Origin of the sequence: Brevundimonas sp. BR2-1 (assembly GCF_037626195.1) — a bacterium.
Taxonomy (GTDB): Bacteria; Pseudomonadota; Alphaproteobacteria; order Caulobacterales; family Caulobacteraceae; genus Brevundimonas.
Map to the genome: position 1 here is coordinate 325,009 of NZ_JARKMV010000003.1, position 83,700 is coordinate 408,708.

At 68.3% G+C, this 83,700-nt stretch carries 92 protein-coding genes, 4 tRNA genes and 1 pseudogene (1 of these 97 only partly in view); 36 read left to right on the top strand and 61 right to left on the bottom strand.

What is annotated here, in order from left to right; genetic code table 11:
• Together rfaE2 and kdsA are read right to left on the bottom strand one after the other, a co-directional pair.
• Positions 1 to 81 carry the 5' end (the start) of a D-glycero-beta-D-manno-heptose 1-phosphate adenylyltransferase gene (gene rfaE2 / locus BrevBR_RS14570; RefSeq protein WP_332639196.1) on the bottom strand. 1,374 nt of this gene lie to the left of the window's left edge, so only the first 81 of its 1,455 coding nucleotides appear in the window; the start codon lies at positions 79 to 81; its stop codon lies beyond the left edge, outside the window.
• A gap of 18 nt (positions 82 to 99) precedes the next feature.
• Complete coding sequence (kdsA, locus tag BrevBR_RS14575; protein ID WP_340001422.1) at positions 100 to 963, bottom strand: 3-deoxy-8-phosphooctulonate synthase; 864 nt, start codon at positions 961 to 963, stop codon at positions 100 to 102.
• 340 nt (positions 964 to 1,303) lie between these two features.
• Between kdsA and BrevBR_RS14580 the strand changes: the two genes are divergently transcribed.
• Both BrevBR_RS14580 and BrevBR_RS14585 read left to right on the top strand, forming a co-directional pair.
• Complete coding sequence (locus tag BrevBR_RS14580) at positions 1,304 to 2,524, top strand: cyclopropane-fatty-acyl-phospholipid synthase family protein (protein ID WP_340001423.1); 1,221 nt, start codon at positions 1,304 to 1,306, stop codon at positions 2,522 to 2,524.
• Positions 2,525 to 2,544: 20 nt separating this feature from the next.
• A complete protein-coding gene (locus BrevBR_RS14585; RefSeq protein ID WP_340001424.1) occupies positions 2,545 to 3,378 on the top strand; it encodes a sulfurtransferase in 834 nt (277 codons plus the stop codon).
• A gap of 10 nt (positions 3,379 to 3,388) precedes the next feature.
• On the opposite strand, the gene BrevBR_RS14590 is transcribed toward BrevBR_RS14585, so the two are convergent.
• Together BrevBR_RS14590 and BrevBR_RS14595 are read right to left on the bottom strand one after the other, a co-directional pair.
• Positions 3,389 to 4,699 (bottom strand): dicarboxylate/amino acid:cation symporter, encoded by a 1,311-nt coding sequence (locus tag BrevBR_RS14590; RefSeq protein WP_340001425.1) that lies wholly within the window; start codon positions 4,697 to 4,699, stop codon positions 3,389 to 3,391.
• Positions 4,700 to 4,727: 28 nt separating this feature from the next.
• Positions 4,728 to 5,810 carry an amino acid ABC transporter substrate-binding protein gene (locus tag BrevBR_RS14595; RefSeq protein ID WP_332639186.1) on the bottom strand — a complete coding sequence of 361 codons (1,083 nt, stop codon included), beginning with the start codon at positions 5,808 to 5,810 and terminating at the stop codon, positions 4,728 to 4,730.
• 116 nt (positions 5,811 to 5,926) lie between these two features.
• Between BrevBR_RS14595 and metC the strand changes: the two genes are divergently transcribed.
• On the top strand, positions 5,927 to 7,099 hold the full coding sequence (metC, locus tag BrevBR_RS14600) for a cystathionine beta-lyase (RefSeq protein WP_332639184.1): 1,173 nt from the start codon (positions 5,927 to 5,929) through the stop codon (positions 7,097 to 7,099).
• On the opposite strand, the gene BrevBR_RS14605 is transcribed toward metC, so the two are convergent.
• The 12 genes from BrevBR_RS14605 to BrevBR_RS14660 form a co-directional block, all read right to left on the bottom strand.
• The gene (locus tag BrevBR_RS14605; RefSeq protein WP_340001426.1) at positions 7,089 to 7,556 is read right to left on the bottom strand and encodes a hypothetical protein; all 468 of its coding nucleotides are present in this window, start codon (positions 7,554 to 7,556) and stop codon (positions 7,089 to 7,091) included. The genes metC and BrevBR_RS14605 overlap by 11 nt on opposite strands.
• Before the next feature lie 30 nt (positions 7,557 to 7,586).
• Complete coding sequence (locus BrevBR_RS14610; protein ID WP_340001427.1) at positions 7,587 to 8,357, bottom strand: exodeoxyribonuclease III; 771 nt, start codon at positions 8,355 to 8,357, stop codon at positions 7,587 to 7,589.
• Positions 8,358 to 8,394: 37 nt separating this feature from the next.
• Positions 8,395 to 8,471, bottom strand: a tRNA-Arg gene (locus BrevBR_RS14615).
• Positions 8,472 to 8,549: 78 nt separating this feature from the next.
• Entirely contained in the window at positions 8,550 to 8,855 is a 306-nt protein-coding gene (locus BrevBR_RS14620; protein WP_340001428.1) for an ETC complex I subunit, read from the bottom strand.
• A gap of 149 nt (positions 8,856 to 9,004) precedes the next feature.
• Positions 9,005 to 9,081, bottom strand: a tRNA-Pro gene (locus BrevBR_RS14625).
• 77 nt (positions 9,082 to 9,158) lie between these two features.
• Positions 9,159 to 9,629 carry a DUF192 domain-containing protein gene (locus BrevBR_RS14630; protein ID WP_332639174.1) on the bottom strand — a complete coding sequence of 157 codons (471 nt, stop codon included), beginning with the start codon at positions 9,627 to 9,629 and terminating at the stop codon, positions 9,159 to 9,161.
• Positions 9,630 to 9,659: 30 nt separating this feature from the next.
• Positions 9,660 to 10,229 (bottom strand): cold-shock protein, encoded by a 570-nt coding sequence (locus BrevBR_RS14635; RefSeq protein ID WP_340001429.1) that lies wholly within the window; start codon positions 10,227 to 10,229, stop codon positions 9,660 to 9,662.
• Positions 10,230 to 10,338: 109 nt separating this feature from the next.
• Positions 10,339 to 10,755, bottom strand: coding sequence for a response regulator (locus BrevBR_RS14640; RefSeq protein WP_340001466.1), 417 nt, complete (start codon positions 10,753 to 10,755; stop codon positions 10,339 to 10,341).
• A gap of 111 nt (positions 10,756 to 10,866) precedes the next feature.
• Positions 10,867 to 10,941: transfer RNA gene (locus BrevBR_RS14645), tRNA-Glu, on the bottom strand.
• A gap of 85 nt (positions 10,942 to 11,026) precedes the next feature.
• Positions 11,027 to 12,829: a single-stranded-DNA-specific exonuclease RecJ gene (gene recJ, locus BrevBR_RS14650; RefSeq protein WP_340001430.1), complete on the bottom strand. Its 1,803-nt coding sequence runs from the start codon at positions 12,827 to 12,829 to the stop codon at positions 11,027 to 11,029.
• Positions 12,829 to 13,785: a class II fructose-bisphosphatase gene (gene glpX, locus BrevBR_RS14655; protein ID WP_332639169.1), complete on the bottom strand. Its 957-nt coding sequence runs from the start codon at positions 13,783 to 13,785 to the stop codon at positions 12,829 to 12,831. Before glpX ends, recJ begins: the two co-directional genes overlap by 1 nt.
• Before the next feature lie 64 nt (positions 13,786 to 13,849).
• Complete coding sequence (locus tag BrevBR_RS14660; RefSeq protein ID WP_332639167.1) at positions 13,850 to 14,320, bottom strand: hypothetical protein; 471 nt, start codon at positions 14,318 to 14,320, stop codon at positions 13,850 to 13,852.
• Positions 14,321 to 14,395: 75 nt separating this feature from the next.
• Here BrevBR_RS14660 and phaC point away from each other — a divergent pair, with 75 nt between their 5' ends.
• Positions 14,396 to 16,354, top strand: coding sequence for a class I poly(R)-hydroxyalkanoic acid synthase (gene phaC / locus BrevBR_RS14665; RefSeq protein WP_340001431.1), 1,959 nt, complete (start codon positions 14,396 to 14,398; stop codon positions 16,352 to 16,354).
• Positions 16,351 to 16,734 carry a hypothetical protein gene (locus BrevBR_RS14670; RefSeq protein ID WP_340001432.1) on the top strand — a complete coding sequence of 128 codons (384 nt, stop codon included), beginning with the start codon at positions 16,351 to 16,353 and terminating at the stop codon, positions 16,732 to 16,734. Before phaC ends, BrevBR_RS14670 begins: the two co-directional genes overlap by 4 nt.
• Here BrevBR_RS14670 and msrB read toward each other — a convergent pair.
• The 4 genes from msrB to rplM form a co-directional block, all read right to left on the bottom strand.
• Positions 16,722 to 17,219 carry a peptide-methionine (R)-S-oxide reductase MsrB gene (gene msrB / locus BrevBR_RS14675; protein ID WP_340001433.1) on the bottom strand — a complete coding sequence of 166 codons (498 nt, stop codon included), beginning with the start codon at positions 17,217 to 17,219 and terminating at the stop codon, positions 16,722 to 16,724. The two genes, BrevBR_RS14670 and msrB, sit on opposite strands and share 13 nt — an antisense overlap.
• Before the next feature lie 195 nt (positions 17,220 to 17,414).
• Positions 17,415 to 18,362: an N-acetyl-gamma-glutamyl-phosphate reductase gene (gene argC / locus BrevBR_RS14680; protein WP_340001434.1), complete on the bottom strand. Its 948-nt coding sequence runs from the start codon at positions 18,360 to 18,362 to the stop codon at positions 17,415 to 17,417.
• 68 nt (positions 18,363 to 18,430) lie between these two features.
• Positions 18,431 to 18,955, bottom strand: coding sequence for a 30S ribosomal protein S9 (gene rpsI / locus BrevBR_RS14685; RefSeq protein ID WP_442881304.1), 525 nt, complete (start codon positions 18,953 to 18,955; stop codon positions 18,431 to 18,433).
• A gap of 2 nt (positions 18,956 to 18,957) precedes the next feature.
• On the bottom strand, positions 18,958 to 19,434 hold the full coding sequence (rplM, locus tag BrevBR_RS14690) for a 50S ribosomal protein L13 (protein ID WP_055830078.1): 477 nt from the start codon (positions 19,432 to 19,434) through the stop codon (positions 18,958 to 18,960).
• Positions 19,435 to 19,701: 267 nt separating this feature from the next.
• Here rplM and BrevBR_RS14695 point away from each other — a divergent pair, with 267 nt between their 5' ends.
• Both BrevBR_RS14695 and BrevBR_RS14700 read left to right on the top strand, forming a co-directional pair.
• Positions 19,702 to 20,160 carry a RidA family protein gene (locus BrevBR_RS14695; RefSeq protein ID WP_332639160.1) on the top strand — a complete coding sequence of 153 codons (459 nt, stop codon included), beginning with the start codon at positions 19,702 to 19,704 and terminating at the stop codon, positions 20,158 to 20,160.
• Positions 20,157 to 21,305, top strand: coding sequence for a GNAT family N-acetyltransferase (locus tag BrevBR_RS14700; RefSeq protein ID WP_340001435.1), 1,149 nt, complete (start codon positions 20,157 to 20,159; stop codon positions 21,303 to 21,305). Before BrevBR_RS14695 ends, BrevBR_RS14700 begins: the two co-directional genes overlap by 4 nt.
• Before the next feature lie 4 nt (positions 21,306 to 21,309).
• Here the strand turns inward: BrevBR_RS14700 and BrevBR_RS14705 are convergent, their stop codons facing one another.
• A complete protein-coding gene (locus BrevBR_RS14705) occupies positions 21,310 to 21,669 on the bottom strand; it encodes a phage holin family protein (RefSeq protein WP_332639157.1) in 360 nt (119 codons plus the stop codon).
• 103 nt (positions 21,670 to 21,772) lie between these two features.
• Here BrevBR_RS14705 and BrevBR_RS14710 point away from each other — a divergent pair, with 103 nt between their 5' ends.
• Entirely contained in the window at positions 21,773 to 22,210 is a 438-nt protein-coding gene (locus tag BrevBR_RS14710; RefSeq protein ID WP_332639155.1) for an HIT family protein, read from the top strand.
• Between the two features lie 80 nt (positions 22,211 to 22,290).
• Positions 22,291 to 22,701 carry a DUF1761 domain-containing protein gene (locus BrevBR_RS14715; protein WP_332639153.1) on the top strand — a complete coding sequence of 137 codons (411 nt, stop codon included), beginning with the start codon at positions 22,291 to 22,293 and terminating at the stop codon, positions 22,699 to 22,701.
• Here the strand turns inward: BrevBR_RS14715 and BrevBR_RS14720 are convergent.
• On the bottom strand, positions 22,698 to 24,545 hold the full coding sequence (locus BrevBR_RS14720) for an ABC transporter transmembrane domain-containing protein (protein WP_332639152.1): 1,848 nt from the start codon (positions 24,543 to 24,545) through the stop codon (positions 22,698 to 22,700). The genes BrevBR_RS14715 and BrevBR_RS14720 overlap by 4 nt on opposite strands.
• A 133-nt stretch (positions 24,546 to 24,678) precedes the next feature.
• On the opposite strand from BrevBR_RS14720, the gene rpmE reads away from it, so the two are divergent.
• Entirely contained in the window at positions 24,679 to 24,903 is a 225-nt protein-coding gene (rpmE, locus tag BrevBR_RS14725; RefSeq protein ID WP_055830066.1) for a 50S ribosomal protein L31, read from the top strand.
• A gap of 175 nt (positions 24,904 to 25,078) precedes the next feature.
• A complete protein-coding gene (locus BrevBR_RS14730; protein WP_340001436.1) occupies positions 25,079 to 26,635 on the top strand; it encodes a L,D-transpeptidase family protein in 1,557 nt (518 codons plus the stop codon).
• Between the two features lie 3 nt (positions 26,636 to 26,638).
• On the opposite strand, the gene rcdA is transcribed toward BrevBR_RS14730, so the two are convergent.
• Together rcdA and BrevBR_RS14740 are read right to left on the bottom strand one after the other, a co-directional pair.
• Positions 26,639 to 27,154: a protease adaptor protein RcdA gene (gene rcdA, locus BrevBR_RS14735; protein ID WP_340001437.1), complete on the bottom strand. Its 516-nt coding sequence runs from the start codon at positions 27,152 to 27,154 to the stop codon at positions 26,639 to 26,641.
• A gap of 101 nt (positions 27,155 to 27,255) precedes the next feature.
• Positions 27,256 to 27,459, bottom strand: coding sequence for a DUF1192 domain-containing protein (locus tag BrevBR_RS14740; protein ID WP_300291115.1), 204 nt, complete (start codon positions 27,457 to 27,459; stop codon positions 27,256 to 27,258).
• 83 nt (positions 27,460 to 27,542) lie between these two features.
• Between BrevBR_RS14740 and BrevBR_RS14745 the strand changes: the two genes are divergently transcribed.
• Positions 27,543 to 28,514, top strand: coding sequence for an NAD(P)H-quinone oxidoreductase (locus tag BrevBR_RS14745; protein ID WP_332639243.1), 972 nt, complete (start codon positions 27,543 to 27,545; stop codon positions 28,512 to 28,514).
• Here the strand turns inward: BrevBR_RS14745 and BrevBR_RS14750 are convergent.
• Positions 28,511 to 29,089 carry a beta/gamma crystallin-related protein gene (locus tag BrevBR_RS14750; protein WP_332639146.1) on the bottom strand — a complete coding sequence of 193 codons (579 nt, stop codon included), beginning with the start codon at positions 29,087 to 29,089 and terminating at the stop codon, positions 28,511 to 28,513. The genes BrevBR_RS14745 and BrevBR_RS14750 overlap by 4 nt on opposite strands.
• A gap of 217 nt (positions 29,090 to 29,306) precedes the next feature.
• On the opposite strand from BrevBR_RS14750, the gene BrevBR_RS14755 reads away from it, so the two are divergent.
• Complete coding sequence (locus BrevBR_RS14755) at positions 29,307 to 29,978, top strand: DUF1013 domain-containing protein (RefSeq protein WP_332639145.1); 672 nt, start codon at positions 29,307 to 29,309, stop codon at positions 29,976 to 29,978.
• A 62-nt stretch (positions 29,979 to 30,040) separates the two neighbouring features.
• Here the strand turns inward: BrevBR_RS14755 and BrevBR_RS14760 are convergent, their stop codons facing one another.
• Positions 30,041 to 30,214, bottom strand: coding sequence for a YdcH family protein (locus tag BrevBR_RS14760; protein ID WP_332639143.1), 174 nt, complete (start codon positions 30,212 to 30,214; stop codon positions 30,041 to 30,043).
• Positions 30,215 to 30,435: 221 nt separating this feature from the next.
• On the opposite strand from BrevBR_RS14760, the gene BrevBR_RS14765 reads away from it, so the two are divergent.
• The 3 genes from BrevBR_RS14765 to BrevBR_RS14775 are packed head-to-tail and all read left to right on the top strand — an operon-like array spanning position 30,436 to position 31,680.
• A complete protein-coding gene (locus BrevBR_RS14765) occupies positions 30,436 to 30,957 on the top strand; it encodes a UbiX family flavin prenyltransferase (protein ID WP_445214768.1) in 522 nt (173 codons plus the stop codon).
• A complete protein-coding gene (locus BrevBR_RS14770; RefSeq protein ID WP_332639142.1) occupies positions 30,954 to 31,418 on the top strand; it encodes a TIGR02444 family protein in 465 nt (154 codons plus the stop codon). The genes BrevBR_RS14765 and BrevBR_RS14770 overlap by 4 nt, the downstream gene beginning before the upstream one ends.
• 37 nt (positions 31,419 to 31,455) lie before the next feature.
• Complete coding sequence (locus BrevBR_RS14775) at positions 31,456 to 31,680, top strand: YdcH family protein (protein ID WP_332639141.1); 225 nt, start codon at positions 31,456 to 31,458, stop codon at positions 31,678 to 31,680.
• A 6-nt stretch (positions 31,681 to 31,686) separates the two neighbouring features.
• Here BrevBR_RS14775 and BrevBR_RS14780 read toward each other — a convergent pair whose 3' ends face one another.
• A complete protein-coding gene (locus BrevBR_RS14780; protein WP_332639140.1) occupies positions 31,687 to 32,250 on the bottom strand; it encodes a GGDEF domain-containing protein in 564 nt (187 codons plus the stop codon).
• A gap of 124 nt (positions 32,251 to 32,374) precedes the next feature.
• Between BrevBR_RS14780 and purE the strand changes: the two genes are divergently transcribed.
• Together purE and BrevBR_RS14790 are read left to right on the top strand one after the other, a co-directional pair.
• On the top strand, positions 32,375 to 32,863 hold the full coding sequence (gene purE / locus BrevBR_RS14785; protein ID WP_340001438.1) for a 5-(carboxyamino)imidazole ribonucleotide mutase: 489 nt from the start codon (positions 32,375 to 32,377) through the stop codon (positions 32,861 to 32,863).
• The gene (locus tag BrevBR_RS14790; RefSeq protein WP_340001439.1) at positions 32,864 to 33,937 is read left to right on the top strand and encodes a 5-(carboxyamino)imidazole ribonucleotide synthase; all 1,074 of its coding nucleotides are present in this window, start codon (positions 32,864 to 32,866) and stop codon (positions 33,935 to 33,937) included.
• Here BrevBR_RS14790 and BrevBR_RS14795 read toward each other — a convergent pair whose 3' ends face one another.
• Both BrevBR_RS14795 and BrevBR_RS14800 read right to left on the bottom strand, forming a co-directional pair.
• Entirely contained in the window at positions 33,938 to 34,087 is a 150-nt protein-coding gene (locus tag BrevBR_RS14795; protein ID WP_332639137.1) for a hypothetical protein, read from the bottom strand.
• 22 nt (positions 34,088 to 34,109) lie between these two features.
• Positions 34,110 to 34,808 carry a COQ9 family protein gene (locus BrevBR_RS14800; protein ID WP_340001440.1) on the bottom strand — a complete coding sequence of 233 codons (699 nt, stop codon included), beginning with the start codon at positions 34,806 to 34,808 and terminating at the stop codon, positions 34,110 to 34,112.
• Between the two features lie 188 nt (positions 34,809 to 34,996).
• Here BrevBR_RS14800 and rpsU point away from each other — a divergent pair, with 188 nt between their 5' ends.
• Positions 34,997 to 35,254 (top strand): 30S ribosomal protein S21, encoded by a 258-nt coding sequence (gene rpsU, locus BrevBR_RS14805; protein WP_056621430.1) that lies wholly within the window; start codon positions 34,997 to 34,999, stop codon positions 35,252 to 35,254.
• Positions 35,255 to 35,328: 74 nt separating this feature from the next.
• Here the strand turns inward: rpsU and BrevBR_RS14810 are convergent, their stop codons facing one another.
• Together BrevBR_RS14810 and BrevBR_RS14815 are read right to left on the bottom strand one after the other, a co-directional pair.
• Positions 35,329 to 36,723, bottom strand: coding sequence for an ABC transporter permease (locus BrevBR_RS14810; RefSeq protein WP_332639134.1), 1,395 nt, complete (start codon positions 36,721 to 36,723; stop codon positions 35,329 to 35,331).
• The gene (locus BrevBR_RS14815) at positions 36,720 to 37,673 is read right to left on the bottom strand and encodes an ABC transporter ATP-binding protein (protein ID WP_340001441.1); all 954 of its coding nucleotides are present in this window, start codon (positions 37,671 to 37,673) and stop codon (positions 36,720 to 36,722) included. Before BrevBR_RS14815 ends, BrevBR_RS14810 begins: the two co-directional genes overlap by 4 nt.
• 151 nt (positions 37,674 to 37,824) lie before the next feature.
• On the opposite strand from BrevBR_RS14815, the gene BrevBR_RS14820 reads away from it, so the two are divergent.
• The 6 genes from BrevBR_RS14820 to phoB all read left to right on the top strand — a co-directional run bounded on the left by BrevBR_RS14820 (position 37,825) and on the right by phoB (position 44,368).
• Complete coding sequence (locus BrevBR_RS14820; RefSeq protein ID WP_340001442.1) at positions 37,825 to 39,225, top strand: sensor histidine kinase; 1,401 nt, start codon at positions 37,825 to 37,827, stop codon at positions 39,223 to 39,225.
• A 136-nt stretch (positions 39,226 to 39,361) separates the two neighbouring features.
• On the top strand, positions 39,362 to 40,792 hold the full coding sequence (gene pstC, locus BrevBR_RS14825) for a phosphate ABC transporter permease subunit PstC (RefSeq protein ID WP_340001443.1): 1,431 nt from the start codon (positions 39,362 to 39,364) through the stop codon (positions 40,790 to 40,792).
• Positions 40,785 to 42,071, top strand: a complete 1,287-nt coding sequence (pstA, locus tag BrevBR_RS14830; protein WP_340001444.1) for a phosphate ABC transporter permease PstA — start codon at positions 40,785 to 40,787, stop codon at positions 42,069 to 42,071. Before pstC ends, pstA begins: the two co-directional genes overlap by 8 nt.
• A gap of 70 nt (positions 42,072 to 42,141) precedes the next feature.
• Positions 42,142 to 42,939: a phosphate ABC transporter ATP-binding protein PstB gene (gene pstB / locus BrevBR_RS14835; RefSeq protein WP_340001468.1), complete on the top strand. Its 798-nt coding sequence runs from the start codon at positions 42,142 to 42,144 to the stop codon at positions 42,937 to 42,939.
• Complete coding sequence (phoU, locus tag BrevBR_RS14840; RefSeq protein WP_332639126.1) at positions 42,939 to 43,664, top strand: phosphate signaling complex protein PhoU; 726 nt, start codon at positions 42,939 to 42,941, stop codon at positions 43,662 to 43,664. Before pstB ends, phoU begins: the two co-directional genes overlap by 1 nt.
• A gap of 14 nt (positions 43,665 to 43,678) precedes the next feature.
• Positions 43,679 to 44,368, top strand: a complete 690-nt coding sequence (phoB, locus tag BrevBR_RS14845) for a phosphate regulon transcriptional regulator PhoB (protein ID WP_331037162.1) — start codon at positions 43,679 to 43,681, stop codon at positions 44,366 to 44,368.
• Here phoB and BrevBR_RS14850 read toward each other — a convergent pair.
• Positions 44,344 to 44,694: a hypothetical protein gene (locus BrevBR_RS14850; RefSeq protein WP_332639124.1), complete on the bottom strand. Its 351-nt coding sequence runs from the start codon at positions 44,692 to 44,694 to the stop codon at positions 44,344 to 44,346. The genes phoB and BrevBR_RS14850 overlap by 25 nt on opposite strands.
• A gap of 131 nt (positions 44,695 to 44,825) precedes the next feature.
• On the opposite strand from BrevBR_RS14850, the gene BrevBR_RS14855 reads away from it, so the two are divergent.
• Positions 44,826 to 46,658 (top strand): gamma-glutamyltransferase family protein, encoded by a 1,833-nt coding sequence (locus BrevBR_RS14855; protein WP_340001445.1) that lies wholly within the window; start codon positions 44,826 to 44,828, stop codon positions 46,656 to 46,658.
• Positions 46,658 to 47,077 carry a hypothetical protein gene (locus BrevBR_RS14860; RefSeq protein ID WP_332639121.1) on the top strand — a complete coding sequence of 140 codons (420 nt, stop codon included), beginning with the start codon at positions 46,658 to 46,660 and terminating at the stop codon, positions 47,075 to 47,077. The genes BrevBR_RS14855 and BrevBR_RS14860 overlap by 1 nt, the downstream gene beginning before the upstream one ends.
• 3 nt (positions 47,078 to 47,080) lie before the next feature.
• On the opposite strand, the gene BrevBR_RS14865 is transcribed toward BrevBR_RS14860, so the two are convergent.
• Complete coding sequence (locus BrevBR_RS14865; protein ID WP_340001469.1) at positions 47,081 to 47,992, bottom strand: Hsp33 family molecular chaperone; 912 nt, start codon at positions 47,990 to 47,992, stop codon at positions 47,081 to 47,083.
• 216 nt (positions 47,993 to 48,208) lie between these two features.
• Here BrevBR_RS14865 and BrevBR_RS14870 point away from each other — a divergent pair, with 216 nt between their 5' ends.
• The 5 genes from BrevBR_RS14870 (at position 48,209) to BrevBR_RS14895 (ending at position 56,801) form a co-directional block, all read left to right on the top strand.
• Positions 48,209 to 49,615, top strand: a complete 1,407-nt coding sequence (locus BrevBR_RS14870) for an SDR family oxidoreductase (protein WP_340001446.1) — start codon at positions 48,209 to 48,211, stop codon at positions 49,613 to 49,615.
• 193 nt (positions 49,616 to 49,808) lie between these two features.
• A complete protein-coding gene (serA, locus tag BrevBR_RS14880) occupies positions 49,809 to 51,701 on the top strand; it encodes a phosphoglycerate dehydrogenase (RefSeq protein WP_445214766.1) in 1,893 nt (630 codons plus the stop codon).
• 89 nt (positions 51,702 to 51,790) lie between these two features.
• Complete coding sequence (locus BrevBR_RS14885) at positions 51,791 to 53,605, top strand: autotransporter domain-containing protein (protein ID WP_340001447.1); 1,815 nt, start codon at positions 51,791 to 51,793, stop codon at positions 53,603 to 53,605.
• 217 nt (positions 53,606 to 53,822) lie between these two features.
• The gene (locus BrevBR_RS14890) at positions 53,823 to 54,446 is read left to right on the top strand and encodes a M23 family metallopeptidase (protein WP_332639117.1); all 624 of its coding nucleotides are present in this window, start codon (positions 53,823 to 53,825) and stop codon (positions 54,444 to 54,446) included.
• Between the two features lie 66 nt (positions 54,447 to 54,512).
• Positions 54,513 to 56,801, top strand: a complete 2,289-nt coding sequence (locus BrevBR_RS14895) for an ATP-binding protein (protein WP_332639116.1) — start codon at positions 54,513 to 54,515, stop codon at positions 56,799 to 56,801.
• A 7-nt stretch (positions 56,802 to 56,808) separates the two neighbouring features.
• On the opposite strand, the gene BrevBR_RS14900 is transcribed toward BrevBR_RS14895, so the two are convergent.
• Positions 56,809 to 57,018, bottom strand: a complete 210-nt coding sequence (locus tag BrevBR_RS14900; protein WP_332639115.1) for a hypothetical protein — start codon at positions 57,016 to 57,018, stop codon at positions 56,809 to 56,811.
• A 14-nt stretch (positions 57,019 to 57,032) separates the two neighbouring features.
• Positions 57,033 to 58,313 (bottom strand): isocitrate lyase, encoded by a 1,281-nt coding sequence (gene aceA, locus BrevBR_RS14905; RefSeq protein ID WP_332639114.1) that lies wholly within the window; start codon positions 58,311 to 58,313, stop codon positions 57,033 to 57,035.
• Between the two features lie 145 nt (positions 58,314 to 58,458).
• Here aceA and BrevBR_RS14910 point away from each other — a divergent pair, with 145 nt between their 5' ends.
• Positions 58,459 to 59,892 (top strand): helix-turn-helix domain-containing protein, encoded by a 1,434-nt coding sequence (locus BrevBR_RS14910; RefSeq protein ID WP_340001448.1) that lies wholly within the window; start codon positions 58,459 to 58,461, stop codon positions 59,890 to 59,892.
• 183 nt (positions 59,893 to 60,075) lie between these two features.
• Here the strand turns inward: BrevBR_RS14910 and BrevBR_RS14915 are convergent, their stop codons facing one another.
• Both BrevBR_RS14915 and BrevBR_RS14920 read right to left on the bottom strand, forming a co-directional pair.
• Positions 60,076 to 61,527: a hypothetical protein gene (locus tag BrevBR_RS14915; RefSeq protein WP_340001449.1), complete on the bottom strand. Its 1,452-nt coding sequence runs from the start codon at positions 61,525 to 61,527 to the stop codon at positions 60,076 to 60,078.
• 65 nt (positions 61,528 to 61,592) lie between these two features.
• The gene (locus BrevBR_RS14920) at positions 61,593 to 62,582 is read right to left on the bottom strand and encodes a helix-turn-helix transcriptional regulator (protein ID WP_332639111.1); all 990 of its coding nucleotides are present in this window, start codon (positions 62,580 to 62,582) and stop codon (positions 61,593 to 61,595) included.
• Positions 62,583 to 62,667: 85 nt separating this feature from the next.
• Between BrevBR_RS14920 and BrevBR_RS14925 the strand changes: the two genes are divergently transcribed.
• Complete coding sequence (locus BrevBR_RS14925) at positions 62,668 to 62,898, top strand: hypothetical protein (protein WP_332639110.1); 231 nt, start codon at positions 62,668 to 62,670, stop codon at positions 62,896 to 62,898.
• On the opposite strand, the gene BrevBR_RS14930 is transcribed toward BrevBR_RS14925, so the two are convergent.
• The 12 genes from BrevBR_RS14930 to BrevBR_RS14985 all read right to left on the bottom strand — a co-directional run bounded on the left by BrevBR_RS14930 (position 62,899) and on the right by BrevBR_RS14985 (position 72,470).
• Entirely contained in the window at positions 62,899 to 63,321 is a 423-nt protein-coding gene (locus tag BrevBR_RS14930) for a DUF1801 domain-containing protein (protein ID WP_332639109.1), read from the bottom strand.
• A complete protein-coding gene (locus BrevBR_RS14935) occupies positions 63,311 to 64,150 on the bottom strand; it encodes a hypothetical protein (protein ID WP_340001450.1) in 840 nt (279 codons plus the stop codon). The genes BrevBR_RS14930 and BrevBR_RS14935 overlap by 11 nt, the downstream gene beginning before the upstream one ends.
• 17 nt (positions 64,151 to 64,167) lie before the next feature.
• A complete protein-coding gene (locus BrevBR_RS14940; RefSeq protein WP_340001451.1) occupies positions 64,168 to 65,583 on the bottom strand; it encodes an NAD(P)(+) transhydrogenase (Re/Si-specific) subunit beta in 1,416 nt (471 codons plus the stop codon).
• Positions 65,584 to 65,605: 22 nt separating this feature from the next.
• The gene (locus BrevBR_RS14945; protein WP_340001452.1) at positions 65,606 to 65,965 is read right to left on the bottom strand and encodes a hypothetical protein; all 360 of its coding nucleotides are present in this window, start codon (positions 65,963 to 65,965) and stop codon (positions 65,606 to 65,608) included.
• A gap of 28 nt (positions 65,966 to 65,993) precedes the next feature.
• Entirely contained in the window at positions 65,994 to 66,281 is a 288-nt protein-coding gene (locus BrevBR_RS14950; protein ID WP_332639105.1) for a hypothetical protein, read from the bottom strand.
• Complete coding sequence (locus BrevBR_RS14955) at positions 66,278 to 66,580, bottom strand: hypothetical protein (protein WP_340001453.1); 303 nt, start codon at positions 66,578 to 66,580, stop codon at positions 66,278 to 66,280. Before BrevBR_RS14955 ends, BrevBR_RS14950 begins: the two co-directional genes overlap by 4 nt.
• Positions 66,577 to 66,909, bottom strand: coding sequence for an NAD(P) transhydrogenase subunit alpha (locus tag BrevBR_RS14960; RefSeq protein WP_332639103.1), 333 nt, complete (start codon positions 66,907 to 66,909; stop codon positions 66,577 to 66,579). Before BrevBR_RS14960 ends, BrevBR_RS14955 begins: the two co-directional genes overlap by 4 nt.
• Entirely contained in the window at positions 66,909 to 67,670 is a 762-nt protein-coding gene (locus tag BrevBR_RS14965; RefSeq protein WP_332639102.1) for a hypothetical protein, read from the bottom strand. The genes BrevBR_RS14960 and BrevBR_RS14965 overlap by 1 nt, the downstream gene beginning before the upstream one ends.
• 5 nt (positions 67,671 to 67,675) lie before the next feature.
• Complete coding sequence (locus BrevBR_RS14970; protein WP_340001454.1) at positions 67,676 to 68,809, bottom strand: Re/Si-specific NAD(P)(+) transhydrogenase subunit alpha; 1,134 nt, start codon at positions 68,807 to 68,809, stop codon at positions 67,676 to 67,678.
• Between the two features lie 140 nt (positions 68,810 to 68,949).
• On the bottom strand, positions 68,950 to 69,201 hold the full coding sequence (locus BrevBR_RS14975; protein ID WP_332639100.1) for an aa3-type cytochrome c oxidase subunit IV: 252 nt from the start codon (positions 69,199 to 69,201) through the stop codon (positions 68,950 to 68,952).
• Positions 69,202 to 69,284: 83 nt separating this feature from the next.
• On the bottom strand, positions 69,285 to 70,631 hold the full coding sequence (locus BrevBR_RS14980; protein WP_340001455.1) for a serine hydrolase domain-containing protein: 1,347 nt from the start codon (positions 70,629 to 70,631) through the stop codon (positions 69,285 to 69,287).
• Between the two features lie 36 nt (positions 70,632 to 70,667).
• Complete coding sequence (locus BrevBR_RS14985; protein WP_340001456.1) at positions 70,668 to 72,470, bottom strand: M3 family oligoendopeptidase; 1,803 nt, start codon at positions 72,468 to 72,470, stop codon at positions 70,668 to 70,670.
• A 100-nt stretch (positions 72,471 to 72,570) separates the two neighbouring features.
• On the opposite strand from BrevBR_RS14985, the gene BrevBR_RS14990 reads away from it, so the two are divergent.
• A complete protein-coding gene (locus BrevBR_RS14990) occupies positions 72,571 to 73,041 on the top strand; it encodes a DUF1203 domain-containing protein (RefSeq protein ID WP_332639095.1) in 471 nt (156 codons plus the stop codon).
• Here BrevBR_RS14990 and BrevBR_RS14995 read toward each other — a convergent pair.
• From BrevBR_RS14995 to rplK, 4 genes are all read right to left on the bottom strand, one after another.
• The gene (locus BrevBR_RS14995) at positions 73,038 to 73,472 is read right to left on the bottom strand and encodes an NUDIX hydrolase (RefSeq protein WP_332639094.1); all 435 of its coding nucleotides are present in this window, start codon (positions 73,470 to 73,472) and stop codon (positions 73,038 to 73,040) included. The genes BrevBR_RS14990 and BrevBR_RS14995 overlap by 4 nt on opposite strands.
• Before the next feature lie 289 nt (positions 73,473 to 73,761).
• Entirely contained in the window at positions 73,762 to 74,274 is a 513-nt protein-coding gene (locus BrevBR_RS15000; RefSeq protein WP_332639093.1) for a DUF2059 domain-containing protein, read from the bottom strand.
• 132 nt (positions 74,275 to 74,406) lie between these two features.
• Positions 74,407 to 75,096 (bottom strand): 50S ribosomal protein L1, encoded by a 690-nt coding sequence (rplA, locus tag BrevBR_RS15005; protein WP_332639091.1) that lies wholly within the window; start codon positions 75,094 to 75,096, stop codon positions 74,407 to 74,409.
• Positions 75,097 to 75,100: 4 nt separating this feature from the next.
• Positions 75,101 to 75,532: a 50S ribosomal protein L11 gene (gene rplK / locus BrevBR_RS15010; RefSeq protein ID WP_055829960.1), complete on the bottom strand. Its 432-nt coding sequence runs from the start codon at positions 75,530 to 75,532 to the stop codon at positions 75,101 to 75,103.
• 515 nt (positions 75,533 to 76,047) lie between these two features.
• On the opposite strand from rplK, the gene BrevBR_RS15015 reads away from it, so the two are divergent.
• Positions 76,048 to 79,026 (top strand): TonB-dependent receptor plug domain-containing protein, encoded by a 2,979-nt coding sequence (locus BrevBR_RS15015; protein ID WP_340001457.1) that lies wholly within the window; start codon positions 76,048 to 76,050, stop codon positions 79,024 to 79,026.
• A 160-nt stretch (positions 79,027 to 79,186) separates the two neighbouring features.
• Here BrevBR_RS15015 and nusG read toward each other — a convergent pair whose 3' ends face one another.
• From nusG to tuf, 8 genes and pseudogenes are all read right to left on the bottom strand, one after another.
• A complete protein-coding gene (gene nusG / locus BrevBR_RS15020; RefSeq protein ID WP_332639933.1) occupies positions 79,187 to 79,762 on the bottom strand; it encodes a transcription termination/antitermination protein NusG in 576 nt (191 codons plus the stop codon).
• Positions 79,763 to 79,774: 12 nt separating this feature from the next.
• A complete protein-coding gene (gene secE / locus BrevBR_RS15025) occupies positions 79,775 to 80,065 on the bottom strand; it encodes a preprotein translocase subunit SecE (RefSeq protein WP_332639932.1) in 291 nt (96 codons plus the stop codon).
• A gap of 142 nt (positions 80,066 to 80,207) precedes the next feature.
• Positions 80,208 to 80,771 carry a hypothetical protein gene (locus BrevBR_RS15030; protein WP_332639931.1) on the bottom strand — a complete coding sequence of 188 codons (564 nt, stop codon included), beginning with the start codon at positions 80,769 to 80,771 and terminating at the stop codon, positions 80,208 to 80,210.
• Positions 80,772 to 80,850: 79 nt separating this feature from the next.
• Positions 80,851 to 80,926, bottom strand: a tRNA-Trp gene (locus BrevBR_RS15035).
• A 113-nt stretch (positions 80,927 to 81,039) separates the two neighbouring features.
• On the bottom strand, positions 81,040 to 82,374 hold the full coding sequence (locus BrevBR_RS15040) for a hemolysin family protein (protein ID WP_332639930.1): 1,335 nt from the start codon (positions 82,372 to 82,374) through the stop codon (positions 81,040 to 81,042).
• Positions 82,375 to 82,469: 95 nt separating this feature from the next.
• On the bottom strand, positions 82,470 to 82,595 hold the full coding sequence (locus tag BrevBR_RS15045; protein ID WP_332639929.1) for a hypothetical protein: 126 nt from the start codon (positions 82,593 to 82,595) through the stop codon (positions 82,470 to 82,472).
• Positions 82,596 to 82,735: 140 nt separating this feature from the next.
• On the bottom strand, positions 82,736 to 83,272 hold the full coding sequence (locus tag BrevBR_RS15050) for a hypothetical protein (protein ID WP_332639928.1): 537 nt from the start codon (positions 83,270 to 83,272) through the stop codon (positions 82,736 to 82,738).
• 301 nt (positions 83,273 to 83,573) lie between these two features.
• Positions 83,574 to 83,700: pseudogene (gene tuf / locus BrevBR_RS15055) on the bottom strand (elongation factor Tu); the annotation flags it as partial.

An 83,700-nucleotide genomic window follows, 5' to 3' on the forward strand; every position in this document is an offset into this window, starting at 1 on the left:
GCCGACGCAGGCGACCTTCAGCCCGCGCACCCGCTCCAGCAGCGCCTGCAGTTGTCCGAGATCGAGGGTGCGTTCAGCCATCCCCTTGGCCTATCGGATTCAGGCGGCCTTCGCCATCCGCGCCTTCGTCAGATCGTCGTAGGCGATCAGGTCGGCGGCCAGCGCCTCGAACTGGTCCAGCGGCACCATATTGGGTCCGTCCGACGGGGCGTTGTCGGGATCCTGATGCGTCTCCATGAAGACGGCGTCCACCCCCACGGCCACGGCGGCGCGGGCCAGCACCGGCACGAACTCCCGCTGGCCGCCCGAGGACGTCCCCTGCCCGCCCGGCTGCTGCACGGAATGGGTAGCGTCGAACACCACCGGACAGCCGATCTCGTGCAGGATCGGCAGCGACCGCATGTCCGAGACCAGGGTGTTGTAACCGAAACTGGCCCCGCGCTCGCAGGCCATGACGTTGGGATTTCCGGCGCCGACGACCTTGGCGATGACGTTCTTCATGTCCCACGGGGCCAGGAATTGGCCCTTCTTGATGTTGATGACCTTGCCGGTCGCCGCCGCGGCCAGCAGCAGGTCGGTCTGACGGCTCAGGAATGCCGGGATCTGCAGCACGTCCACGGCCTGGGCCGCAATCCGGCAATGCTCCTCGGTGTGCACGTCGGTCAGCACCGGCAGGCCCGTGACCTCGCGGATCTCCGCGAAGATCGGCAGCGAACCCTCGAGGCCGAAGCCGCGTGCGGCGGTGGCCGAGGTCCGGTTCGCCTTGTCGAAACTGGTCTTGTAGATGACGCCGACGTTCAGCCGCTCGCCGATTTCCTTCAGCGCATGGGCCATCTCCAGCGCGTGCTGGCGGCTTTCCAGCTGGCACGGACCGGCGATGAAGACGATTCGCTGGCCGCCGCCGATGCTGACGGGGCGCTTCAGGCCGTCCTTGATGTCGATGACGGCGTTGGGTCTGGACAAGGCGGACTTCCCGGATTTGCTGCTGGCGACGCGCGGTTGATGCCGCACTCGTGCGGCGATCAGATGGCGTCTGACGGCGAGGTTGGCAAGTTATCAGGCGCCCGACCCGATGGCCACCGAGGGCCGCCCCGCGCCCTTGCCGACGGCGGGCTCGCCGCCAATGTTCTGAATCGCGGCGGGCTGATGGATCCGCCGTCCATGCTTCACCGTATTTCCGGATCCATCCGGTCATTCAGGGGCAGATTTCGATGCAGACGGCCATTCCGTTCCACGCTGGACTTCCGGTCTCCGTCGGCGGGGGGATTGACGCCCGTCCGTCGTCCGTCGGAGACTTCCGCCCATGACGTCGGTCACCGCCGAGCGGCATGAGGCAGGCGCCCGCGCCCCCCGCGGGTTTTCACTGCTGCTGCGCCTGCTGGCCGCCAACTGGACCTTCGGCCGTCTGACGGTCCTGCTGCCCAACGGCGAGGTGCATCAGCTCGAAGGCTCACAGCCGGGCGTCTCCGCGATTTTCGACATCAAGGACTACCGCTTCGCCCGTCGTGTTCTGGCCTCGGGCGATATCGGCTTCGCCGAGGCCTATATGGCCGGCGAGTGGGAAAGCCCGCATCTCGCCGCCTTGCTGGAGGCCTTCGCCCACAATCACGACCACATCCGCCGGCTGGTTGACGGTCATCCGGCCATGAAGGCGGTCCACTGGCTCACCCACCGGATGAACCGCAACAGCCGCAAGGGCTCGCGCAAGAACATCCACGCCCACTACGACCTCGGCAACGCCTTCTATGCGTCGTGGCTGGATTCCTCGATGACCTATTCCTCGGCCCGATTTGCGCAGGCCGGCGTGGCGCTGGACGCGGCCCAGCGCGAGAAATACGCTTCTCTGGCCCGGTTGATGGACCTTCGATCCGGCCAGTCGGTGCTGGAGATCGGCTGCGGCTGGGGCGGCTTCGCCGAATTCGCGGCGAAGGAAATCGGCGCCCGCGTCACCGGCATCACCATCTCGCAGGAACAGTACGACTTTGCCCGCCAGCGCATGTTCAACGCGGGCCTGTCCGACAGGGCCGACATCCAGCTGATCGACTATCGCGACGTGCACGGGTGCTTCGACCGCGTCGCCTCGATCGAAATGTTCGAGGCCGTGGGCATGGAATACTGGCCCGCCTATTTCGGCAAGATCCATGAGGTGCTGAACCCCGGGGGCAAGGCCGGCCTGCAGATCATCACCATCGACAACGCCCTGTTCAGCGGCCTCAGAAAGCGCACCGACTTCATCCAGAAATACATCTTCCCCGGCGGCATGCTCCCGTCGGAGAACGCGTTGAAGCCCGTCGTCGACCGCGCCGGGCTGGAATGGGGCGCCATTGAGCGGTTCGGTCAGGATTACGCCGAGACCCTGAAGCTCTGGGACGAGCGCTTCCAGGCGGCCTGGGGCGACATCCGCCGCATGGGCGGGTTCGACGAGCGGTTCCGGCGGTTGTGGCGCTTCTACCTGGCCTATTGCGAGGCCGGCTTCCGCTCGGCCCGGACTGACGTGATACAATTGGTTCTCGCACGCGGCTGACGCGTGCGCCGGACCTCGCCATGACCTCTCCCTCACCCCTGATTTCGACCGGGGAGCTTGCCGCGCGCCTCGGCGATCCCGGCCTGCGCCTCGTCGACGCCAGCTGGCATCTGGACGGCCGTGATGGATCGCCGGATTTCGAGGCGGCGCGCCTGCCCGGCGCGGTCTTCTTCGATCTGGACGCCAGTTCGGATCCGGACAGCCCCCTGCCCCACATGCTGCCGACGCCCGCCGCCTTCGCCGCGCGCATGGGCGGTCTGGGGATATCGGAGCGCGACGCGATCATCGTCTATGACACGGTCGGCATCCGCTCGTCCGCCCGGGCCTGGTGGATGTTCCGCGTCATGGGCGCCGCCAACGTCCGCGTGCTGGATGGCGGCCTGCCGAAATGGCTGGCGGAAGGCCGTCCGGTGGAGAGCGGGCCGTCTGCCGCCCCGGTCGCCGCCGTCTTCCTGGCGCGCCTCGACGCCCACGCCGTCGCCGGCCTCGCGGAGGTTCGTTCCGCTCTGGACGCAGGAGAGCAGGTGCTGGACGCCCGCTCCGCCGGCCGCTTCCACGGCCGCGAACCGGAACCGCGCGCCGGCCTGCGTTCCGGTCATATGCCCGGCGCGCTGAATCTACCGTTCCCGGGCGTGCTGAAAGCCGACGGAACGATGAAACCGGGTCCGGCGCTGGAACAGGCCTTCCGGGCAGCCGGCGTCGATCCGGACCGGCCGGTCATCACCACCTGCGGCTCGGGCGTCACCGCCGCCATCCTCAGCCTGGGGCTGGCCGTGCTCGGCAAGCCGTCCCGGCTCTATGACGGCAGCTGGGCCGAATGGGGCGGCCGGCCGGCTGCCGACATCGCCCCGTAGTCGCCGCGTTCTAGGCCGGCGGCGCGACCGGCTCCGGTCCCGCGATCTCGGCCGGCACGTCGACCTCGCCGCGCGACACCACCGTGGCCGCCACCAGATCTCCGGTGACGTTCAGCGTGGTCCGGCACATGTCCAGGAAACGGTCGACGCCGAGGATCAGGCCGATGCCCTCGGCGGGCACCCCGACCATGGTCAGGATCAGGGCGATGACCGGCAGGGAGCCGGCCGGCACGCCCGCCGTGCCGATGCCGCCCAGGATGCAGACCAGCATCACCACCAGCTGCTGCTGCAGGTTCAGGTCGACGTTGAAGAACTGGGCCAGGAACAGGACCGTCACGCCCTCGAACAGGGCGGTGCCGTTCTGGTTGGCCGTGGCGCCGACCGTCAGCACGAAGCGCGAGATGCGCCGCGGCAGTTTCAGCTTCTCTTCCGCGGCCTTGATGGCGATCGGCAAGGTGGCGTTGGACGAGGCGGTCGAGAAGGCCACCACGAAGGGCTCGCGCACGCCGTTGGCGAACCTCAGCGGGTTCATGCCGCCGAAGATCCAGACCAGCAGCGGATAGACGACGAACATGTGGATCGCCATCGCGCCGATGGCGACGCCGGCATAGGCGCCCAGCCGCACCAGCAGATCCCATCCGAACACCGCCGACAGGTTGAACATCAGGGCCGCGATCGCGAACGGGGCCAGTTTGATGACCAGGTTGATCAGCTTCATCATCACTTCCAGCAGGCCCTGCAGGGCGTTCTGGAGCGCATCCGTGGCCGGGCTCTTGGCCATGACCATGCCGATGCCGAAGATCAGGGCGAAGATCATCACCGGCAGAATCTGGTTCTCGGCCGCCGCGGTGACGACGTTGGACGGGATCATGTCGAGGAAGAACTGGCCCGCCTCGATGCTCTTGGGCGCATTGCCGACAATGGCTGAGGCCCCCTCGGCGCCCTGCGCCAGCAGTTGCTGGGCCAGAACCGGATCGACGCCGTCGCCGGGGCGGAACCAGTTGACCATGCCCAGGCCGATACCCACGGCGATGGCGGAAACGACGACGGTGAACACCAGGGTCTTGAAGCCCACGCGACCCAGCGACTTCAGATCTCCCATCTCGGCCACGCCGACCGCCAGCGCCGCGAACAGCAGCGGCAGAACCAGCATGAACAGCAGGCGAAGGAAGATCTGGCCCACGGCCTGGATGAGCGACATCACCTCGGGGATGACGGTCTGACCGGTCAGGTTGACGTAAAGCCCGCCCCCCAGTCCGACCACGAAGCCCAGCAGCATCCACAGATAGAGCGGCACGCCGCCCTTTTTCGTCGTTTCCATTCGTCCCCCCGGCTCCCGGCCGATGTCGTTATCTGAAAGGCAGGGCGTAGATCAGTCCGCCCTGCGTTGCGTTCCATTGTGCGTTAAGCCCGCGCGTCAGGTCGAGCGATGAATCCGTCCCGACATTGCGCGTGAAGATTTCCCCGTAATTTCCCTCGGCTTCGATCGCCGACTTCGCCCAATCCCGGCTCAATCCCATCATGGCCCCGAAGTCGCCTTCGGTCCCCAGCAGGCGGCGGACACGGGGATCACGCGAATCCTCCGCCATGTCGCTGGCGTTGTCCTGCGTCACGCCCAGCTCTTCGGCGAGGATCAGCGCGTTCAGGGTCCAGCGCACGATCGACGTCCAGGCCTCGTCCCCGCGTTTGACCGCCGGCCCCAGCGGCTCCTTGGAAATGACGTCGGGCAGGATCGCGTGCTGCTCGGGATTCGACATGGTGGTGCGGGCCGCCGCCAGCGCTGAAATGTCCGCGCTGAAGGCGTCGCAGTCCTCACGCCCGTAGGCGGCGCGCGCCGCCTCCTCGTTTGCAGTGACCACGGGCGTGTATTCCAGTCCCCGCGACCGGAACCAGTCGGCGACGTTCAGCTCCGAGGTCGAGGCCCGCTGCACGCAGATTCGCGCACCGTTCAGCTCGGCCGCGCTGGCCAGGTCAAGCGACCGCCGCACCAGGAAGCCCTGACCGTCGTAATAGTTGATGCCGGCGAACCGCACACCCTCGCGGGCTTCGCGGGCCAGCGTCCAGGAGGTGGAACGCCACAACACGTCGATCCGCCCGCTGCGCAGCGCCTCGAAGCGCTGGCTGCTGGTCAGGGGGACAAACCGCACCGCATTGGCGTCGCCCAGCACGGCCGCGGCAAGGGCATGGCAGAAGTCGGCGTCGAAGCCGCGCCACTGGCCCCGGTTATCGGTATAGGCGAAGCCGACCAGCCCCTCGTGCACGCCGCAGTTCAGCCGGCCGCGGCGTTTGATCGCCGCCAGCGTCGGACTGGCGAATTCGGGGGCGGCGGTGTTCGTCGAGGCGCCGGCGTCCGCGGTGTCGTCGGCCTGCCTGTCGCCCCGGCCGCAGGCGGCAAGCGTCAGCACTGCGACTGCGATCGCTGCCGTCGCCATTCGGCGGGCCGTCAAACCTGCACTCATACCGCCTCGCCGAAGTCTCTCAGACCTTGCGCCCCGCCCCGCTTTAGAGGCCTTTGGAGGCCGATCTGCAACCCTTCCCCCGGCCCCGAATGTCCGACCGCAGCGACCGCACCCGACTGATCGCCTCCGCCACCCGGCGCGGCCGTGGCCGCCGCGCGGTCGCCCCGCCGGTCGATCGGGCCTCGACCCTGCTGAATGACGCGCCCGCGGAAATGCGCGACGCAAGCCTCGGCCCCGTCTACGGCATCGAGGACCTCAGCGCGGCCCGGGAGCTTCGCGCGGCCCTGGCCGACCTCGAAGGCGGGACCGACGCCTTCCTCGTCCCCTCGGGCCTGGCCGCCGCCACCGTGCCCCTGACCGCTCTCCTTCGTCCCGGCGACGAGGTGGTGACCACCGACGCCCTCTACGGGCCCACCCGCCGCTTCCTGATGCGTCACATGAAGGCGCGCGACGTCACGACAGTCTTCCACGCGCCGGGTGCCTCCACCGACGACATCCTCGCCTGCCTGACCGACCGGACCCGCGTCCTGCTGATCGAATCGCCCGGATCGCTGACCTTCGAGATGCTGGACGTTCCCGCTCTCGCCGCCGCCTGCCGCGCCCGGGGCGTGCGCACCGTCATGGACAACACCTGGGCGGCCGGCCTGGCCTTCCGGCCCCTCGCCCATGGCGTCGACGTCAGCGTTCAGGCGGTGACCAAATATGTCGGCGGCCATTCCGATCTGCTCATGGGTTCCATAGCCGTCGCGGAGGCCGCCGTGGGCCGCGCCATCCATGAAACCATCGAGGATCTCGGCTGGCGCGTCTCCGCCGACGACGCCTGGCTGGCCCTGCGCGGCGCCCGCACCCTGCCTCTGCGCTACGAGGAGCAGGCCCGCTCGGCGATGACCGTCGCGACCTGGCTCCAGTCCCGGCCCGAGGTCGCCCGCATCCTCTATCCCGCCCTGCCCGGTTCGGTCGGTCACGACCTCTGGCGCCGCGACTACGCCGGCGCCGCCTCCCTGTTCGGCGTCGTCATGCAGGGCGGCGACGAGGCTTCGGCCCACGCGCTGATGTCGGCGCTGGAGCTGTTCGGACTTGGCTATTCCTGGGGCGGGTTCGAAAGCCTGATCACCCATGAGACCGGCCAGCTGTCCGGCCGCCGCGATCCCCCCACGCTGCCCGGCCAGTTGCTGCGTCTCCACGTAGGCTTGGAAGCGCCCGCCGACCTGATCGCAGACCTCGAAGCCGGTCTCGCCGCCTGGCGGGCCGCTACCCGCTGACCCTGGTCCGCGCAGCCTTCAGCTTCGCTTTCAGCGCGTCCCGCGCTTTCGACTGACGTTTCTCCAGCGCCTTCGCCTCCTGCTCCAGCCCGGCCCGCCGCGCCTCCAGCGCCGCGATCTCCCCCGCCTGCGCCGCGTCCAGTTCCGCCAGCTCCTCCTCCAGCAACTCCACCCGGGCCACATCCTTCGCGCTCGGCCCGCGCTTCTTCTCCGCCTTCGGCGCCCTGGTCTTCTCCACCTTGCCGATATCGACCGACAGCCCGCGTTCGATCAGTTCGCCGGGCGCCTTGAGTGCGGCCTCGCGGTCCGGACCGTCGGGGGCCTCGACAGCCGCGCCGTCCTCGAACAGGTCCCGCTTCACGCCCCAGGCTTCCAGCGCCCTGGCGCGCGAGGTCGTCGCCACGGTCCAGGAGTGGAAGCCGTCGGAATAGCAGAAGACCTTCAGAGCACGCGCCATACATCCTCAACGGCCAAGCTCGACCCCGGTTCAGTCCAGTACGATCCACGTCGGCGCATGATCGCTGGCCCGTGCGCGCCCGCGCACCTCGCGATCCACCCCCGCGTCGCTGAGCCGGGCCGCCACGCCCGGGCTCAGCAGCAGGTGGTCGATCCGCAGTCCCGCATCCCGCTCCCACGCCTGCCGGAAATACTGCCAGAAGGTCCAGGGTGGAGGATCATGAGGAAACCGTTCGCGGATCGCGTCGGTCCAGCCCTGCTCCAGCAGCCTCGCAAACGCCGCCCGGCTCTCGGGCTGCAGCAGGGCGTCCTTCTTCCACGAGCGGCTGTTGTAGATGTCCGCCTCGGTCGGCACGACATTGTAGTCGCCCGCCAGCACCACCGGGGCTCCGCTGGCCAGCAGCTCCCCGGCATGGGCGATCAGCCGCTCGAACCAGGCCAGCTTGTAGTCGAACTTCGGCCCCGGTTGCGGATTGCCGTTGGGCAGATATAGGGACGCGATCAGCACCCCGTCCACCGCCGCCTCGATATAGCGGCTCTGGACGTCCTTCTCGTCGCCCGGCAGGCCGCGCCGCGTCACCACCGGCTCTTCCCGTGACAGGATGGCCACGCCGTTCCAGCGATGCTCGCCCTTCCACACGGCGTGATAGCCCGCGTCCCGGATCGCCTTCGCCGGAAATTGAGCGTCCGTCGCCTTCAGCTCCTGCAGGCAGGCCACGTCCGGCCGCGCCTCCTCCAGCCATTCCAGCAGGTTCGGCAGCCGGGTGTTGACGCCGTTGATGTTGAAGGTCGCGATCCGCATCGCCCCTCAATGCGCGGGTGACCCTGCGGTTCAGGGATGGCGCGCCCAGCAGGACTCGAACCTGCAACCGTCCGCTTAGAAGGCGGGTGCTCTATCCGGTTGAGCTATGGGCGCCCGGTCGGGTCCGGCTCAAGTAGCGCGAAGCGCGATAGCCGAACAGGGATGCGCGAAGCGCGATAGCCGCAACAAGAATCAATGCGTCCAGGGCTGCTTGCGGAAGGTGGCGAAATTGTCGGCGTAGGCTTTCAGGATCACCGGCGGATCCTGCGGCTCGTGCAGACGGAACGGAATGCCGTGCCGCTCGGCGTAGGCCACCGCTTCCTCGGCCGAATCGAAGGTCAGACGAACCTGGCCGTTCATGTCGGAGGAACTGGTCCAGCCCATCAGGGGATCGATGGTCCGCGCCGAGGCCGGCTCGAACTCCAGACGCCACTCTTTCGCCGAAGCCTTGCCGGACTGCATCGCGGTCTTGGCGGGGCGGTAGATGCGGGCGAGCATGGAATGACTCTCATCTGGCGAGGCGACAACGCCTCATACACTGCCTGCCGGCGCGCTCAAGCAGCGAGCCGCCGCGCGGCGATCGATAGCGCGCAAAAATGCTGCTCAAGGACCGAGCGACCGCGTCGCAAGCGATAGCGCCCTCAAAATGGTCGGAGTGAGAGGATTCGAACCTCCGACCCTCTGGTCCCAAACCAGATGCGCTACCAGGCTGCGCTACACTCCGGCGGCGGGATTTGACACACTCGGCCCCGCGCCGCAACGCGCCCGGCGGACTTATTCCGCGAAGAAGGCCCCGCGGACTTATTCCGCGAAGAAGGGATGGCGCACCTTGTCGCCCGGCTTCGCCCCGATCTCGTCGGCGCGGCCGGCGCGCAGTTCCAGAACGCCGCTGGCCGGACCGTTCGAAGGAATGATCGCCTCTGACTGGGGCGTGGCGTTCCTGGCAATCGAGACGATCCGTCCGCGCGGGTCGATATAGATAATGTCCAGCGGGCTGGGCGTGTTGCGCATCCAGAAGCCCCGCTCGGCCACGTCCGGGAACTGGAACAGCATGCCGCGGTCGTCGGCCAGAGGATCGCGGAACATCAGGCCGCGCTGGCGCTCGGCCTCGTCATCGGCGATCTCGACCATGAATTTGTGCTCGCCCGTCGAGGTCGTGATGGTCAGGGCTTCAAGCGGATTGCCGTTGGCGTCTTTCGGCGTGCCGGCTCCCGCGCAGGCGGCCAGCAGCAGGGCGGCGGACAGGACGGCCAGAATTCCACGACGTAGCATCACGCATCCACCCTTATCGGGGCGGATCGATCATCCGCCCGGTCTGATTTCCGCGACCACCAGACCCTTGGGGCCCTCGGCGAACCGCACCGCGACCGTTTCGCCCGGGAGGAGATCATCCAGCCCACAGCGCCGCAAGGTCTCGACATGGACGAAGATATCGCCCGGCGCGCCGTCGCGCACCACGAATCCGTATCCCTTGGTGCGATTGAACCATTTGACGACCGCCATCTCCATCGGGCCGGCTGATCCGGTCTCGCCGTCGGCGATCCTCGCCGCCTCATGCTGCCGCAGCCCGTCATAGCCTGTGCGTTTCGGCGCGGGGGCCAGGTCCGGGTCTCCCTCGCCCAGTTCATGGACTTCCGTGACCTGCCAGCCCTTGGGCCGACGCGCGCAATCGCAGGTGATGGGAGCCCCTTCAGGCGCCGTGTCCCGCCCGCTGTCGCGCAGGCTGGAGACGTGCAGAAGGACGTCCTTCATGTCGGTCAGGCTGGGATCGTCAGGCACAATGAAGCCGTATCCCTTGCCGGGATCGAACCACTTCACCCGGCCAGCGATGCGCACCGCCTCGACCGTCCCAACGCCCTCGTAGTCAGACACAGCCTTCCCCCTGCCCGCGACCCTTGCGGACGGCGCTTATTTAACACGGTTCTGTGAAGCTCGGAAAAGCAAAAAACGTCGGTTTTCGCCATATTGGCGAAGAGTCCTGTCAGGGCGGGCTTTCGGCCGCCTCCAGAAGGGCGTGAATCTTCTGCGTCAACTCCGGTGCGCGGTAGGGCTTTCCGATCAGGTCCAGCCCGTGACCGTTGGCGCGATCGCCCCATCCCGTCGTCAGAAGCACCGGGACTCCCGGTTGCAGCCGGCGCACCTCGGCCGCAAGGGCCACCCCGTCCATGACGCCCGGCATGACGATGTCGGTGAACAGCAGGTCGAATCCAAGCCCTTCCCTGATCATCGCCAGGGCCTCGCCTGCGTCGGCGGCCCGATGGACCTCGAACCCGGCTTCCTCCAGCAGGGTCGCCCCCATCAGCCGGACGTCGGCATTGTCCTCGACCATCAGGATGGACGCGCGGGCGCTGTCGGCGGGCAGGCTAAGCGAGGGGGCGGGGGCGATATCTTCGCACATTTCGATCAACCGGGCTTCCCCATCGCCCGCACGCCGGACACGGGTTCAACGCGCCAGAGCATGAAAGGCTCGGCGTCGCGGCGCGGATGGCGAAAAAGGGGAAGCTCCGCGTGGCAGTCCCTAGGGGAGTCGAACCCCTCTTTTCAGGTTGAAAACCTGACGTCCTAACCGATAGACGAAGGGACCGCTGCGCGGAGAGCGGGCGATATAGCCGCCGATTCCGGACGGTGCAACCCTGTCCGCCCCCTTTTTCCGTCGCGGCGCAAAGGGCTTACGCCATCCGCGGATCGGCCACGTCCTCGATCTCGAATTGGACGCCCTTGCGGCCGTTCCAGTCGTCGGCCTTCAGCCGCCCGACCACGCTCAGCCCGCCCTGCCCCGACAGCAGCGACTGGCCGCCCGGCAGGTCGGCGCAGCGCCAGGCGATGGCCTTGACCGAGGCTCCGTCCGCCCCGACCAGCCGGCAGCGTACATGACCCCCGTTCATGGCCACGGCGTCGCGCACCGCCACATGCTCAAGCGCGAACAGCGGCTCGGGATTGGCGGGGCCGAACGGCGCCAACTGCTCGAACTGTTCGAACAGCCCCCGCGTCGCCGCGCCCGGATCGATCAGGGCGTCGATCTCGACCACGTCCAGCGCGTCCGCCGCCGCCTGCTCGCCCGCCATCCGCTCGTTCAGAAAATCCTTCAACCGTCCGATATCGTCAGCGCGCACGGTCAACCCGGCCGCCATGGCGTGCCCGCCTCCGGCCATCAGCACGCCGCTCTCCCAGGCGGCCTGCACCGCCCTGCCCAGGTTCATGCCGGGCTGCGAGCGGCCCGAGCCCTTGCCGACGCCGTTCACCGCGTCGACGCCGATCACCACCACCGGCTTCCGCCAGCGCTCGCGCAGACGCCCGGCCACGATGCCGACCACCCCCGGATGCCAGTCGTCACCCTCGATCACCACCACGGCCGAACCGTCGGCGTGAGCGCCGGTGGCCTCGACTATGCGCGTCGCCTGATCGGTCACCTGTTTCTCGACCTCGCGCCGGGCGATGTTCAGCGCGTCCAGCTCCTGCGCCAGCGCGGCCGCCTCAGCGGGATCATCGGTCGACAGCAGGCGCGCGCCCAGGTCCGACCTGCCGATCCGCCCGCCCGCATTGATGCGCGGCCCCAGAATAAAGCCCGCATGGTTCGACTTGGCCGGCCCCGGCTCGGCCCCGGCCGCGGCCAGCAGCGCCCGCAGGCCGGGGTTGCCCCATTCCGACATCCTCCGCAGCCCCAGGCTGGTCAGGGCCCGGTTGAACCCCGTCAGGCCGGTGACGTCGCAGATCGCCCCCATGGCCGCCAGATCCAGCCACTGGCGGATGTCCGGCTCCCTGATGTCGGCGAACATCCCGCGCCGTCGCGCCTCGCGGTTCAGCGCCGCCAGCAGCACGAACACCACCCCCGCCGCCGCCAGATTGCCCTGCCCCGAATTGCAGCCCGGCCGGTTCGGATTGACCACGGCGGCGCAGACCGGCGGATGCTCGCGCATCATGTGGTGGTCGATGACCACCACCTTCAGCCCGATCCCGGCCGCATGGGCGACCGCCTCATTGGCCGCCGCGCCGCAGTCGACGGTGATGACCAGGTCGGCGCCCGAGGCCTTCAGCGTGTCGAAGGCGCGGGCGCTGGGGCCGTACCCCTCGGTCATCCGGTCCGGCACATAGATCGGCAGGTCCGCGCCCATGGCCCGGAACCAGCGCACCAGCAGGGCCGCGCTCGAGGCGCCGTCGACATCATAGTCGGCGAAGACATGGATCGAGGCCCGCGCCTGCAGCGCGTCCAGGATCGCCTCGGCCGCCGCATCCATGTCCATAAAGCTGGAGGGGTCTGGGAACAGCGCCTTCAGCGTCGGCTGAAGGAAGTCCGCGCCCTGATCGGCGCGCACGCCCCGCGCCGCCAGCGCCCGAGCCAGCGGCTCTTCCAGACCAAGCGCCTGCATATGCGACCGGATCAGCCCCGCCTCGGCGGGCCTCTGCCGCCAGGCGCGGCCGGACAGGGAGCGGGACACGCCCAGAAACGCAGGCGCGCCGGTCCCGTCGGCCATCAGAGGGGCCGGATCGTGCGGATGCGCTGGACCGTGCGGGTCGAGGAATCCATCACCAGCGTATGGGTCGAGACGAAGCCGTCGGCGACCTTGACCCCGTCCAGCATCGCCCCCTTGGTCACCCCCGTGGCGGCGAAGATGGCGTCCTTCGACACCAGTTCATGCAGATCGTATTTGCGGTCGAAATCGGTCACGCCGGTCTTTTCGGCGCGGCCTCGCTCAACATCGTTGCGGAAGATCAGCCGGCCCTGAAAGTGGCCGCCGACGCATTTCAGCGCCGACGCCGCCAGCACCCCTTCCGGCGCTCCGCCCGAGCCCAGATACAGGTCGATGCCCGTCTCGGGCTCGGCCGTGTGGATCACGCCCGCCACGTCGCCGTCGGTGATCAGCAGCACCCGCGCCCCGACCTCGCGCAGGGCGGCGATCAGTTCGGCGTGGCGTGGCCGGTCCATGACGCAGACGGTGATGTCTTCCGGCTTCACCCCCTTGGCCGAGGCCAGGGAGCGGACATTGTCCTGGGGCTTCATGTCCAGATCGACCGTGCCCGGCGCGAAGCCGGGGCCGATGGCGATCTTGTCCATATAGGTGTCGGGCGCGTGCAGCATGCCGCCGCCCGGAGACATCGACAGCACGCACAGGGCATTGGCCATGGCCTTGGCCGTCAGGGTCGTGCCTTCCAGCGGATCGAGCGCGATATCGATGGCCGGGCCTTTGCCGGTGCCGACCTTTTCGCCAATGTACAGCATCGGGGCCTCGTCGCGCTCGCCCTCGCCGATCACGATCTTGCCGTCGATATCGAGGCTGTTCAGCGCCGTGCGCATGGCGTCCACGGCCAGCTGGTCAGCCTGTTTCTCGTCGCCGCGGCCGATCTGGGCGTAGCTGGCGATGGCGGCCAGTTCGGTCACCCGGGCGGCGTCGGCGGCGAGCGTGGATGCATAGGGAGCCGAAGCGGCCATGAGCGTTCTCCTGAGACGATGATTCCCGGATTCTGCCGTCCGGGCGACTGTTCTGTTGGGCAGACTACTGGACCGGGCGGCGATCGACCGGCGGGGGCGCGCGGCCGCGTTCGCGGGTGCGGGCGACGAAGGCGTCCAGTTCGGCCTGGGTCTCGGCCGTCACCGGGGCTACGGGAACCGCGTTGACGCGCGCCTGCACCTCGGCGGCGAAGGCGGCGGGGTCGCCCGTCTCCTGCCAGTCGATGCGCGAGACCTCGCCGGCCAGCCCGCCGGCGGTCACGTGCAGCGTATTGACCTGGGCCGCGATCGCGACCGGGGCCGGCAGCGGCTCGGTCACCTTGGGGAAATCCTCCCAGCGCGGATATTCGCGATTCGCATCGACCAGGGCCTGCACGCGCGGCGCGACGGGCGAACTGGCGTCCGTGACGGGGTCGAAGGCGCTGGTCACGCAGGCCGTCAGCCCGCCCGTCAGCAGGACCGCCGCCGTCAACGCTGCGATTTTCCGGATTGGCGCGTTCATATCAGGGGCGGTCATATGCCATGATCGTGACAGGCGGAAGGGCGCGCGGCCCTTGCGACCCATCCAGACGACATCCGGAGCCTCTACCGCATGGCCAAGCGTCCGACCCCTCCGCCCGCCGACGCCGCTCCGCGTGCGCCGCGCAAGTCCGGCCGGCCGACCTCGGCCAAGCCGCCTCGCCCCCGCGCCGCCAAGGCTGTTCCGCCGCCTGAACCGAAGCCGGAACCCGCGTCCCGGCCTGAAACTGCGGCCCAGACCGGCGCCGCCTTCGCCTTCCCCGGCGAGGACCAGCGCCAGATGCTCGAAACCCTGTCCATGAACCTGGCCAGGGCGGCCATGACGGCCCAGTCCGCCATCGCCGAAGCCGCCCTGTCGCAGGCCGACCGCCCCGCCGCCCTGTCGCCTGATCCGTTCAACGTCGGCCCGGCCATGAACTCGGTCATGACCAGCCTGATCTCGCGCCCCGACAAGCTGTTCGCCGCCCAGGCCGATCTGTTCAACCGCTACATGGACCTGTGGGCCTCCACGACCCGCCGCGCCGCGGGCGAGGAGACCCCGGCGGCCCCCTCGAAGGACAAGCGGTTCAAGGACCCGGCCTGGTCCGAAAATCCCGCCTTCGACGCCATGCGCCAGTCCTATCTGATCACCTCCGACTGGATGAACGGCCTGGTCTCCAGCGTCGAGGACGTCGACCCGCTGACCCGGCGCCGGGCCGAATTCTTCACCAAACTCCTGACCGACGCCTTCTCCCCCTCCAACTTCCTCGCCTCCAATCCCGCCGCCCTGAAGGCCCTGGCCGAGACCAACGGCGAATCGCTCGTGAAGGGGATGCAGAATTTCGCCGCCGACATGGAGCGCGGCGCCGGCAAGCTGAAGATCAGCCAGGCCGACTACGGCAAGTTCGAGGTGGGCGTGAACGTCGCCACCGCCCCCGGCCAGGTGGTCTGGCGCGACGAGCTGTTCGAACTGATCCAGTTCGACTCCGCCACGGAGAAGCAGCGCGAGATTCCCCTGCTGATCTTCCCGCCCTGGATCAACAAATACTACATCCTCGACCTCCAGCCGGAGAACTCGATGATCCGCTGGCTGTCCGGCCAGGGCTTCACCGTCTTCGTCTGCTCCTGGGTCAATCCGGACGTCGACAAGGCCGGATTCGGCTTCGACGACTATCTGCAAAAGGGCGTCTACCGCTGCATCGAAAAGGCGCTGGAGCAGTCGCAGGCCGGGCACATCAACACCGTCGGCTACTGCATCGGCGGCACATTGATGGGCGCCGCCCTGGCTCATATGGCGGCCAACAACGACACCCGCGTCACGGCCAACACCTTCTTCGCCGCCCAGCACGACTTCGCCGAGGCCGGCGACCTGCTGCTGTTCACCGACGAGCACTGGCTGAACGAGATCGAGCAGCAGATGGACGCGGCCGGCGGCGTCCTGCCCGGCGCGGCCATGGCCGAGACGTTCAACGCCCTGCGCGCCAACGACCTGATCTGGTCGTTCTTCGTGTCCAACTATCTGATGGGCAAGTCGCCGCCGGCCTTCGACCTGCTGTTCTGGAACGCCGACCAGACCCGCATGCCGAAGAAGCTGCACATGGACTATCTGCGCTCCATGTACGGCCAGAACCGGCTGGCGCGGGGCGAGTTCACCATCGGCGGCGTCAAGGTCGACCTGTCGAAGGTGACCATCCCGCTGTATTTCCAGGCCAGCCGCGAGGACCATATCGCGCCGATGAACTCGGTCTACCGCTCCGCCCGCGCCTTCTCGGGCGCCGACGTGACCCTGACCCTGGCCGGCTCGGGTCATATCGCCGGCGTGGTCAATCCGCCCTCGGCCCACAAATACCAGCACTGGACCAACCCCGACCTGCCCGCCACGCTCGGCGAATGGCAGGCGAAGGCGCAGGAGCATCCGGGCAGCTGGTGGAACCACTGGGCGGAATGGCTGCATGAGAAATCGGGCGGCTGGGTTCCCGCCCGCGATCCCAAAAAAGGCCCGCTTCCGCCCATAGAACCGGCGCCGGGGTCGTATGTGAAAGTGAAGTCTTGAAGCGTTTTGAGCCCAACCTGCTGCTGGCCATCACCACCGGCTGCGCCCTGCTGCTGGTCGTCATAACCACCATCCTCTACGGCCCGCCCGCCGCCCTGCTGCGCAATCCGCTGCTGGCCGTCATCTGCGCCGGCGGCTTCGTGCTGCTCAACCCGATGATGCTGCGGATGATGAAGATCGCGCCCCGCCCGCCGCTGATCCATCCCGACAGCCGGGGCGCGGCCGCCTGGGCCACGGTCTTCCCCATGCTGGTCATCGCCGCCGCCGCCGTGCCGGTCTTCCGGCCCGGACCCGACTACGGCCTGCTGGTCATCGTCGCCTCGGTCTGGTTCGGGGCCACGGTGGAGTCGGCGCTCAAGGCCCGCTCTCAGGCCGGCTGAAATTTCAGCGCCACGCCGTTGTTGCAATAGCGTTTTCCGGTCGGCCGCGGCCCGTCGTCGAAGATATGCCCCTGATGCCCCAGACAGCGGGCGCAGTGATACTCCGTACGCGGAAAGCCGATCTCGTAATCGGTCTTCGTGCCGATACTGGCGGCGATGACGTCATAGAAGCTGGGCCAGCCGGTGCCGCTGTCGTACTTCCACTGCGACCGGAACAGCGGCAGGTCGCAGCCGCGGCAGACGAAGGTCCCGCGCCGATGCTCGTCGTTCAGCGGACTGGTCCCCGGCCGCTCCGTCGCCGCATGGCGCAGGGTCTGATAGCTGGCCGCCGGCAGCCGCGCCCGCCACTGGGCGTCGGTCAGCCGCCGGAACGGCGAGTTCGCATACTGGCGCTCGGACGCATCGGCCGTCCCCGGCGAACAGGCTGACAGGGCGACCGCGCCGACGGTCAGGAGCAGATGGCGGCGGTTCAGGACTTGGGTCATGCGGGAGATACGTCAGGATGCGCGACGGAGTTTCAAGCACCCGCTCCCTTCTTGTCGTCATCCCGGCGAAGGCCGGGACCCAGCGGCGCCGAAGGCGACCTGTTCAGGCAGGGTGTCCGCGACAGTTTCGCGCTCTCGCGCGCCGCTGGGTTCCGGGTCTCCGCTGCGCTCCGCCCGGAATGACGAAAGGGAAAATCAGCTCAGCCCCATCCCCTCGTCCAGCCCCAGCATCAGGTTGAGGTTCTGCACCGCCGCCCCCGACGCCCCCTTGCCGAGGTTGTCCAGCAGCGCGATCAGCCGGACCTGTTCCCCGCCCCGGTCTCCGAACACATGCAGCCGCATCCGGTTGGTGCCGTTCAGCCCCTCCGGATCGATCCCCGTCATCGCCTCGGTCGTCTCCAGGTCGGCCACCTCGACGAAGCGGCAGCCCGCATAGGCCTCGGCCAGCGCGCCATGCACCACCTCGACCGACGGCGACGATGGCAGGGCCGACAGATGCAGCGGGACCTCGACCAGCATGCCCTGGAAATATCGCCCCACCGCGGGCGCGAACAGCACTCGCCGCTCCAGCCCGGTGTGCAGCGTCATCTCCGGCACGTGCTTGTGCTGCAGCGACAGGCCATAGGCGTGGAACGGCTCGGTCGTATGGGCCGAGCAGGTCTCGTCCTGATAGCGGATGATCATGTTCTTGCCGCCGCCGGAATAGCCCGAGACCGCATTGACCGTCACGGGCCAGCCAGCCGGCACGATCCCCGCCGACACCAGCGGCCGCACCAGCCCGATGAACCCCGTCGGATAACAGCCCGGGTTCGACACCCGCGTCGAACCCGCGATCTTCTCCCGCTGCCCCGGCGCCATCTCGGCGAAGCCGTAGGTCCAGGCCGGATCGACCCGATAGGCGGTCGAGGCGTCAATCACCCGCACCTTCGGATTGTCGATCATCGCCACCGCTTCCTTCGCGGCGTCATCGGGCAGGCACAGGATCACGGCGTCGGCGGCGTTCAGCGCCTCGCGCCGCGCCTCGACGTCGCGCCGCCGGTCGCCCAGCAGGATCAGTTCCAGATCGCCGCGCGCCTCCAGCCGCTCGCGGATCTCCAGCCCCGTGGTCCCGGCCTCGCCGTCGATGAAGATGGTGTGGGTCACATGACCTCCAAAAGAAAAGGGCGCTCCGGTTTCCCGAAGCGCCCCCATCCATACCGTAATGAAACGGCCTAGCGCTTCGAGAACTGGAAGGACTTGCGGGCCTTGGCGCGGCCGTACTTCTTGCGCTCGACGACGCGGCTGTCGCGGGTCAGGAAGCCGTGCGGCTTCAGGACCGGGCGCAGCGCCGGCTCATAGTGGGTCAGGGCGTGCGACAGGCCGTGGCGGATCGCGCCGGCCTGGCCCGACAGGCCCGAGCCCTGCACGGTGCAGTCGACGTCGAACTGGGTCAGACGGTCGGTCACTTCCAGCGGCTGGGCGATCATCATGCGCAGGATTTCGCGGGCGAAATACTGCATCTGATCCTTGCCGTTGATGGTGATCTTGCCCGAGCCGGGCTTGATCCACACGCGGGCGATCGCGTTCTTGCGCTTGCCGGTCGAATAGGCGCGGCCCTGGGCGTCCAGCTTCTGGACATAGACCGGGTGCTCTTCGCCGGCGCCGGGGGTCTGCATGCCCTTCAGGGCGTCGAAGCCGGTCAGGGTTTCGGTCGGGGCGGTTTCCACGGCGGGCGTGTCAGCAGTCACGTCGGTCATGCTCAGACGCTCCGGGTGTTCTTGGCGGACGCCGACTTGAAGTCGATCGTTTCCGGCTGTTGGGCTTCATGGGTGTGCGCGGCGCCGGCGAACAGGCGCAGGTGCGTCATCTGCAGGCGGGCCAGCGGGCTCTCCTTGGGCAGCATGCGCTCGACGGCCTTCTCCAGCACGCGCTCGGGGAAGCGGCCGTTCAGGACCTTCTCCGGGGTCGTCTGCTTGACGCCGCCCGGGTGACCGGTGTGGCGGTAGTAGATCTTGTCGGTGTTCTTCTTGCCGGTGAACACCACCTTGTCGACGTTGGTGACGACGACATAGTCGCCGCAATCGACGTGCGGGGTGTAGTCGCCGCGGTGCTTGCCGCGCAGACGGTTGGCGATGAAGGTCGCGAGACGGCCCACCACGACGCCTTCAGCGTCGATGTGAATCCACTTCTTCGTGACCTCGGCCGGCTTCAGCGCGACCGTGGTGCTCTTCAGCATGTTCGGGGTTCCTGGACAGACGAACTTGTGGCCCCTCCCGATGACCGGGACGAGCGGAAGGCGCGCTGATAGAGGAAGGGGGGCGGGGGGTCAATAGTATCTGATTGACCACATCGCGCTTATCTAGCTGATATTTATGAACTAAACTATTACGGTACTAAAATACCGTATCTTATGGAGCCTTAAAACCCTGCCGACGGCCCCCGCGGCGGGTGACGGAGGCCCGCCCCCGCGCTAAACCGCCGCAAAACCCCCAGGAGCCTTCCCATGACCGTCGCCGCCCGCCTCGCCGAACTCGGCATCTCCCTGCCGGAACCCGCCAGGGCGGTCGCCAACTATGTGCCGTTCGTCCAGACCGGCAATCTGCTCCACATCTCGGGCCAGCTGTCGAACGACGCCTCGGGCGGCCTCAAGGGCACGGTCGGCGCAGACGTCTCGCAAGAGGACGCGGTCAAGGGCGCCCGCATGTGCGGCGTCAACCTGCTGGCCCAGATCTCGGCCGCCCTGGACGGCGATCTCGAGCGCGTCGTGCGCGTCGTCAAACTGGGCGGCTTCGTCCAGGCGGCCGGCGATTTCGAGGCCATCCCCGCCGTCATCAACGGCTGCTCCGACCTGATGGTCGAGGTCTTCGGCGACAAGGGCCGCCACGCCCGCTCGGCCGTCGGCGTCTACAAACTGCCCCTCGGCTTCGCCGTCGAGGTGGACGCCATCGTCGAGGTGCGGTGAGCTTCACCCTCCACGTCCACGACCGGGTCGCCGACATAGGCCGTCAGGCCTGGGACGCCTGCGCCTCCCCGTCCGGCGACCCGTTCGTCTCCTTCGACTTCTTGGACGCCTGCGAGGCGTCCGGCAGCGCCGTTCCGCGTCAGGGCTGGGCCGGCCGCCACCTGTCCCTGCGCGACGACACGGACCGGGTCATCGGCGTCATGCCCCTCTGGCTGAAGGGCAACAGCCAGGGCGAATACGTCTTCGATCATAGCTGGGCCGACGCCTATGAGCGCGCCGGGGGCCGCTACTATCCCAAGCTGCTGGCCGCCGTGCCCTTCACCCCGGTCACCGGCCCCCGCTTCCTCGCCCATCCCGACGCCGACGCGGCCACGGCGCGTCAGGCCCTGCTGCAGGGCGCCCTGGCCCTGACCGAACGGCTCGGCGTCTCGTCCCTGCACGTCAACTTTCCCACCCGGCCCGAATGGGAGGCCATGGGCGAGGCCGGCCTGCTGCAGCGGCAGGACATGCAGTACGTGTGGCGCAACGGCGGCTACGAAACCTTCGACGACTTCCTGTCCGCCCTGTCCTCGAATCGTCGCAAGACCATCCGCCGTGAACGCCGCGAGGCGCAGGCCGGGCTCGACATCCGCATCCTCACCGGGAGCGATGTCACAGAGGCCCACTGGGACGCCTTCTTCGCCTTCTACATGGACACCGGCGCGCGGAAGTGGGGCCGGCCCTATCTGGCGCGCGACTTCTTCACCCGCCTCGGGGCGACCATGGCCGACCGCATCGCCCTGGTGATGGCCTTCCGCGACGGGCAGGCCGTCGCCGGCGCCCTGAACCTGATCGGCCGCGACGCCCTCTACGGCCGCCAGTGGGGCGCGCTCCAGGAGGTCCCCTTCCTCCATTTCGAGCTCTGCTACTATCAGGCCATCGAATTCGCGATCTCGCGCGGCCTGTCCCGCGTCGAGGCCGGAGCCCAGGGCGAGCACAAGATCGCCCGCGGCTACCTGCCCTCCCCCGTCTACTCGGCCCATTTCATCGCCGACCCGGCCCTGCGCGAACCCGTCGCCCGCTACCTCGAGGGCGAGCGCCCGGCCGTCGAGGCCGAGATCGCCGTCATGACCGACGAGCTGTCGCCGTTCCGCAAGGACGTCTGATGGCTCAGTCGGCGCGCTTCGGATCCTCGCCGATGAACCAGCCGGCGATCCAGCTGACGATGCCGGTGACGATGGCCGCGCCGATCCCGGCCCACAGTCCGTCGACCACGAAGCCGCTGAGCAGCATCGCCACCAGACCGATGGTCGCCGCGTTCACCACCAGCAGGAACAGGCCGAAGGTGATGATCGTCAGCGGGAAGGTCAGAATCGTCAGGATCGGCCGCACGATGGCGTTGGCCACGCCCAGCAGGATGGCCGCCAGCCATAATGACGGATTATCGCTGAACCCGACGCCCGGCACGACCTGCGCCGCCAGCCAAAGGGCCAGGCAGGTGACGAGAAACTGGACGATGAAACGCAGCATGGACGACTCCCTTTCGACCTTGACCATAACACCCGAAGACCGCCGGGGCTCCCTTCTTCCGGCTGTCCTCGCTAACCTTGCCTGAGAGCCGCCGGAGCCCGCCATGACCCTCAAAGCCCCGTACGATCCCGACAACATCTTCGCCAGAATCCTGCGCGGCGATATCCCCTCGGTGAAGGTGTGGGAGGACGACGACGTCCTGGCCTTCATGGACGTCTTCCCCCAGTCGGAAGGCCATGTCCTGCTGATCTCGAAATCGTCCACCGCCCGCACCCTGCTGGAGATCGAGCCCGACGTCCTCGCCCGCCTGACCGAGGCGACCCGGCGCACGGCCCGCGCTGTCGAAAAGGCGCTCCGGCCCGACGGCCTCCAGATCATGCAGCTGAACGGCGACGCGGCAGGCCAGACCGTCTTCCACCTGCATTTCCACATCATCCCGCGCTGGGCCGACCGTGCGATGAAGGGTCACGGCCACGCCCCCATGGCCGACACGGAGACCCTGCGCGCCCTCGCCGGCCGGATCGCCGCGGCGCTTGAGTGAACACCGTTCCTTGATCGTCCGTGGAACCGGCGTAACCTCGTCCGTCAGCGGATGATCCGCAGGCCTTCGGGAGGGGCTTCATGACTGCGAAACTGAACTGGCTGGGCATCGTCGTGGCGACCGTCGTCGCCTTCTTCACCGGCTTCCTCTGGTACGGCCTGATCTTCGCCGAGAAATGGATGGCCCTCACGGGGGTCACCGACGAAGGCAGCGGCAATTCCATGTGGATGCTGGCGGGCGTCGTCCAGACTTTCATCACCATGACCGGCCTGGGCTGGTTCATCGCCCGCGACGGCGCGCCCGGCTGGATGAACGGCCTGAAGATCGGCCTGGTCGCCGGCGTCTGCTTCGCACTGATGACCTCGGCCTACGGCTTCATCTACCAGACCTCGCCCATGGGCCTTCTGCCCATCGACTGGAGCCACCTGCTGGTCGTCTACGCCCTCGGCGGCGCGATCATCGGCGGCCTGCGATTGAAGCCGAAAACCTAGTCGGTCCGGAACTGGAGGGCGGCCAGCCGGGCGTACAGCCCGCCCTGCGCGATCAGCGCCGAGTGGGTCCCCTCCTGCACCACCTTGCCGTCCTCCATCACCACGATGCGATCGGCGCGCAGGACGGTGGCCAGACGGTGGGCGATGACGATGGTGGTGCGGTCTTCCATCGCCTGATCCAGCGCGGCCTGCACCAGCCGCTCGTTCTCGGCGTCCAGCGCCGAGGTCGCCTCGTCCAGCAGCAGGATCGGCGCGTCCCGCACCAGGGCCCGGGCGATGGCCATCCGCTGGCGCTGCCCGCCCGACAGGCTCTTGCCGCGCTCGCCCAGCGGCGTGTCGAACCCTTGCGGCAGGGCCTCCACGAACGGCAGCGCCTGCGCCTCCGCCGCGGCGGCGCGGATGGCGTCGTCATCGGCGTCCTCGCGCCCGAAGCGGATATTCTCGCTGGCCGAGCCCGAGAACAGCGGCGCTTCCTGCGACACCCAGGCGAATCGGCCACGCACCGCGACCGGATCGGCCTCCCGCACATCGATCCCGTCCACCGACACCACGCCGGACTGCGGATCGTAGAACCGCAGCAGCAGCCGGAAGACCGTGCTCTTGCCCGCGCCCGAAGGACCAACCAGCGCCACCGTTTCCCCCGGCCGCACGGTCAGCGAAAACCCCTTCAGCGCCGGCAGATCGGGCCGGCCCGGATAGGCGAACTGCACCGCCGACATCGACACCTCGCCGGTCGGCGGCTCGGGCAGAACCCGCGGCGTCTCCGGCGCACGGATGGCCGCCTGACTGCGCATCAGTTCGTCGATCCGCTCCATGGCCCCGGCGGCCTTCTGCACGTCGCCCCAGCTCTCGCCCAGCGCGCCCACGGCCCCGGCCGCGAACACCGACAGCAGCACGAATTGCAGCAGGGCGCCCGGCGTCATCCGCCCGGCGATCACGTCCTGGGCGCCCAGCCACAGCACCAGGGTGACGCCGCCGAACATCACCACGATGATCAGGGCGGTCATCAGGGCCCGCGCCTTCATCCGCACCAGCGACACGCCGAACGCGTCCTCGACGGCCTTGCCGAACCGGTCGATCGCGCTGGCCTCGCGGCCGAAGGCCTGGACCGTCTCGATCGCATCCACGCTCTCTCCGGCGAAGCCGACCGCATTGGCGAACCGATCCTGCGAGGCGACGGTCAGTTTCCGCACCCGCCGTCCGAACAGGAAGATCGGCCCCAGCAGCAGCGGCACGATCAGCAGCACCATCCCCGTCAGCTTGGGACTGACGACGAACAGCAGCACCGTCCCCCCGATCAGCGTCAGGAAATTGCGCAGCGCATAGGACACCGAGGTTGTCAGCAACGTCTCGACCAGGGCGATGTCCGTCGTCAGGCGCGACAACACCTCCCCGGTGCGCATCGATGCGTAGAAGGCGGGGTCCAGCGTCAGAATGCGTTCGAACAGCCCCTTGCGCAGGTCGGCGATGACCCGCTCCCCGGTCTTGGTCACGAAATAATAGCGGACGGCCGTCGCCAGCCCGAGGAACAGGGCGTTCGCTCCCAGCAGCAGGAACCACAGATTCAGCTGCGACCCGCCGTTGTCGAATCCGTTGTCGATGGCGCCCCGCGCCGAGGCCGTCAGAGCCAGAGAGGCCGTGGTCGACAGGATCAACCAGACCCCGGCCATCGCCATATGGCCCTTGTGCCGCATCGCATACGGCAGCAAACGGCCCAGCGGACGGATGTCCCGGCGCTTCTCGCGCCGCTTGCCCGCCTCGCCCAGCTGCTCGATCAGGACGGCCCCCGCGCCGGGGCGTCCCCGGATGTCAGCGGCGTCTGCGGTGGCGGTTGCATCTGTCATGGCGCGCGCCTCTTGCCCCGGAACGGCCCCCGGTGTAAACGCCGCCGCTCATTCCCGCCCTTCGCTGGCGGGTTTTCTCATTTTCGCGCTCCGACGGTCGGCATCGTCATCGCGCAGAGACCGGACCAGGACCATGAAGGCGGATACGCACCCCGACTACCATTTCATCACCGTGACGATGACCGATGGTACGACCTACCAGACGCGCTCGACCTACCAGAAGGAAGGCGCCGTCCTGAACCTGGACATCGATCCGCTGACCCACCCGGCCTGGACGGGCGGAAACCAGCACATGCTGGACCGCGGCGGCCGCGTTTCGCGCTTCAACAACAAGTTCGCCGGCTTCATCAAGAAGTAGGCTGGGCTGTCAGGGCGGGCTTTCCGGCCACACCCTGCGGCAAGTCGACCACAAAGGCGTCGGTCCCCGGACCGGCGCCTTTCTGTTTGGCCGGAACGCCGATAACATGGCGGCGTTGGCCTTTCGGGGGGCGGAACACGGTGTTCCGCATCGAACCGGCGTAGAGATTTTGGCGATGAATCGACGGCAACTCGGATTGGGCGCGGCCGTGACGGCGTTTGCGTCGGCTGTGGGTCAGGCCGCCCTGGCCCAGACGCGCGATCCCGCGGCCGTGGCCTTCTACGACCGGTTCAACGACCAGTTGGCCCTCCTTCCCGCCGAGATCCAGCCCGACATCCGCGCCTTCTACGAATTGAACGGCTGGCGTCCGGTCTGGACACCCGAACGCGTACGCGCGCTGCAGGCCGCCGCCGGCCGCGCCGAGCGCCACGGCCTGGCCCAGGCCGACTATTTCAACTTCGAGACCCTGGCCGCCGATCGCGACTCCGCAGAGATGCGCACCACCGCCGCCGCCATGGGGTACGCCCGCGTGTTGGCCGAGGGCCGCGTCCGTCCCGAAACGGTCGAGGACCTGTGGGAGATGCAGAAGAACCGCGTCGACCTGCCACTCGGCCTCAATGACGCTCTGGCGCAGAACCGTCTGGTCGACTGGTTCGAGGGTCTGGCCCCCACCGATATCGGCTATTCGAACCTGTCGGCCGGCTACGTCCGCTATCGCCGGCTGATCCGCGAGGGCGGCTGGCCGGCCTTCCGCCAGGGCCCGACCATCGAGCCGGGCATGAGCGATGCGCGAATTCCTGTTCTGATCCAGCGCCTCGTGGCCGAAGGCGACCTGCCTGCCGCCGACGGCGCGCGCCTGACCCAGCAGGGCGTTGTCTACGGCCCCGAACTTCAGGCCGCCGTGCGCGGCTTCCAGGCCCGCCATGGCCTCGTCGCCGACGGCCGTATCGGCACGGGCAGCCAGCGCTCGCTGTCCGCCTCGGCCGAGGACCGCGCCCGCCAGATCGCCCTGAACCTGGAACGCCGCCGCTGGCTGAAGCGAGAGGTCTCGCCCGAGCGGATCGAGGTCAACACCGCCGCCGCCATCATGGTCTACTGGAAGGACGGCCGGCCGGTGCACTCGAACCGTGTCGTGGTCGGCGCCCCGGCGACTCAGACTCCCAGCCTCGAAAAGCCGTTCGCCTCGGTGGTCGCCAACCCGCCCTGGTACGTCCCGGCCTCGATCGCCCGCAACGAAATCCTGCCGCGCGGCCCCGGCTATCTGGCCAGCCAGAACATGTACGTCCAGAACGGCCAGGTCATCCAGCGCGCCGGTCCGACAGCCGCGCTCGGTTATGTGAAGTTCGAACTGCGCGACAGCTACGCCATCTTCCTGCACGACACTCCGTCCAAGTCGGCCTTCAACCTGGCCACCCGCCAGCGCTCGCACGGCTGCGTCCGGGTTCAGGGGGCGGTCGAGTTCGCCCGCCTGCTGCTGTCGCCCGATCCGGTCCTGCTGGCCGAGTTCGACAACGCCCAGGACACGCGCGAGACCAAGCGCATCCAGACCGGCCGCGAGATCAGCGTGCGCCTGCTCTACTGGACCGCCTTCGTCGACGGTCAGGGCCGCGTCGCCTTCCGCGAGGACGTCTACAGCCGCGACGCCAAGCTGGCCGAAGCCCTCGGCATCGCCCTCAGCCTGCCCAAGCCGGTCGATGACGGCGCGCGGGTCGCCAACGATGTCGGACCGTAAGGCCTAGTTTCCGAACGCCGCCGTCAGCCGGTCCAGCTGGCTCTGCACCGGATTGACCGCGTCCTCTTCGGGCGCGTCCAGATACATGCGGTGGTCCAGGTGCAGGACCCGGTCGTACAGCTTCTCGGCCCGGATCAGATATTCGACCAGGGCGATCGGCAGTTCGCTGTTCGTGGGTTCGGCCTCAGGCTTTCGGTCGGCCAGCCGGTACCGCGCGTCGCAGGCCGCCAGCGCCGTCATGTCCCCCTCGCGCACCGCCCGCTGCACCAGCAGCCAGGAGGCGATCTGCATCAGCCGGGTGGTCAGCTTCATGCTCTCCCCGGCATAGGCCAGGGCCGTGGCCCGCGACAGCAGCTTGGATTCGCGGCGGCCGTCCCCGTCCAGATAGGCCGCGGTGTCCTCGACCAGCTCCATGCCCTCGCGGAAGGTGCGGTCGAACAGCTCCGAGCGCGCGAAATCGTCGACGACGGCGGCGCGGCTGCGGCCGGCGGACGGAGGAATGTCGGCGTCGGTGGGCATGAGGTCGGTCAAACTCATAAGGGAAGGCGAATCCGTATCACGACCGGCACGGTTTCGCGCGGCGCATCAACGGACTGCAACGGTTGTGCCAACAGGTTGATTCAGGGCCGGAAGTTGAACATGGCGTCGGCGGCGTTGCGTTGCGACGACTTGCCCTCGATGGCGGCGTTGGACCGGGCGATCTCGGCCTCCAGCCCTGCGATACGCTGCTTCAGATCCTCGACCGAATAGCCGTCCAGATCCTCCCGCGTCAGCGCGATCAAGGGCGCGCCGCGCGCCGGACGGGGCTCCAGATCCTCGAACATCGCCGCCTCCTTCGTGGCCAAGGGATACGCAACCCCGTATCAAAACGCCCGGAGACGGACGATTGCAAGAACGGGATGAGCGGATGCGGGTCATCGAGATTGCGGGCGGCGCGGGCCCGGCCCAGGCCCTGATCCCGGCGGAACGGCCCGATCCGGTGGCGGGACCGGGTCAGATTCGCATTCGCGTGCGGGCGGCCGGCGTAAACCGTCCCGACATCTTCCAGCGCCTCGGCCGGTACCCGGCCCCGCCCGGCGCCTCGGATATTCTCGGTCTCGAAGTCGCCGGCGAAGTCGATCAGATCGGCGAAGGCGCCGTCCGCTGGAAGCCGGGCGACGCCGTCTGCGCCCTTCTGGGCGGTGGCGGCTACGCCGAATACGCGGTCGTCGACGCCCGCCACGCCCTGCCTGTCCCGGCCGGCGTCGATCTGATCCATGCCGCCGCCCTGCCGGAGACGGTATGCACCGTCTTCGCCAATGTCTTCGAGGCCGGGGCCCTCAAGACCGGCGAAACCCTGCTGATCCACGGCGCGACCAGCGGCATCGGCGTCACGGCCATCCAGATGGCGAAGGCGGCCGGCGCGCGGGTCGTCGCCACCTCCCGCGGCCCCGACAAGGCCGCCGCCGCGCTGAGGCTGGGTGCGGACCTCAGTCTGGACGCCCTGGCCGACGACATGGAGACGGCCATCGCGGCCTTCGGCGGCGCCGATGTGGTGCTGGACATGGTGGGCGCTGACTACGCCGCCCTCAACCAGGCGGCGTTGAAGCCGTTCGGCCGCTGGGTCGTGATCGCCACCCTGTCGGGCTCCGCTGCTCAGATCGATCTGGCGCGGCTGATGATGAAACGGATCGTGCTCACCGGTTCGACGCTGCGGGCGCGGCCAGCGGGCGAGAAGGCCCGGCTCATCGCCGCCGTGGAAGCCGCGGTTTGGCCCTGGGTCGCCTCCGGCGCGGTCCGCCCCCCCGTCGAGGCGACCTTCCCGTTGGAACAGGCGGCAGCCGCCCACCTCGCGCTTGAGGCGGGCGGCCATGTCGGCAAGATCGTTCTGACGGCCTAGCGGCGGCCCCGGCGGATCGGGCGCATCGACGAAATCCGGTCGTTCAGACCCGAGTTGCGCAGGTTCCGGACATCGCCGTCCAGGGTGACGCACTGACCTCGGAAATAGGCGTCGGTGCAGACTTCCCACGCGCCGCGAAGGGCCATCGAACTGATGGCGTCGTTGAAGCCGGTGTTGGCCAGGTTCACGACCTCATCATCGAACCGGAAGCTGGCGCCGCGGAAATCGGCGTCGCGATAGACCATCGCCGAGCCGCGTCCGCCGCCGCCCGGCCAGCCGGGACCGTTGCCGCCGCCGGGCCGGTCCTCGTATTGCCCCCGGTACGGACCGCAGACCAGCAGGCCGTTATCGTTGCGGATTTCATAGTCCGAACAGCGATTCAGTTCGATGGACGTCCCGCGGATCCGGCCGCGATTTGTGCGGCAGTCGGCGTACAGCCGCCCACGGTTGGTGTATTCGCCGCTGCAGCTCTCGCGATAGTCGCCGCGCGGCGCGACCCGCGTCCCGAGGTCCTGCCCGGCCGAACCGGCTCCGCCCGAAACGACCGCCATCGCGGCCAGCATCTCGATCAACATGGTCGTCCCTCCTCAAGGTTTGCATGACGCACAACGCGTCCGTAGTCCCACTGTTCTGCTTGCTGGATGAACCTTGGCTGTACGGCGTTGTCGGCAAACCGTTTTCTTTTCAGCCGAACAGGCCTATATCGCCATCATCAACGCCCGGTCGAAAGGCCGGGCGCCGTCGTATCCAGAGCCCGGTTTCCGGGCCTGAAAACCAAACCGGAATGCGTTCATGACCGACATCCTCATGCCCAAGGCCACCGCGGTCTGGCTGGTCGACAACACCTCCCTGACGTTCGAACAGATCGCCGACTTCTGCGGCCTGCATCCGCTGGAAGTGCGCGGCATCGCCGACGGCGACGTGGCCCGCGACATCCGCGGCGCCGATCCGCTGGTCAACGGCCAGCTGACGCGTGAGGAACTGGACAAGGCCCAGAACGACGAAAACTACCGCATGCAGGCCGTGGTCAGCCGCCACGCCGAACTGATGAAGGGCGGCAAGCCGGCCCCGAAATACACGCCCGTCTCGCGCCGTCAGGACCGCCCGGACGCCATCGCCTGGTTCGTGCGCAACCACCCCGAGGTAACCGACGCCCAGATCGCCAAGATGCTCGGCACCACCAAGTCGACGATCGAGAGCGTGCGCAACCGCACCCACTGGAACAGCGCCAACATCAAGCCGGTCGACCCGGTGACCCTGGGCCTGGTCGGCCAGCTGGCCCTGGACGAGCTGGTCCGCAAGGCCGCCGACAAGAAGGCGAAGGACGACGCCCGGAAGGGCGGCGCCACGCTGCAGCCCGTCGACGCCCCCGCCGAGCCGGCCGAGGAGGAGTTCGTCCCCGAGGCCCGCGAGCGCCGCGGCGCCGAGCCCACGGCGGCCTCGGTGTTCGGCACCAAGGACTAGACAGAAAAACGGCCCCGGAGATCGCTCTCCGGGGCCGATGTCTTTGTCGGGAGGCCGCCTCGCTATCCTGCGCGGGCCTCCAGGCTGGTGATCTGTTCCTTAAGCCGAAGCTTCTGTTGCTTGAGCTCCCTGACGTGAAGCGAGTCCGTGGCCGGGTGAATCATCTCGCGCCGGATGATCTCATCCAGATTGCGGTGACGGTTTCCCAGTTCGCGGATACGAGCTTCGATGGTCATGGCTTGCGCCTCCATGTCTAAGGGACCAGTACAGTCAGCGCCGGGTCTGACCCGCTGTAGAATCACATTCCGGTGAAACGCCGACCGTCCTGATACGGACCACCCTGGAGCCCGAATTGGCCGAAGATGTGAACGGAGCCGTACGGAACCCTTCCGGCTCGACGTCCCGAAGACTGATCGTCGGAATTTCCGGAGCGTCCGGCGTCACTTACGGCGTGCGGATGCTGGACGCACTGCGCGAACTGGGGGTCGAAAGCCATCTGGTCGTGACCCGCGCCGCCCTGCTGACCCTGTCGCAGGAGACCGATGTTTCCGCCGATGATCTGATGGGCCGCGCCGACGTGACGCACCGCCTCAACGATGTCGGCGCATCGATCGCCTCGGGCTCGTTCCGGACCATGGGGATGATCATCGCTCCCTGCTCGGTCCGCACCATGAGCGAGATCGCCACCGGCGTGACCTCCACCCTGCTGACCCGCGCCGCCGACGTGGTGCTGAAGGAGCGCCGCCCGCTGGTGCTGATGGTGCGTGAGACGCCGCTGCACCTGGGCCATCTGCGCACAATGACCGCCCTGGCCGAGATGGGCGCCGTCATCGCCCCGCCCCTGCCCGCCTTCTATGCGAAGCCGTCCAGCATCGCCGACATCGTCGATCAGTCGGTCGGGAGGGCCCTGGACGTCTTCGGCCTCGACTGGTCGGCGGTCCGTCGCTGGGACGGCCTGAAGGGCGCGACCGCCGAATGACCCTCTGGGACTGGGCGGTCGCGGCATACTCGGCCGACGGCGTGGCCGAGGCGTGTCTGGAGCTTCAGGACTCCGCCGGTCAGAACGTCCCCCTGCTGCTCTGGGCCGCATGGTGCGCCGCCGAGGGGCGCATGCCCGACGAGGACGCGCTCGAAGCCGCCGGCGACACCGCCCGCGCCTGGCAGGAGACCGCCATCGCCCCCCTGCGCGCCGTGCGCAGGGCCCTGAAACCCCGCGCGCCTGATCTGGACGACGCCGACCGGGAAGCCGTCCGGGACATGGTCAAGGCGGTGGAGCTGGAGGCGGAACGCCGCCTTCTACAGGCGCTGGAGGCTGTGGCGCCGCCCTCGGCCGGCCCGGCCCGGCCTGCGCTCGCCGCCATGGTCGCCGCCGCCCGGATGTGGTCTCCGATGACGCCGCGCGCCGGGCTGGTTCGCCTCGCCGAGCGCCTTCCGGCCTGATGCGGCGCGCTGTATAGAAACGTCCAAGGGCGCCAGTATGAATGACGACGAACCGTTTCTGACCGAGGAAGAGCAGGCGCTCCACGCCCGGCTGAAGCTGCTTCAACTCGAGCACGCCGATCTCGACGCCTCGATCGACGCCCTCGGACGCATGCCCGTGCCTGATCAGCTGATGATCGCCCGCCTGAAACGGAAGAAGCTGGTCCTGCGCGACGAAATCACCAAGATCGAAGATCGGATCCTGCCCGACATCATCGCCTGAAGCGGATCACCGGCCCTTCTTGCGCACCCACATGGCGGCGTCGGCCTCGGCCAGCCAGACCTCGGGATCGGTATGGCCGTTGAAGGCGCGCACCCCGAAGGATCCGCCCAGACGCGCCGACTGGCCGTTCCAGGTGAATTCCTCGGCCGCGAGAGCGTCGGCCAGCCGCTGGGCCTTCTCACGGCCGCCGTTCAGGCCCGCGTTCAGCATCAGCAGGCCGAACTCGTCGCCTCCCAGACGGCCCACGGCGTCCGATTCGCGCAGATTGGCCGTCAGCAGATTGGCGATGTGAACCAGGGCCGCGTCGCCCGCCGCGTGGCCCAGACTGTCGTTGACGCCCTTGAAACCGTCCAGATCCAGATACAGCAGCACTGCCGGCGTGCCGTGACGCTGGCAGAAGGCCATGGCGCTCTTCATCGCGGCGATGAAGCCGCGCCGGTTCAGCACCGGCGTCAGCACGTCGTGATCCGCCGCCGCCTCGGCCGCTTCGGCGCGACGGCGCAGGGCGTCGACCTCGGCGCGCAGGCGCTCGATCTCGTCGTAAGGGTCGATGACGGCCGCGTCGGTCACGAGCGAAGAGGGCTCCCCGGCCGGCGACTCACTACGCCCGGCCAAGGGTAAGCCTAACGCGGTCGGTTGCGGGCGCAACGCGAGTCCTGTATCGCGCCGCTTTCCCGCGAAAGAGCATGCACCCATGCCGACCCAGACACCCGTGGCGATCATCATGGGCAGCCGCTCGGACTGGCCGACCATGAAACACGCCGCCGACGCGCTGGACCGCCTCGGCGTCGCCTGGGAGGCGAAGGTCGTCAGCGCCCATCGCACGCCGCAGCGTCTGTTCGACTTCGCCACCGGGGCAAAGGCTGCGGGCTTCAAGGTCATTATCGCCGGCGCCGGCGGCGCGGCCCACCTTCCCGGCATGGCGGCCTCGATGACCGAACTGCCCGTGCTGGGCGTGCCGGTCGAGTCCAGGGTGCTCAAGGGGCTGGATAGCCTGCTGTCCATCGTCCAGATGCCCGGCGGCATACCCGTCGCCACCCTCGCCGTCGGCGAGCCCGGCGCGAAGAACGCCGGCATCCTGGCCGCCCAGATCCTCGCCCTGGCCGACCCGGTGCTGGCCGGCCGCCTCACCGCCTTCCGCGAAGCCCAGACCGAGGCGGTCCACGAGACGGTCGAGGACTGAGTGGCTCCTCTGGCTCCCGGCTCGACCCTCGGCATTCTGGGCGGCGGCCAACTGGGCCGCATGCTCAGCCAGGCCGCGTCCCGGCTCGGCTTCAATGTCGTCATCCTCGACCCTGAGGAAAACAGCCCCGCCGGCCGCGTGTCGCAGGGCCAGATCGTCGCCGCCTATGACGATCCCACCGCCCTGAGGGTGCTGGGCCAGACCTGCCAGGCCGTGACCTTCGAGTTCGAGAACGTCCCCGCGACCTCGGTCGCACAACTGGCCCAGGGCGGCGCCGTTGTCGCCCCCGGCCCAAAGGCCCTCGCCGTCGCCCAGGACCGGGTCGAGGAGAAGACCTTCCTCAACGGCGTCGGCGCCGCCACCGTCGACTTCGCCGCCGTCGACAGCCTCGACGACCTGCTGGTCGGTCTCGAACGCCTCGGCGCTCCCGCCCTGCTGAAAACCCGCCGCGACGGCTATGACGGCAAGGGTCAGGTCTGGGTCCGCTCGGCCGCCATGGCCGCCGACGCCTGGAACGCCGTGGGCCAACGCCCCGCCATTCTGGAAGCGAAGGCGCCGTTCCTGCGCGAACTGTCGATCATCGCCGCCCGCGGCCGCGACGGCGCGATCGCCGTCTATCCGTTGGGCGAGAACATCCACAAGGGCGGGGTGCTCAAGACCACCCTCGCCCCCGCCGCCGTCGACGCGAAGACGGAAAAGCGCGCCCGCGCCATCGCGAAGGCGGTGCTGGAAGGCCTCGGCTATGTCGGAGTCCTCGGCGTCGAGCTGTTCGACCTCGGCGACGGCAGGCTTCTGGTCAACGAGATCGCGCCCCGCGTCCACAACACCGGCCACTGGACCCAGGACGGCTGCGTCTGCGACCAGTTCGAACAGCATATCCGCGCCATCGCCGGCTGGCCGCTGGGCCCGACGACGGCCCATGCCCGCGTCGAGATGACCAATCTGCTGGGCGACGAGATCGATCAGTGGGCGAAACTGTCCGGCAAGGCCGACGCCCGCCTCCACCTCTACGGCAAGGCCGAGGCCCGCCCCGGGCGCAAGATGGGCCATGTGAACCGGGTGAAGCCGCTCTGATCAGGAGCAGGTCTCTATCGTGATCTCGGAACCGTCCGGCATGGGGCTGGTGGTCGTCGTGCAATCATCGCGGCTGAGCGTCCGCACGGCGTAGAGGGTCGCCGCGCCCAGCGTCAGCGCGGCGACAGCGGATACAGCGATCAACACCATGTACGGCCGCCTGGGGCCTGGCTTATCGGCCGGCGTCATCGGCCTGATCCTCACGCGGGCCGTACCGCATCCGGCTCAGCGCCTCGCCGAGCTTCCTCAGCGGCGCGTCGAAATCCTTGCCGGCCTTCCACTTCTCGAAGGCCATGACGTTCTCGATGCGGGCCGCCACGAAGGCCTCGGCGGCGTCCCTGCCGTCGAACCAGCGCATCGTCAGGGCCGGCATGAGAATCCCCGACAGGATCGCCCGCTTGGAATAGTGATTCCAGTCCGTCGCGGTGTCGCCGGCCCAATGCCACAGGTGGTCGGCGGTCTCCCAGGCCAGCTTCAGCCCCAGATCGGCGTTGGTCGGCAGGGCCAGGAAGGCGGCGCACCGGCGCGTCGCCTCCAGATCGGCCGCCCCCGCCTCCATCCGGGCCGAGACGGCGCGGGCGATTCGCTCGCGCATCTTCAGCGACTTGGCATCCACCTGACCCAGCACCGCCAGCGCCCGGTCGTCGTGCCGCCGCGACAGCAGCGCCGCCAGATCCCGCGCGCCATTGGGCAGCAGCAGTTCCTCGTCCCCGAGCGACAGGCCGTTCTCCGCGCAGGCCCGCCTCAGCATCCGGCTGTTCCAGCCCAGCGCGGGCGACAGGCGGACGGCGGCGCCCAGCACCGCCTGCTCCATCCGGTCGCCCCAGTCTCCCTCGGGCGTCGCGTTCGACAGGTGTGGCGCATCGGTCATGGCGGCAGCATATCCCCGTCGCGCGGGCGTTTCGACCCTCCAGATTGAAGCGCGACGATCTGGACAGCGGGGGGGCAAACGTGTATCAGCCCGCCTTCATCCGCGGACCCTGTCCCCGGAAGACGATTTTATTTGTCTGCCCGTCTCCCTTTCGAGGTGCGCGGCGGGCGGCCAAAGGAGAGTTCAACCTGGTACAGATTTTCGTTCGCGATAATAACGTCGATCAAGCGCTGAAGGCCCTCAAGAAGAAGATGCAGCGCGAAGGCAGCTTCCGCGAGATGAAGCGCCACGTGCACTACGAGAAGCCCTCGGAGAAGCGCGCCCGCCAGAAGGCCGAGGCCGTGCGCCGCGCCCGCAAGCTGGCCCGCAAGCGCATGCAGCGCGAAGGCCTGCTGCCGCCGCCGAAGCCCCGCGTGCCGGGCGTGGGCGGTCCGAGCCGCGGTTAAACCCCGCTCGACAGCCGAACGAAACGATCAAGGGCCGCCCCGGGGAAACCGGAGCGGCCCTTTTCCTATGTCGCCTAGCTTCCCCCGCCCCTGATCGCCCCGGCGAAACTCTTCCAGCTCAGCTTCACATCGGACAGGGCGCCCGCCCGGAACGCACGCCCGGCGATCCACACCATGAACAGGGCGAAGGCGAACATGCCGGCGATGGAGCCGATCAGCTCGACCATCGGCGGCTCCGACGGCAGGCGCGCCATCATGACGAAGGGGGTGAAGAAGGGGATCATCGACATGATCTGGATGGCCGGCGCATCCGGGGTCCTGAGCGCCATCTGCATGGTGATCAGGGGGATGACCAGCACCATCATGATCGGCCCCATCAGGGTCTGGGCGTCGCGCGGCGTCTCGCAGAAGGCGCCGATGGCCGCGAACAGGACCGCATACATCATATAGCCGCCGACCATGAAGGCCGCGAACCAGGCCAGCATGCCGCCATTCAGCAGCACATCGCCGACATCGCCCGCATATTGCGGCAGGAAGCCGATCATGCCCGCCGCGCCGATCGAGCCCCAGGCGGCCAGCACGGTCAGCGTCAACAGGGCCACCCCCAGAACCTTGCCCGCGAGGATCTCGGTCGCCGAGGCGGACGAGAGCAGCACCTCGAGAATCTTGTTCGACTTCTCCTCCATCACGCTGTTCAGCAGGATCGAGGCGCCGGTGATGATCAAGGACCACAGCAGGAACCCGGCCGCCAGGCCGATAACCTGAGGCAGGCGGTCGCGGAACGACACCTCGCCGCCGCTGGCCGATTTGGGCGAGAAGGCCGTCACCTTTGGCCGGAAGGACTCGGTCGCCTCGACCACCGCGCCATCGATGCCCGCGGCCTCGAAAACGGAGCGGCGATTGGCGGCGCGCAGCGCGTCGCGCACGAAATCCTCGACCGTGTCGTCGGTGGCGCGGGCGGTCCAGACGCGGGCGCCGGGTTTGCCCTCGGCGTCGCGGGTCAGGAAGACCACGGCGTCGAGCCGGCTGTCCTTGGGCGTCTCTTCACCGAGAAGACGGCGGACGACCGCGGTCTGGGCCTCTCCCGGCGCGGCGGCCGTGATCTCGGCCGGAGTCGGCACGATGCGCATCCGCGTCCCGCCCAGTGAGGCCAGCGCTCCTTGCGCCGCGTTGGGCGCCGGAGCCACGCCGGTCGCGGCCTGGGCCTTTACCGCCGCCTCTCGTGCGCGTTCGGCGCGCCGGTCGGCTTCCCGCCGCAGGGCCTCGCTGACGGCGCCCGCCAGACCGACAGCCGCCGGCCCTTCCTCGATCACCGCCACGGCGCGGATCGGCTCGGAGGTGCGGATCAGGATCGGCACGGCGCCGCCCAGGACCGCGAACAGCGGGAAGGCCAGCAGCGACAGCCAGAAGCCGACCGTCTTGGCGTAGGCGGCGTATTCGCGCCGCGCGATCAGGAGGGTGCGGTTCATCGGGCGGCCTCCGCCTTCACGGATTGATCGACGTCGGGATTGTCCCCGGTCAGGCTAATGAAGGCGTCATGCAAGCTGGGCTCGCGCAGTTCGAACCGCCGCACGTCCAGTCCGCCGAGGAAGGCCGCCTTCAGCGCCTCCTGCCCCTTGCCGCCCTGGCCCAGTGCAGCCTTCAGCACGCGCACTCCGTCGATGTCGGACATGATCTCCACGCCGCTGACGCCCGGCAGGGCCGCCGCCTGGGCCGCATCGATGGCGCCTTCCAGCTCGAGGAACCGCCGCGAGGTCGCGCGCGCCTCGGTCACCGTGCCCTCGAACGCCTTCTGGCCGCGGGCCAGCAGCACGACCTTGTCGCACAGCCGCTCGGCATGCTGCATCACATGAGTCGAGAACAGCACGGTCGCGCCGTCGGCGGCCAGACTGCGGATGACGGCTTCCAGCCCCTGCTGATTGACCGGGTCCAGCCCCGAGAACGGCTCGTCCAGAATGACGAACTCGGGCCGATGCACGACCGAGGCGATCAGCTGAACCTTCTGGGCCATCCCCTTGGACAGCTCCTTCATCTTCTTCTTCTTCGAGGCGCCCAGACCCTGGGCGTCCAGCATCTCCCGCGCGCGCCGGCGGCCCTCGCCGATTGGCAGCCCCTTCAGCGAACCGAAGAAGGCGATGGCGTCCACCGGCGTCATCTTCTTGTAGAGGCCGCGCTCCTCCGGCAGGAAGCCGATCCGGTCGCGCACCTTGCGCCCGTCGTCGGCGCCGAGGATGCCGATCTGGCCCGAAGTCACGCCCTGCAGGCCCAGGATCATGCGGATGGTCGAGGTCTTGCCGGCTCCGTTCGGACCCAGAAAGCCGCAGATCGTACCCTTCTCGACCTGAAAGCTCAGGTCCTTCACGGCCTGGAACTCCCCGTACCGTTTGCTTACGCCTTCCAGCGTCAACGCCGCCGCCATGGTCCCCTCCGGCCGAACTCGATATCTTCCCATAGGGATAGGAGTGTAAAGGACGTTTGACAACCCGTTCCGGTCGCCGTCGACGCCCCGTTGTCATGAATTCCGTGTCATGTTCGCCGGATACGAGTCGCCCGCGCCAGCGAAAGCGTGAATGCCCTACGAAGTCTCCTCATCCCCCGTCGCGCCCCGGTCCGGATCCCGGCTGTGGACCGTCGGCGCCAGCGCCGGCATCGCTATCGCCGCCCTGGTCCTGGCGGCCATTTTCCAGCCGGCGGCGGCCGGCTGGCTGTTCGGGGTCGCCATTCTGGTCGGCCTGTCGACCTGGATGATCCACCGCCGGCCGCCGGTCGAGGCCGGCGCGACCGACGCGGCGCAGGTCGCGGAGCCGCCGTCGGACCGGCTGCTGCTGGACAGCGTCTTCGAGGCCCTGGCCGACCCCGTGCTGGTCGTGTCGGGCGGCGAGGCCGACGACATCGCCGGGCGCCGTATCGTCCTGGCCAACACCGCGGCGCGCGATCTGCTTCGCATCCAGGCCGAGGGGGCCCTGCTGGTGCCGGTGCTGCGCGACCCGGCGGTGCTGGAGGCGGTGGACGAGGCCCTGTTCGGCGGTCTGACGCGCACCACGGACTACGCCGGCGTCGGCGCCCAGACGCGGCACTGGCGCGCCCTGACCCGCCCCCTGCCCTCGCCCGACCGGCGGACCCTGGCGCTGCTGGTTCTGCGCGACGAGACCGAGGTGCGGCGCATGGAGTTGATGCGGGTCGACTTCCTCGCCAACGCCAGCCACGAGCTGAAGACTCCGCTGGCGTCGCTGTCGGGCTTCATCGAGACGCTGAAGGGTCACGCCAGGGACGACCCGAAGGCGCGCGACAAATTCCTCGACATCATGGCTGCGCAGGCGGACCGCATGAGCCGTCTGGTCGCCGACCTGCTGTCGCTCAGCCGGATCGAGCTGAACGAACACATCCCCCCGTCCGGACGGGTCGATCTGGCCCGCGCCGCCGCCGACGTGGTCGATGCGGTCAGCGTCCTGTCGGCGGACCGCGAAGTCGTTCTGAACCTGCCGGACCGCGGCCTGAGCGCGCCGGTCCACGGGGACCGCGACGAAATTCTGCAGGTGGTCCAGAATCTGGTCGACAACGCGATCAAATATTCCCCCACCGGCGGCGCGGTGGAGATCGACATCCAGCCCGACATCGCCCTGGACGCGGCGTCCGCCCCCTGGTCCGGCGGCAATCGCGGCGACGGCGCGACCCGGCTGCCGCTGGTCACGCCCGACCGCGAAACCGGCCAGCGCTACGCCGCTATCACCGTGCGCGACCACGGCCCCGGCCTCGCGCGCGAACACCTGCCCCGCCTGACCGAGCGGTTCTATCGAGTCGAGGGGCAGAAGAGCGGCGAACGCCAGGGAACGGGCCTGGGTCTGGCCATCGTCAAACATATCGTCAACCGCCATCGCGGCGGGCTGACGGTGGAGAGCGCGCCGGGCCATGGCGCGGTATTCACGGCCTATTTTCCCGTCGCCGCCCCGCGCGCCACGACGGACATATGACAACACAGCGTCGCGAGGCCCTGCAGCGTAACAGAACTGTCATTCACTCGTCGTAATCCGCTGACCATTCCCGGGCAGTTATCGCGACGGGGCGTACGGGGAACCGACGTCCCGATTCCTGTTGTTCCGGACCTCCATGACCTGGCTTTTCCTGCCGATCCTGATCGCCGCAGCCGTCGCCGCCTATCTGGGGGGACGGAGGCTGGCCCGTCGGCGCGGCGAAGGCCAGCGCCCCCATTCCCGCCCGGGCCAGCACGGCGCCTACGCCCTGATCTGGACTGCGGTTCCGGCCTTGGCCATCCTGATCGCGGCCAGCGTCTTCTCCGGTCCGGTCCAGCAGCAGCTCACCGCTTCGGGCGCCCCCGAAGCCGTGCAACAGCTCGAACCCTTCCGCCGCGAGGCCTTCTTCGCCGACGCTCGCGCGGTCGGCGCCGGCCGTCCCGCGGCGCAGATCTGGCCGGCCCCCTACGCCGAACTCCTGCCGGCGGAGGGCCGACGCGCCGCCCGGATCGACCTGATGCTGCAGGTCGGCGCCGGCGTGGCCGCCCTGCTCGTCGGCCTTCTCGGCGCCCTGTTCGTCTTCGGTCAGATCCGCCCCGGCATGCGCGCCCGCAACCGTGTCGAGGGCTGGGTCGTCGGCGTGCTGTTCGTCTGTTCGGCCGTCGCCATCCTGACCACCGTCGGCATCATCGCCTCGCTGGTCTACGACTCGATGCGGTTCTTCTCCTCGGTGCCGATCACGGAGTTCCTGTTCGGAACCCAGTGGAGTCCCCAGACCGCCATCCGCGCCGATCAGGTCGGCTCGACCGGCGCCTTCGGGGCCCTGCCGCTGTTCGCCGGCACCTTCCTGATCATGCTGATCGCCATGTTCGTGGCGGCCCCGGTCGGTCTGTTCTCGGCCATCTATCTGTCGGAATACGCAGGACCGACCTTCCGCGCCGTGATCAAGCCGGTGCTCGAGATTCTCGCTGGCGTGCCGACCGTCGTCTACGGCTTCTTCGCCGCCCTGACCGTGGGCCCCGCCTTCCGCGCCTTCTTCAATGAAATCGGCGCCCTGCTGGTCGGCGGACCGCTGGACGGCCTCGGCCAGTATCTGATGCTGGTCCAGAACCAGATGGCGCTGGTGGCCGGCATGGTCATGGGCATCATGCTGATCCCCTTCGTCAGCTCCCTGTCCGACGACATCATCAACGCCGTGCCCCAGTCGCTGCGCGACGGCTCCTACGCCATGGGCGCGACGAAGTCGGAGACGGTCAAACGGGTGCTTCTGCCCGCGGCCCTGCCCGGCGTCGCCGGCGCCATGCTGCTGGCCATGTCGCGGGCCATCGGCGAGACGATGATCGTGACCATGGCCGCCGGCCTTGCCGCCCGCCTGACCCTGAACCCGCTGGACACCGTCACTACTGTGACCGTCCAGATCGTCACCCTGCTGACGGGCGACCAGGAGTTCAACAGCCCCAAGACCCTGTCCGCCTTCGGCCTCGGCCTGACCCTGTTCCTGGTGACCCTGGCGCTGAACATCGTCGCCCAGCGCATCGTCCAGACCTATCGGCAGCAATATGACTGACGCGACCGTCACGCCCGAGATGCGCGCCGACCGCCTGCGCGCGGGCCTGAAGCGACGCTACGCCCGCGAGGGCCGGTTCAAGCTGTACGGCCTGCTGGCCATCGGCGTGGCCGTCGGCTTCCTGTTGCTGCTGCTGGGCCGCATCATCGAACAGGGCCACACGGCCTTCTACGCCCATACCGTCACCGTGCCCGTCTACATGGACCCGGCACGGGTCGACCGCGCCTATCCGCAGGGGACCAATTTCGAACTGCTGGTCGCCGAACAGCAGCTGGCGCGGTTCGGTGTCGCCGACGACGCCCAGGGCTCGAAGGCCGCCGCCATGCGCGGCCTGTTTTCCTCGGAACTGAAATTCGCCGCCGCCGCCCGCATCCAGAGCAATCCGAACCTGATCGGCCAGACCGTGCCGATCGCGGCCCCGGTGTCCGACGACGCCGATCTGTTCTTCAAGCACGAGATTTCGCGCGACACCCCCGCCGACCAGCGCCGCCTGACGGACGAACAGATCGGCTGGCTGGACCGGATGAGGGATTCGGGCGCCGTCGCCGCCCACTTCAACAGCGGCCTGTTCACCAAGGGCGACTCCACCGAGCCGGAGCTGGCCGGGGTGCTGGGCGCCGTCGTCGGTTCGGCCCTGATGCTGCTGGTCACTGCCTTCATCGCCATCCCCTTGGGCGTCGGCGCGGCCCTGTATCTGGAAGAGTTCGCCCCCCGCGGCCGGATCACCGACCTGATCGAGGTCAACATCAACAACCTGGCCGCCGTGCCGTCGATCATCTACGGCCTGCTGGGTCTGGCCCTGTTCATCAACTGGATGCACCTGCCGCGCGCCAGTCCGCTGGTCGGCGGGCTGGTCCTGGCCCTGATGGCCCTGCCGACCATCATCATCGCCACCCGTTCGTCGCTGAAGGCCGTACCGCCCTCGATCCGCGAGGCCGCCCTGGCCATGGGCGCCTCGAAGACCCAGACCGTCTTCCACCACACCCTGCCCCTGGCGATGCCGGGCGTCATGACCGGCGCCATCATCTCCATGGCTCACGCCCTGGGCGAGACCGCCCCCCTGCTGCTGATCGGCATGGTCAGCTTCATTCCGGGCATTCCGCACAGCATCGGCGAGCCGACCGGCGCCCTGCCCTCCCTCGTCTACATCTGGGAAAACGCTTCCGAACGCGCCTTCCATGAGCGCACGGCCGCGGCCATCCTTGTCCTTCTCGCCTTCATGATCGTCATGAACGCCGCCGCCATCTTCCTGCGCCGGCGCTTCGAACGCCGGTGGTAGCCCGATGAAATTCAACCTTTTCCGCGCTCCCGACGGCGTCGAAGGCGGTTCGCCCTCCGACACTCCTGTCATGGCCGCCCCGCCGGTCGTGCACAGCTCGGGCCCCGTCGGTCCGACCAAGATCACGGCGCGCGACGTCTCGGTCTTCTACAACGGCAAACAGGCGCTCTATGACGTCTCGCTGGACATTCCGGACAAGACCGTCACGGCCCTGATCGGCCCGTCGGGCTGCGGCAAGTCCACCTTCCTGCGGACCATGAACCGCATGAACGACACCATCCCCGGCGCCAGGGTCACCGGCCGGATCGAGATGGACGGCGAGGACATCAACGCCAAAACGGTCGACCCCGTCCTGCTGCGCGCGCGCGTCGGCATGGTGTTCCAGAAGCCCAACCCCTTCCCCAAGACCATCTACGAAAACGTCGCCTATGGCCCGCGCATCCACGGCCTGGCCGCTTCAAGGGCCGAACTCGACGGCGTGGTCGAGGCCTCGTTGAAACGCGCCGGTCTGTGGGAAGAGGTCGCCGACCGACTCCACTCGCCCGGGACCGGTCTGTCGGGCGGCCAGCAGCAGCGTCTCGTCATCGCCCGCGCCATCGCCGTCGAGCCGGAAGTCATCCTGATGGACGAGCCCTGCTCGGCCCTGGACCCGATCGCCACGGCCAAGATCGAGGAACTGATCGACGAACTGCGCGAACGCTACTGCATCGTCATCGTCACCCACTCCATGGCCCAGGCCGCCCGGGTCAGCCAGCGCACCGCCTTCTTCCACCTGGGCCGCCTCATCGAGACCGGCGACACCGAAGACATCTTCACCAATCCCCGCGAGCGGCGCACGCTGGACTACATCACCGGAAGGTTCGGCTGATGAACCAGCACACCGTCAAGGCCTATGGCGACGAACTGAACCAGCTGACGGCCGAGGTCGCCCGCATGGGGGGCCTGGCCGAAGCCCAGGTCGCCGACGCCGTCGACAGCGTCGCCCGCCGCGACATCGCCCTGGCCCGCGCCGTGGTCGATCGCGACGCCAAACTGGACGCCATGCACCGCGACATCGAGCGCAAGGCCATCCGCCTGATCGCCCTGCGCCAGCCCGTCGCCTCGGACCTGCGCCGCACCCTGGCCTCGATGAAGCTGGCGGTCGATCTGGAGCGCACCGGCGACCTGGCCAAGAACATCGCCAAGCGCGGCCTGATCCTGGCCGAGGGCGATCCGATGCCGCCGCTGACCCGGTCCATCGAGCGGATGGGGAAACTGGTCTCGATGCGGCTGCGCGACGTGCTGGACGCCTACGCCGCCGCCGAGGTCGACCGCGCCATCGCCGTCTGGAACACCGACGACGAGGTGGATGAGCACTACAACGCCCTGTTCCGCGAATTGCTGACCTACATGATGGGCGACCCGCGTACGATCACGGCCGGCACCCACCTGCTGTTCATGGCCAAGAACCTCGAGCGCATCGGCGATCACGCCACCAACATCGCTGAAACCATCTACTACGAGATCACGGGCCAGGAGTTCACGGGCGAGCGTCCCCGCTGGAATCCGGACCCGCTCGCCCCCGCTGACGACACCGACCCGACGACCGCCTGACCGGAGAGTTCGACGTGCAGCCTTATGTTCTGGTGATGGAAGACGAGGACGCCCTGGCGACCTTGCTCTCGTACAATCTCGAAAAGGAAGGCTATCGCGTCGTCGTCGCCTCGGACGGCGAGGAGGGTATGCTGCAGATCGACGAGCGCCTTCCGGACCTCGTCCTGCTGGACTGGATGCTGCCCAAACTGTCGGGCATCGAGGTCTGCCGTCGCATCCGCGGCCGCGCCGAGACCCGCAACCTGCCGATCATCATGCTGACCGCGCGCGGCGAGGAGAGTGACCGCATCCGCGGCCTCGATACCGGCGCCGACGACTATCTGACCAAGCCCTTCTCGATGTCGGAGCTGATCGCCCGCATCCGCGCCGTCCTGCGCCGCATCCGCCCGGGTCTGGCCGACGACCGCATCAACCACGGCGACATCGTCATCGACCGCGTGGCGCACCGCGTTCGCCGCGCCGGCAACGAAATCCACCTCGGCCCCACCGAATTCCGCCTGCTGGACCATCTGATGCAGCACCCGGGCCGGGTGTTCAGCCGCGAACAGCTGCTGGACGCCGTCTGGGGCAGCGACGTCTACGTCGAGGCCCGCACCGTCGACGTCCACGTCGGCCGTCTGCGCAAGGCGCTGAACGTCGAAGGCACGGTCAACCCGATCCGGACGGTCCGCTCGGCGGGTTATTCGCTCGATCTGGGCGGCTGAAGCCGGACCGGCGGCGTGGTGCGTCCCAGTTCCCGGATGAAGCCGTCCTGCGAGCCGGGCAGGCCGTATGAAATCGGCGCGGGGCACCCCCTGACCGTCCGATCCAGCAACAGATAACGCCGGACCTCGCCATCCATTCTCCAGGTCAGGTCCGGCCGCAGTTCCCGGCCGCCGGACGGCTGTTCGATCCGTTGGTACCCGCCGCCCTCGCAGCGCGGCACGCCCGAGGTGTCGATCACCCGGAGACGAATCCCGGGATCAGGCGTCGGAACAGCTGCGCCTTGCACCAACGGGTCTGAAACGAGGATCAGCAGAAGCGGCAGCATGACAAGGTCTCCGTGCGCGGACAGTCTACTCCTGATCGCGGCAGGCGTCATCGGGCGGCCGGAGCGAAGGATCGACTTCCCACGGCTGGTGAAGCAGCTAGGGTCCCCTCCTCAGTTCAGGGAGTCCGCCCATGCGCCGCCGCACCTTCCTCTCCACCCTGCCCGCAGGCGCCCTCCTCGCCGGAGCCGGCGCAGCGGCCGCCGGCGCGTCGCGCGCGGCCCCTCTCGCTCCCGCCCGCCAGACCACGCCCGCCGACCCCTTCGCCGGCATCGGTCCCGGCAACCGCAACAGCGGCGCCCAGTTCGTCAGCCGCTCCACCGTCTGGGGCCGGCACGGAGCCGCCGCCACGGCCCATCCGCGCGCCACCCTGATCGGTATAGACACCCTGAGGCGCGGCGGCTCGGCCATCGACGCGGCCATCGCCATCAACGCCGCCCTCGGCTTCCTCGAGCCCACCGCCAACGGCATCGGCGGCGACGCCTTCTGCATGCTGTGGGACCCGGCGCAGAGGAAGGTCGTCGGCTTCAACGGCTCCGGAAACAGCCCCCGCGGCCTGTCGCTGGAAACCGCCCGCTCGAAGAAGGCCGGGGACGGCTATCTGCCGCCCTATGGCGCAGTCACCGTCAATGTCCCCGGCACGGTCGACGCCTGGTGGAGCGCGCACCAGCGCTACGGCAAGCTGCCGTGGAAGGATGTCCTGCTGCCCGTCGCCGAACTGTGCGAGGAGGGGGTGCCCATGCCCCAGCTGATCGCTTGGTACCTCGAGCGCAACATGGCCAATTTCGATCGCCGGTCCGCGATCATCGAGGAGAACGACAACCGGAAAAAGGTCTACGCCCGCGACGGACGCACCCCGGCGGTCGGCGAGGTCTTCGCCAACCCCGACCTGGGCCGCACCTACCGCCTGATCGCCGAGGGCGGGCGCGACGCCTTCTACGATGGTCCGATCGCCGACCACATCGAACGCTATTTCCGCCGCATCGGCGGCTGGATGACCCGCGCCGACATGGCGCCCCATCGCACCGAATGGGTCGAGCCGATCCGCACCGACTATCGCGGCGTCGACGTCTACGGCCTTGGCCCCAACACCCAGGGCCTGTCGACCAATCAGATCCTCAACATCTGCGAGAATTTCGACCTCAGGGGCATGGGCTTCCAGTCCGCCGCCTCGATCCACCATCAGGCCGAGGCCAAGCGGCTGGCCTTTGAGGACCGGGCCAGATGGTTCGCCGACGAACGGTTCAGCCGCACCCCGGTCGAATGGCTGAACTCCAAGGCCTACGCCGCTGAACGCGCCCGCCTGATCGGCCCCGACCGGGTCATGGACCGCGTCTTCCCCGGCGATGCGCCGACCCGGGGCGACACCACCTATTTCAGCGTCGCCGACAAGGACGGCATGATGGTCAGCTGGATCCAGTCCAACTACCGCGGCATGGGCTCGGGCCTGGTGTCCGACGGCCCCGACGGCTCGACCCTGGGCTTCATGTTCCAGGACCGCGGCGAGCTGTTCAATCTCACGGACGGCCACCCCAACGTCTACGCCCCGGGCAAACGCCCCTTCCACACCATCATCCCCGGCTTCGCCTGCAGGGGCGGCGAGCCGTGGATGGCCTATGGCGTCATGGGCGGCGGCATGCAGCCCCAGGGCCAGGCTCAGATCATCATCAACATGGTCGACTACGGCCTCGATCCGCAGGAGGCCGGCGACGCGCCGCGCTGGCAGCATGAGGGCTCGTCCGAACCGAGCGGCCATCCCTCCGAAGGCGTCGGGACCCTGTTCCTCGAAACCGGCGTCCCTGCGGCTTCGAAGGCGCAGCTGGAGGCCATGGGCTGGGTCCTCGGCGGTCCCAACGGCGGCTTCGGCGGCTATCAGAACGTGGTGCGTCAGATCAACGAGCGCGGGCCGTGGACCTATGGCGCGGCGTCGGAGATGCGGAAAGACGGCATCGCGCTGGCGTACTGATGGCGGACATCGACCTCACCGGCCGCTGGACCGGCGTCTATTTCTATCCTGTGGATCCCGTTCAGAACCCCTTCGACGATTGCCCGCCGACACCGTTCATCGCCGAGCTGAGCGATGTCGCTGGCACGGTGACGGGTACGACATCGGAGCCCGACGTGATGTACGACGCCTCGGTCGATATCCCGTCCGTCATAGACGGCAGTCACGACGGGAGCACCCTTCGCTTCGCCAAGTTCAGCGACGCTCCCGAAGGATTTGATGACCCGATCCACTATGAAGGCGCCATCTCAAGCGACGGCCTGACGGTTGAGGGTCGGTGGAGCATCCTTGGCGGGTGGTCGGGGACGTTCCGCATGCAGCGCCAGTCAGGCGCGGCTGCAAGTCGGGAAGCCGAAGCGGCGGACAGCATGACCCGCTAGAGGTCAGTCCGCCGTGATCTCTTCCGGCTCCAGCTCATAGACCGTCGCGCAATATTCGCACGTCACGCGGATCTTGCCGTCGGCCTCGACCATCCCGGCCCGTTCCTCGGGGTTGAACGAGGTCAGCACCCCGGCGATCCGGTCGCGCGAACAGCGGCACCGGGCCACCAGCGCCCGTGCATCCTCCAGCCGCACCCCGTCCTCGTGGAACAGGCGGAACAGCAGGGTCTCCGGCGTGATCGTCGGGTCCAGCAGCTCATCGTCGCCCAGCGTCTGGAACAGGGCCCGCGAGCGGTCCCAGGTCTCCTCGGTCGAGCCGCGCGCGTCGTCGCCCGCGATCAGCTGGATCAGCGCCCCGCCGGCCCGCCAGCCCATGCCCGCGTCCGTGGCGATCGAGCCGACCGACAGGCGCACCCTGGTCGGGATCTGTTCGGACTGCTGGAAATAATGTTCGGCCGCCAGGGAGAGGCTCTCGCCCTCGATCGGCGTGATTCCCTGGGTCCTTTCGAAGTCGGGGCCGCGGTCCAGCGTCATCACGAACACGCCCTGCCCCAGCAGGGAGCGCGCGCCTGGCCGGGCGAAGCCCTGCGAGGCCGCGGCGACCTCTTCCTCGTCGAAGCGGCAATAGCCTCGCATATGCCCCTCGGTGTCGTAGTCGGCGACCACATAGCGCACCGGCCCGTCGCCCTGCGCCTGCACGATCAGCCGGCCCTCGAACTTCAGGCTCGACCCCACCAGGGCCGCCAGGGCGCAGGCCTCGCCCAGCAGGGCGGCGACCGGCTCCGGATAGTTGTGCGCCGACAGGATGGCGTCGATGGTGTCGCCCAGCCGCACCAGCCGGCCGCGCACAGGCCAACCCTCGATCTGGAAGGCGGCGGCCAGATCGTCGGCGGAGTTGGCAGGCGAAGGCGACATATGCGCGTGATCGGTCACGGGCGATCCTCGAAGGGAAAAGGGAGCCCGCCAAGATAGGGAGCCGATGCAGCGATGATAAGGCGCCCCCTCTCTCCTCTTGTCGTCACCCCGGCGAAGGCCGGGATGACCACAAGGGGTGAATCGCCTGAGCCCGGCCTTGCCCGCCCCCGGAATGACGGGGATACAGTCAGACGCCCCAAGGATGAGTCCGCGACCATGACCAAAGCGACCCTCAAGCCCCTGAACCAGCAAGCCATCGTCATCACCGGCGCCACTTCGGGCATCGGGCTGGCCACGGCCCGGCGGGCGGCCAAGGCCGGGGCCTGCGTCTTTCTGATCGCACGCGGAGAAAACGATCTGAAGACCCTGTGCGAAGAGCTGCAGCGCTCGGGCGCCCGGGCCGCCTGGGCCGTCGCCGACGTGGCCGACCACGACGCCCTGGCCGAAGCGGCCGAAAAATGCGTGCGCCTTTTCGGGGGCTTCGACACCTGGATCAACAACGCCGGCGTCTCGATCTACGGCGCCATCAGCGCCACCAGCCTGGGCGATCAGCGGCGGCTGTTCGAAACCAACTACTGGGGCGTGGTCAACGGCTCGTTGGTGGCGGCGGAGCACCTGAGACAGCGTGACGGCGGCGGCGCCATCATCAATGTCGGCTCCATAATGTCGGACGCGCCCCTGCCGATCCAGGGCGTCTATTCGGCCTCCAAACACGCGGTGAAAGGCTTCACCAACGCACTGCGCATGGAACTGATGCGCGAACAGGCTCCGATCGCCGTCAGCCTGGTCAAGCCCGCGGCGGTCGACACCCCCTACAGCAAGCATGCGCGCAACCTGACCGGCTATGCGACCCAGAACCCCCAGCCCGTCTATGCGACCCACGTCGTGGCCGACACCATCCTGTACTGCGCCAGCCATCCGATCCGCGAGATCACCGTCGGCGGCGGCGGCCGGCTGATCGCCAGCTTCTATTCGGTCCTGCCGGGTCTGGCGGAACCACTTCTGGCCCGGTTCGCTCCTAGCCTTATGCGGGACAGGAGTTCCGCGTATCAGCCGTTCGACGACGGGCTCTACGACCCCACCGACGACGGCCTCGACGAAGAGGTTCATTATCCCATGGTCCGCCAGTTTTCCGCCCTCGCCGAAGTCCGCAAACATCCGGGAATCGCGGGCGGCGTCATCGCCATTCTCGCGGGCGTCGGCCTCGCCGCCCTGTTGCTGAACCAGCGTTCGGGCCCGACCCGATACGAGCGCATGCGCGGCCGTCTCGATCCGCGCGGCTGGGTCGATACGCACGCCCTGCGCGACCGTTTCGGCGATCTGGCCGAAACCGTCCGCCATGGCTTCGCCGACGCGAGCGAACGCGCCTCGGACCTCAGCGATGAGGCCCGCCATCGCAGCGAACGCATCCTCCACGGCGCACGGCATTCCTCGCGCAAGGCCTTGAAGAAGCACGGCAAGACAGCTCGCCGCTACGCTCATGACGCCGGCGCCTACGCCAGGGACCACGCCCGGGAAGGCGGCGCCGCCCTGGCCCTCGCCACCATTGCCGCCGCCATCGGCGCCGCCGCGCTCGACGCCCGCCGCCCCGACAGTCGTCTGCGCAGCCTCGGAAAATTCTGACCTGCGTCCGTTCTGACGCAACGGCCTGACACACTGAGCGCCGGTCGTCCCTCATGGGGCGCCGGCGTCTTCATTTTTCAGGCAGCGGAAGCCGGCCGGCGGAAGGGCGAATGAGACCGGGACTGATGAAACTGCCTTTTGAGCGGACGAGCCGACCATTGCTGCAACTGCGAAGGTAGGCCAAGCTCGCCCCATGGCTGATCCGGCGACCTACGTCTTTGACTTTGATTCCACCCTCGTCCGCATCGAGACGCTGGAAGCCCTGGCCGATATCGCCCTGGCCGGCGCGCCCGACGCCGGGGCGATCCGCGCCGAGATCGTCCGCCTGACCGATCAGGCCATGACGGGCGATATCCCCTTCGGCGAGGCCCTGCGCCGCCGCCTCGAACTCCTGCCCCTGACCCGGGATCATATCGCCGAACTGGCGGGCCGCATCCTCGACGAGGGCACGCCCTCGGTGCGCCGCAACCTGCGCTTCTTCCATGAGAACGCCGACCGGATCGCCATCCTGTCCGGCGGCTTCCGCGAGATCATCGCTCCCCTCGCCGCGCACCTGCACATCCCGCCGGAGCGCGTCCTCTGCAACGACCTGACGTATGACGCGGCGGGCCGCGTCACCGGCGTCGATCAGGACAATCCCCTGGCTCACGCCGGCGGCAAGTCGATCGCGGTGAAGGCCCAGAATTTCGCCCATCCCGTCGTCATGATCGGCGACGGCTGGACCGACGCCGAGGTCCGCCTCTCGGGCGCCGCCGACCGGTTCCACGCCTTCACCGAAATCGCCCGCCGCGCACGCGTCGTGGCTGCCGCCGACAGCGTCTCGCCGTCGATGGACGAGTTCCTTCACGCGGAAGGCCTCGCCGGCCGCTGGTCCTACCCCCGGGCTCGCATCCGCATCCTGCTGCTCGAGAACGTCCACCCCGCCGCCGTCGAGCGGCTGCAGGAGGCCGGCTATTCGGTCGAAACCGTCAAGGGCGCCCTCGACGAGAACGCCCTGATCGAGGCGCTGCAGGGCGTGCATGTGCTGGGCGTCCGCTCCAAGACCCAGGTCAGCGCCCGCGTGCTGGAGGCGGCGCCCCGGCTGATGGCCATCGCCGCCTTCTGCATCGGCACCAACCAGATAGACCTTGAGGCCGCCGCCACCCGTGGCGTCGCCGTGTTCAACGCCCCCTATTCCAACACCCGCTCGGTCGTCGAACTCGCCGTCGGCCTGACCATCGCCCTGATGCGCGACGTGGCCGACAAGTCCGCCGCCATGCACCGCGGCGAATGGAACAAGTCCGCGACGGGCTCGCGCGAGCTGCGCGGCAAGACCCTGGGCATCGTCGGCTACGGCGCCATCGGCTCGCAGCTGTCGGTGCTGGCCGAAGGCCTGGGGATGCGGGTGATCTTCCATGACCTTACCGAGCGGCTGGCGCTGGGCAACGCCCGACGCATGGCCTCGCTGGACGCCCTGCTGGCCGAAAGCGACGTTGTCAGCCTTCACGTGGACGGCCGGGCCGACAACACCGCCCTGATCGACGCCGCCCGCCTGTCGAGGATGAAGCCCGGCGCCCTGCTGGTGAACCTGTCGCGCGGCCATGTCGTGGACATCGGCGCCCTCGCCCAGGCGCTGGGAGCGGGCCGGATCGGCGGCGCCGCCATCGACGTCTTCCCCGAGGAACCGGCGACCAACGCCGACCCGTTCGACAGCCCCCTTCGCGGCCTGCCGAACGTCATCCTGACGCCCCACATCGGCGGATCGACCGAAGAGGCCCAGGAAGCCATCGGCGAATTCGCCGCCGAACGCCTGCTGGCCTATCTGAACCGGGGCGACACGACCTTCTGCGTCAACCTGCCCAACGTGCAGCTGGCCGAGGTCTCCGGCGCCCACCGCATCCTGCACATCCACCGCAACCAGCCCGGCGTCCTGGCCGAGCTGAACCGCGAACTGGCCGCCGCCGGCCTCAACATCCTGGGACAGCATCTGAAGACCGACGAACGCACGGGCTATGTCATCACCGATGTCGACCGGGACTACGATCCGGAAGCGCTCCGCGCCCTGAAGGGTGTTGCCGGAACGCTGCGCTTCCGGATGCTGCACTGAAACCTTCCCTGACGGCATCTTGCGCCGACGCGAAAGCGGCGCACACTGCCCTCAACGGTCGCATGATGACGGCCGAGGGAGGATCATCGATGTCTCGTTTCCTGCGCAGCGCGGCGCTTGCCGCACTGACGGTCGCCGCCGCCGGCGCCATGGCCTCGGCCGCCAGCGCCCAGACCTACAGCCGCCTCGTCGTGTTCGGCGACAGCCTGAGCGACAATGGCAACCTGTATGCGATTTCGGGCCAGCCCACCTCGCCGCCCTACTTCCAGGGCCGCTTCTCCAACGGGCCGGTCTTCACCGAGCTGCTCGGTTTCAGCGCCGGGCGCTTCACCGCCGGCGCACCCGTGACTGGCAGCGTCAACTACGCCTTCGGCGGCGCCCGGACCGACAGCTCCGCCAGCCCTCCCGGCATGCGCAACCAGCTGCTGGCGTACACCGGCGCAGGCGGCACATTCGGCGCCAACGATCTGGTCAGCATCCTGGGCGGGGCCAACAATATCTTCCAGGCCGTTCCCGCCGCCGCGGGTTCGCCGAACCCGGCCGGCGCCATCCAGCCCGTGGCGCTTGCCGCCGCGGCGGACATCAACTTCATCGTCAACAGCGTGGCCACGGCGGGCGCCGGCACGATCCTGGTCACCAACCTGCCGAACCTCGCCCTGACGCCGCAGTTCAACCAGGGCCCGTTTGCGGCCGCCGCGCCGCTCGCCGACTACGCGGGGACCCAGTTCAACGGCGCCCTGCTCAACAGCCTGATGACCACCGCCGCCGCCCGTCCCGGCACGAACATCATCCTGATGGACATCTACAAGATCGGCGCGACCCTGGCCGGGAATCCGGGCCTCTTTGGCCTGACCAACGCCCACGACGCCTGCTTCAACGGCGTCACGGTCTGCGCCACGCCGGGCTCCTACCTGTACTGGGACAGCGTCCACCCGACCGCTGCGGGTCATCAGCTGCTGGCCCGGCTGGCCGTCGACTACCTCTACTATGGCGACATCGGCGCCCAATCGACCGTCCAGGCCGAAACCGGCTTCCGCCAGCGTGAGGACCTGCTGGACCTGACCGCTGAAGGCCTGTCGGGCCGCGCTGCCTGGGAAGCCGGCACCCGGCTGACCTTCGGCGCCATCGCCGACAGCGTCGAGATCGACGCGCGCGGCCCCGTGGCGGCGGCGGACGCGACGGGCTGGGGCATTCGCGCCGGTCTGGACCACGTCATGTCCGAAAGCTCGCGCATGGGCTTCACCGCCACCTACCGCACGGCCGAGGTCGAGGCGGGCCCCATGGACTTCGACGTTGAATCCTGGGCCTTCGACGCCTTCGCCGGCTGGCGTTCCGGGGGCCATTTCGTCAACGCCACGGTGGGCGGTTCGATCGACCATTATGACGACATCAGCCGTGTCACCTCGCTGGCCCCGATCGTCCACAGCGGCGAAACGGACGGCGGCAGCGTCGGCGCCCGCCTGCAGGGCGGCGTCTGGTTCGACATGGGCGGCATCGGCCTGTCGCCGCGCGCGGCGGTCAGCTGGGTCTCGACCGACGTCAACGGCTATACCGAGCAGGGCATCGGGGCCCAGTACGAGTACCAGGACCGTACCGTCCAGGCCGCCAGCGGCGAAATCACGCTGCGGGCCGAGGGCGGCGGCGACGGCTTCACCTTCTATGCCGAAGGCGGCTATCGCGACTCGTTCGGCGACAGCAGCGACGCCGTCGGCACCCGGATCACGGCCAACCCGGCCCAGATCCTGTCGCGGGAAATCGAGGATCCGTTCGGCGGCTCCCTGATTGCCTCGGCCGGCGTCGACGCCGACTTCGGACCGGTCAACATGACCATCGGCTATCGCGGCCGCTTCGGCGACCAGGCCGACGCTCACGTGGGGGCCATCACCTTCCGCCTGCCCCTGTAGGCGAGCGACAGCACCGGCAAGGGCGCGCGATCCAGTCGGGTCGCGCGCCCTTCTTGTTCCCTCCTGCGACGAACTGCCGCCCCCGCTCGCCCCAAAGCGGCCCCAGCGATCTTCGAAAAGGGCCGTCCACCGGTCGCTGGCCGCAGTGCGTCGCGTTCATTGCGGCCCGCCGGCGCCCTCCCCTGCTCTCCCGAGCCGAAGACGGAGCCGACGCCGCATGCGACGCCTGTTACCGACCGCCCGGTCGTTTCTCATCCATTCCGGTCAGGCCGCCGTACTGACCGGCGTCGCCGTCCTCGCCATGGCCGCCGCGCCACTGTCCGTTCCGGATGTCGCCGCGCCCGCTGCGACCTTCGCCGTCCCGGAGGCCCCGCCCGTGACCGCCGTGGCCGAGGCCGCGGGCCCGATCACCCGCCTGATCGCCTTCGACACCCCGGTGAAGGGCTATGCGATCAACTCGCCGTTCGGTCGCCGCCACCTGGCCGGCCAGAAGGCCAGCAATCACGAGGGCGTCGACATCGCGGCGCCGCAAGGCACCGGAGTCTTCGTGGCGGCCGAGGGTTCAGTCGTCCGCTCCGGGTATGACGCCGCCGGCTACGGCCGGTTCGTCGAAATCCGCCACCCCAACGGCATGACCACCCTCTACGGCCACCTCAGCCGGCTGGACGTCGCCTCGGGCGACAAGGTGGATGGCGGACAGCGCATCGGCCTGGTGGGCTCGACGGGGCGGTCGACCGGCCCCCATCTGCATTTCGAGGTTCGTCGCGGCGATCGCCTGGTGAATCCGGTCAAGGTCATGGGCCGCGAGTTCCCGGTTGTGGTCCAGGCAACCTCAGCCTGATTTTTCGCCGTTACGGCGACGGTTTCTTCACCACTCCTCCCCGATAGTCCCGCGCTGGGGAGGGGCGTGTTGGAACGCATCATCTACTGCATCGCGTTCGATCATGACTGGCGCTGGACACTGGCGGCCGGTCTGGTCTGCGTTCTGGGCATAGGGACCGCCGTTCACCTGCTCGGCCAGGCCGCGACCCTGGGCGGGTCCGAGCGCCGCCGACGCACCGCCCTGGCCTCTTTCATCGGCGGCCTGACCCCCTTCTCCACCCATTTCCTCGCCATGCAGGGCTACCAGGCCGGCGGCGAGATTCGTTACGGCGTGGGTCTGACCATCGCGTCCCTGTTTATGGTTCTGGCCGCCATGGGTCTGGCCTGCCTGCTCGTCATGGCCCGCCCCGGGCGGGTCGTCCGCGCCACGGCGGCCCTGTTGGCCATTTCCGGCATCGCCGCGATGCATTTCATCGGCATGGCGGCCCTCCGGTTTCCCGGCCACATCAGCTGGGATCCCGGCTACGCGGCCCTGTCCGTCGTGAGCGGCCTGGTCATAGCGGGCCTGACCGGAGCGCTTGTCTGCGGCCCCGGATCGGCGCGGCTGGTCGGCTCCAGTCTCGGCGGCGCCCTTTCGATCATCGTCCTTCATTTCACCGCCATGAGCGCGCTGACCGTCACGCCGCAGGCGGGCATGGCCAGCAGCGACCTTACCGTTTCCGGCCTGGTCATGGGCGGGGTCCTCGCCGCGATGATCGCAGGCATCTTCAGCGTTGGGGTCGTGCTCACCTGGATCGACTGGCGGTCGCGTTCGGGCGCTCTGGCCCGGATCCGCGAAGCCATCGACGCCATGCCCGACGGCATGGCCTTCTACGACGCCGACGACCGGCTGGCCTTGTGGAACCACCGCTACGCGGAAGTGAACCCCGAACTTTCGTCCAATCTCAAGGTCGGAATGACCTTCCGTGAGATTATCAAGATCGGACTGGGCGAGGGCCTCTACGCCGACGCCGTCGGGCGAGAGGACGAGTGGATCGCCGAGCGCATGGAATCACGCAAGGCCCTGACGACCACGATCGAGCAGCGCATCGCCGGAAACCGGTGGCTGCGCGTCTCCGACCGGCGCACCGCCGCCGGCGGCATCGTCACCGTCTGCACCGACATCACCGACCTCAAGAACCACGCCGCCGCCTTGGCCGAGGCCCGCGACGCCGCCCAGGCCGCCAGCAGCGCCAAGAGCCAGTTCCTGGCCAATATGAGCCATGAAATCCGCACCCCTCTGAACGGCGTCATCGGCCTGGCCCAGGTGATGGCCCGGACCGGCCTCTCGGCCGATCAGCGCGAAATGCTGGACCTGATCCAGTCCTCGGGCCGCACGCTTCAGGTTCTGCTCAGCGACATTCTTGATCTCGCCCGCGTCGAATCCGGCCGGCTGGAGCTGGCCGACGACATCTTCGATCTGGGCCGCGCCGTCCGCGAGGCCGCCCACCTCTACGAAAGCTCCGCCAGCGAGAAGGGGCTGCAGTTCTTCGTCGAGATCGCGCCCGAGGCCGACCGCTGGATCGCCGGCGACGTGGTGCGGCTCAAGCAGATACTGACCAATCTGGTCTCCAACGCCGTGAAGTTCACCGGCGCGGGCTTCGTCAGCCTGACCGCCGCCACCGGTCCGGACCGCGACGGCGCGCCGACGCTGCGGTTCTCGATCGAGGACACCGGCATTGGTTTCGACTGCGAGACGCGCGACCGCCTGTTCAGCCGCTTCGAACAGGCCGATGGCGCCATCACCCGCAAATTCGGCGGCTCCGGCCTCGGCCTCGCCATCTCACGCCAGCTGGCCGAGATGATGGGCGGCGATCTGGATTGCGAAAGCGAGCCGGGCGGCGGCTCCGCCTTCATCCTGACCATTCCCTTCCGCCCCGTCGAGCAACCGGCCGCCGTCGGCCTGTCGGCGGCGGCCGCGGAAGATGGCGACCAGCCCGTGATCCGGGTCCTGCTGGCCGACGACCACCCGGTGAACCGCAAGGTTGTCGAAATGATCCTGACCCAGGCGCCGGTCGAGATCGTCTCGGTCGAGGACGGCGCCCAGGCCGTACAGGCCTGCCGCGACGGCGACTACGATCTGATCCTGATGGACATGCAGATGCCGGTCATGGACGGCCTGACCGCCACCCGGGAAATCCGGCTGCACGAGGCGGCCATGGGCCTGACCCGCACCCCGATCGTCATGCTGACCGCCAACGCCCTGTCCGAACATATCGCCATGGCCGACGCCGCCGGCGCCGACCGGCACCTGGCCAAGCCGTTCGACGCCGCCGAACTGCTGGACCTGGTGGTCAGCCTGCCGCGCGCCGCGGCCGAGGCGATCGCCGCCTGACGGTCGGCTATTCGTAGCCGTGCGCGGCTTCGTTGATGACCTGAGAGGGCATGGACGAGAAGTCGACGCTGACAGGCTGCGCCAGTTTCGCTCGAAACGTCTTGATCACATGCTCCAGCCGGCGCCGCACCTCGCGTTCGGCCTCCGTGCCGCCGGTCAGATTCAGCGGGGCCAGGCAGAAGTCGATGATGGCCGTGGGATTGTTCAGCGGTTGCATGGGGTCTCTCCTGATTATTCGGCCGCCACGAACTGGGCGGTCTCGGTGGAATCCTTCAGCGCCGTCGTCGACGACTGGCCGTTGGAGATGACGGTGGCGACCTGGTCGAAATAGCCGGTGCCAACCTCGCGCTGGTGACGGGTGGCGGTGTAGCCGGCGGCCTCATTGGCGAATTCGCGCTGCTGCAGTTCGGAATAGGCGGCCATGCCGCGGTCGCGGTAGCCGTCGGCCAGCTCGAACATCGCATTGTTCAGGCTGTGGAAGCCGGCCAGGGTCACAAACTGGAATTTGTAGCCCATGGCCCCCAGCTCGCGCTGGAATTTGGCGATGGTGGCGTCGTCCAGCCTGGCCTTCCAGTTGAACGACGGCGAACAGTTGTAAGCCATCAGCTTGCCCGGATGCTCGCGGTGCACGGCCTCGGCGAAGCGGCGGGCGTCGTCCAGATCGGGATGCGATGTCTCCCACCACAGCACGTCGGCATATTTCGCATACGACAGGCCGCGGGCGATGCAGTGGTCCAGACCGGTTCCGGCCTTGAGGCGGAAGAAGCCTTCGGGGGTGCGGTTTTCGCGGTCGATGAAGGGCCGGTCGCGCTCGTCGACGTCCGAGGTGATCAGCTGGGCGCTCTCTGCGTCCGTGCGCGCCACCGTCAGGGTCGGCGTGCCCATGACGTCAGCGGCCAGACGGGCGGCGATCAGATTGCGCTCATGCGCCTGCGTCGGGATCAGCACCTTGCCGCCCAGATGGCCGCACTTCTTCTCCGAGGCCAGCTGGTCCTCGAAATGGACCCCCGCGGCGCCCGCCTCGATGAAGGCCTTCATGATCTCGAAGCTGTTCAGCGGTCCGCCGAAGCCGGCCTCGGCGTCGGCCACGATCGGGGCGAACCAGTCGCGCTTCGTCCCGCCCTCGGCATGCTCGATCTGGTCGGCGCGCTGCAGGGTGCGGTTGATGCGGCGGCACAGCTCGGGCGCGGCATTGGCCGGATACAGCGACTGGTCGGGATACATGGCCCCGGCCGTATTGGCGTCTGCCGCCACCTGCCAACCCGACAGATAGATGGCCTTCAGCCCGGCGCGGACCATCTGCATGGCCTGATTGCCGGTCACGGCGCCCAGGGCGTTCACGAACGGCTCGTCGTGCAGCAGCTCCCACAGGCGGTTCGCGCCGCGCGTCGCCAGGGTATGGGTGATCGGGAACGAGCCGCGCAGCCGCTGCACATCCTCGGGCGTATAGGGCCGTTCGATGCCGTCGAAACGGCCGTATGGCGAAGGGACGAGATCGGCGAAGGTCGTCATGGCGCTCTCTGCTCACGGTCGCAGCCGTTGGCGCTGCGGGTCTTGAGAAGCAGAACACGCGGGAGTCATGAATGACACAACGAATGATGTCATTGAGTCACATCATGACACTTGCTGTTAAGTCATTTTGTGACTTAATGCGGTCATGGACGCCGTTCCGGATCGCAAACTCTTCCTCGGCGGCCGCCTCAAGCGGCTCCGGCGGGAGCTATCCCTGACGCAGACGGCCATGGCGGCCGACCTCGGCGTCTCGCCCAGCTATCTGAACCATATCGAGCGCAACCAGCGTCCGGTCTCGGCGCAGCTGCTGCTGCGGCTGGCCGCTGCCTACGACGTCGACCTGCGCACGCTCGGCCAGACCGGCGGCCCGGCGTCAGAAGCGGAACTGGCCGAAGCCTTCGCCGATCCGATCTTCCAGGGCCTGGCCGTGCCGCGCCACGAGATCATCCAGCTGGCCGAGGACCAGCCCGCCGCCGCCGACGCCCTGCTGCGCCTCTACCGCGCCTTCGCCGACCGCCGCACCCGCGACCGGGCCGAGACCGACGCCCTCGGCGGCCAGGGCGAGGACAGCCCCGCCGACTGGGTGCGGGAATACGTCCAGGCGCGCCGCAACCACTTCCCCGAACTGGACGCCCTGGGCGAGGCCCTGTCGGACGCCCTGGAGGCCGAAACCCCCGGCGAAGCCTTCGAAACCCGCGCCCGCGCCCGGCTTCTGTCGCGCCACGGCCTGACCGTTCGCACCCTCCCCGCCGAAGTCATGGTCGAATGGACCCGCCGCTACGATCCCCACCGCAAGCGTCTGCTGCTGTCCGAGACCCTCGGCGCCTCGTCGCGCGCCTTCGCCGTCGCCTGGCAGCTGGCCCTTACAGAGCACGGCGCCGAACTAACCGCGCTGGCGGACGCCGCCTCCCCGCCGGACGAAACCACCCGCCGGCTGGTCAGGATATCCCTGACCAACACTCTCGCCGCCGCTATCCTGATGCCCTACGCGGCCTTCCAGCGCGCGGCGGAGGAGACCGCCTACGACATGGCGCGGCTTCAGGCCCGGTTCGGCGTCGGCTTCGAACAGGCCGCCCACCGCCTGACCACCCTGTCGCGGCCCACGGCGCGGGGCGTGCCCTTCTTCCTGATGCGGGTCGATCAGGCCGGCAACATCTCCAAACGGTTCGCCTCGGGCGCCTTCCCCTTCTCGCGCTTCGGCGGCGCCTGCCCGCGCTGGCGGCTGCACAGCGCCTTCCGCACCCCCGGCAAGATCGTCACCCAGATCATCGAGACCCCGGACGGAAGCCGCTGGTTCACCCTCGCCCGCACGGTGGACCGTCAGGGCCACGACGCCTTCACCGAGGGCCACGACCTCGCCATCGGCCTGGGATGCGAACTGAAACACGCTCACCGCCTGATCCACGCGCGCGGCCTCGATCTGAGGGCCCCTGAGGTCACCCCCATCGGCCCGGCCTGCCGCCTGTGTCACCGCCACCCCTGCGCCGAGCGCGCCGCCCCGCCGGTCGATCGCCCGCTGGCCGTCGACGACTGGGCCAAGTCGGTCAGCCCCTGGCCGTTCGCGGGCCGGACAGATTGACGACTGAACCATTTGAATGGCGGTGGGTTCAAGCGGCTCGTTGGTCCCGGGGCGCGTTGTGAATCCTGTGTCGTTTGTCAGGAGGCACTGGCTCCTGTTCCTTGTCGTCGTTGAACTCGCGACCGCCGCCGGCCTCACGGGCTGGCTCATGGCGGGCGTCATCCCTCGACCCCACTGACTCCCTCAGTCGAGACGGATTTTCCCGTCTTCGCGCCGGTAGCCCACGCCCGTCCGGTCGAACAGGGCGGCGATGAGCGCCGCCGGATCGGCCGCGCCGTCGTCCAGCAGGATTTCGATATCGGCCCGCAGGGAGGCATCGCCCGACACCCGGGTCAGCTCCGTCAGCCATTCCTCGCGCGTCAGCACGCCGTCCTCGCGGTTGGCGTCGATCAACGGCCGGAGGAAGTCGAACCAGTCGCCGCCCGTCGCCCGCCGCTGCACGCCCTCAGCCGTCAAAGCGAATACGGCCCCGCAGGCGTAGAAGGCGCGGTATTCACCACGGGAGACCGCCTCGCGGACGGGCTTGACCGCCAGACGCACGCAGTCGTCGACCTCGCGTTGCAGTTCAGTGCGGGCGTCATAGTCCGGATAAAGCGTCTTCAGGGCCCGTATGGCCATCAGATCGGCCCCGCCCTCGGTGATCCAGGAGTCCCGCGACCGCTCGTAGCGCACGGTCTGGCCCAGCCAGAAATGCGCGCTCTCATGGCCGATGAACCACCGGGTGGAGGCCTCGCTGTCGGGCGAGGGTCGAACCTGGCCAATGCCCTCGAAATTCATCACGATCAGGCCGGGCAGCACGCTGCCGCCCATGCTCTGCAGGCCGGGCGTTGGCCCCTTCCAGCTGGCCACGACGGTGGGGCGGTCGCTCTGACCCGGGCCCATGCGCCCGGTGTAGTATTCAGCGACCCGCGGCCCGAAATCCTCGATCGTGGCGGCGACCCAGGCCGGCAATTCGGGGTCGACGACCGTGACCAGCCGTTCGCCCTCCTTCATCTGCGCCGCGCCGAACAGCACATAGGTCGTGCCGTCTTCCGTCACCGCCCGGTCCTGCCGCTGGCCGTGCAACAGAACCGGGCCGCTCGCGTCGCGCCAGGTGATGCGGGCATTGCTCTTGTCCATCACGAAGCCGTTCAGGTCTTCCGGCGCGGCTCGCGCGGCTTCCAGCGAGGCCAGCGGGAAGACGTCGAACGCCCCCGTGAACATGGCCGTCGACCCATCGGTGAAGATCAGGACGCCATAATCCGCCTCCAGATTGTGGTCTCGCGGCGTCAGACGCAGGCTGACCCGCCGCGGCACGTCGCCGCCATCGATGGCGCGAAGCACATCCAGATTGCCGACACGCTCCAGCACCACGCCTGGCGTCACGACCGACCAGTCGCCGGGCCGCCACGCCTCCCGGGAGCCGTTGATGAGGGACGATCGGATGAAGCCCCAGACCGGGGCGTCCTTTGCGAAGACATAGTCCGCCGTCCAGACCCCGCCGTCGCGGGTCACGGCCACTTCGACGGCCGGCGGTCCCTCCCCCGCTTCCGCCTGCGCGGTCGAAACCGCCGGTTCGGCGGCGGCCGCGGCCGGCGATCCCGCCGCCATCGCCATCGCAACCATCAGGTACGAAACCCAAACCCGTCCGCGCATGCCCGTCTCCACTGTGCGCGCTTACGCTAGCTTGGCGTTTGGCCCGGCGTCGTCTTAAATCCCGTTCAGGCTTGGGCCCCTTCGAGGGCGCGTTTCGCGGCCTCAAGCTCGCCCTTCATCACCGCCCTGAGCCGCGCCGGCGCGACGATCGAAACCTGATCGCCCCAGCTGAACAGGTGCCAGGCCAGTTCGCGCATGCCCGAGGCCCGGAAGCGGACCACCACGCCGCCGTCGGCCTGTTCTTCGACCGTCTGGGTCGGATGCCAGCGCCACGCCCGGGCCTCGGCCGCGCCCTCGGGCGTCACCCGCAGCACCACATCCTCAATCTCGTCCTGATAGATGCCGAACGACTGGCTGGCGAAGATCTGCAGGTCGAAATCCGCCGGAGGCGACGCCACGCCCGCCTCGGCCTTCACCGCGCTCATCCGGTCGAGGCGGAAAGTCTGGATGCGGCCGCTCTCGCGGTCGGCGGCGACCAGATAGTTGGCCCGCCCGAACATCACCCCGCACGGCGCCACGCTGCGCCGCCGCGCCTCGGCGCCCGGCCGGCTGTAGATGAAGCCCAGCGGCTGGCCGGCCAGAATGGCCTGCCGGATTTCGGTCAGCACCGCCTCGTCCGCCGACGGCCGCGGCCCCGCCTGGACCGCGATGGTCTCGGCCCGCACCAGCGCCTCCAGATCGGGCGCCAGCCGGTTCAGGGTCGTCGAGCGCATCGCCGACTTCAATTTTCGTTCGAGCCCCTCCAGCGCCGCCGCCCGACCGGGTTCGCCCGTTGCGCGCAACCCCTGCGCCGCCTTGCTCAGCTCGACCAGTTCCTCGGTCGTCGGCGCCTGTTCAAAGGCCGACAACCCGCCCCGGATGCGCCAGCGCTTGTTCGGCGGGTCCGACACCTCCTCCGCTTGCGGAAACAGCGCCAGCACGGCGTCGCGCAGCCGTTCGGCCGAGCGGCGCCCCACGCCGGCCTCGCGCGAGATTTCGTCCAGCGTCACGCCCTCGGCGCTGGCGGCCATCCGCCGCGCCATTTCGATCACCAGGGCCGCCTTGTCATGTCTCATGAAACGAAAGTCGCATACGACCGTTTTTGACGCAACGCTGCTTCATGGTCGGTTTCAACAGAGACCTGACCCCCGGAGACATCCCATGGCCCGCGCTTTCGAACCCCAGGCTTCCGTCGCCGCTTCCCGCTATCTGATCGTTCCCTGCGACGCAGAGGGTTGCGGCGATCTGGCCGTCATCTGGGACCGGCTGGAGGAACAGGTAATTGACGTGATCGACGCCGGCGCCAGCGCCCGTTACGCCGACGAGGACGCCCTGTGGGACGAGGCCCGCCCGGCCTTCGCCCCGGCCGAAGACTTCCGCATGGCGGCCTGATCAGTCGGGATACAACTCGCGCATCTGCGCCAGCGACGCGACGGCCATCTCCCGCAGCACGCCCATGTCGATCTGGTCCAGCCGGTTGACGTAGATGCAGGATACGCTCGACTTCACCTTGCCCAGCCGCGCGATCATGTCGGCCTGCCCCTCCGCGCCGGACATGACGTAGAGCACCGTCTGGGCCTTGCGCGGCGAGAACCCCAGCCGGGGCGCGTCGCCCTCATGCCCGCTGGCGTACCGGTAGTGGTACCGCCCGAACCCGATGATCGACGGCCCCCACATCACTGGCGGCTCGCCGCTGATCTCCTCGAACAGGGCGCACAGCGTCTCTGCGTCGGCGCGCCGCCGGGGGTTCTCCACGGCGGCGATGAAGTCGGCGACCGAGACTTCGGTGGGCTTGGTCCTGGCTTCATAGGCCATCGTCAGACTTCCGTTTGAATGCCTCGTGCGGTTCGGCATAGTAGCGCTCGAAATCGTCGTCACTCAGCACCATCATTCGCCGGGCGTTCGCGAAATCCTCTTCGCCGAGTTCGGCTCGCAGGGCGCGGATGCAGGATACGGCCGGCTCTTGAGCAGGTTCATGGGGTATCTGACGGAGTCCCTTTGCGTCCACCTGCGCAAGTTTCCTGAACCAGACGCGCGCCGCCCCGGGCCCATCCTCCCTGGCGTCGTCGAACGCGATCCAGCCGACATCGGGGAAATGCACGACGTAGTCCATCGTGGCGTAGTCAGACTGTCGGCTGCGGCTGACCTGGCGACACCGCGCCATGACATGATCGGCGCTGTCGAACGGATACGTTCCCGCCGGCAGCGCCTTGGTCGCAGCGCCGTCCGCGACCACCACCCGATCGGAATAGATGCGCACCGAGGAGTCCAGCGACAGAAAGGCCGACGCACCCGCCGCAAACGCCAGAACCAGCCAGACCCACACCGCCCGACCCAGCACCGCCTTGCCTCGCGCAAGCACGCCCACACCCAGGATCACGGCGGCAACAACGCCAGCAAACATCGGCAGAGCGGCATGGCTCTCTGACACGGGCCACCAGAGCAGAACCTGGGAGTCGGACGGCCCTATCCTCCACCTGACCCATTTCGCAGCAAGCGGCGTCAGGAAAGGTATGAGGACACTCACGGCGGCAACGGCGCCGGCAAGCCACAGCCGTCCCTCGAAAGGCGGCTGGGGACCAGACCGCACCAGGTCGCGCGCGCTTCGACGGCGGCGGCGCGCTTTTTTCGCGGAGCGAGTCATGACCGATCCGAAGTGCCCTAGAGCGCCTTCACGATCCCCTCCACCATCTTCTTGGCGTCGGCGAACAGCATCATCGTGTTGTCCCGGAAGAACAGCTCGTTCTCCACCCCCGCATAGCCCGCCGCCATGCCGCGCTTGATGAACAGCACGGTCCCGGCCTTCTCCACGTCCAGCACGGGCATGCCGTAGATCGGGCTTTGCGGATCGGTCTTGGCGGCCGGATTGGTGACGTCGTTGGCGCCGATGACGAAGGCCACGTCGCAGCTCGAAAACTCGCTGTTGATGTCCTCCAGCTCGAACACCTCGTCATAGGGAACATTGGCTTCGGCCAGCAGCACGTTCATGTGGCCGGGCATTCGGCCGGCGACGGGGTGGATGGCGTATTTCACCTCGACCCCCTCCTCCTTCAGCTTGTCGGCCATCTCGCGCAGCGCATGCTGGGCCTGGGCGACGGCCATGCCGTAGCCGGGCACGATGATGACCTTCGAGGCGTTCTTCATGATGAAGGCCGCGTCGTCGGCGCTGCCCTGTTTGACCGGCCGGGTCTCGACCGCGCCCGCCGGGCCCGCCGTCGAATCCCCGCCGAAACCGCCGAGGATGACCGAGATGAAGCTGCGGTTCATCGCCTTGCACATGATGTAGCTCAGGATCGCGCCCGAACTGCCGACCAGCGCTCCGGTGATGATGAGGGCGATGTTCTCGAGCGTGAAGCCCAGCGCCGCCGCGGCCCAGCCCGAATAGGAGTTGAGCATCGACACCACCACCGGCATGTCGGCCCCGCCGATGGGGATGATCAGGGTCGCGCCGAGGATCAGCGCCAGCAGGAAGACGCCCCAGAAGGCCCAGGTCGCCGTCCCGCCGGAGCCGATCAGCAGACCGATCAGCAGCACCAGTCCGAGCGCCAGACCGATGTTGATCAGGTGCCGCATGGGCAGCAGGATCGGCGCCCCCGACATCCGGCCGTCCAGCTTGGCGAAGGCGATGACCGAGCCGGTGAAGGTCACCGCCCCGATGGCGACGCCCAGGCTCAGCTCTATGATCGACAGGGTCTTGATGCCGCCCGCCGCCGTGGCGATGCCGAAGCTGTCGGGCGCATAGACCGCCCCGACCGCCACCAGACAGGCCGCCATGCCGACAAGGCTGTGGAAGGCGGCCACCAGCTGGGGCATCTGGGTCATCTGCACCCGGCCGGCGATCAGCGCCCCCGCCCCGCCGCCGACGACAACCCCGCCCGCGATCAGGCCTAGGGTCAGCGGATCCAGCGTGCCCATGCTCCACAGCGTCAGCAGCGTCACGCCCACCGCCAGCGCCATGCCGACCATGCCGAAGGTATTGCCCTGCCGGCTCGTCTCGGGGCTGGAAAGGCCGCGCAGGCTGAGGATGAACAGGACGCCCGAGACCAGATAGGCCAGGGCCGCGAAGGATGCGTTCATGCCGTGTCCCCGAGTATCAGCATCAGAAAAAGCCCACGGCGGCCGGTCTGGCCGGGTCTGTCGTGACCGCGACCTGCGCCTCGCCGTTCTTGATCATGGCGATGGCCACCGCGCCGCGTCCGCCGGTCTTGGTCACCGTGCAGCTGCCGTCGTCCGCCGGCAGCCGGCCGCCCATTGAGCCGCGACCCGTCTGCGCGATCCGGTTGGCCCAGGCCTCCCTGTTATAGGTCGAGGCCTGATAGGTCACGGGGCGGAACCGGCACACGAGCGACCAGCTGGCGCCCTGCAGCGCCGCCACGTGCCAGGGCAGTCCGCTCTCGATGTCGGCCCCCAGACGGGTCTGGGCGTCCGCCGCCGGAGCGGCGACGACGGCCAGCAGCACCAGCGCTCCGATTCGCCCCCGGCCCATCTCAGCGCCCTCCCGGCGGGCAGGCCGTCCGCGCCAGCCGCCACAGGGCGGCGACGATGAACAGGGGGGCCACGAAGACCATGGCCCAGTCCCAGACGCTCATCGGCTTGTCCTGGGCCACGATGCGCAGCAACACCGAGGCGAACAGCAGCACCACGCCGCAGTCCAGGAACCGCAGCTTGCGGATCGCGTCCTTCTCGACGAACCAGCTCCACAGCCACAGGCCCGCCCCGATCGCCGTGGCGACCCAGGACGCGCCGACCGCGAACTGATGGACGTCCAGTGTCATTCCTTGTGACGCCCGTAACGGGGGAACAGCGTGCGGGATCGCAGGGCTACGACAAACTGTATGGCGAACAGACAGCCGACGCCCGCCATCAGGCCGAACCCGGCCCAGTCGCCCCGTTGCTGGTCGGTCCATGCCTGCCACGCCCAGTACAGGATGAGGGCGGGATAGACGGTCAGGATCAGGCCCGGTTCCACCCGCTTTCGCAGTGTCTCGCTCATCCGCCCGCTCAGCAGGGTGAAAGCCAGAACCAGCAAGAGAGCCAGCGGCACGATGGCCATAAAAAGGATGGCTGAGGTCACGACCGGGCCGCCTCAGCGGGCTTCGCGGGCCGTTCCTTCTTCCTGTACATGGCCAGCATCCTTCGCGTGACCATGAAGCCGCCGAAGATGTTGACGCTGGCCAGGGTCACGGCCGCAACGCCTGCGCCCTTGGCGATCCAGCCGCCGTCGGCGCTCGCCGCCGCCGCCGCGATCAGGCCGCCGACGACGATCACCGACGAAATGGCGTTGGTCACGGCCATCAGCGGCGTGTGCAGGGCCGGCGTGACGCTCCAGACGACATAGTAGCCGACGAAGATCGCCAGCACGAAGATGGCCAGTCGGAAGACGGTGGGATCGACGTGTTCCATCAGTCCTCTCCTTGGGGGGTCTCGGGCGGCGCGACATTGAGGTCGTACATGGCCCTGCTGATCCGGATGGGCACGCCTATGGTGGGCGTGATCGTGGCCCGCCCGATGGTTCTGGAGCCCACAGCCGTCGACTCCGCGCGCAGCAGGGTCTCGAGACTGGCGGCGAGCGCATTCGTCATCCCGGCCAGGATCTGGAAGTCCGTGTCCGTGCCCATCCGGCTATAGACCAGCCCCAGTCGGTCTTTCGCCTCGATGTTGTCCGCGGCGTAGCTCGACACGTCCTCGATCCGGCCGGTCACGAGGGTGCGTCCGGTCGCCAGATCCTCGACGGAGACCGCCATAGCCGTGCGCGGAAAGCGCGGAGCCATGGCCATCCGCAGCATGCTGTCCGCCCGGGCCTCATCGACGCGCACCACCAGCCGGACCTTGCGTCCGGTCGTCCGATTGTCCCCGAACCGGTCCTGCAGGTTTGCCACGGCCAGGAACTCGGCCATCCGTTCCGCCGCCTGCGCCTCGGGCAGGTCGGGATAGCGGGCCTGGAACAGGGCCCGTTGCTCCGCAGGCATCGCCCGTTCAACGTACGCCCGGGCCGCGCGGTCCTGGTGTCCCGCCAGCAGATTGTCGCCGACGCGAAGATCGATCTCTTCGACAGCCAGATCAGCGCCGTAGGCGTCCACGAAAGGATTGATCACCCGATCCTGGGCCAGACCCGGCGGCGCCACGGTCGACAGCCCTGCGGCGAAGGCAAGGATCGCCAGCACCCGCGTCATCCCCTCACCCCCTCGTGCACCACGGCCCCGCCGTGCGTCACCGCCGCCGCCTTCAGGATCTCGTCCTCGAGGTCCAGGGCCAGCGCGCCGTCCTTGACCATCAGCCCGACAAAGGCGACCAGGTTCTTGGCGTAGAGGGCCGAGGCGTCCGCCGCGATCCGCCCCGGCAGGTTCGTATGGCCCACGATCTGCACGCCGTTCGCCGTGGTCACCACCTCGCCGGCCTTCGCCCCCTCGACATTGCCGCCGGCCTCGACGGCCAGATCGATCAGCACCGAACCCGGCTTCATCGTCGCCACCTGGTCCGCCGTGACCAGCACGGGCGCCGCGCGGCCCGGGATCAGGGCCGTGGTGATGACGATGTCCTGCTTTTTGATGTGCTCGCCGGTCAGCACGGCCTGTTTCGCCTGATACTCAGGGCTCATCGGCTTGGCGTAGCCGCCGGCCGTCTGCGCGTTCCTGAACTCCTCGTCCTCGACGGCGAGGAATTTGGCGCCCAGCGATTCCACCTGCTCCTTGGTCGCGGGCCGCACGTCGGTGGCCGTGACCACCGCCCCCAGCCGCCGGGCCGTGGCGATGGCCTGCAGCCCCGCCACGCCGACGCCCATGACGAAGACCTTGGCCGGAGCCACCGTCCCCGCCGCCGTCATCATCATCGGGAAGCCCTTGCCGTAGGCGTACGCCGCCTCGATCACCGCCCGGTAGCCCGCCAGATTGGCCTGGGACGACAGGGCGTCCATCACCTGGGCCCGCGAGATGCGCGGCACGAACTCCATGGCGAAGGCGGTCGCATGGGCCTGGGCCAGGGCCGTCACCGTCTCCTTGTCCCGATACGCGTCCAGCATGGCCACGACGATGGCGCCGGGCTTCAGCGCGCTGGTCTCCTGCGCCGTCGGCCCACGCACCTTCAGCAGGAGGTCCGCACCCGACAGCACCGCCTTGGTGTCCTTGGCCACCGTCGCGCCGGCGGCGGCGTATTCGTCGTCGGGGATGGAGGAGCCGGCGCCGGTCCCGGACTCGACCGTCACCGTCGCCCCCATGGCGATCAGCTTCTTCACCGTTTCCGGAGTCACGGCGCAGCGCGTCTCGCCGTCTCGGCGTTCGCGGGTCACGGCGATGGCGACTGCCAAGCGAATCCCTCCGTCATCTCTCGGACGACGACGTTAGGCTGATCGATGAGGCTGCGTCAAAGCGCCCCGGAGGGGCGCAGCGCAAGATCGGCGGTCAAGCAGCGACCGGCCGCGTCGGGAGCGCTAGCGCCCCGAAAAAGTCAGTGCGCCTTCTTGCCCGACTTCAGGGCGAAATAGCCGATCACCAGCATCGCCGCGGCGGTAATGGCGCCGCCGATGAAGCTGCCGCCCGGCTGGAACCACAGCACCAGGAACATCAGCAGCGCCGCGATCCACAGCGAGCCCCATTTGGCCATGCCGATGAAGGCGTGGAACGTCGAAGCCTGCTCGCTGATCTCTTGCGAGCCGCGAACGTAGGCATCGTGGGAATCGGCGTGGTGCGGGTCGGCCATGTCGGCATCCGGAATCTGGAACGGCGGTTGGCGCTCTTATAGCGGGGCCTGCCGTCCGCTCAAGCGGCGGCCGACAATTCCTCTCAGTCGAGGGCGGCCAGCACGTCGCGGGTGAAGGGGATGAAGTTGAACGGCTTCCCGGCCGGATCCTCGCCGCGCCGCACGATGACGACGTTCCGGCTCGGTACGATGATCACATATTGCCCGCGGTTGCCGTTGGCCGAGATGGCGTCGGCGGGAATCCCCTCCGACTTGTTGAACAGCCAGAAGGTGGCGCCATAGCCCTGCTCGCCATTCGGCTGGGGCCCCGACGGCGTGGATACATGTTCGCGCCAGCCCTCGGGCAGGACGCGCTGCCCGTCCACCATCCCGTCGTTCAGATACAGCCGCCCGAACCGCGCCAGATCGCGCGCCGTCGACCAGACCTGGCTGGAGAGCATGTAGTTCCCGCGCCAGTCGGTCTCGGCGAAGGTGTCGTACATGCCCAGCCGCCGGAACAGCTCGGCCGGCGGATGCGTCCCGAACGTTGGCGCAATCGACAGGACCGCCAACAGGATGTCGTTGTTGGCGTACCGGAACCGCGTCCCCGGCGCGGCGATCAGCGGCCATGTCGGCGCCTGCTCGTCCACACCGACGCCGCCGAAATACAGGGCGTCCGTGCGATTGCCCGCCGTGTCGCTGGTCAGGCCCGACGCCATCCGCATCAGCTGGTCCAGGGTGATGGCCGCGCGCGGATCGCCTTCGCGGCCCCAGTCGGGAATCGCGGCGGGCCGGTTCACATCGGCCTCCCCGCGCTGCACAGCCGCCCCGATCACCGTGCCCGCCAGAGACTTGGCCACCGACCAGGTCCGTTGCGGCGTATCGGCGCTGAAGCCCAGGGCGTATTCTTCAGCGACAATCCGGTCGTTCTGCAGGACCAGCACGGCGGTGGTGTTGGCGCCCTCGCCATAGCCGCCCTCGAAGGCCTGTTCGACCGCTTCGTTCAGCAGGGCGGCGTTGCCGCGCGGCTCGGCCGTCTCGAAGGCCTCGTTGACCCGCAGACCCGGCCTGAACATCTCCGGGCTCTGGCCCACCCAGCCCACGGGCTGGATCGCACAGCCGCGCCCGGGCGAGTAGACGGCCGTTCGCGGCGGCATCGCGTCGTCCCAGGCGGCGGAAACCGATCGCTCGCCGATCTCCACCGGCATCTCGCGCACCAGCGGGTCCAGCTCGGGATAGATGCCCGTCAGCTCATTGGCCTCGATGCTTTCCAGCGTCCGCGTCGCCCCCGCCGCCTCGGCGTTCTTCAGGGCGCTGCACACCGTCAGGGCCTTGTAGCCCGCCGCCATGGCGCGAACGCTGGCGGACGGCGCCGCGGGAGCCGGCGACTGGGCGAAGGCGGCGAACGGGTTGGCGACGATCAGGACCGCGGCGAGGAACAGGGTGCGCATGACCCGACGCTCGCCCGCCCCGCCGTCCCCGTCAACTCAGACCAGCGCCTCGAACCGGTCGATCAGCCCTTCCAGCCGCTTCGTGCCGATGGTCCAGAAAGCCGGATCGCGCGGATTCAGCCCGAACGGCGCCAGCGCCTCGACGTAGCCGCGTGACCCGCCGCCCGCGAGCAGTTCGCGATACAGGGGCGTGAAGCCCGCCGGGTCCTTCGCCCGGGTCTCCATCAGCGCCGCCACCAGCAGGTCCCCGAACGCATAGGCGTAGACGTAGAAGGGCGAGTGGACGAAGTGGCTGACATAGCTCCACCAGTGCTCATAACCGGCGTTCAGCGTCACCGCCGGCCCCAGCGACGCGCCCATCTCCTCCATCCAGATCTCGCCGATCCGCTCGACCGGGACCTCGCCGGCGGCCCGCTCGTCATGGAACCGCGTCTCGAACCGGTGGAAAGCGATCTGGCGCACCACCGTGTTCAGCCCGTCCTCGATCCGCCCGGCCAGCAGGCCGCGCTGTTCCTTCTTCGGCGCCGTCTTCAGCAGCCGGTCGAAGGTCAGCCCCTCGGCGAAGATCGAGGCGGTTTCGGCCAGGGTCAGGGGCGTGTCGGCCAGCAAACTCCCCTGCCCCGCCGCCAGCGTCTGGTGCACGCCGTGGCCCAGCTCATGCGCCAACGTCAGCACGTCGCGCCGCTCGCCCATCCAGTTCAGGAACACATAGGGGTGCCGGTCCGAGGTCACCGGGTGGGCATAGGCCCCCGACTGTTTCCCCGGCCGCGCCTTGCCGTCGATCCACGGCTTGTCAAAGAAGCCGCCGGCCCGCTCCGCGAACTCCGGCCCCAGATCCGAGAAACTCTCCAGCACCAGCTGCTTGCCCGCCGCCCAGTCGTAGCCCCGCGGGGCGGTCGTCTCGATCGGGGCGTTGCGGTCCCACTGATCCAGCTTCGCCTTGCCCATGGCCCGGGCCTTCAGGGCGTAATAGCGGTGCGCCAGCCTCGGATAGGCCGCGGTCACCGCCTCGGCCATGGCGTCGACCGACTCCCCGTCCACCTCGTTCGACAGGTGCCGGGCGTCCGCGGGCCGTTTGAAACCCCGCCATTTGTCTTCCAGCGCCTTGTCGGCCGCCACGGTGTTCATGACCATCGCCATGGTCGCGGTCCGCGCGCCCAGCGCCTCGTTCAGTCCCTCGGCCGCCGCCTTGCGCCGCGCGGCCTTCGGGTCCGACAGCCGGTTCAGCGCCTCGGCCAGGGTCAGCTCGTCCTTCCCCACCCTGACTTTCATCGCCGCGAGTGTCTCATCGAACAGCCGCGGCCACTGGGCGCTGATCGGCCCACGCTCGGCCAGGAAGGTCTCCAGCTCCTGGCTGAGCTCATGCGGCTTCATCGCCCGCACCCGCCGTAACCACGGGCGCCAGCGCGCCCCGCCCGGATGCGCCGTCAGGGCGGCCTCGATCTCGGCCTCCTCCAGCTGGTTGACCTCCAGGGTGACCCAGACCGTCGGCGTGGCGATGGCCGTCATCTTCTCGCGCACCGTGGCCTCGAAGCCCGTCGCGGCGGCGTCGTTGCGGTTGGTCGAAGCTTCGAGGAAGGCGTAGGCCCCCAGACCGCCCAGCACGTCCGACGCCTGTTCGTACAGGGTCACGGCCCGGTCCAGCCTTTGTCCCAGCGTCGCCGCATCCGCCCGCGCGCCGACCAGCTGGCCTTGCAGGGCGTTCAGGTCCGCCACCAGCCCTCGCGCGCGGTCCAGATCGGCCTCGATGCGGGCGTCGTCACGCGAGGCGTACAGGTCGGACAGATCCCACAGCGGGGCGTCCAGCGGATCGGCGGGGGTCTTGAAGGGCGCGTTCATGCCCTCCGTTGTGGGGATGCCGCGGGCGCCGCGCAACGTCCGAAAGCCGCCAGACGCACGATCCGTCGCCCCTCATATCGACGGCGAAGGAGATTTCACCATGAGCTTTCGCATCCTGCCCCTGCCCCTCGAACCGTTCCGGCCGCTGTTCGCCCTGGACGACGCGGCGCTGAAGGCGATGGGCGCGCGCCGAGTGGTCGCCGACGCGCCCGACAGCGCGCCCTGCCGCGTCAGCCTGACGGACGCAAACCCGGGCGACCGGCTGATCCTGCTGACCCACCGCCATCTCGACCATCCCGCCAGCCCCTACCGTTCCGAAGGCCCGATCTTCGTCCGCGAGGCGGCCTCCGAGGCGGCGCCCGCGCCCGGGGTCGTGCCGGACATGCTGTCCCGGCGCCTGCTGTCCGCCCGCGTCTATGACGACGACTGGATGATGACGGACGCCGATGTGGTCGAGGGCCGCGATCTGGCGGCGCGGCTGGAGGCCTGGTTCGCCGACGAAGCCGTCTCCCGCATCCACCTGCACACAGCCCGGCGCGGCTGCTTCATGGCCGCCGCTCGGCGGGCCTAGCCCTCGAACGCGGCGATCAGGGCCTTCAGATCGGTTTCGTCGACCCGGCGTACGGCCTCGTCCCGGCTGACCCAGATCCGCTCGCGCTCGCCGCGTTCGTGCCAGTCGTCGTGCTGGACCTGAACCTCCAGGGCGTAGACGGCCACCACGCACCAGCGCGGCGCCCGGCGTTTCAGGATCTTGAGATAGCGAAACGTTCCCAGGGGCTCGTGACTGATCGCACCCTCGATTCCGGCCTCCTCCAGCGCTTCCTGGGCCGCTGCCTCTGCGTCGGTCCTGCCCGGCATCCGGCCGCCCTTGGGCGTGACCCAGCGCCGGGTCTCGCGTGAGGTGACCAGCATGATCTCAAGCCCCGCCTCCGTGCGTCGCCAGGGCAGGGCCGCGACCTGTCGCCGTTCGGCCGTCCGGGTGCGGATGACGTCTCCGGTCATCAGGTCAGGAAAGCTCCGCCGATCCGGGAAAGCGGCGCCGTGATCCTCGTCTGACAGATGGTCGCCATCCGGAACGGCGCCGTGAATTCTGCTCCCGGTAGCGCCGGCGAATACTGCGGCACGGGCATGATCCCCCTCGTCTTCCGGGCGTCATTGCCCCCATGGCCCACGGAACGGCCGAGCCCGGGCTGGACTGCGGAACCGGCCCGGCATCGACAAATCTTCCGCGAAGCCCGTGGGTCACTCCCGCGTCCGCGCAGATGCGTCAACCCGTCAGGTCACGGACGGTTCAGTCGATCGGCTTTCCGGTCTGCGCGCCTTCCGTCGCCCCGCATTCGAAGCGGGCGCAGTATTTCTCGCCGAGCTGGGCGAAGGCGGCGGTCAGATGCGGCATCATCACGGCCTGCATCCGGACTCCGAAATCGAAACTCTTGACCGTGATCGAGCGTCCCATCGGGGTATCGAAGAAGGCGATCATCGCCTCCAGTTCTTCCGCCGTGTAGATTTCGGCCACATCGTCTGTCAGGTCGGCGAAGGTCGCATCCAGGGCGACCTCGAACACCGACGCAAGGTTTTCGGTCAACCAAGCGCGCTGTTCGGCCGGCGCCTCGGACTTGGCGAAGGCCTCCTCGAAATAGCCCTCCACCGTCTTCCTGAGGTTCGGTCCCTGGGTCAGCTCAAGATATTGCCCGGCCAGGGCCAGCCGGTGCGCGGCGTCTTCATCACGGGTCGTGTCCTGGGCCGTCGCCGGCGCGGCCGCGAACAGGCTCAGCCCCAGGGCCAGCACCATCAGAATACGCATGAAATCCCCCACAGTGACGGCCTACCATCGGTTGCGGTCACCCGGGGCGCAAGCGCGTTCAGACCACGACAGGCAACAAAAAGGGCGGCAGACCCCGCGGTCGCCGCCCTTTCCGCTGCAGTTCAGGCAGGATCAGACGTTCAGCGACGCCGGATCGATCTTGAAGCCCGGTCCCATGGTCGAGGACAGGCTGATGCGCTTGATGTAGGTGCCCTTGGCGCCGGCCGGACGGGCCTTCTGCAGGGCATCCACATAGGCCTTCACGTTGGCTTCGAGGGCTTCCTGGGTGAAGGAGGCCTTGCCGATGCCGCCGTGCGCGATGCCGGCCTTTTCGACGCGGAACTCGACCGCGCCGCCCTTGGCGTCCTTGACCGCCTGCGCGACGTTCGGAGTCACGGTGCCCACCTTCGGGTTCGGCATCAGGCCGCGGGGGCCCAGCACCTTACCCAGACGGCCGACCAGGGCCATCATGTCCGGGGACGCGATGACACGGTCGAAGTCCATGAAGCCGCCGTTGATCTTCTCGTACAGATCCTCGGCGCCCACGACGTCGGCGCCGGCCGCCAGAGCTTCAGCCGCCTTGGCGTCCTTGGCGAACACAGCCACCCGGACGTCACGACCCGTGCCCGAGGGCAGGTTCACGACGCCGCGGACCTGCTGGTCCGCGTGACGCGGATCGACGCCCAGGTTGACGGCGATCTCGATCGACTCGTCGAACTTGGCGGTGGCGTTGGATTTGACGGCGGCGATCGCCTCGGCGAAGCCCATCGGGGCGACGGTGTCGCCGGTGCGGGCCTTGAAGCGCTTGGTTTGCTTGGCCATGTGCTTAGCCCTCCACGACGTTGAGGCCCATGGCGCGAGCCGAGCCTTCGATGATCTTGGTCGCGGCGTCCAGGTCGTTCGCGTTCAGATCCTTCATCTTCTTTTCGGCGATCTCACGCAGTTGGCTGCGCTTGATCTTGCCCGCCACTTCGCGGCCCGTCATCTTCGAGCCCGACGTGATGCCGGCGGCCTGCTTGATGTAGTGGGTCGCGGGCGGGGTCTTGGTGACGAAGGTGAAGCTCTTGTCCTGGTAGACCGTGATCACGGTCGGCAGGGGGGTGCCCTTCACTTCCTTCTCGGTGCGCGCGTTGAACTCCTTGACGAAGCCCATGATGTTCACGCCGCGCTGACCCAGGGCGGGCCCGATCGGGGGCGAAGGCGTGGCGTTGCCGGCCGGCACCTGCAATTTGATGTAGCCGAGAATCTTCTTGGCCATTGGTCTCTCCTTACGATGGCCCTGAACTCAATCAGGACCGGTGAGCCGTGGTCGGGGCATGGCTGCCTCCCACGGATTTGCCTCCCACGCTGAGGTGGAGGGAGGCGCGCGTGTAGCAAAACGCCGCCCCCAAGGCAAACCGCATCTTCGATTGCTCGGGACGAGGGCCAGAAAAACGCCGCCGCATCCTCCGGAACGGCGACGCCGCCCGGTCGAGGCCGTATCCCGCCACTGGGGAAGAAGGCCCTATGCCTGTTGTTACGCAGTCGTTACACACTTGTGTCTAGAGTATTACGTCACGCAACACCAAGTATACATTAGATTTCAGTGATCATTTGGTAACACAGCGTTTTGTTTTTTCCATATTCGTCGACATTTCAATTGTGGTTCTTCTTTGTTGGAGTCTAGCGTCGCGGAACTGCGGCGGGGAATCCGTCCGTGGGAGAAGGGAATATTCCATTCCAAGGCCGCGACGCCCCGGAAGCGGGTGATTGTCGAACATCAGGAGACGACCTTTGAGAACCCAGAAAACCCGTAACCGGCTGCTGTCGACGACGATCATCACCGGCGCCGCGATCCTCGCTTTCGCCGCGCCTGCCATGGCCCAGGATTCGCCTGAGCCGCAGGACGAGACGCAACTCGACGAGGTCGTCGTCACCGGCTCGCGCATCCCGCAGGCCAATCTGGTCACCACCAGTCCCGTCACCCAGGTGACCGGCCAGGACATCGACGTCGCCGGGGTGACCCGGGTCGAGGACCTGATCTCGCAACTGCCCCAGGCCTTCGCCGCGCAGAACTCGACCGTGTCGAACGGCGCCACCGGAACCGCCACCGTTTCGCTGCGGAACCTCGGCTCGACCCGCACCCTGGTGCTGATCGACGGTCGTCGTATGGGCTACGGCTCGCCGGCCGACCCCTCGGCCGACCTGAACCAGATCCCTGAACAACTGGTCGAACGCATCGAAGTCCTGACCGGCGGCGCCTCCGCCGTCTACGGATCGGACGCCATCGCCGGCGTCGTCAACTTCATCATGAAAAAGGACTTTGAAGGCCTGCAGATCGACGCCCAGTACGGCTTCTATCAGCACAACAACGACTATGACGGCGTCGGCAACGTGCGGGCCGAAGTCGCGCGGCGCGCCACGGGGAACCCCGCCCAGTTCGCCCTGCCCGACGACAACGTCTCGGACGGCGAGAGCCGTTCGCTCAACATCAGCCTCGGGGTGTCGTCGCCGGACGGCCGGGGCAACGTGACGGCCTATGCCGGATACCGCAACAACAACCCGATCTCCCAGGCCAACCGCGACTACTCGGCCTGCTCGATCGGCGCCCCCGCCGCGGCGACGCCCCAGACGTTCGCGTGCGCCGGCTCCGGCACGTCCTTCCCGGGCATGTTCACCGACTTCTCGAACTTCACCTACACCATCGGCGCGGGCCGCACCTTCGTCCCGTACGACGGCAATGTGAACGCCTATAACTTCGGGCCTGTGAACTACTACCAGCGTCCTGACGAGCGCTACACGATGGGAGCCTTCGGCCGCTATGCGGTCAACGACAAGGCGGAAGTCTTCGCCCAGCTGATGTTCACGGACTATAGTTCGATCGCCCAGATCGCGCCGTCGGGCAATTTCTTCTCCACCGGCGACATCAACTGCGACAGCCCGCTCCTGTCCGCCCAGCAGGCCGGCCTGATCGGCTGTACCCCGGCCGACATCCTCGCCGGCACCCGTCGCGACATGTACATCGGTCGCCGCAACGTCGAAGGCGGCGGTCGTCAGGACAGCCTGAACTATGAATCCTACCGTGGGGTCGCCGGGGTCCGTGGCGAGATCACGCCCGGATGGAACTACGACGTTGCGGCCCAGTTCTCGCGGGTCCGCCTGTCGCGTGTCTATCTGAACGACATGTCGAACACCCGTCTGGCCCGCGCCCTCGACGTCGTCGACGTCGGCGGCGTCCCGACCTGCCGGTCGGTGGTCAACGGCACGGATCTCAACTGCGTCCCCTATGACATCTTCACCCCAGGCGGGGTCACTCCGGCCGCGCTGGCCTATCTGCAGATCCCGCTGGTCGCGACCGGCGAAACCACCCAGCAGATCGTCACCGCCGCCATCACCGGCGACACGGGTTGGTCCGTGCCGACCGCGGCGCGCCCTGTGCAGGTCGCGTTCGGCGCCGAGTATCGCCGCGACTATCTGGGCGCCGTCACCGACGCCGCCTTCGCGTCCGGAGACGGCGCCGGTCAGGGCGGTCCCACGATTGGTCTCAACGGCGACACGGACGTGGCCGAAGTTTTCGGCGAGATCCAGATCCCCCTGGCCGACGACCAGCCCTGGGCCTACTCCGCCTCGATCGACGCCGCCTATCGCCGGTCCGAATATGAGTCATTCGGCTCGGACACCTACAAGGTCGGCGCCGACTACGCCCCGATCGAGGACATTCGTTTCCGCGCCAGCTACTCGCGAGCGGTTCGCGCCCCGAACGTCATCGAGCTGTTCGCGGCCCAGGGCTTCGGTCTGTTCGACGCCGATGCCGATCCCTGCGGCGACGTCTCGGGCACTTCGGTCCAGCAAGCTACGCTGGCCCAGTGCACGGCCACGGGCGTTCCCGCCGCCAACTACGGCACCAACGCGCTGAACAGCCCGGCCGGTCAGTACAACATGCTGGGCGGCGGCAATCCGAACCTGAACCCGGAAGAATCCGACACCCTCACCTATGGGGTGGTGTGGACCCCGTCGTTCCTGCCGCGCTTCAACCTGAGCGTCGATTATTTCGACATCCAGGTCGACGGCCTCGTGTCGTCGGTGGGTCCGCTGAACACCCTGGACCTCTGCTACCGCCTCAACGACGCGGCCGCCTGTGGTCGGGTCAACCGCAACTCCAACGGCCAGCTGTGGGTCGGTACGGGCTTCGTCGAGGATCTCAACATCAATATCGGCGGTCTCGCGACCGCGGGCTTCGATATCAACGCCAACTATAGCGTGGATCTCGAGGACTGGGGCGCACCGGCCTACGGTTCGCTGCAGTTGTCCTTCGTCGCCACGATCCTGGACAGCCTTGAAACCGATACCGGTCTGGGGGCCTCGAACTCGGTCTATGACTGCGCCGGCTTCTTCGCCAACCAGTGCGGCGTTCCCAACCCCGACTATCGTCATCGGGCGCGGGCGACCTGGGTCACCCCGTGGGACCTGGATCTGTCGGCCACATGGCGCCATTTCAGCGAGGTTGAAATCGCCGTCCTGGGCGTCGATGGCTCACTCAACAACGGGGGAACCCGCATCGACCGCTACTTCGACGCCGAGAACTACCTCGACCTGGCGGCGACCTGGCAGGTGATGGATACCGTCACCATCCGCGCGGGCGTCAACAACGTGCTGGACAACGATCCGCAACTGTCCACCAGCGTGGGCACGACCGGCAACGGCAACACCTATCCGCAGATCTATGACGCGATGGGCCGATACTTCTTCTTCGGCGTCACGGCCAACTTCTAGAGCCGGACGTCAGGGACCAGCGGGGCGGAGGACGGCAGTTCTCCGCCCCCTTTTTTTCCGGCCGGCCCTCACCCGCACGGGCCGGAAACGACAAAGGGGCGGAAGATCACCCGATCTTCCGCCCCTTTTTCATGGTCGCCGGAGAGAAGAAAACCGGGCCTCAGCCCGCGCTCTTCTCGACCTGATTGTACTCCAGATCGACCGGGGTCGGGCGGCCGAAGATCGACACGGCGACCCGCAGGCGCGCCGCGTCCTCGTCCACGCTCTCGACCTGGCCGTCGAAGCTGGCGAACGGGCCGTCGATGACCTTGACGGTCTCGCCGATGTCGAACCGGATGGTGGGCTTCGGACGTTCGACGCCCTCCTCCACCTGACCGATGATGTTCTGGACCTCACGCTCCGAGACCGGCAGCGGCTTGGTGCCGCCCGCGGCGCCCAGGAAGCCCGTGACCTTCGGCGTGTTCTTGACCAGGTGATAGGCGTCGTCGGTCATCTCCATCTTCACCAGCACATAGCCGGGGAAGAATTTGCGCTCCGAATTGACCTTCCGGCCGCGGCGGATCTCCACGACATCCTCGGTCGGCACCAGGATTTCCGAGAAACAGTCCTCCAAGCCCTGCTGGCGCGCCTGATCCGTCAGGTGCTGCGCGACCTTTTTCTCGAAGTTCGAATAGGCGTGGACGATGTACCACTTGTGCCGGGGATTGGCGGCGGGCTTGGGCGTTGCGTCGGTCATTGGGGGTCTTTCCTACTGGCCGATCGCGAGCACGAAGCGCGATACGAAGGCCAGGCCGGTGTCTACGATGAAGAAGAAGATCGCGGCGATCACCACCATGATCAGCACCATCACCGAGGTGATCCAGGTTTCCTTGCGGCTGGGCCACACGATCTTGCGCCCTTCGGCGCGGACCTGGCTGGCGAACTGCGGGATCGAGGTCCGCTTCTTCGGCAGGGCGGCGTCCGTCGCCACGGCCGCGCCTGCGATGGCGGGCTGGACGGTCTGTGTGCGGCGCCCCGAAGGGCTCTTGGCCTTGGCCATGCTCGGTTCTCGTTTTCAACGCAGTCTGACGATGCAGATGGGGACCCGCACCGTCAGTGAAAAGTGGCAGGATGTGGGGGAACCCGGCGTCTAGCAGGCAGGGGCCCGATTTGTCATCCCTTTTCGGCGATCCGCGACAGCATCAGACGGAAACCGCGCGGGTCGATTTCCGTCCGGGAATGACCGCTGCACCTCGTCCGGGGACCGGTGCGGAAGCCGCCGTCGGATGGGTCTCGTCCTTCCGCTTGCGCCGCGCCGTCGTCGCGGCCTCCGCCGCCGCCCAGGCGGCCCGCCCGGCCGGCTCCTCTCCGGCCAGCCGCCGCTCGAAAACGCTGAGCAGAATGGTCAGGTCAATCAGATACCCCAAGCCGACCTGGGCGGAGAAGGCCTCCGTCTCGGATAAGGCCGGATCGAGCCACGCCATGGCATGCACCAGCACGCTCAACCCGAGAGCCCCGGTCACGACGAAGGGCCACCAGCGATCTGCCTGGAGACACAGCCAGCCAAAGACCAGAAAACGTAAGCAGTATTCAATGAAGACGCCAATGTGCAGCCCGCCGATCGCCCATTTGTAGGTGATGAACGAGACCATGCAGAAGGCGATCATGAATCCCGCGCCGAACCGTTCAACGCGGCCGCCCCGGATCCAGGCGACGGCATAGGCCGCCAGGCCGAACCAGATTCCGACGAAGTTCCAGATCGTCAAGCGTCCGACCTCCACGGGTTCGAACCGGAGGCCCGGCGCCCCGAAGGGGGCCATACCGCCGTCGTCACGTGATGCGGGATGGCAGGAGTGGAGGGACTCGAACCCACGACCCTCGGTTTTGGAGACCGATGCTCTACCAGCTGAGCTACACTCCTAGGTCCCGGTGGAAACTACAACGCGCCAGAGGGTATGTCCCCCGGGCGCGTGCGGCCTCCCCAGACCGCGCCGTATGCCCGACCGCGCCGGGGTTTTCAAGCACGGATGCGGGTCAGTCCTCGTACTGCGCCGCCACCGCCCGCGCCTCGTCCTGGGCGTTGATCACCTGTTTGAACAACAGCTTGTCGATGCGGCGATCGTCCATGTCGATGATCTCGACCTCGAACCGGCCCAGCTGCAGGATTTCTCCCTCGTGGGGCACGCGCGACAGCTGGTGCAGCACCAGGCCGGCGATGGTGTGGAAGCCGTCCGCCTCGCCGAAATCCTCGCCCAGCGTATCCGCCAGTTCGTCGATGTCGGTCTGGCCGTCGACCAGCCAGCTGCCGTCCTCGCGCTGGCGCACATTGACCTCGGCGTCGTCGTGGCCCTCGTCGAAATCGCCGGCGATCATCTCCAGCAGGTCGGTGGCCGTCACCACGCCCTCGAAGGCGCCGAACTCGTCGACCAGGAAGGCCATGTGCACCCGCGAGGCCTTCATGATCTCCAGCGCCTTCAGCACCGAGGTCGACTGCGGGATGAAGGCCGGCGTCTGGACGTGTTTCTCGATATTGAACTCGCCGTTGTCCAGCAGGCTGTCCAGCAGGTCCTTCTTGTGGACCACGCCCAAGGGGTTATCGACGTCGTTCTCACGCGCCACCACGATGCGCGAATAGGGACAGGTGCGGACCTCCTGGCGCAGCTGTTCCTCGGTGTCGTCCAGCGCGACCCAGAAGACCTCGTGACGCGGCGTCATGGCCACGCGGATCGGGCGGTCGCCGAGGCGCAGGATCTCCTCGATCATCTCCTGCTCCTCGGGCTCGATCAGACCTGACGCCGTGCCTTCGGCGATCATGGTCTCGACCTCTTCCTGGGTGACGTCGGACCCATCGCGGTCCTTGACGCCCATGATCTTGAGGATCGCCGAGGTGGAGGCCGTCAGGATCAGCACGAAGGGTTTCAGCGCGACGGCCACGGTCGAGATCGGCGCGGCCATCTTGGAGGCGATGCTCTCCGGAAAGATCAGGGCCAGCCGCTTGGGCACAAGTTCCCCGACGATCACCGACACATAGGTGATGAAGATGATGACGATGACGGTCGAGAAGATCTCGGTATAGGCCGCCAGTCCGGGGAAGGCGGCTTCAAGGATATGGTTCAGCTCGCCGGCGATCGCCGCCTGGCCATAGGCGCCCGCGGCGATCCCGATCAGGGTGATTCCCACCTGGACCGCCGACAGGAAGTGGGTCGGGTCCTCGGCCAGCTTCAGGGCGGCGCGCGCGCCCCTGTCGCCTCGCTCGGCGCGGCTTTGAAGCTTGGATTTGCGCGAGGAGACGACCGCCAGCTCGGTCATGGCGAACAGGCCGTTGAGCACCACGAGGAGCAGAACGACGACGATGGCGAGGGCTAACATCTAGTGGGGGCGGAACCGGCGCGGCGCGACAGTCGGCGTCCGCGAGGCGGATGATAGGGGGATTTCGCCCCCGCCGCCACGGTTTCCTTGCAACCTCACCCGGTGCGGCCGACCTCAACCGATCCATAGGGCCCGCGCGCGCCGGTGTCCGGCGTGGCGGCGCAGGCCGACATGCCGAGGAAGACGCCGATGAACAGGCCGGTCCGAAGCGCGCGAAGCATGGTTACTCAATTCCTAACGTCCGGGATGGCGAACGTAGGGACCCGATTTCGGTTGCGTGCAAGCGCATGCCCCGGACAGGCGCGGCGTTAACCGGCCTGCACTTCCCATCGGGCGAGTCCGGCTGCGGGACGTCGTGGTTTCAGCTGATCAGCAGGGTCTCGGTCGGCCACAGGACATGGTGCCGCCGGTCGTCGCCCGCGCCGGTGGTGCAGCGCGCGCGGCTCAGCCGGATCAGTCCATCGGAATCGCGCAGCACCATCCCCGCGTCGCTGACGCTGCGGACGCACGACCAGTGACAATGGCGGCCGGTCAGGCTGATCAGGACCGAGCCCGGGCCGTTCTCGTCGACATGGTCGCGGATCACGTTCCAATACCGGTCCAGCGGCACGGGCTCGGCGTTGAAGGCCCGTTTGTGGGTGAACGGCAGCCCGGTCTCGTCCTCGACGTACATGTGGGCGCGGCGCAGCAGCTTGCGCAGGGTCTGGACCCCCATCCCCTCCCCGGCCAGCGCCCCCGCCAGATCGCCTTCGGTCGCCAGTTCCTCGCACAGGACCCGGAACAGCGCCCGATGATGATCGGGCTTCAGGCGGCTGTCCCAGGTCGCGCAGACTTCATGGGTGCTGTTGATGATGGCGTAGATGCCGCACAGCGTATCCAGACTGCCCTGTCGAAACATGTCGCCCCCGCGAATCCCCATCCCAGCGGTACAGCAAAAACCCCGCCTCGCCGCCACCCCTTCCCCCTCGCCCCCCCTCCGCCGTCACCCTCGGGCTTGACCCGAGGGCCAGACCGTCCCGTGCTTGGTGGAAGAGGGCCGGTTGCGCTCGTAGGGCCGCCCCGGGCGCACAGTCCGGACCCGCCTCTGATCCTCGGGTCAAGCCCGGGGATGACGGGGTTGGGAGCAGCTCTCCCGCACAGCAAAACGGCCCCGGGTTTCCCCGGGGCCGCTCGCATTCAGATCGTCAGATCAGCGAGAACTACTCGTTGATCTTGGAGACGACGCCGGCGCCGACGGTGCGGCCGCCTTCGCGGATGGCGAAGCGCAGCTTCTCTTCCATGGCGATCGGGGTGATCAGCTCGACGTTCAGCTCGGCGTTGTCGCCG

Bases quoted from the DNA above. Each gene is read 5' to 3' on its own strand.
- BrevBR_RS14580 (WP_340001423.1), top strand. From the start codon at position 1,304: ATGACGTCGGTCACCGCCGAGCGGCATGAGGCAGGCGCCCGCGCCCCC.
- BrevBR_RS14585 (WP_340001424.1), top strand. From the start codon at position 2,545: ATGACCTCTCCCTCACCCCTGATTTCGACCGGGGAGCTTGCCGCGCGC.
- BrevBR_RS14590 (WP_340001425.1), bottom strand. From the start codon at position 4,699: ATGGAAACGACGAAAAAGGGCGGCGTGCCGCTCTATCTGTGGATGCTG.
- BrevBR_RS14595 (WP_332639186.1), bottom strand. From the start codon at position 5,810: ATGGCGACGGCAGCGATCGCAGTCGCAGTGCTGACGCTTGCCGCCTGC.
- metC (WP_332639184.1), top strand. From the start codon at position 5,927: ATGTCCGACCGCAGCGACCGCACCCGACTGATCGCCTCCGCCACCCGG.
- BrevBR_RS14605 (WP_340001426.1), bottom strand. From the start codon at position 7,556: ATGGCGCGTGCTCTGAAGGTCTTCTGCTATTCCGACGGCTTCCACTCC.
- BrevBR_RS14610 (WP_340001427.1), bottom strand. From the start codon at position 8,357: ATGCGGATCGCGACCTTCAACATCAACGGCGTCAACACCCGGCTGCCG.
- BrevBR_RS14620 (WP_340001428.1), bottom strand. From the start codon at position 8,855: ATGCTCGCCCGCATCTACCGCCCCGCCAAGACCGCGATGCAGTCCGGC.
- BrevBR_RS14630 (WP_332639174.1), bottom strand. From the start codon at position 9,629: ATGCTACGTCGTGGAATTCTGGCCGTCCTGTCCGCCGCCCTGCTGCTG.
- BrevBR_RS14640 (WP_340001466.1), bottom strand. From the start codon at position 10,755: ATGTGCGAAGATATCGCCCCCGCCCCCTCGCTTAGCCTGCCCGCCGAC.
- recJ (WP_340001430.1), bottom strand. From the start codon at position 12,829: ATGGCCGACGGGACCGGCGCGCCTGCGTTTCTGGGCGTGTCCCGCTCC.
- glpX (WP_332639169.1), bottom strand. From the start codon at position 13,785: ATGGCCGCTTCGGCTCCCTATGCATCCACGCTCGCCGCCGACGCCGCC.
- BrevBR_RS14660 (WP_332639167.1), bottom strand. From the start codon at position 14,320: ATGACCGCCCCTGATATGAACGCGCCAATCCGGAAAATCGCAGCGTTG.
- phaC (WP_340001431.1), top strand. From the start codon at position 14,396: ATGGCCAAGCGTCCGACCCCTCCGCCCGCCGACGCCGCTCCGCGTGCG.
- msrB (WP_340001433.1), bottom strand. From the start codon at position 17,219: ATGACCCAAGTCCTGAACCGCCGCCATCTGCTCCTGACCGTCGGCGCG.
- rpsI (WP_442881304.1), bottom strand. From the start codon at position 18,955: ATGACCGACGTGACTGCTGACACGCCCGCCGTGGAAACCGCCCCGACC.
- rplM (WP_055830078.1), bottom strand. From the start codon at position 19,434: ATGCTGAAGAGCACCACGGTCGCGCTGAAGCCGGCCGAGGTCACGAAG.
- BrevBR_RS14695 (WP_332639160.1), top strand. From the start codon at position 19,702: ATGACCGTCGCCGCCCGCCTCGCCGAACTCGGCATCTCCCTGCCGGAA.
- BrevBR_RS14705 (WP_332639157.1), bottom strand. From the start codon at position 21,669: ATGCTGCGTTTCATCGTCCAGTTTCTCGTCACCTGCCTGGCCCTTTGG.
- BrevBR_RS14710 (WP_332639155.1), top strand. From the start codon at position 21,773: ATGACCCTCAAAGCCCCGTACGATCCCGACAACATCTTCGCCAGAATC.
- BrevBR_RS14715 (WP_332639153.1), top strand. From the start codon at position 22,291: ATGACTGCGAAACTGAACTGGCTGGGCATCGTCGTGGCGACCGTCGTC.
- BrevBR_RS14720 (WP_332639152.1), bottom strand. From the start codon at position 24,545: ATGACAGATGCAACCGCCACCGCAGACGCCGCTGACATCCGGGGACGC.
- rpmE (WP_055830066.1), top strand. From the start codon at position 24,679: ATGAAGGCGGATACGCACCCCGACTACCATTTCATCACCGTGACGATG.
- BrevBR_RS14730 (WP_340001436.1), top strand. From the start codon at position 25,079: ATGAATCGACGGCAACTCGGATTGGGCGCGGCCGTGACGGCGTTTGCG.
- rcdA (WP_340001437.1), bottom strand. From the start codon at position 27,154: ATGCCCACCGACGCCGACATTCCTCCGTCCGCCGGCCGCAGCCGCGCC.
- BrevBR_RS14740 (WP_300291115.1), bottom strand. From the start codon at position 27,459: ATGTTCGAGGATCTGGAGCCCCGTCCGGCGCGCGGCGCGCCCTTGATC.
- BrevBR_RS14745 (WP_332639243.1), top strand. From the start codon at position 27,543: ATGCGGGTCATCGAGATTGCGGGCGGCGCGGGCCCGGCCCAGGCCCTG.
- BrevBR_RS14750 (WP_332639146.1), bottom strand. From the start codon at position 29,089: ATGTTGATCGAGATGCTGGCCGCGATGGCGGTCGTTTCGGGCGGAGCC.
- BrevBR_RS14755 (WP_332639145.1), top strand. From the start codon at position 29,307: ATGACCGACATCCTCATGCCCAAGGCCACCGCGGTCTGGCTGGTCGAC.
- BrevBR_RS14760 (WP_332639143.1), bottom strand. From the start codon at position 30,214: ATGACCATCGAAGCTCGTATCCGCGAACTGGGAAACCGTCACCGCAAT.
- BrevBR_RS14765 (WP_445214768.1), top strand. From the start codon at position 30,436: ATGCTGGACGCACTGCGCGAACTGGGGGTCGAAAGCCATCTGGTCGTG.
- BrevBR_RS14770 (WP_332639142.1), top strand. From the start codon at position 30,954: ATGACCCTCTGGGACTGGGCGGTCGCGGCATACTCGGCCGACGGCGTG.
- BrevBR_RS14775 (WP_332639141.1), top strand. From the start codon at position 31,456: ATGAATGACGACGAACCGTTTCTGACCGAGGAAGAGCAGGCGCTCCAC.
- purE (WP_340001438.1), top strand. From the start codon at position 32,375: ATGCCGACCCAGACACCCGTGGCGATCATCATGGGCAGCCGCTCGGAC.
- BrevBR_RS14795 (WP_332639137.1), bottom strand. From the start codon at position 34,087: ATGGTGTTGATCGCTGTATCCGCTGTCGCCGCGCTGACGCTGGGCGCG.
- BrevBR_RS14800 (WP_340001440.1), bottom strand. From the start codon at position 34,808: ATGACCGATGCGCCACACCTGTCGAACGCGACGCCCGAGGGAGACTGG.
- BrevBR_RS14810 (WP_332639134.1), bottom strand. From the start codon at position 36,723: ATGAACCGCACCCTCCTGATCGCGCGGCGCGAATACGCCGCCTACGCC.
- BrevBR_RS14815 (WP_340001441.1), bottom strand. From the start codon at position 37,673: ATGGCGGCGGCGTTGACGCTGGAAGGCGTAAGCAAACGGTACGGGGAG.
- BrevBR_RS14820 (WP_340001442.1), top strand. From the start codon at position 37,825: ATGCCCTACGAAGTCTCCTCATCCCCCGTCGCGCCCCGGTCCGGATCC.
- pstC (WP_340001443.1), top strand. From the start codon at position 39,362: ATGACCTGGCTTTTCCTGCCGATCCTGATCGCCGCAGCCGTCGCCGCC.
- pstA (WP_340001444.1), top strand. From the start codon at position 40,785: ATGACTGACGCGACCGTCACGCCCGAGATGCGCGCCGACCGCCTGCGC.
- pstB (WP_340001468.1), top strand. From the start codon at position 42,142: ATGGCCGCCCCGCCGGTCGTGCACAGCTCGGGCCCCGTCGGTCCGACC.
- phoU (WP_332639126.1), top strand. From the start codon at position 42,939: ATGAACCAGCACACCGTCAAGGCCTATGGCGACGAACTGAACCAGCTG.
- BrevBR_RS14850 (WP_332639124.1), bottom strand. From the start codon at position 44,694: ATGCTGCCGCTTCTGCTGATCCTCGTTTCAGACCCGTTGGTGCAAGGC.
- BrevBR_RS14855 (WP_340001445.1), top strand. From the start codon at position 44,826: ATGCGCCGCCGCACCTTCCTCTCCACCCTGCCCGCAGGCGCCCTCCTC.
- BrevBR_RS14860 (WP_332639121.1), top strand. From the start codon at position 46,658: ATGGCGGACATCGACCTCACCGGCCGCTGGACCGGCGTCTATTTCTAT.
- BrevBR_RS14865 (WP_340001469.1), bottom strand. From the start codon at position 47,992: ATGTCGCCTTCGCCTGCCAACTCCGCCGACGATCTGGCCGCCGCCTTC.
- BrevBR_RS14870 (WP_340001446.1), top strand. From the start codon at position 48,209: ATGACCAAAGCGACCCTCAAGCCCCTGAACCAGCAAGCCATCGTCATC.
- serA (WP_445214766.1), top strand. From the start codon at position 49,809: ATGGCTGATCCGGCGACCTACGTCTTTGACTTTGATTCCACCCTCGTC.
- BrevBR_RS14885 (WP_340001447.1), top strand. From the start codon at position 51,791: ATGTCTCGTTTCCTGCGCAGCGCGGCGCTTGCCGCACTGACGGTCGCC.
- BrevBR_RS14890 (WP_332639117.1), top strand. From the start codon at position 53,823: ATGCGACGCCTGTTACCGACCGCCCGGTCGTTTCTCATCCATTCCGGT.
- BrevBR_RS14900 (WP_332639115.1), bottom strand. From the start codon at position 57,018: ATGCAACCGCTGAACAATCCCACGGCCATCATCGACTTCTGCCTGGCC.
- aceA (WP_332639114.1), bottom strand. From the start codon at position 58,313: ATGACGACCTTCGCCGATCTCGTCCCTTCGCCATACGGCCGTTTCGAC.
- BrevBR_RS14910 (WP_340001448.1), top strand. From the start codon at position 58,459: ATGGACGCCGTTCCGGATCGCAAACTCTTCCTCGGCGGCCGCCTCAAG.
- BrevBR_RS14915 (WP_340001449.1), bottom strand. From the start codon at position 61,527: ATGCGCGGACGGGTTTGGGTTTCGTACCTGATGGTTGCGATGGCGATG.
- BrevBR_RS14920 (WP_332639111.1), bottom strand. From the start codon at position 62,582: ATGAGACATGACAAGGCGGCCCTGGTGATCGAAATGGCGCGGCGGATG.
- BrevBR_RS14925 (WP_332639110.1), top strand. From the start codon at position 62,668: ATGGCCCGCGCTTTCGAACCCCAGGCTTCCGTCGCCGCTTCCCGCTAT.
- BrevBR_RS14930 (WP_332639109.1), bottom strand. From the start codon at position 63,321: ATGGCCTATGAAGCCAGGACCAAGCCCACCGAAGTCTCGGTCGCCGAC.
- BrevBR_RS14935 (WP_340001450.1), bottom strand. From the start codon at position 64,150: ATGACTCGCTCCGCGAAAAAAGCGCGCCGCCGCCGTCGAAGCGCGCGC.
- BrevBR_RS14940 (WP_340001451.1), bottom strand. From the start codon at position 65,583: ATGAACGCATCCTTCGCGGCCCTGGCCTATCTGGTCTCGGGCGTCCTG.
- BrevBR_RS14950 (WP_332639105.1), bottom strand. From the start codon at position 66,281: ATGACACTGGACGTCCATCAGTTCGCGGTCGGCGCGTCCTGGGTCGCC.
- BrevBR_RS14960 (WP_332639103.1), bottom strand. From the start codon at position 66,909: ATGGAACACGTCGATCCCACCGTCTTCCGACTGGCCATCTTCGTGCTG.
- BrevBR_RS14975 (WP_332639100.1), bottom strand. From the start codon at position 69,201: ATGGCCGACCCGCACCACGCCGATTCCCACGATGCCTACGTTCGCGGC.
- BrevBR_RS14980 (WP_340001455.1), bottom strand. From the start codon at position 70,631: ATGCGCACCCTGTTCCTCGCCGCGGTCCTGATCGTCGCCAACCCGTTC.
- BrevBR_RS14985 (WP_340001456.1), bottom strand. From the start codon at position 72,470: ATGAACGCGCCCTTCAAGACCCCCGCCGATCCGCTGGACGCCCCGCTG.
- BrevBR_RS14990 (WP_332639095.1), top strand. From the start codon at position 72,571: ATGAGCTTTCGCATCCTGCCCCTGCCCCTCGAACCGTTCCGGCCGCTG.
- BrevBR_RS14995 (WP_332639094.1), bottom strand. From the start codon at position 73,472: ATGACCGGAGACGTCATCCGCACCCGGACGGCCGAACGGCGACAGGTC.
- BrevBR_RS15000 (WP_332639093.1), bottom strand. From the start codon at position 74,274: ATGCGTATTCTGATGGTGCTGGCCCTGGGGCTGAGCCTGTTCGCGGCC.
- rplA (WP_332639091.1), bottom strand. From the start codon at position 75,096: ATGGCCAAGCAAACCAAGCGCTTCAAGGCCCGCACCGGCGACACCGTC.
- rplK (WP_055829960.1), bottom strand. From the start codon at position 75,532: ATGGCCAAGAAGATTCTCGGCTACATCAAATTGCAGGTGCCGGCCGGC.
- nusG (WP_332639933.1), bottom strand. From the start codon at position 79,762: ATGACCGACGCAACGCCCAAGCCCGCCGCCAATCCCCGGCACAAGTGG.
- secE (WP_332639932.1), bottom strand. From the start codon at position 80,065: ATGGCCAAGGCCAAGAGCCCTTCGGGGCGCCGCACACAGACCGTCCAG.
- BrevBR_RS15040 (WP_332639930.1), bottom strand. From the start codon at position 82,374: ATGTTAGCCCTCGCCATCGTCGTCGTTCTGCTCCTCGTGGTGCTCAAC.
- BrevBR_RS15045 (WP_332639929.1), bottom strand. From the start codon at position 82,595: ATGCTTCGCGCGCTTCGGACCGGCCTGTTCATCGGCGTCTTCCTCGGC.
- BrevBR_RS15050 (WP_332639928.1), bottom strand. From the start codon at position 83,272: ATGTTTCGACAGGGCAGTCTGGATACGCTGTGCGGCATCTACGCCATC.